Below are 114174 nucleotides of genomic sequence, written 5' to 3' on the forward strand. Positions count from 1 at the left end.
GCTCACGAGGGAATCATCTCGGAGCGCCATCACGTCAACGCCGACAAACTTGACCTGATCGGCCGCATTGCCGGGGCTGGCGTCTACGTGAAGACCAATAACACCTTCGTAATGCCGCTTCCCGCAGCGGAATGACCGCAGCAATGCGCGGATGCCGGTGAGACTCCGGCATCCCTTCTGCTTCAGGGAGTGACACGTGACAACCCAGAATAGCCGCGTCAGTCCGTCCGATTTCCAGGAAATCTCCCGGACCAAAGCCCGCTACTGCCGGTACGTGGACACCAAGCAGTGGAGCAAGATACCCAGCCTGTTTACGACTGATGCTAGGTTCGAAGGCTTTTCCTTTGCGCCGAAGCCCATCGACCTCGATTTCTTCATGAAAAATCTGGCCGAGCGCATGGCGGGGTGCACCTCAGTCCATCGCGTCGTGATGCCTGATATGGTTCCCACGTCGCCAGACACTGCCCGTGTTATTTGGTCGATGACCGATTACAACGAGTGGCCGAATGAAATCGCTTTCCCCGGCACAGACGGCGCCTTTGGCTTCCGCGGCTACGGGTATTACGAAGAAGACTATGTCCGCTCCGATGATACCTGGGTGATATCATTCACGCGCCTCGTGCGTGTCCGCATGGACCCGATCCTGAAAGCAGATACCCGCGGTGTTTCCAACTGCAAGGCCGCCCCGGTTTTCATTCATCCGGGCCTGCACTGGTTGGATCACCTGTAAACGGCAGATTTCATGGATTGGCGGGCAGAATACTGGCCCGGCAATCGCCGAACCCAATCGAGAGCCCGTCCGCAGTCCTGGCACGCGCGCGCATGATGACCTCGTCGCCGTCTTCCAGAAACGAACGCTTCTCGCCCGATTCCAAAGTCAACGGCGCAGTGCCGCCAACTGTGGACTCCAGCAAGCTGCCGCAACTGGTGCTGTCGGGACCTGAAATGGTGCCCGAACCCAAGAAATCGCCCGGCTGAAGATTACAGCCATTACTGGTGTGATGGGCGACCATCTGGGCGACAGACCAGTACATGTGCCTGGCATGCGAGGCGCCGACGAGATGCGGCTGCAGCTTCTTCTCGCGAAGACCCGGCGTCAGCAGATAGACCTCAAGCTCGATGTTGAGGCCGCCCTCTTTGCGATCACTGGCGCTATCGAGATACGGCAACGGTGCCGGATCTCCGTCAGGGCGCTCCGACCGCGGCATCCGGAATGGCTCCAGGGCTTCCGCAGTCACAATCCAGTTCGAGATGGTGCTACCGAAGTTCTTTGACAGGAACGGACCCAGCGGCTGGTATTCCCAGGCCTGGATATCGCGAGCCGACCAATCGTTCAGCAGGCAGAAGCCCGCCACATGCTCATAGGCGTTATCGATGGAAAGGGGACTTCCCAGCTTATTCCCCTGGCCGACCCAGATGCCAATTTCCAGCTCATAGTCCAGGCGCTTGCTCGGGCCATATGCCGGAGTGGTCTCGGTCGGCGGCTTCAGCTGGCCTTTGGGGCGGCGAACCGGGATGCCTGACGGGCAGATGGACGATGCTCGGCCGTGATAGCCGATCGGAACGTACTTGTAGTTAGGCAGCAGCGGGCTGTCCGGCCGGAACTGCTTGCCGACGTTCGTGGCATGGTGGATGCCGACATAGAAGTCCGTGTAGTCGCCGACGTGCGCCGGGAGATGCATCAGGCAGCCATCGGCGGGCAGCAGGCAGGCCGCGACCTTGTTCTTGTTGGCAAGGACTGCGCCGAAAAGTTCAGACAGCCGTCCACGCAATGCCCGGCGGCGGCGGCCGTCCAGCGCCAGGTAGTCGTTCAGGGTCGCACCCGATGCAGCTTCCGCCGCCTCAGAGGCGACACCAGAGAACAGTCCCGCTTTCAGCGCAGCCGACAGGTCGAAGATTTCATCGCCAATGGCCACGCCGCCCCGGGCTGCACTGTCCTGAGTGCTGAAGATGCCAATGGGAAGGTTCTGGATTGGGAAATCCTGATGGCCATCTGCACCCGGTACCCAGCTCTTCAGGGACGGGCTATGGGTCTGGTCAACGCGTGCCATGGTTACGCCTACTTCTTATCCGGGTTGAAATGCTTCTGAAGCTGGGCGCCGTAAGCCCCGTAGTCCTTCTGCAGGGCGGGCGACTGGGCGGCAAAGGCCGTGACCCGCTGCGGAAGCTTGGTCTCGAACATGAAGGCAAGTGTGCCTTCAAGCTTATGGGGTTTCAGCTCGGAGTTGCTGGCCGTTTCGAAGGCATCGCCATCGGGACCATGCGGCAGCATCATGTTATGCAACGACATCCCGCCCGGCTCGAAGCCGCCCCCGGTCTTGGCATCGTAGACGCCATAGATGAGGCCCATGAATTCGCTCATGATGTTCATATGGTACCACGGCGGCCGGAAAGTGTTTTCCGCCACCATCCAGCGCTCGGGAAAGATGACGAAGTCGACATTGGCCGTGCCCGGCGTGTCGGTGGCCGAGGTCAGCACCGTGAAAATCGACGGATCGGCATGGTCGAACAGGATGGGCCCGACCGGCGAGAAATGCCGCAGGTCGTACTTGTAGGGCGCGCAGTTGCCATGCCAGGCGACCACATCGAGCGGCGAATGGTCGATATCGGCCACCCAGAGGCTGCTGCCCCACTTCACGTACATTTTTGACGGTGCGTCGCGGTCTTCGTAGGCCGCCACCGGCGTCAGGAAGTCACGCGGATTGGCCAGGCAGTTCGCACCGATGGGGCCGCGCTCCGGCAGCGTCAGCGGGGCGCCGTAGTTTTCGCAGAGATAGCCGCGGGCAGGGCCGTCTTCCAGCTCGACACGGAACTTCACGCCGCGCGGAATGACCGCGATTTCACCAGAACCCACCCCAATGATTCCGAACTCGGTCGCAATGCGCAGGTCGCCCGACTGGGGCACGAAGACCAGCTCGCCGTCCGCGTCGTAGAAATACTCGTCCACCATCGAGCGGGTAATCAGGTAGACGTGCATGCCGATGCCGGTCTGAGAACCTGCATCGCCCGCCGTCGTCATGGTCCGGATGCCGTCGATGAAGGATAGCTTTTCCTTCGGGATTGGCAGGGCATTCCAGCGCATGGGCGCAATCGCCACTTCGGTTTCAGCGCAAGGCGCCGTCCGCCAGAAGCCAGACTCGACCTTTTTGAAGTCGCCCCAATGCCCGAGGGTCGGCCGGATACGATAGAGCCAAGACCGCTGGTTGGTCTTCCTGGGCGCGGTGAATGCCGAACCGCTCAATTGCTCGGCATAGAGACCATAGGAGCACTTTTGCGGAGAATTCTGCCCTACAGGCAGGGCTCTAGGCAGCGCCTCGGTTTCAAAGGAATTGCCGAAACCCGACATGTAACCGGGCTGGTTGGCGCTCTCAGCCTCACGGCGGGCGCGGTCGGTAACAGATGGACGCTGGACATTCATGGCCAAATCTCCCTAATAGTTACAAGTGTAACTATCGATTTTGTAACTATCAACGGCCATGTCGAAGCTTGAGCTGGAATCCTTTCCACCTCAGAAATCTGGGATCGGACGACAAGATGACGGACCATCGGTCACCTATGCCTTTGTAAGGACTCTTGTCAGTTCCAGCTTACGTGCCTTGCGGCTCTTGGCCTTGCTTCGGTCTTTAGCAGGAAGTAGCAGAATGTCGTCGCGCTTGGGTCGCGGCGGCATTTTCAGGACGAATGACCGCCGGAAGGGATTCTCTAGGCCACGGGCTTCCACCCGGATAGCCCTATCGAAGGCCTCTTCCAGCACCTCAAGATCGATGCGGCGCCTCGAAGGTGAACAACGGGCCCCTATCATCGCAGCCCGAGCGATAGTCCTCGCGGTATCTAATGTCCCTAAGAGCCATAGAACGCTTCTTCCCCATACGATGCGAGTTCGCTTTCCCGGTTTCTCGGGTTGCAATACTCATTACCTGCCGCCCCTAAACTACAGCTAAGCTAGCGCTATCAGGATTATTTTATCAACCGAAAATTGTTCTCGGTGTTGGATTTACATCCAGGTTCACGCCCTGAAGCTCGATGATACGCCACGTCGTTGCTGACGATTGCGCGCTTCGATCATCCAGTATTGGTTCCGAAGGTCGGAGCCTACCTCAAACATCAACTCGATTACCTATATAGAACAAGGCGCACATTTCTGAGCGGTTCTATTCTTTCCGAGATACGGTCATTAGCCAATTTATCCATCAGGGCTGATCTTGACCGTCGCTACTCGCATACCGTGCTCAGTATTTTTACATCATCTTGTGTGGAGGTTGCTTATGCTGCCGGACTACTTAGAAATCGCGGCTCTGTAGCTGAGCCACATAGTTGAAAATTCAGAAAAATCACTTTGTGAGGAGAGTAAGCAGAAGGAGGTATATTCATCCGAATCCGCAATAGGCTTAGCTGCATCAATCAGTATCCCAAAGCCTTGCTGAACTTTCCGGTCACCTCTTCATCCTGCTGAACTTCTTGCCAGCGGGCATACCAGCGTTCGAAGTTACCCAGAATTCCCATGGCATCTGACAGCCGGCGAATGCGAGGTAAAGAAAGCTCATCTAAGTCGACCTGGTCTGGTGCCGGCCCCAATCCCCAACCGTGCTCCCCGTAACCTTTCCTACGCATGGAGAGGTATATCCAATCGCAGATAGCCCGCTCGGCAGTCGCACATACGAAGCGGCCGAACGGGTCAAAGTGCCGATCAAGATTGTCTTCATCGAAGCCTGCATGGAATACATGGCTTTCCATGCCCCGAATGTCGAATTCGCCAAGGCCAGTCGAAATGCTACGGGTACCGCCGTCTGGTTCGACCACGCAGAAGGCGCCAGGCAAGGAGCTATAGAAGGGTCCTTCTCCAAGCACCCAGCGCCAGCTCAGGCGGCCGCCAGGGACAATTAACGGTAATAGCTCAGCCCCATGGACTTCAGGCCGGATATCGATCCGGAAATAAATCGAGTCAAACGCTGGGGCATAAGAGCTACCCCTGCGCTTCAGGTGCGCCCGGTCACTGGGGAGTCGAGCGTCAAGAATGCGCGGAATACCAGTACCTGAGGCCATACAGCCTCCTACCTATGTCCCAACAACTATTCTCTCAAAGTCCGAAGCGGCCATAAAGCTCGGATTCACTAACAACTATACGCAGACAACTAACATTTTCATTCGGATCGACCAGACGCCCTCTTTTTAAATTTGTCAGCCTGAGCGTTGTAGCAGATGAAATCCCGCGAGTGGCCGACGAAGTCGACCATCAATTACTATGTGATATAGGCCGAAGGAATTATTTCCGAGCCCTTGCCGAAAAAGCTTTGTCGGCCTTCAGGAATTCCTCCAGCATATACGGAATCAGTTCGGTCAGACTTTCGGCTTCACCATATGTTTCCTTGTAGAAGTCCGCATATACTTGAAGACGCCTATTTAGGTCTGGATGAAGCGAAATACTTATCTTCACTGGCGTCCGGTCCGGTAATTTTGGAAGCTTCAAGCCTGACATACTCCCTCCTCAGCCCTTGCAGGGGTGCAGCACTAAATCCTTCTGGACGACCACACGCACCGGCCAGGCCGGCCGTATCGTGAGCGTTGGTTGGATGTTGAGATTCCGCTCAGTGAGCCGCTGTCCAGCACGATTGGTGTTCTGCTGGGCGGATTCTCGGATTGCTCGTACCAGATCATCTTCCTGATCACCAAGCGCCAGTTCTGTCCCCACACCCAGCATGGTCGAGAGCGCAACTCCGGCGATCAGACGCCAGGTATGATAGTCCACCTCATCTTCCAGCCCGGCATAGCCGGCCGGATCGGTCGCCGGCAGATTCTCGATGGCCAAGCTGGACCCATCCGGCCTGATGATGCGGTTCCACGCGACCAATACCCTTCGCTGGCCAAAGGCGATGACAGAATCATACTTGCCGATGAGCTGACTGCCTTGCGGGATCAGCAAATGGCGGCCCGTCACTGTGTCATAGACATGCTCGGTGACTTGTGCCTTCACCGTGCCCGGCAGATCCGAATTAATCCCCGTCACCAGGCTGGCAGCAATCACGGTGCCAGCCATCACCTGATAGGGGGATGCCGGCTGCTGCAACCGATGTGGGTTGTAAATTCTCGGATCGGCCTTCTGGTTCAGGAAGTCCAGCTTGCGCTGCTGATTATTCTGGTCGCGCTCTGGATCGAGGTCGAGGCGCCGCAGCTCGTCATCAGCTGACAAGGCCGTACCAGTCGCTTGAGCCTTTCCGTCCACGGCCGCATCCGGCTTGACCGAAACCCGGAAGAACACGCCGGCTTCCCTCGCTTGCTGCGCCTGGCGCGCCAACCGCAGCCGCTCGGCCCGCTCCGCGTCATCTTCCGAGTTGGGCCGAAAGGCCAAACGCTCGTTCCCTTGGGGACTGGCAATTCCAGCCTCACGTTCGGCCCGGACTGTCGGCGGGCCGAGATCGCCAGCCATTGGCGGCCCGAGTTGTGGCACAGACTTGTTCATCTCGCCGTAGGTTCTGGGTAAGACCGATAATCCATCTGCCGTGGGCTTACGATCGATATTGTAGAGTTCCTTGCCCTGCCCTTTGGACCGGAAACTTGGCGGATTGAGCGCGATCAAGGTTGTGCCAAAGACCAGCGCCGATCCGATGGCCGCCACGCCAATCAGCAGCTTGCGACTGAACCGCGTCACCGGTCGCGGGTGCGCCCGCAACACCAGCTCGTCCGGCGGCACTTTGCCGGCTTGACCCGCCTCGCTCATGGCCGTCGCTCCGGACCGGCTGCAGTTTGCGGCCGACCATCGGTACGGCTGACCCGCACCACCTGCTGCGGCCCCTTGCCAAGACGGAGTTCTGCAGCGGCAAATAGCCGGTCGACAATGTAGTAATTGCCGCGGACCCGGTAGTTGACCAGTTCAGCGCCGCCATCCGCACCGACCACGAAAAGCGGTGGCGCCTCGCCCTGGTCGAGCCGAGCCGGAAACTGGATATAGACTTTATGACTGTCATCGAAGGCTCGGACCGGCCGCCACGGCGGCTTATCGCCGGTGATCTCGTAGCGGAAGCGCAACCGCTCCAGTGCGATGCCGCCGTCAACAGGCTGCGCGGATGCGGCCGCTTCATTGCGCGCCTGGAGAAGCAGCAGTTTATCCTGCGGATAATTCCAGGAGACGGCTGCCATATAGCTGGCCGGCGTGCTCTCCAGCTCCAGGTGATAGGCTCGGCGGTCGGTGGTGATCACCAGATTGGTCTTTAGGTCCGGTGCTGTCGGTTTGACCAGGATATGGACCTGCAAGGACTCACCGGAGCCGCTGGTGGTGTCGCCAACGACCCAGCGCACGGTATCGCCAGCCGACACCGCGATCAGCTTCTCGCCGGGCTGCAAGGCGATATCGCTGACCTGCTCCGGCATGGTGTAGAGCCGATAGAGCGCACCCGGCGTGAAGGGATAGATCTGCACGGCATTGATATAGCCATGCCGGTTCGGTTCCTGCCGGGCAGCCGCATTGGCTGCCGTCACCCGTTCTGCCGGCGACCGACTGTCTGGTTCTGAGCTTTTGCCATCCGGCAACGGCTTCAACTGCCCCGGCAGTGGCAGAGGCTCCGGGATCCGCACGATCTCGGCCGGCCTGGGCGGCTCGGCCGAGAGAGCAGCCGGCGTGAAGGTCTCATTGTCATAAGAAATCACCGGCGGCGGCAGCTTGTCGGTGCAGGCCGCCAAGGCAAGACCCGATGTCCCGATCAGGCATAGGCGAGCAGTGACAGTATATAATGTCATGGCACTTCTCCGGGGTTGAGTTCCCGCGACCAATCGAGGCCGTGGACATAGATACCGAGCGGATTCTTGCGTAAGGTCACCGCATCGCGCGGCTGCTGGATCACAATGGTGAGGATACCGGTCCAGCGCTCGGTGCCGATACGGGTGCCCTGCTTCCAGATTTCCTCGGTCCATTTGATCTGGAAGGAGTCACCTGAAGCCCGTACCACGCTGGTGACCTCGACCGAGACCGTACGCTCACCTACCGCCTTGAAAGGGTCGCTGCTGAGTGCGTAAGAATTCAGCATCTGCGCACCGCGGTCGGTGGCATAGTCGTAAGCCTCCAGCCAGGCCTTGCGCACTACGATGGGGTCGATGGAGAGACCGCGGACATCGCGGATGAAGCGCGCCAGGTGATAGGCGATCTGCGCGTCGGTCGGCTGGTAAGGGTGTTCGGCCGGGCTAACCGCACTCACTGCGCCGAAACGATCGACCTCGACCACATAAGGCGTGACCCTGGATTGTCCGGCCTGCCAGACGATCCCACCCGCCAGCCCAATTGCCAGGATCAGGCATCCGAAGGCCATCAGTCGCCAATTGGCAGCCTGGACCCTGGCCGAGCCGATCCGCTCATCCCAGGCTTGCGCGGCCTTCTGATAGGGCGTGATGGGCTCCGGCGTATCGCCGTAACGGCTGCTGGATCGCTTGAACATACTCACTCCCTGTCCTGGAGGTCCGGGTTGGCGGCGCTGCCGGAGCGGTCGCCATCCTTGATGGCCTGGGCTGCGATGTGCGTCTGGGTGCGACGACGCTGCTCAGACCGCAGGCGTTCGGCCCAGGCCGGCGCCGATGCCGGCCGTGCCGACATGGGCGTCGACGCAGAAGCTGGCGGCGTGCCACCGGTGGCCGTCCAAGCCGCCTGACGCCCGGCCTGCATGCCAGCCTGGATCGGGCTAGGTGATGCACCTTGGAACGATTTGCCCATCATGATGACGCCAGCCTTGGCGACACCGGCCAAGCCAGCCCCGACACCGGCGAGGCCGCTGGCACTGGAGCCGGTCTTGCCCAGCTCATAGGCGGTGGAAGTTCCAGCGCTTAAGGCGGCCCCAGCGCGGACGGCCGAAAGCCCCTGGCCGGAGATCATGCGGGCGGCGGCAAATCCCAAACCGGCGCCAGCCATGGCCCCCGCCGCCAGACCGCCGACCGTGCCGATCGCAGCGCCGGCACCCAGTTGCGGCGCACCCGAAGTCAAACCGGCGGCAATACCAGGTCCGAAGATGCCAAGGCCAAAGAGCGCGATGGCGCCCAGCACCAGCGACATAGCCTGGGTCAGATTGGGCGGCTGCCCCTGCAAGGCAGAGACGAAATCGGCAAACAGCGTCGTGCCGATACCAACGATAACGGCCAGCACCATCATCTTGACGCCCGAGCCGACCACATTGCCGAGAACGCGCTCGGCCAGAAAGGCGGTCTTGTTCCAAAGCGCGAAAGGCACCAGGACGAAGCCGGCAAGACAGGTCAACTTGAACTCAACGATAGTGATGAAGAGCTGGACCGAGAGAATGAAGAAGGCCAGCACCACCACGGCCCAGGCAAACAGTAACACTAGAACGGTGACGACATTGTCGAAGAAAGTGCTGAACCCCAGCATCGAGCCGGCCTGCTTGAGCAAAGGCCAGGCGGCTTGAAAACCGGTGCCGGCGACAAAGCCCGGCCGCAGCAGGTCATTGGCCGACAGGCTGTTGGCGGTGGCCTTCAGGCCGAGGCCCGTGAAGGAGTCGAAGATGACACCCGACAGCATCGTCCAGTTGTTGAGTAGCAGCGCGAAGACACCGACATAGAGGACTTTACGGATCAGCTTGGCCAACACATCGACATCCTGGCCCGACGACCAGAAGAGACCGGCAAGCGTGATATCGATCGCCACCAGCACGCTGGTCAGATAGGCCACCTCACCGGTCAGCAGGCCGAAGCCGCTGTCGATATAGGTCGTAAAGACCTCGGTGAAACGATCAATGACGCTTAAATCGTTCATCACTTACCGCCCCGGATAGGCATCGCTGGAGCCCATGAATTGCTCGAAACTGGCCCGGGCTTGCTCCTGGGCCATCGCGGCCCGTGCTTTCTCCAGTGCGTCGGCACGGTATTGCGCTGTGGCCAGGCCTTGCGCCTGCAACTGCTGCTTGGCCGACAGCGCGAGCAGTTGGTTGGTCGCCTGGCTGGCCTGCAGATTGCCTTGGGCGGCATCTGACTGATCGATCAGCCGTCCCAGCTCGTCCGTGTCAGCGTCAATGTTGGCCGACACTTGCGCCTGCATACGCATGGTCCGTTGCAGCGCGGCGACGGAATTCTCCCAGCGCCGACGCGCATCCTGACTCAACTGATCCTGAGTAACGCTTGCGCTGTACTGCTGCGGGTACTGTTCGGCAAAGGCGCGATCGGTCTGCTCCATGTCGAAGGCAATGCCGTCGGCCTGGCGCATCAGGATGGTGATACGGCCAAGCCCAGACTGGATGGCATAGAGGCTGGAATAGTCCATGCGCTGCAGATTGCGCGCCTGGTTCTGCAGCATGAGGATCTGGTTCTGCAGACCCTGGACTTGGTTGTTGATCTGCTGCAACGTACGGGCCGCCTGCAGCACATTCTGGGCATAATTGGAGGGATCGAAGACAGTGAGCGCCTGAACAGGCGATGCCGCAGCAAAGAAGCCTGCCGTCAGGGTGACCATCAGATGCCGCTTCATGATGACGCCTCCATCCGTTGCACACGAAAGTCCTCAGCCAGATAGGCCGCCCATTCGAGACCTTGGGCCGCAAACCAAGCCTCCGTGAAGCGCTCCGGCCCGGCCTTAGCGAGCACGTCGTCGATACGTTTTTGATCATCCGGCGTAGATGCCCCGCAAAGGCTGAGCGCCACCGGACCGAGGCCGAGTTCGAAGAGGCGATTGCCGCGTCGGGATTGCAGGTAGTAATCCCGCTTGGGCTGGGCCTGCGCGATCAACTGGATTTGCCGCTCATTCAGCCCAAAACGCTCATAGACCAGCCTGATCTGCGGCTCGATGGCCCGGTCGTTGGGGAGGAAGATGCGCTGTGGGCAGGCTTCGATGATGGCGGGTGCTATGCCGCTATTGGCGATATCGGACAGCGAGGGCGCGGCGAAGATAACAGCGACATTCTTCTTGCGCAGGGTCTTCAACCAGGCGCGGATACGAGCGGCAAAGAATGGATGATCCAGAAAGAGCCAAGCCTCATCGAGGATCAGCAATGTCGGCCGGCCGTCGAACTGCGCCTCCAGCCGATGGAACAGAGAGGTCAGCACCGGCAGGATGACGCCCGCCTGCCCCATCAAGGCGTCCATCTCGAAGCAGGTCACGTCGGCAAGGCTCAAATCTTCGGTGGATGCATCAAGCAAACTCCCGAACGGCCCTTCCAGGGTGTAAGGCTGCAGTGCCGTTTTCAGTGCATTGGATTGCAGCAATACGCTAAGCCCAGTCAGCGTTCGCTCATGGATCGGCGCCGAGGCCAGACTGTTCAGCGCCGACCAGAGCGCTTCCTTGACCTCTGGCGTCACGATGACCTTCTCATGGGCGAACAGGCCAGCCAGCCATTCAGCCGCCCAACTGCGCTCGGCAGGGTCGTCGATATGACGCAAGGGCTGGAAGGACAGCGCACCCTGTAGCTTCAGATCGTGATACTGCCCGCCCATGGCGAGCACGGCGGCCCGGCTGGAGCGGTCCTTGTCGAACATCACGATGCGCGAGCGCGGATAGCGCCGGAACTGCAGCATGATGAGGGCCAGCAGCACCGATTTGCCCGCCCCGGTTGGGCCGGCCATGAACATGTGCCCGACATCGCCGATATGAGTGACGAAGCGAAATGGCGTGGTACCGCGGGTCTCGGCCAGCAGCAAGGACGGGCCATCGAGATGTGTATTGCCTTCGGGCCCGGCCCAGATCGCCGAGAGCGGCACCAGATGGGTGAGATTGAGCGTATGCACCAGTGGTTGACGGACATTGGCATAGACATGGCCCGGCAGGCTGCCGAGCCAGGCCTCGACGGCATTCAAGCTTTCGCGGATGGTGGCAAAACCCCGGCCATTGATGACCCTTTCGACGGCGCGCAGCTTTTCGGCTACCACTTGGCGGTCCGCATCCATGACGGTGACGGTGGTGGTGAGGTATCCGAAACTGACCTGATCGCTGCCCAGCTCCTGCAAGGCCGCATCGGCATCGACCGCCTTGTTATCGGCATCGGAATCCAGCAGCGGTGCCGGCTGGTTGTAGAGCACTTCGCGTAAGATCGCGGTGACTGACTTCCGCTTGGCAAACCACTGCCGGCGCAACCGAGTCAGTGCTTTGGTGGCGTCCGGTTTGTCGAGCGGGATGAAGCGCGTCACCCAACGGTATGCGAAATTGAGCTGGTTCAGTTCATCCAATAGCCCGGGCTGCGTCAGGTTGGGAAAGCCCAGCACGGTGAGGCTGCGCACATGCCGCTCGCCCAGCATCGGCTCCAGACCGCCACTGAACGGCGTGTCGGTCAGGATGGCATCGAGATAGATTGGCGTTTTCGGAACCGCGATGTCATGCCGCCGGGTCGAGATCGTACCGTGCAGGTAGGCAAGGGTGCCGGCATCATCCAGCGGTTCGAATTCCGGCATGATCAATCCGAGCAGATCGAGCGTCCGATTCGTCTCAGTCATGAACTGCTCCAGCCGTTTGCGCCAATCCTGCACCGGCTCGGCCTGATCACGCTCCAGCAAGAGATTACCCAACCGATGCACCTCATCGACCGGCGGCAGCCAGGTCAATGTGAGGTGATAGCGGCTTTCGTGATGCTGACGGCCAACCGGCGCCTCCATGCCTGGATGCAAGGCTTCACCCTGGAAGGTGGCCCGACGCTCCTGATCGACCAGCCAGGAGGCCGGGTCGGGGAAATCGCTTGTCGGGTAACCCGGTGCCTCATAGCGCTCGGCCTCGAAGAAGATCGCCCAGCCCGAGCCGAAGCGGCGCAGCACGTTGTTGAGGCGGGCGCAAGCTGCCACCAATTCAGCCTCGGTCGCGCTCTCCAAATCCGGGCCACGAAAACGGACACTACGCTGGAAGCTGCCATCCTTGTTCAGCACCACTCCGGGTGCGACCAGGGCTGCCCATGGCAGATGGTCCGCCAGCAGGGAGGCTTTGCGCCGGTATTCGCGCAAGTTCAGCATGACAGATAGCTTTTCTGGCGCAGATGACGGGCCAGCACCGTGACAAACTGCGGGTCGCGCTTGGCCGCCAGCACGGCAAGGCTATGACCGATCAGCCAGACCAGCAGGCCGGCGATCCAGAGCCGCAAGCCTAATCCCAAAGCCGCCGCGAGTGTGCCATTCAGGATGGCAAGATTGCGCGGGGCGCCGCCCAACAGGATCGGCTCGACCAGGGCCTGGTGCAGCGGCAGCTCAAAACCTTCGATGCGATTGCTCATGAGATGAGCGCCCCACCGCCAAAAGAGAAGAAGGTCAGGAAGAAGCTGGTCGCGGCAAAGGCGATCGACAGCCCAAAGACGATCTGGATCAGGCGCCGGAAACCGCCCGAGGTATCGCCGAAGGCCAATGAGAGACCTGTGACGATGATGATGATCACCGCCACGATGCGCGCAACCGGGCCCTCGACTGATTCCAGGATCGACTGCAGCGGGGATTCCCAAGGCATGTTGGAGCCGGCGGCATAGGCCGAACCGGCCGTGGCGAGTATGATAACTTGACCGGCCACACCTTGTGAGAGGATACGGACGAGCTTCAGCATGCGGCCTCCTGGCTGTGTCGTTTTGGCAGGGTGAGAAGCTCGGTCAGCCGGTAGGTGCCGTCCGGCTCGATGCCATCGAGTTGGGCGATGGTCTCGACCCGGCGTCCGAGCCCGCGGCCCGCGATGAACACGATCAGGTCGACAGCCTCGACGATCAGGCTGCGCGGCACGGTGATGACCGCCTCCTGGATCAGTTGCTCCAGCCGGTAGGGCGTGGCACGCGCCGAATTGGCATGCACTGTAGCCAGCCCACCGGGATGGCCGGTATTCCAAGCCTTCAGGAGATCGAGTGCTTCCGGGCCGCGGACCTCGCCGACGATGATGCGGGTAGGCCGTAGCCCCATGGCCGAGCGCACCAGAGCATTCAGCAGCACCACGCCGGGGATGGTACGCAGCGGCACCTTGTCAGGCGCCGCGCATTGCAGTTCGCGTCGGTCCTCGATCAGGATCACCCGCTCTCGCATCTGGGCAATCTCGGCCAGCAGGGCATTGGCCAGCGTGGTCTTGCCCGAGCTGGTGCCGCCGGCGATGACGATATTCTTATGCTCGCGCACGGCTCGACGCAGCAGGTCGGCCTGGCAGAGCGTCATCATCCGATCAGACACATAGTCTTTCAGCGTGAAGACCTTGGCGGCTGGCTTGCGGATGGCAAAGCAGGGTCCGAGCGAAACAGGCGGCACAATGGCCTCGAACCGCTCGCCAGCCAGGCCTGGCTCATGCGGGGGCAGTTCGGCGCTCAGGATCGGATTGCCAGCATGGATCTCAGCATGCACATGGGAGGCAACCAGCCGGATGATCCGCTCGACCTCGGCTGGCATCAGCTGGATGCCGGTCTCGACAATGCCCTCCGGCAACCGATCGAGACGCAACACCCCGTCGGGATTGACCATGACCTCGATCACGGCCGGATCGTTGAGCGCCATGGTGATGGCCTGCCCTAAAGCCGTGCGCAGCATGCCACGGCGGCGTTCGAGGGTTTCTGGCGAAAAGAGCCCGATCATGCCCGCCCCTCCCCGGCTCGCCTGCCTTCCATACCGTCCGGTGCGATCCGGTTGAGCACTTCCGTCGTCAGACTTTTTCCCGCCGACAGGCGCCGACCAATCTGCGCGATAAACGTCTCGAACCGCTCTGAACCTACGGCCTTTGCCGCCGCCTGATCGGCCTCCGGCAGCGGCGCCGTGATGGTGAGCTGGTAGCGGATGAAAAGGCCCAAGGTCTCCAGCAGGATCTGCTGGTCGCGTTCGATGCGGGCAAGGCTCCGACCGGTCTTATCCAGCCGCGCCTTGATCACCGGATCGATTTCGATCGCCGCGCCACGGGCGAAATAGGCTTTCAGGGCATCGGCGACGATGGCGGATTTGGAAGCACCGGGCCGTTTGCAGAGCCGCTCCAGTTGCTCGGTCAGCTCGTCATTGAGATAGAGGTGATGGCGCGGCTTCATGGCGGTCTCAGAAGCTTGGCAATGCATCGTCGTGGCGATGTAGTCCGTCGGCGGTGTTCATGGCATGCGCGCGCTGCAGTGCTGCATTGGGCCGGCGCAGGTTGAGCACGCCCTGGCGCCCGGTGGTCGGATTGTCGAGGTCGTCATCCAGCAGCGCGAGGTCGTCCGGCGCCTCGCCCTCAGGGCGGACAATCTCGGTCTCCGGCAAACCGGGATGGCGCTGCAGACCGCCTTCCTCTTCACCGGCAAAAGCATCACCAATGGCGCCGCTGCCTGCAGCCAGCCGATGGTTCGGCTCGCGCACCTGGCCGCTCCAGTCATCTGACCGCTTTGTTGGGCAGTCGGGATACGGGCCCGGATTTAAGGTCGGTGGCGGCAAGACGCGATCGGTGAAATTGGCATCGCGGAAATACCGCAGCTTGCGCGCCCGGATCGGCGCCAGGCCGGACACCAACACCAGTTCCTCGTGGGCCGGCAGTTGCATCACCTCACCCGGCGTCAGCAGCGGCCGGGCAGTCTCCTGGCGCGAGACCATGACGTGGCTCAACCATGGTGCCAGGCGGTGACCGGCGTAATTGCGCTGGGCGCGCAGTTCTGTGGCCGTGCCTAGGGCATCCGAGATGCGCTTGGCGGTGCGCTCATCGTTGGACGAGAACGCGATACGGACATGGCAGTTGTCCAGGATAGCGTTGTTCTCGCCATAGGCCTTGGAAATCTGGTTGAGCGACTGCGCGATCAGATAGGCGCGGATGCCATAGCCGGCCATGAAGGCAAGCGCCGTCTCGAAGAAATCAAGCCGTCCCAGTGCCGGGAACTCGTCCAGCATCATCAGGAGCTGGTGCTTGCGCTGCTTGCCGGGGTCGCCTTCCAAGGTCTCGGTCAGCCGGCGGCCGATCTGGTTGAGCACCAGACGGACCAGCGGCTTGGTGCGGGAGATGTCGGATGGCGGGATGACCAGATAGAGCGAAACCGGTCGCTCGGCGTCCATCAGATCGCCAATCCGCCAGTCGCAGGCCACCGTGGTGGCCGCCACTGTCGGGTCGCGATAAAGGCCGAGGAACGACATCGCAGTCGACAGGACGCCAGAGCGCTCGTTGTCGGATTTGTTCAGCACTTCTCGGGCGGCCGAGGCGACCACTGGATGGACCTGGGGATGCTCGGCATCGCCCAGATGGTTGGTCGCCATCATGTCGCGCAAGGTACGCTCAAAGGCCCGGTTCGGATCGGACAGCAGGTTGGCGACACGGGCGAGCGTCTTTTCCTCTTCGGCATAGAGGACATGCAGGATGGCGCCGACCAGCAGGGAATGGCTGGTCTTTTCCCAGTGATTGCGCCGCTCCAGCGCGCCTTCTGGATCAACCAGGATATCGGCGATGTTCTGCACATCGCGGACCTCATGTGGACCCTTGCGCACCTCCAGCAGTGGGTTGTAGCGAGCCGAGCGCAGATCGGTCGGGTTGAACAGCAGGCAATGTGAGAAACGTTGCCGCCAGCCGGCCGTGAGCTGCCAGTTCTCGCCCTTGATGTCATGAACGACGGTCGAACCGGTCCAGGTCAGCAGCGTCGGGATGACAAGGCCGACACCCTTGCCGCTGCGGGTCGGCGCAAAGGCCATGACATGCTCCGGCCCGTCATGGCGGAGATAGCGGCTCCCTAAACGACCGAGGAAAACGCCGCGCGGCTCGAAGAGCGCTGCCTGCTGGATTTCGGACTTGGTGGCCCAGCGCGAAGAACCGTAAGTGGTGACGAGGCGGTTCTGGCGTGCCCGCCAGAGCGAGCCGATAACGGCAGCCATAGTGCCGAGCAGGCCACTACCAGCAGCCGCCAAGCCGGCGCGCTGGAAGATGTCCGGCGCATAGGCCTCATAGGCATACCACCATTCGAACAGGCGCCAAGGGTGGTAGATCGGCCAGCCGAGCAGGTCGAACCAGGCAGCCCCGAGCCGCGGCTGGTAACCCAGCATCACGGCCGCCCATTGGGTCGAGGACCAGAGCCCGCCGATGACGATGGCGAAGACGACGAGAGCCTGACCGATGAGCAGCTTGGTGGGCGTCATATCCCGGTCCCAATGTGTCCATGGCACCAGTGCCATGGCGTGGGACTAGGACTCGCTCAAAAGCTCAGAATCGAAAATCGCGCTTAGTTACGCCGCTCTACGCCCTACTCAGGCTGCAAAAGAATTCTTAGCTAGCCGAAGCGGCGTTTGAACCGCGCATAGCCGTAATACACGATCACAAGGCCGAGGCAGAGCACGAGGAAGGCCAATCCGGCCAAGACGAGACCGAAGCCTTTGGCATTAAAACTGGCAAAGCTCTGCATCAGTACGATGAAGAAGTTGCAAGCACCCATCGCGATCGACCTCTTGAAGTTCAGGTAGACTTCCTCGTCGCTCCAATGATCACCCCAGAACCGGATCTTGGCGCGCTGCCATTCCTCTTGGAACAGGAAGCCCATCGCGCCCCCAAACCCAGATTGGTTATGAGGAGTACCAGCGTATTCAGGCTGAGCCGCTCCCACCATTTCGACGGGAACCGGCTGCCGGCCGGAACGGGACGACGCATAACGCGCCTTGGGCAAGATCGCAATCAACGCAAATAATGCACCCGCGATACCTGCAATTGCCCCAACAATATTCGCAACTCCAACAACTACATTGAACAAATCCATGCTCTTCCTCATTGCCTGGCGCAAAAAAAAATGCACGCCCCGATTCTGCGCCAGAAAATTGTGCCGCTAGATCAGGTGAAGGACAATTCTGCGATGCGCAGAACAGACTAGATTTGATTCATATTTGTCTCAGTCTGAACGCGTATCGCCTGCCATAATTGAAGCTCTCTGAATGAGGGCGATGTCATGATCCTCTCACTTGTTGCAACAGTTATAGGCTTAGGCGCCTTCTGCGCCCTGCTCTACCGACTCGCGGTCTATGCCTTTCCCATTCTGGCCGCACTCGCGGCGGGCCAGGGCGCCTACGGCCTCGGCGCTGGTATCTGGGGCAGTCTTATTCTCGGCGTGCTCGCGGGATTCATGGCCCTGATCCTCGGGACGGTTCTCTTCTCCGCCAGCCGTTCGGTCTCTTTCCGCCTGATCATGGCATTCGTGTTCGCGCTCCCGGCGACCTATGCAGGATATCTACTTGGCCTCTCGCTTCTGCGCATCGGCGCAATCGATGGATTCTGGCTGCAGGCCCTGGCCGCGACCGGCGCTGTTGCCGCTGGAGCGACGGCGGTCTTGCGCCTCATCGATCCCGAATTTGCACTTAGTCGAAACCAGGCGGCCTAACCAATGGCAGGGCCTCGGCTCCGTCCAATCGACCAGTTGATCTGATCGCCATGCAATACACCCGCAACAAACTTGCCGAGCTGTCGCTCCATCACCGGCCGCCAGGGCACGAGTGTGAACTCCCTGGTCTTTGCGATGACGGCCATACGGCCACTGGCAAGCATCACCGATCTCCGATAAATCCCTTCGACGCGCTCACCGCGGCTGGCTTCGACGTAAGCCAGGCCCAATTCCTGTGAGAGCTGGCCGGCGACACGGGCAAGCTCCTGCCGACGCAGCACATTCAGGAGTCCGGCGCGATACACCACTTGCCCAGCCTGCTCTTCGGCCAAGCCCTGAGCGATCAGCCATTGCCGCCGCTGCTGCAGGGCTTTCTGGACTGACTTGCCGAAGCCAGCGTCACGAATACCTGCCGGATCAGCATTGACCAAGCTGTGGTCGAGCCAGGTTTCCGCCTCGATGCCTGTCAGCTTTTCCAGCGGCAGCGACGACAACACCTTCACCTCGACCGGACTGTCTTTGGCCCGGCCGGCCTCATAGGCGGCGGCTTTGTCCAGATGGTCTATGGCGATGGCCCAGATGCCGTCGGCGTCGCGCACCACTGTCCCGGTCGCCCGTCGCACCGCTTCGAGCCGGCGAATATGGCTTGCGATAAAGGCCGGGCGCGCGCTCGGATCATGCTGCCGATGAAGGTCCGCGCTGTAGCGTCCCTCGTGCGCAGCGGCGATCTCGGCGATGGTCCGGTCAGCCTGGCTTGGTCCGATCGGCCTGGCCGCCACAGCGACGATATTGTCCTCGGCCATCGCCTCCTGTCGGTCCAACTTGCCGATCTCGACATAATGGCTGCGGCCATCGATACCGTCGATGACCATGAAATGCCGATCGTTGATCTCGTCCGAAAGACCCAACCGCAACACCAGCCCGACGACCGGCTTGGCCTGCGGATCGGTGGGATCGTAAATCGCATAGTCCCCTGCCGCATGGCCAATTCCCTTCTCAGTCATCGCCCGATGCATGGTCTTGACGATGTCGCCGCGTTCACCCATACGACGGAGCGTCACCTCTAGGCTGCTGCTCAAGCGCCAAATCCCCGGCTGTGTTTCTTCCGCCAGCCCCAGCCGCTTCAGCATCTGCAGCCGTCCGGCCTTCAGGCTCTGCTGGAACCGGGCATGATCGCCGTCTTGCGACAGGCCGATGGAAACCATTCGGCCATCGCCCGCCTCGCGGAGCAGGCCGCGATCCAGGCTGGTGAAGCGCTCCTGCCCGACCTCCTGCCGTAGCCGATCCTCGATCTCGATATCAGTGCGCGGCCCCAGATCGAGCGTCACGATCTCCTGGGCCCGTTCGCGCAAACCTTTCGCGATATACTCCCGGGCAATGACCATATCCTCGCCGCGATCATCGCGGCCACGCAAGATGACGTGGCTATGTGGATGACCGGTGTTGAAATGGTCAACTGCCACCCAGTCGAGCTTCGTACCGAGATCCTGCTCCATCTGGCGCATCAGCCGCCGGGTAAACTCCTTCAGATCTTCATACTGTGTAGCGTCTTCGGCCGCGACGATGAAGCGGAACTGATGTCGGTCGCCATTTGAGCGTTCCAGAAAAGCCTTGCCGTCGGCCCGGTCCGCTTGCGCATCGTAAAGCTGCCCCGGCTGTCCCTCGCGAGTCACGCCATCGCGCTGGATATAGCGCAGATGCAGCTGCGCGCCTTTCAGATTGCGGCCGGCGAGTTTGACCAGCCGTGCTTTGACCACGACACGCCGGGTCCGCCAGCCAGTCCAGCGATCCCGTCCGGCCAGCACATGGCCGATGCCGGCACCGCGACCGATACGACTGCCCTGGAACCGTCCGCCCCGCTTATGCAGTCCCCCGGCCAGACCGGCCGCCTGCAGCACCCGGTTGCGGAAAGACTTGACCATCTTCTGGCCATCGGCACGCACCTTGCCGAGCCGGGGCCTGAAATCGTCATCACGCATATCGCCACCGCATGTGGTATCCCGTCATGGTGAAGAAAGGCATGCCGCAGGCCTTCGGCAAGAAGGCGCTATAGGAGCCCTGCAAGGCTAAGGACTTGTGCCAACCATGGCGCCAACGTCTCGCACCTAGCGCCATACAAACCGATGTGCAGACAACATCTTCGGCGCCGCTTGGCGCCGATGCTTTTATCTTGCCCTACCGCGCCCATGGGACCGCGATCCACCCTGCTGCGCCGAAGTTTGCGGATATCTGCTCGCCTAATGCGGCGGGCGATTTAACGGAACGAAGGATATAGCTGCCTCTCGCCCACTGGCGCGCTGTTGCGAATGAAGAAAAGGCTGTTGCCCGTGGCCAGATTGACGGAATTTAGCTGGCCTGCCGGCGCCGTTTGCGCCACCGATTTGACACCCGGCAACGACTGGTTTTCGAGCACGCCGAGGTACGAAATCGTCTCCGTCGGAAGAGTTTCGCCGGTTGAAAGATACCGGGTGTAGCGACTTGGGCCGGCATGATAGGCCGCGAACAAGCCTGGATAGCCGAAACGATCCAGCATCGCGCGCAAATAGGCTGTACCGGCCAGAATATTGTCACGCGGATCATGCGGATCGGCACCCAGCCCGTATATCTGGCGCATCTCAGCATAGGTTTGCGGCATCACCTGCATGAGGCCGAGCGCCCCAGCTTTCGATTCGGTCGACCGGCCATTGATGATTGCGCGGCCGCCGCTTTCGGCTTGCATCACCGCCTCGATCCAGCCCGGCGGAATGCCGAACCGCCCTGCGGCCTCGGCAATGAATGGCTGCCAGCGGCCGATACGCTGCGCCGCGGTTCCTGCCCGACTGTCACCAGCCCATGCCACAGCAATCGCCAAACCGGCGCCAACGATCTGTCTCACCAGGTCCACAGGGGCACCAACTGGCCGATCACACTGGTGCGCGGAACCGGCCCCAGATAGCGGCTGTCGAAGGAGTCTAAGATCGCCGGATTGGCGAGAAACACCTCATCGTCGGCCACGATCCGGCACCCGTACCAGGCCGGAAGCAGCCGGCCCTGGCCGTCGCGCACCAGCCGCTGCAACACCAAGCCGGACGCCAGCCAAACGGTATCGCCGGCTGCACAAACCACCTCGCCCGGCACGGCCGCGACCGGCTTAATCAGTGGGATATCGGCCGGAAGGTAACCACGGGTAGCAGCCATGCGGCGCGTCGAGTCCGACAACCGAACCAGCAGCCAGGCGCCGCGCTGGAGCTGCGCCATAGCCGCAAGCCGGTACAGGCCGAACGGCGCGCTGGCGCTGGCATTCCAGACTAGCAGGGGATGCTTGGGCATCCCGACGGCGGCCCCTAAGGCTGCCAACCCCAGCAGTGTCAGGGTCAAAACGCGGCGGCGATACCGGCGAGCGTGCAGCCGCCGGCACCCGATGAGGCTGCCGCCGAGTGCCAATTTGAGATCAACCATGAGAGGTCGACGTCTTGCTCCGTCCCTTCGACCAGGCGTCCAGATCGTCGATGTGGTAACGCACATAGCGGCCGTGTTTGCGGTATTGCGGACCGCCACCCACCACGCGCATTTTCTCCAGCGTGCGCTGCGACAGCCCAACATAGAAGGCTGCCTGAGCCGTATTCAGGAACGGGCTGCCCTTCCTGGCATTGGCTGCCCGGGTCGCTTCATCGTCCATGCTGCCCTCCATGCTCCGATCCGGCGAGGACGGCGCACTGCGGCGCCGCATTGCCAAAGCATGGCAATGCCGGGCACGCTACGGGCAGGGTCGAAAACAGCCCCCTGCTGAAAACGACCCACTACAGGTTTCCGGCGACCGAGAGGCCAGTACGAGGACAAGAAAAGGCCCCCGCGCGCATGACGCGGGGGCCCAGGGCTCGGTCAGTCGGCCGGATTCCAGATGACGGCATAGACGTCGTCATCGTCGTGGCCGGCAGCGCGGCCGAGATTGGCGTAGAGCTTGCGCGGCCCGAATTCCGGGGCAGCCAGGCTCAAGGACACATAGTCCTTGCCGGAGGTCTCGCCGGTGCGGATCCAGCCGGCGCCGATCTCGACGCCCTGGGTGAGGACGCGGAAGTCAGGCTGGTTTTCGCCGCTTTTGGCGTTGTTGGGGAGGATGTCAATCTCGGCACGGATCGAGAGGGTTTTGAGCTGGCCCTTATAGGCGCCGGTGGACTGCTTGGTGACGTATCCGATGGCAGGCATGATCTGTCTCCTGGGTTGCTCGCCGGGATGAGTCCCTGCGATGGCAAAACCGTCCTGGCCGAAGCGGCACCGGGAACCCGGCGCGCATGCGCCGGGCCGCAGCATCGCGAAGGACCGGAGCGAGTGGCTTTTTTGCAGGGCGTAAGCCCGACGCGAGGAGCCGCGCGCTGCCCTCATGGGCATAGCGGCGCGCGGCGGGGAAAAAAGCCACGAGCGATGGTTTCCCCAGGGGCCGAGTCGGCCATAAGGTTTGCGCAAACGAGCAGGGAAACCCGGCGATCAGCGCGGGACAGTCCAGCCGAAATCGCGCCAATACCAAGGGTCAGTCGGCGTCCTCTTGCCTGCTCCCCACCCTCTCGCTAGGCTCACTGCCGGCGACCCGACCCGACCTGTCGCCGGGTCAAAACGGGCAAAACCATCTTAAGATCCGGTCCTCTCTTCAGGGGCGTCGGTAATCGGCGACGGACGTTCCCGCAAAGAAGGGATCGATCATCATGCCCATGCTTCTGCTCACGGCCGCAAATTGCGACTACGTCAAACGCAAACTTCGCCGTGCCCTGCCACATGTCGGCTCCGCGCATCTGACCGAGGCCCTGGCCAATGCCCTCGGATTCCGCACCCATGCCGCGTTGCGGCCGCACTTGACGCCCAGCCGGTCGACAAGACCGCAGCTTGCCGCCGTCGATATCGACCGCCTCGGCCAGCGGCTGCTCGAACTCGGCGAAAGAATGGTGGCAACCGATTCCCTGCCCGGCATCCTGCACTCGGACGACATACCGGACCGTATCTGGTGCGCGTATCGGCAAGGCGACCGGGTTGCCAACAACTACTGGTTCCGGGCATGCCAGGATCGCAATATCCCCAACATCTATATTCAGGAATACGGGGCGCTCGCGGACCTGCATTGGGATTGCTGGTCGATCGATCCCGACGATGAAGCGCATGTCCGCGACAGTCGCGGCGACACGCTGATGCGCGAGCTATTCCGGTGTTACCAGGGGTTCGTGAAAGGTGCCGATCCGGGGAAGTCGGAGTTTTTCGGCTCTGGCTTCGTCGGCTCAATCGAACGCCTGAGCCCGGCCGTGGCGCGGCAGATCGCCGATGCCTATTTCTGGCGGCTCTATACGCCCATGCGCCAGCAGGCGGCGGCGTGAGAGGAATTGCGGCACGGGGATGACCCCGTGCCGCAGCCGGTTACAGGTAACCGCGCCCTGGAAACTCCAGCCAACGCGGCAGCCAACCCTCCACCTTGTCACGACCATTGCTGCCGGCCAGACAGTCGCGGATGACCTGTTTCTGCACCGCGAGTGTCGCAGCTTGATTGCCCTGCGCCACCGTGTCGCCGGCAACCTCGGCCAACATGGCAGTGACAACCCGCTTGTCGCGTAGCATGTCGAAAAAGGCATCGTCGGGTTGCCAGAGCGTCCGCAGATCGACAGCCAGATGCGCCCCCATTGTATCGATCAACGGGGTGCCGACCGCCAATGTCTCAGCCATAACGAAGGCCATCACCCGCAACACTTCCGCATCGGTCAGCGTCAGCAGTGCGACGAAAACCGTCTCGGTATCGCCGTCGCCGGTGATGGCCTCAGTTTCTTCCGACAGGCCCAACAGGCTGCGGATTTCAGTCCGGCGAGCGCGATAGCCCGCCTCGGCCGGGCTGGCGGCAAGGCTTTGCGCAATGTTATTGCCACCCGCCCGCTGCGGCTCCGGGGCGACCTGCCAAAGCGGCGACCCGCCGATGGCGTGAGCGACCATCAGCCGCAGTGCTACATAGGTGTCGTCCAGCAGATATTTACGCACGGCGGCATGGCGATGCAGATCGAGATAGGTTTGTAAGCGCGCTGTCCGTTCCGGTCGAACGGCTCTGGCCTCGGCGGACACGCCCTGTTCCGGACCGTCCATCGTCTTACGGCGGACCTTCTGCGCCTCCTGTCGTGACAGATAGCCCTCGTGGATGGCGACCTCGCCGCGCGCACTGATCTGGATATAGACCCTGCCGCCCTTGCGTTTGGCAGTCTTTTCGTGATCCCAGAGGTGGAAGCTCTGGCCCGGTTCCAGCACCACCACCTCCGCCCAGCCCTTGGCGAGATAGGCATCGCGCCGGGCAGCAACGGCCGCCTTCTGATGCTGCCAGAACAGCTCGCTATCGGCGAAATAGCCACCCTCGCCGAACAGATCAGCGACGATCTGGCCGGGATAGGTGTCGAGCGGGAACAAGGCGGCGCTGGCGGCAATCGACTGGCCGCCGAACAGCCAGGCCTTCAACTGCTGGCCGCGCGGGGCGAAGGCCTCCGGGTCTTCCAGCAGCGTCAACCACTCTTTCTGTTGAGCTTTGCTGGCGAGAGTCAGGTGCCGCACCGTATCGGCCTCGATTTCGTCGCGGCGATACGCCTCGCGGATTTTCGGCAAAAGGTTGCCGAGCGCGAGCCGCTGCTTCACTGCCGTTTCGGTCAGGCCGAAGGTGGCGGCGATCTCCGCCACCTCGCGGCCCTGTTTGACCAGCTTTACGAAAGTCTCGTATTGGGTCATTTCATCGACATCGCGCCGGGCGAGGTTTTCGATCAGCGAGGCTTCCAGCGCGTCGGCATCGTCACCCGGCTCCATGACCGCGCAAGGCAGGTCGGGCGTGGTGCCAGTCTCAGCGGCGACGATACTGGCGGCGAAATAGCGCCGCCGCCCGGCAACGATGCCGTAGGCCTCGTTTGTGTCGGTCCCCTCTCCGGTTGTGGGACGAACCAGGAGTGGGACCAGAATGCCGCGTGCCCGCACGCTCGGCAGCAGGTCGGAGACGTCCGGCGCACGGCGCTGGTGGCGCATATTGGTGGTGGCGACTGCGAGGTGATCCAGCGGGATATGGGTGAGATGCATGGCGGAAACTCCTTTTGTGGTGAGTGCCATCAGCGACGCGGCGGCATAGACGGCGGAGCGTCGCCAACTGGCCGATGACCATCAGCGTTCGAGGGATTTGGTGTGATTAAGCGCGGCGTCAGCCTCGCGCAGCAGATGGTCGGCTTCCGTGATCGCGCCGTGACGGCGGGCGGCTTCGGCATAGACCGAGAGCGGGTACCCCGCCTTGAAATGGCGGTCACGCTCGATGCGCAGCCCGAAGCCGACCCGGATACCGGCGATCTCGCGCAGGCTGACATAGCCGAGTTCCGGGCAGCCGAAACCCAAGTCGCATAGTCCAAACAAAGTGTCGCCATCGGCCGCCAGTTCGGTGAGCAACCATGTAGCCGCCCCGGTCGGGTTGAAAAATTTGACCACCGGCCAGTGGTCGGTTTCGTCGCTGACAGCGCCATTGGCCAATAGCTGGGCGCGCAAGCTGTCTGGAATCAGGGTCATGGCTGTGCCTCCTGTCGCAAAACTTCCGCAACCCGACCCCGGATAAGCGGGGTGGGCGGCGAAGAGCGACCGGCAGGCCCGCCGATCGAGGCCGGCGGCACCGTCAGGCCGAAGCGATAGCGGAGGACCGGGCGCGCAGCGCGCGGTTGCGGCCGGCCGCGGCGGGCCTAAATGGGAGCGCCGCCCAGCCCGCGCATCCGCGGGTCGGCCCTGGACAAAAGCCGTCGCTGCGCCGCGGTGCGCCCCAGCGGCGCGGCGTCCGACTGGAAGCGTCAGGGATCGAAGCCGCCAGGCCGAGACCGGCTAGGCCGGGCTCGGTTCACGAGAGCCCGGCGCCGGCCAAAGCCGGCGGTCGCCGAGCTAGCGCAAGAATCGGCGGTAGCCGCCCCGGATCAGCTGTCGTGAGAGATGCAGCAAACGTCGCATCCGGCTACGCAGGTAATCGCTGCCGTTACGCCAGTCGGCAGCGACATACTGGGGGCCGAATAATGCGTCGGCGATCTGGCTGAGTTTTGCCGCCTCTTGCCGGCCATCCGCCGCGCGCAAGGCCGTTATCATCCGCTCTAGCCGGGCCACCGGCGGAAACAGCGCCTTGGGCATGCGGCCATGGGCGTACAGTGCCGCCAGTCGATGCAACGCCATCAGGCGCGGCGGCAGACCGGCCAGACCAGTTATGTCCCAGCGTAAATGCAAAGGACCATCGAGTTCGGCAGTGCCCTGAAGCTCAAGCTGAATCACCCGGTCGCTCTGCGCCAGGATCAACACCGACGCAGCAGCCGGCCGATACAGGATCGTCGCGGTGGCCGGCAAGGCAGGCAGGTTGACTGCCGTCGCGTCGTTGGGGTCGGCTTTGGCGACACTGGCACTCAGCGCGTAAGCATTGACGGCCGGATCCCAAAAGACCTGCCCGACGTCTGCCTGATCCGGGTCGGCGAAAATACAGCAGGCCCCAGCGGCCTGCCTCCCGATGCTCTGCCGAGACTTGAATGTCGACGACCGGTCGCTTCTCCGACACCCGGCGATGCCGGGGTGGCTTGGCTTTAGCAGCAGCGTTTCGATAGTCCGGGTTGCGGCGCAGGAATTCCCAGGCGAGCGCCTCCCGGCTGGCATGGCGCAACCCGGCGTAATCGTTCGGATTGCGCCAATCCCGCCTTGGCAATGAGACATCCTGATCGGAATCAGTCATGGCAGCGTCCTCCGTTCATCGATCCATCACTGGTCGCGTCACGAAAGTCCCACCGCCGTTAGCCTCCCCGCTTAGGTAGCTGGGCACACCCGTTCCCGAGGCATCGGCGATCCTGCCACCGCACTCTAGAGCGAAGTTTCCTGGATTTTCTTTCCTGAAACCGCGCAGGCTTTTCGATTCTTGCGGTCGCGTTGTCGATCCGAAACGGTTGACTCAGGCTTTGATGCGGTCGGAACGCATCAGATCGGCCAGGATATCGCGTGGATCCGCCTCAAGTGCTGTCACCACTGCGATGAATTCGATAACATCGAGGCGCCGCTCCCCGCCTTCATATTTAGCGACGTAGGATTGCGGCCGTTTAAGCTGCGCAGCGACATCCGCCTGGGTCAGTTTCTTGACCTTGCGTGCCTGGATCAGCAGCTTTTGCAGCCGCTGTTGCTGCGGCGAACGGAGGGACTTGGACATCGAGACCGGCAAAAAGTCAGAGCCGGCCTTGCTTTAATCCCGATTCCGGATTATCCCATTTTGGGATATTATTACTGTATATGGCTATCTCACCAATTCGTTTGCATACTATGGATTACAAACTGCACGGAAGCCACATGAGCCATCAAGGCCCCGACTACTCCGATACCGTGCCCTGGTCAGATAGCCTGACCGACTATGACCGCACTCACGGTCCCACCTATCTGAGACTGCTCGATGCTGAGCGAGCTGGTGCCAGTATTAAAGAGATTGCGCAAGCCATTTTTGACATTGACTCGCAAGAAGAGCCGGAACATGCTCTTCAAGTCGTCGAAGCCCATTTGAAGCGCGCGCATTGGATGATCGAGCGCGGCTATCGCCACTTCCTCAATCAATAAGAGAGCTACAGCAGATTGCGTCGGAATTGTGCTGGCGTTTTTCCAGTCAATTTTCGAAAATGCGTCGTCAGCTGGCTCTGGCTTGAAAAGCCGACGGCATAGGCGATGTCCGCGATCGATTGATCGCTATGCAGCAGGAGCTCCTTGGCGCGGTGCACCCGCCGGCCGATCAGGTAACGGTGTGGTGGAACTCCAGTTGACTTTTTGAATGCAACACTAAAGTGATGCAGGCTGATGCCCGCCACCTTGGCCAAATCAGCCAAGCTGATGTCCTGATCTAGATTTTCCAGGATGAAGTCATTTATACGACGGAACCTGTTATCGCCAAGACTGCCGACGTAGCGCCGCAAATCCTGATTCCTACCGCCATACCGGCGGTACAAATGAACAATCAAGGCCGCGGCAAGGCTTGCCAAATAGACACGGCCGCCCAACCCACCGCGATTGAGCTCATCGCGCCATAGATGCGCCATCTGCTCAACCACCCTGTCCTGCAATCCAATTTGCAAGGCGAACATGTGCTCCGCCGCATCAAAGGCTTCCGCCAGGGTTTGGCGGACGAATTGCTCGTCGATGGCCATGAGGGTAACTTCAGGCGCCGCCGACCAACTCCAGACATGCGGTGTGTTAGCTGGATGGACGTGACATTGACCCGGTTCGATTCGTTGCTGGCACCACGTCTCGCTGTCGACATATCTCCACTCCAGGTCATACGGCGCATTGTCGTGAACAACGACAGCCAGCTGAGCCGTGCTTATTGTCGTGCCGGCATTCGGCTTGAGCTGGCTTCGCACCAGGGTAGTGCTGCCCAGCGACAGGTGATCGACCCGGGAGACGAGTTCGACTGCAGGCTGCGCGGCTATGTCGACAAAAAGCCGCCGCATAACATGGCCGTGGAAAAATGCGCGACCGGTTGATGACGTGAGTTTCTCAATAAGATTGCTCATGGCCGCTCCCGCTTTCTTCTGACCGCAACACTTCGTTGGCGATAGGGCAATGCTACAGATAAGCTATGGACGAGCAGTCCTTCTTCTAGCCGCGCAGCGGTGCCAGCAGTCCTCGGTAAGCTGCCCACGCAGAGACGGCAAAGACCACGCCGGACAAGAGGGCGCGCAGATTATCGTTCGCTGACAGGACGAGCAGCCGGCTGGCGCATTCCAAACAGCAATCCACCGATTGCGGCGTCGGACATGCTGCCTGTAACCGCGAGTTGTCGGGTCTCTGAAACGTCGAGCCAACCGGCCAGGATCACACTCTGCACGCCCGTGGGCGCCGCCGAGAAAGCGAGTGGCTACACAGCCAGCTTGGTTCCAGGCTGGCGCCGGCGGAACTCGATGACGGCTGAGCACAAACAAAAGCGGCTTTGCTGGGCGACAGCGCCGAGCAGGAAGCCGACCGACACGCCGCCGCCCACCAGAACCCTGGTCTCGCCCTTGGACTCCATCACTGCAACAAGATCCACAGCGCCCTCGTGCCGCCCGACTGTCAAACACATTCATATCCATGCTTGAGCCGGCGCGGCTCAAATCGGGACAAGTAACGCGAGCGCGTCGCCTCCTTGCACTGCACGTCCATTTGATACTGCATCATCTTAGTATGATCGTTAATATGCTCGGCCATGAGTTTCTACCGCTCGGCGGGGGTTTACCTGTTCCACTTGGTCCATCATCGTTTGCATCTGCTCAAAGCGGTCCCGAACTCATTCGGGCTGAACCGCAGAGACTGCGGGAATGGCGAAGGTCATTAACGCGGCGGCGCTAAGGAGACAATGGCTTTCATGATTCTCCGCAGCGCGGGATAGACGACGCCAGGCAACCGATCAAATAATAAATGACGTCAATCATCCTTAAAATTGACGATCAGCTCGGCACCTTGCGGCATGGATTGCACGATCTCGACCGCGTCGGCACGGATGCGAGCATGAAGCTTGAATGCCTCCAGCGCGGCGGCCTTCGCCTTATCCGCGTCGGCGCCATCTTCAAGAACAAGGAAGAGCTTGATCGCATCGCGGTCGTTTTCGCGCGTGGCAACGCCCTGCGCCGCTTTGGCGCCGGAGGCAATGACGACTTCCTCGATCACGCGCGGGTAGACAAAGATCTCCCGCACCTTCACTGCCGCGCCGACACGGCCCTGAAGGGCCGACAGCCGACGTACACTGCCGTCCTGGTTGCCTTCCAGCGCAAAGGCGCTGTCGCCAGTGCCGAAGCGGATCATCGGCCAGGTGGCATCGCGCGCGGTCACCACGACCTCGCCCGTCTCGCCCAAAGGGAGTTGCTCCCCGCTTGCGGGGTCGCAGATCTGCACCACTTGATCGGGATGGACGACGTAACCTTCGCCGCCATCCTCGAAGGCGACCAGGCCGAGATCAGCGGTGGCATAGGCTGCCCAGGTGGAAACGCCGTAATCAGCCTCGATCCTGCGGCGTTTGGCCATCCAGTCGCCCATTTCGCCGCCCAAGAATGCCGTCCGCACATTCCAGGCGCCGCGACCATAGGTCTCGATCACTCTGTCGGCTAGGGTCAGGAAGAACGCCGTCGACGCGCAGATGGAAGTGACGCCGGTCTCGACGATGATCTGGGCTTGCAATTCGGTGTTGCCGACGCCGCCGGGAATGACGGTGGCACCCACGGCCCGCGCGGCCTCGTCAAAAAGAAGCCCAGCCGGCACGAGGTGATACATCCAGGTGTTCAGGATCACATCCCCCTTGCCCACATTTGCCGTCTTGAACAGCAGGTCCAGCCCGTGACCGGCGCCGGGCAAAGCCGGCTCGAAGATCGGCCCGGGCGAGACATAGATGCGCGGAATCTCCTTCAGGTCAGAGGCGAGGAAGCCTCCGAAAGGCGGGTTCTCTCTTTGGAGCCTCAGCAGCTCCTCCTTTTTCATCACCGGTAGACGGGAGAGATCGGCCAGCGATGAAACTTTGCTGGGATCGAACCCGGCCGCATCGAACCGCGCCTTCAGTCCGGTGGCCTTTGTTGCAGCTGCGCTATAGGCCGTCGCGATATCTTGATAAATGTCAATGGACATTGCTTTCTGGTCCAGTTCTAGGCCCGGATCAGATGGGGCAGTCCGTGCGGAATTTCGGGGCGCGCTTCTCGCGGTGTGACAGGACGCCTTCTTTGACGTCCTCGCTCATGAAGCCGAGCATTTCGAGCGCAGTGGAAGTGTCGAAAATCGGTCCAGCTTGGCGCAGCCAGTTATTGAGGGAGTATTTTGTCCAGCGGATGGCGCTTTGCGAGCCATTCGCAAGTTCATTCGCGATGTCGAGCGCAGTTTGCTGTAAAACGTCATCCTCGACGCACATCGACACCAGCCCAATCCGGTCAGCCTCTTCACCCGAAACCGGCCTGCAGGTCATCAGATAGTATTTCGCCTTGGCCATGCCGCACAGTAGCGGCCAGATGATCGCGGCGACGTCACCGGCGGCCACGCCGAGACGGGGGTGGCCGTCAACGATCTTCGCCTTCTTGCCCGCGATCGACACATCGGCGAGAATCCCAATGACCAGGCCCGCCCCGGCCGCGGGACCGTTGATCGCTGAGATGATCGGCTTGTTGCAGTTGATGATGTTGTAGACGAGGTTCTTGGCCTCCTTCCACGTCTTCATGATCTCATGCGAATTGCCGATCATGCTCTCAATCAGGCCGAAATCGCCGCCCGCCGAAAACGCCTTGCCTGCACCGGTGACGATCACCGCATTGATATCGGGATCGCGATCAATGTCGATCCACATATCGGTCATTTGGGTGTGAGTCTCGGCATCCACCGAGTTGAAGGTTTCTGGCCGGTCGAAGGTGATGCGCAGCACGCGCTCACCCGGATAATCGAATTTCAGCTTGTCGTATTTCGCGTAACGATTGGTCATCGTACTCTCCTCCCTCTCTTGGTTAGCCGGGTAGTCTCAGAACTGCTTTCGATAGGATGTTGCGCTGGATTTCGTTCGACCCGCCATAGATCGTGGTCGGCCGGGCCTTGTAGAAAGCCGCCAGAACGTCGACGGCGGCATTGCCGACCTGCAGCGGACCGAGGGTACCGCCATCGGGCCCTGCGGCTTCGATCATGAGTTCGGTGATCTTCTGGAACGTCTCGGTCACCCAAATCTTGAGCATCGAGACATCCGGGCCCAGCGGTTCGCCCCTCTTCAGCTGATCGGCGAAGCGCGCGTAAAGCGCCGCGTGATCCTCGACGTCGAGCGCGACCTCCGCGAAGCGTTCGCAAAAGGCCGGATCGTCGAAGCGGCCGGCACCCCGCGCGTAGCTTTCAAGCTGGCCTAGCGCGTTTTGGGCCAGATTCGGTGCGCCGATGAACACTCGCTCGAAGCCGAGAAGGGACTTGGCCATGGTCCAGCCCTTGTTGAGTTCGCCAACAAGATTCTCGCACGGGGTGCGGGCATCGTCGAAGAATACCTCGCAGAACTCAGTTTCGCCTGCCAGCGTGGCGATCGTTCGGACCTTGACCCCCGGCTGATCCATCGGCACGAGAATGAAACTGATCCCCTGCTGTTTCGTTGGGGCTTTCGGATCGGTGCGGGCCAGCATGAAAATATGCGTCGAGTCATGCGCCATCGTCGTCCAGATCTTCTGTCCGTTGATCACGAACTCCTCGCCGTCGATTACGGCGTTCGTGCGTAGGTTCGCCAGATCGGATCCAGCGCCAGGCTCGGAATAACCCTGACACCAGATGTCCTCGCAGCTCAGGATGCGGGGCAGCCAGTGTGCTTTCTGGGCATCGGTGCCGAACCTGATGATGAGCGGCCCGACCATCTGCACGCCCATGTCGCGGCCACGCACGACTCCCCAACGCTGCTGTTCCTCGTAGAAAATGAGAAGCTTGGCCGCGTTCAGTCCCATCCCGCCATATTCCGAAGGCCAGGCCGGGGCGACCCAGCCCTTGGCATGGAGCTTGCGGTGCCAGTCCTCGATTTCGGCGAACTTCGGGCGATGGGAAAGATGGCGCAGTTTTTCGGGATACTCCGTTTCGAAGAACTGCCGCACCTTCCGACGGAAGTCCGCGTCGCTCATTTCATTGTAATCGATCACCTTGCGGCCTCCTCTGCGTTGCGGGCGCGCAGCCAGAGCCTCCGGTGATAGACGTCGTCGCCCAGCCAGGCCGAGAGCACGAGCGCCCTGTTCAGGTAAAGCCCGATATCCAATTCGTCGGTGTAGCCGATCGCGCCATGCAGCTGGATCGCCTCGCGCGTGATCTTCCTGGCGGTGGTGCAGGCGCGGGCCTTGGCGCGACTGGCCTGGCGTGCACGCAGGCGCGGAGCTTCTGCGGCGTCCATTAGGCCTAGAGCGTCGCGAACGCTCGCCTCGGCCAGCTGCTGCATGATATGCATGTCCACAGCGCGATGCTGAATGACCTGGAACGAACCGATCGGCTTGTCGAACTGCTCGCGCGTCTTGGTGTAGTCGAGGGTGATCTCCAATGCTTTTGCGCTCACTCCGACAAGCTCGGCAGCGGTCAGCGCCGTCGTGTCGCTGACTGCGGCTGCGAGAGCCGCATTGACAACCGGGCCTTTCGCGAGCAACTCGGCTGGTGCTTCCGACAGGTGTAGCTCGGCCATTATACTGCCGTCGGACTGTCGCCGCTTGTCGATGGAAACGCCTTTGCCGCAAGGTTCAATCAAAGCAAGAGCCGGTCCGCCATCGGCTTCCGCCACGACGAGAATGGCACTTGCAGCAGTCACCCCCGCGACCCAGGATTTTGTCCCGGTCAGAGCGCTGTTCTCGAACCGACATGATAGAGTGTTGGAGAGACCTTTGACGTCACGCTCCTGCCACGCTGTCGCCAGGACGGTCGTGCCGGCCAGCGTCTCGGCCAGAAGTGCATGCTCGGGGCAGAGCCGGCGTAAAAGCCCAATTGCGAGTCCGACCGAGGCGACGACAGGTTCGGGCGCGATCACCCGGCCGACTTCTTCAGCGATGATCCCGGCAGCCGAAAGGCCCATGCCGAGGCCGCCGGCCTCTTCTGGCACCACGGCGCCGAACACGCCGGCCTTGGCCAGTTCCAGCATCACAGGCGAATCCCAGGCGCCGTCTTTATCCCTGATCTTACGCGCCCGTGCCGCGCCGCCCGCGCGCTCAAGCAGCGTGCGGACGCTTTTGCGTAATAAGCGTAGATCGTCCTGGTCGTGGTGATGTGCAGCGTTGCTCATTTTTCCTCCGGGGGCGGCGCGTGATCATCACCGGATCGGTTTGAACGCCTGCAGCATCATCGGACTCCCCAGCCGGTTGGGCTGACGTGACTGCCGATCGCATAAGCCTCGCCAGTATTCAGCCACTGCGGATTTACGATCCCGTCCTTGATCAGCGGCTCTGCACGAAACCTGTAGATCTGACCTGGTTGGAAGCCTCCAAGGAACTTCATGGCACCTTGCCTGCTGCCGCAAACCCGGCGTCCACCCCTTCGGCGCTGTGCGAGATGCGCTCGCGATTGAATTGTTCGAGCCTGGGATAGGTGTCCTTGAACACCCGCAGGAATTCTTCCATAGGTGCATCGACGTAGAGCCCCCGATCATTCACATATTCCATGTGCCGCTGATCCCTGATGTCGAATTCGTGAAACAGCGCGTCTCTCTTGCCATCGAAGATGAGCGGCTTGACCCCGAACCGCTCGCACAACTCCATATTGAACGCGGGTGTGATCTTATATGTTTTGCCGTTGAGCCAGAGCTGCACATAACCGTGATAGACGAAGAGGTCAGTGCCCATCAGTTCCTGCAGCTTGGGCGTATTCAGATGGTTGCGCACATCGGCGAATCCCAGCGCTGCGGGAATGTCGACCGCACGTAGGCAAGCCGCCAACAGGATCGCCTTGGGCACACAGAAGGTGGCCTCTGCTCCGGCGATGGTGCTCGCGCGGTAAGCATCGACCGTCAAGGCGAAGGTGTAGGGGTCATAGCGGATGCCGTCTCGCACCGCCTCGAACAGGCGGACCGCCTTGTCGGTCCGCGATGCACCGTCGGGCAAATGGCGCAGCGCCCGTGCGACGAACTGCTGGACCTCGGGGCTATCGCTGTTCACGAAGTACGTGGGCACGACGTATTTCGCGGCCTCATCCGGAGGCATCTCTTGGGAGATCGTCATCTATCCACCTACTGGGAGAGAAGTAATTCTAACAAATGTTAGGTTAACCGGCTACGCTGCCATCGTCAATATCGGCGTTCGTGTCTGGCGTCGGATCCCGGATACGTGTTATCGCGGGCGAAACGGACGCGGCAACATCGCAGGAGAGCACGGGAAAGCCGGCGCGACCGGCATTTTCAGGGCGTGCAGGCCGCCATTCCACCGTTCGCGTCTTGACCGCGGTGCAGCAGTAATCGACCTCGGCGCGAAGCCGCGGCGCCCAACGCGCGGCCGGTGCACCGCGAACAGACTGCCAAACTTCAGTGATGACCGGCCGATTCGTCGCGAAGCTCCGCCCTGAGTCCCGGTCATTACTGAAGGCCGGCCAGAACTTCTCTCCCGATCGGGAAGAGCGATCTTGCGACACTCGGTCGGGGAATAGAGCCGGCAACGCGGCAGTCCGCCTGTACTGATCGTGCCATTGCCAATCGGCTCTCCGCCGACAAGGCCATCGGTAGGAGCCCAGCAGGGGAGAACAAAGCCACTCTTGGCCATGGCGATGTCGCGATGGTGCTCAGCACGTACGGTCGTGCTTGCGCAGGTTTAGCAGGCGGAGCTTAGCTCTCTTGACGACTTCCCCCAAGCCTCGGCCAGAATCAGGGTTTGCAAGTGCAAGGCAGAAGCGTGCTGAATTCACTACGAAGATGCCGCCGAGCGACTGAGCCACGGTTGCTGGTTTCAGGCGAAGCGGGCCGCGCCGTTGTTCAGCACAACCACCTGACGCGCGGGGATCGAGGCCCTGAAGCGGGCTTCGTCGCCTTCCCGCCAGATATCGAACCGCACTGTTTCACCCGGATAAACCGGGGCGGAAAAGCGCACGTCCAGCCCGGCCAGCCGGCCGGCCTCATAATCGCATATCGTTTTGAGAATTGCGCGGGCCGCCAGCCCGTAGGTGGCGAGGCCATGCAGGATCGGGCGTTCGAATCCCGCCGCACGGGCGACCTTGGGGTCAGCGTGCAGCGGGTTGTAATCGCCCAATAGGCGATAGATCAACGCTTGCCGCGGCAGCGTCGCAAGTTCGCAAACATGATCTGGCGCACGCTCGGGAATGGACGCAGGCGCCGGTCCAGGCTTGTTTTCTCCGCCAAACCCCCCGTCGCCGCGGCAGAACGTCGACATCGAGACCTTGGCTAGCGTCTCGCCGCTGGCCGTGTCGATGATGTCGCGGCACAGATAGATCACCGCTCCGCGGCCTTCGCCCTTATCGGAGATCTGATCGATTCTGGTGCGTCCGGTCAGTTCACCATCGACCGGCAATGGCTTATAGACTTCCAGCCACTGCTCGCCATGCAGGACCTTCTTCCAATCGATGCCTGTGCGTGGGTCGCGCAGCCAGAAACCGGGATAGCCAAGTGTCACGGCCATCGACGGAACGGCCATCAGCCCGTCTTCGTAGACATAGGCGAGTTCCTTTTCGTCCAGGGGATCCTCGCCAAAGCCCAGAGCGAGCGCATATAGCATGGTATCGCGCTTGGTAAGGGTCTGCCTGACGTCTTCGAATTTCCAGTTCGCGAGAGCCTCATAATTGAGCGGCATCGCCTTGCCTTCCCTGTCGTTTCATAACGTGTTCTCCGAGCCCAGAATCGCGGTGATCTGGCTCGATAGCGTGCCGCCGTTGCCATGGGCGAGCGCCAGATCGACATTTGCGATCTGAAGCCCCGGCGCATCGCCCCGGATCTGGCGGGCGGCCTCGATAACCGTGAAGATGCCGTACATGCCCGGATGGACGCAGGACAGTCCACCGCCATTGGTGTTGACCGGCAAGTCACCCCCTGGCGCGATCCGCCCGCCCTCCGCGAATGCCCCGCCCTCGCCCTTCTTGCAAAAACCCAGGTCCTCCAGAAAAAGGATCGTATTAATGGTGAAAGCATCGTAAAGCTCGACCACGTCGATGTCGGACGGAGATACCCCTGCTGCGGCGAAGGCGCGCGCACCCGATTCCCTGGCCGCGGTGACGGTGAAATCCGGCATCTGGGAAATCTGTCGATGCGTACTCTCGGCGCCGCAACCCAGGACGTAAACGGGCGGTTTGGGGAAATCCCGCGCCCGCTCGGACCGCACCATCACGAGCGCCCCGCCACCATCGGTGACGAGGCAGCAATCGCACACAGTCAGTGGATCGCTAACCATGCGGGAGGCGAGCACATCCTCACGTGTCAGATCGCCGCGCGCGAAAGCCTCGGGATTGTGCTGCGCCCAGGCCCGCGCGGCGACCGCCACGTCGGCGAGCTGCTGGCGCGTGGTCCCGAATTCGTGCATGTGCCGCGCCGCCGCAAGAGCATAGGCGGAGATCGGATAGCGCGGCTGATACACCTGTTCATAAGGCGGCGGTCGCGAAGCCGTAACGAGCTTGCCCGACCCACTGCGCTGGTTCGAGCCGTAGACGATCAGCGCCACATCGCACAGCCTCGCCTCGAGCGCCATCGTCGCTGCGGCAACGTAGTTGACGAAGGAAGAGCCGCCGGTCATCGTGCCCTCGACGAAACGCGGGCGGATGCCAAGATATTCCGCCGCCATCAGCGCCGGCATGCTATCTTCCATCATCGTGCAGAAGAGCCCGTCCACATCGGACAGTTTCAGCTCCGCGTCCGCCAGTGCCGCCAGGCCCGCCTGTGCCATGATGTCGTAGGCAGTCAGTCCAGGCGCCTCGCCGAAGCCGGCGTGTCCGGTGCCAACGATCGCCGATTTGCCGCGCAGCCGGTTCTCCATATCTTTAACTCCCTTCCGGCCTGCACAGCACGGCGGGTGTGCCGTCGATCTCTCCCGCGTAGGCGATCACCGGCATGGCGATTTCCACGTCAGGAGGCGGAACGCCCTCAACGCGGCTCATCATCCGAACCCCTTCCTCCAGTTCGACAATGCAGACGTTGTAATCGCCACCCTGATTGGTCGAGCGCCGGACCACGGTTGTGGTATGGATCTCGCCCTTGCCGGAAGCCTCGCGCCACGTGAACAAGGTTCCGTAACAATGCGGGCAGACTACGCGCGGGAAAAAGTGGAAGCGCCTGCAAGCGTCGCACTTAGGAAGAACGATTCGCCCTTCTGACAGACCCTTTCGAAACGCTAGATCCGGGCCTTCATGCATCCTGAACTACCTCGCCTCGCTTCGGCACCCGGCGATATTTCTAACAGATGTTCGATTTTCAGCAAGCCCGAATTCGAGCGTCGAGGAGAATACGACTGCGGCAAAAAGGGTCTACTGCGAGACTGCTTGGCTGGAACCGGCGGTCACCGTGCCATTTTGCGCGTCGGCCGTCCAAACGGGGAGGCCCGGGTTATCAAGATGGAGCACAATGAATTTGCTCGCCGCACCGATAAGCTCCGGGAGCGATCACGCGCCGTTAGCTGCTGCTGGCGGTTCTTCGCAAGGCTTTAGAACGATACCGAAACTGCGCCTCAGAGCTTCTCAATCAGCTCGGGCACGGCCTTGAACAGATCGGCTACGAGGCCGTAATCCGCGATCTGGAAGATCGGGGCGTCCGGATCCTTGTTGATCGCGACAATGATCTTGGAATCCTTCATACCTGCAAGGTGCTGGATCGCCCCGGAGATGCCCACGGCAAGGTAGAGTTCGGGCGCTACGACTTTGCCTGTCTGGCCGACCTGCCAGTCGTTCGGCGCAAAGCCAGCGTCGACTGCGGCCCGAGAGGCGCCCACTGCCGCGCCGAGCTTGTCGGCCAAGTTTACGACCAACGCGAAATCTTCTTCCGAGCCGACACCGCGCCCGCCAGAGACGACGATGCCCGCCGAGGTCAGTTCGGGGCGGTTGCTTTCGGCCACCATGTCCTCAACCCATTCCGATAGGCCCGGATCGCCAGCAATTTCTACCGCCTCCACTTTAGCCGAACCACCCATGGCCGCAGCCTTAAAAGCCGAGGTTCGAAGGGTTACGATCTTCTTGGCGTCTTTTGATCTCACCGTCTGGATAGCATTACCAGCATAGATCGGGCGCTCGAACGTATCCGTATCGATAATGCCCGAGACGTCGGATATCACCATCACGTCAAGTAGCGCGGCCACCCGAGGCATCACGTTCTTGGCCTCTGAAGTGGCCGGAGCCATGATATGCGAATAGCCAGCAGCAAGGCTAGCGATCAAAGCCGCAGTCGGTTCGGCAAGGCGATGGCTCAGCGCCGGGTGCTCGGCCACCAGAACCTTCGCCACGCCCTCAATGTTCGCGGCGGTCGCACCGGCAGTCGCAGCCGAAGCCCCGGCGCAGAGCACGGTGACCTCGCCGAGCGCCTTGGCGGCATTCACCGCCTTGGCGGTGGGATCCAGTACCAGTTCGCCGTCATTCATTTCGCCCAGCAGAAGAACAGACATCACACCGCCCCCCTCTCTTTGAGTTTCGCAACGAGCGTATCGACATCGGGCACGACTTCTCCGGCCCGCCGAGCTTCCGGTTCGGCCGTCTTCACCAGTTCAAGCCGAGGGCTAACATCGATGCCGTAGTCCGCTGCTGTTTTCTGGTCGAGCGGCTTCTTCTTGGCCTTCATGATGTTCGGCAGCGAAGCGTAGCGGGGTTCATTGAGGCGCAGATCGACAGTCACGATCGCCGGAAGTTTGACCTTGATTGTCTGCAGCCCGCTGTCGATCTCGCGGGTGACGACCGCATGGTCGCCTTTTATCTCCAGCTTGGAGGCGAACGTCGCCTGGCTCCAGCCCAGCAGCGCCGAAAGCATCTGCCCAGTAGCATTCATATCGTTGTCAATCGCCTGCTTTCCGGCGAGCACCAGGTTGGGCTCCTCCTCCTCGATCACCGCTTTCAGAATCTTCGCGACCGCCAGAGGCTCGATGTCCTGATGCACATCTGCGGTCGCCACAATCAATATTGCCCGGTCCGCCCCCATGGCCAGGGCGGTCTGCAGCGTTTCCTGCGCCTGCTTAACTCCGATCGAAACGGCTACGACTTCGTCCGCCGCACCCGCTTCCTTCAGGCGAATCGCCTGCTCAACCGCAATTTCGTCGAAAGGGTTCATCGACATCTTCACATTCGAGAGATCGACACCGCTGCCGTCCGCCTTCACGCGAACCTTCACGTTATAGTCGACCACGCGTTTGACGGGCACGAGCACCTTCACAGGCGTTTCTCCTATCGCTGTTTGGCGGGTTGTTTTGCCGGATTCAGCAGTCCTTGAACCGAGGCGGCCGCTTTTCCTGGAAAGCCGTCATCGCCTCGGGAAAGTCGTGGGCGCAAAGGAGCACAGTCTGCGAGTCGCGCTCAATCTCCAGCGCCTGAAGGTAGGAGCATCCGGCAGCAGCCCGCATGACGCGCTTGGCAGTCTGAATACCGAATGCGGGGTGGGCGGCAACCTCTCGCGCGATCTCAATGGCCCGGTTCTCGACCTCGCCGGGCGGCACGCATTCCTCCACAATACGGAGCTCGCGGGCCGCGCGACCGTCGATCTCTCGGCCGGTAAGCACCAACATCCGGGCTATCCCGGCGCCGGCGCGCTGCTGCAGGAGCCAACTCGAACCGGTATCCGGACATCCGCCTATCCTGGCAAAGACCTCGCACAGGCGGGCATCCTCAGCTGCGACGATAATATCGGCAGATAGTGCAAGGCTCAGCCCCGCGCCATAGGCGATTCCACACACCGCGGCGATCAGCGGTTTTCTGAATTGATAAGCGGCACGACCGCCTTCGTGGACCATGTCGACCATCTGCAATGTGGTACGGGCGCCCTTGGCGATCTCGGCGCGGAAGCCGATAAGATCACCGCCGCTGCTGAAATGCTCGCCACCGGTCATCACCACGGCACGAATCGCTTCGTCCTTCTCGGCCAGCCGCAGATTGGCGACAAGGGCCTCCACGAAGGCGAGGCTGTAGGGGTTGCGCCGTTCTGGGCAAAGAAAACGGAGAACGGCAACCGGCCCGTCAAGGTCGAGCCGCATCAAATCGCCCATTCCTGTCTCTCCCTTACCGACCTCGCCAGACGGGCGCTCGTTTTTCAGCAAAGGCCCGCGGGCCTTCGATGGCGTCCTGGCTGGCATAGACAAACTGATGCAGGCGCTTACCCTCTTCCAGCCCGCCGGCGCAGCCCAGATTCATAGTTGCGCGCACGCTGCCCTTCGCCGCGAGTACCGAAAGCGGTGCGGCAGTGGCGATCCGACGTGCGAGATCGCGGGCCCGTTCGCGAACCAGGTCGGGCGTGTCTTCAAGATAATTGGTGAAACCGAAATCGTGCAGCCGCTCGATCGACATGAGATCGCCGGTCAGAACGATTTCCATCAGGATCGGCTGCGGCAGCATCCACAGCGCCGGCGCGACCCAGGGCGAGCCGCGCCCAAGCTTAACTTCGGTGATCCCTACCTTGGTTCCCTTAAGGCCAACCCGCAGATCGCAGTTCAACGCCAGCATCATCCCGCCAGCCATCAGCGAGCCGGTCATCGCGGCAATGATCGGTTTGCGACAGCCGCGCATCGTTTCGTTAAAGGGATCGCGCATTTTGCCCAGGATGTCCTCGCCGTCGGTTCGCGCGATTTCGGCCGCTTCCTTCAGATCGAGCCCGGCGCTGAATATGCCGCAGTCGGCCGAGGTCAAGATCGAAACCCTGACCGTTTCGTCGGCCTCGATCCGCTCCCATGCATCGACCAATCCGTTAGCGGCGGCGACCGACAGCGCGTTCTTGCGTTCGGGCCGATTGATAAACACAGTGGCCACACCAGCGTCGACGGACACTTCGATCGGGCTGCTTTCCATTGTTCGATCCCCTGGAGAATGCCCTTGCATACTGATGGAACGGTTCATGCCTGCGGGTCAGAGTGACCCGCAGGCGCGCCGTCAAGTTACTTGACAGTGAATTTAGACGAGCTTTCCTTGATCACCTTCCATACCACGTCAGTATAGTCAGCGCTCCAATCCGTAAGCGGCACCCAAGTCGAGCCATTCCACTGCTCGACACGGGTTTTTCCGCCTCCGCCATGGTCCTCAGGAGTAACGGTCACCGGGGCCATAAGGCCATTGGCATCGAAGTCCTTAATCGATTCAAAGCCAGTTTTCATGCTTTCGGGGGTTAGCGGCGAGCCGTTCTTCTTGATAGCGAGGCGGGCGGCCTCTATTCCCACCGAATAGATCGCCAAGCCGGTATTGTAATAGACATCGCGGACAAGCGATTCCGGTCCGCTGCCTTTGCCCTTCGCGTAGAAGGTCTCGAGCATGGTCTTGACGAGAGGCACTTGCTGGCCGCCGGCCACGTTGGTGCCACGCAGGATTCCCTTGGCCGCCTGTGCACCGATATTGTTGATATCGACCTCGTTCAGCCAGTTGACCGCCAGATAGCGATCGATCGGAAAGCCGTTGCGCTTCATCTCCTTCGAGGCCACGACGTGACCGCCGGCCAGAATCCAACTGATCACATAATCCGGTTTGTCCCGGCGGATCTGGGTCCAAGCACTTGCTTGGTCGCTTCCGGGAAGCGGCACTGGATAGAGCTTGAGTTCAAAACCCTCCTTCTCAGAGAGTGTCTTCAGGATCTCGATCGGCTCCTGACCGAAAGGATAGTCGAGATAGATGAAGCCAATCTTGGCTTTGCCAAGATTGCCCCCCATCTTCTTCTTAATGAAAGCAACGTCATTGGCGGCCTGCTGCCAGTAGGTTGGACCAACCGGGAAAATCCAGTCGAATACCTTGCCGTCGACCGCGTCGCCCCGGCCGACGAAGGATTGCAGCACGATGTTGCCATCTTTCATGGCGCGTGGCAGAACGGCGTTCGTTACAGGCGTCGAAAGGAAATTGAACAGGAAAACGCCCTCGCGTTTTAGCTGTTCGTAGCATTCGACACCGCGCTGGGGCTCGTTGCCGTGGTCGCGCACGATCACCTCGACTGGATTGCCTGCTATCCCGCCGTTGTCGTTTGTGTATTTGGCAAGATCCTGCGCAGCCTGCGCGACCTGCGGCGAGATGAAGGTGTAAGATTTACTCAGGTCAAAGCAAAGGCCGAAGCGGATCGGCTTTTTGTCCTGTGCAGCGGCCATTTGCGTTGCCAGCCCCAGCACCGCGACCAGTACAGCGGGAATCACTCTATTGAAGATAGTCATGTTGAACCTCCTGTTGCATATCGCTTCCTTATCGATGGCCATTTCGCCGGCCTGGGCATCTAAGCCGCTGATGCGGCCCCCCATCTCCTCGCTTTACTTACCGTCGAACTTCGAGGAGCTCTGCTTCACAACCTTCCAGACAACATCCTGATAGGCCGCGATCCAGTCTGTCTGCGGTACCCATGTGGCCCCGTCCCACATCTCTATGCGCGTGCGACCGCCGCCGCCATGGTCACTCGCCGTCACGGTGATCGGCGCCATGAGACCGTTTGCGTCGAAATTCATGATCGCTTCCAGCCCGGCCTTGTAGGTCTCAGCGGTGATCGGATGGCCATGCAACGAAACCGCCTGACGGGCCGCTTCAAACACGATCGAGTACATCGCAAGGCCGGTGTTATAGAAAACGTCCCGCGTCTTCTCGACCGGGCCACTGCCTTGGCCCTTCTGGTAAAGTTCGGCCACGATCTCCTTGTAGAGTGGAATGTCCTGGCCGCCGACGACATTCGTGCCGCGCTTGATTCCCTTCGCTGCATCCGCGCCGATGTTGGAGATATCCACCTCGTTGAGCCAGTTGACCGAAATGTATTTCTCCACCGGAATGCCGTTGCGCTTCATTTCCTTTGATGCGACCACATGCGCACCGCCGAGCATCCAGCTGATGATGTGGTCGGGTTTGTCCCGGCGCACTTTGGACCAGGCGCTCGCCTGGTCGCTGCCAGGGAGTGGAACCGGATAGAGGATCAGTTCAAACCCTTCCTTCTCCGAAAGCGTCTTGAGAATCTCAATGGGCTCCTGCCCGAAGGGGTAATCGAAGTAGACAAAGCCAACCTTCACATCCGAGAGATTTCCGCCATGCAGTTTCTTGATATAGGCAATGTCGTTGGCTGCCTGGCCCCAATAGGTCGGTCCAACCGGATAGATCCAGCTGAACACTGTGCCGTCAACGGCGTCGCCTCGCCCAACAAGCGATTGCATCAGAATTCGCTTATCCTTCAAGGCGCGCGGTAAGATCGCCAGCGAAACAGGCGTGGAAAGCGTGTCGAAAACGAACACGCCGTCGCGGCTGAGCTTGCTGTAGCATTCGACGCCGCGCTGCGGCTCATTGCCGTGGTCGCGAACGATCACTTCCACCTGCGTCCCACCGATCCCACCTTTCATATTGACGAGGGCGGCAAGATCCAGCGCCGCTTGCGACACCTGCGGCGTAGCGAAGGTGTATGCTTTGCTTAGATCGTAGCAAACGCCAACCCTGAATGGCTTGGGATCTGCCGCCTTGGCAGATGCCGAGAGGAGGCCTGCGGCGAGCAAGGCAAAAGATAATGCCCTTCCAATCGGTCGCATTTTATCCTCCCAGTCTCATTAAATATCGGTCAGCTCAGCCAGCGTTTCCGCCGACTGTAGTGTTTGATCTCGTGGAAATTGGTGGCGGAGCCTCCTCCGAGGTAGAACTCCTGAATGTCGGAGTTCGACTTGAGCGCTTGCGCCGTGTCGTGCATGACGACGCGGCCATTCTCGATCAAATATCCATCGGACACGATCTCCAATGCCGCCAGGGCATTCTGCTCGACCAGTAAAACCGACAATCCCTGTTCCTTATTGATCCTCCTGATGATGCCGAATATTTCGGTGACCAGGAAAGGGGCCAAGCCGAGACTCGGTTCATCGAGCATCAGAAGACGGGGCTGTGTCATCAGTGCGCGACCGATCGCCAGCATCTGCTGCTCGCCACCTGAGAGATAGCCCGCCTGGGAGTTCTTCCGTTCAGCGAGGCGCGGGAAGTACTCGTAGATCCTCTGCTTTTCGGCTTTCAGCGTGGCCCGGTTCATCGAAACCGGCGCGGCCGCTTCCAGGTTCTCGTCTGGGGTCAGGTGTTCGAAGACACGACGACCTTCGATCACATGGCAAATCCCCATCTCTACGCGCTGCTGCGCTGGCAGACCGGTGATCACCGAGCCGTCGAAGCTGATCTCGCCGCGACTGATGCGACCCCGCTCGACCTTCAGAAGGCCGCTGATTGCCTTCAACGTCGTGCTCTTCCCGGCTCCGTTCGACCCGAGTAGCGCCACCATTCCTCCTCTTGGAACCTGAATGGAAACCCCTTTAATTGCCAGCATGACATTGTCGTAGAGGACCTCGATACTGTTCATCGACAGGATGCTAGCTGCTTCTTTTTCCAGAGCCGGGGTCATCTGCGGCCTACCTCTTCAGTTGATCAAAGGGCCACACCATCAGGTAGTCGCGGATGTTGCCATAGAGCTTGCCGAGACCTAGAGGTTCGACCATCAGAATGATGATGATGAGCGCTCCATAGGTGGCCGTTGGAATGTGGGCCAGCGTTTCGACATTCAGCTGAAGCCCTAGTGCTATCGCGCCTTTCGCCACGATTCCGTTGACGACACCGGGGGCCAGCAGGATGAGCGCTACCCCAAAAAAGGTGCCGATTGTGCTGCCGAGGCCGCCAACGATGACCATCGCCAGAACCTGAATCGACACGGTGACGGAAAACTGCTCGGGTGCGGCTAGAAAGAAGAATGTAGCAACGAGGACCGCTCCGCTAACTCCGCCGATAAAGGAGGAGGTCGCGAAGGCAACAATCTTGTAGTAGAAGCTATTCACTCCGAGAATGGCTGCTGCGTAATCCTTCTCACGAACGGCGACTAGCGCACGACCGAGGCCGGTACGGCGCAGGTTCAACATGAAAACAGTTACCAGGAGGCACCAGGAGAAGGCGATATAGTACAGGCCGATGTCCGACGTGATTGGCTGGCCCAGAAGAGCAAATGTAGGCGCCTGCAGCGAAGCATGCGAGCCGCCCGAGATCGCGGGGGAATGGGTCAGCACCCAATCCATGACAAACTGCATGGCCAGCGTGGTCAAAGCCAGATACAGGCCCTTCACCCGCAGGGCCGCGAAGGCAAACAGGCTGCCGACAACGGAGGCGGAGATTCCACCGATAAGGAGCGCAAACTCCCAGGGGATTCCGAACTTGGCCGCGTGAACGGCCGAATATGCACCCACGGCCATCACCGCCGCATAGCCAAGGTGCAGTTGGCCAGCCCAACCCGTCACTAGGTTGAGGCCGAGCGCCGCTGCCGTCCAGACAAGCCAGGGTAACAAATAGCTGTTGAGGTACAGCGACCCGACAAGGAGCGGTGCTACGAGGCCAAGCGCGAGAAAGAAGAGCGCAAGATTTCTGTCGGCTGGAATCCTGTAGAGCCGACTTTCGGATACGTAGCTGTTATGATGAACCCCGGATAGCCTGTAGAACATCGCGTCAAACCCTTTCGATGTCAGTACGGCCAAACAGGCCATGGGGCCGAAGCATGACGGTGAGGATCAGCACCGCTGCCATGATCAGGTCGCGGCTGCCACCGCCCACGAACGGGTCCAGATAAGCGGACCCTACATTCTCGATGATTCCGAGAATGATCCCCGCGAGCACCGCGCCAAATATGCTGTCCAGGCCCCCAAGGACCGCTACGGTCAGACCTTTGAGCAGCAGGAGCGACAGCGATTGGTCGACGCCCTGGATTTCGCCCCATATGATGCCTGCTGACACCGCAACGATCGAAGCCAGTCCCCACGACAGGCCAACGCCCCGTTCGACGGATATGCCGACGGACCATGAGGCCATGTAATCGTCGGCTATCGCGCGCAGACGGATACCCAGCCGGGTGCGGAAGAATAGGACGAAAACCACAAACAACAGGATGGCCACCGCAGCGCCAAGCAAATGGATGCGGCTGACCAATATGTCGCCTACGAAGAGTGGTTCATAACTCACGCCCAGGTCGACCGACCGGGAGGTGCCCCCCCAGATCGCTAATGTCGTGCCGCGCAGAAAGATGTCGATCCCCAGCGTCATCATGAGGATCATCACGACCGGCCTGCCAGCGAGCCGGCGCAGCGCAACCCGCTCGATCCCCATACCGAAAACGAACATGACGACCGCTGCCAGCGGGATCGCGACCCATAGCGGAAGCCCCATATCGTGAGCCAGGGCCAATACCACGTAGGCTCCCGCCATGGTGAGCCCGCCTTGCGATAGGTTTGGCACGGAAGAGGCCTTGTAGATCAGTACTAGGCCGATCGCGAACAGCGAATAGAGCAACCCGGTGAGAACTCCGTTCACCGCTAGTTCGGCCAGGAGAATCAAATCCATCTAAACCTCCCTTATTGGGAGGGTGCGGTCGACCCTTCCCGTATCGCCCGTTTCGTAAGTCACCACAGCGCTGACATGGACGTGCTTTGAGCCGTCATAAAGTGCCGCAATCACCTTCTCGTAGCGGTCTTCGACCACCTTTCGACGCAGTTTGCGGGTGCGCGTGATCTCACCATCGTCGGGGTCGAATTCCTTGTGCAGGCTAACGAACCTCTTGAGCTGTAGAGGTTCCGGGAGGGTTTTGTTGAGTCGCCGAAAAGCCTCTCGCAGGAGCGTAGCCACTTCTTCTCGCTGCGACAGATCGGCATAGGAAACATAGGGCACTCCATTCACTTCGGCCCAGTGGCCCACGGCATCTATATCGATGCAAACCATCGCCGTCAGCTCGTCGCGGTCGGACCCGATCACCGCAGCGTCTTTAATGTATGGGCTGAACTTCAGCCGGTTCTCGATATAATTGGGTACATAGCGTTCACCGGCTTTTGTGTGCATAACTTCTGAGACGCGGCCGAGCACTACGAGATGACCATCGTCTTCGAGATAGCCGGCATCACCGGTATGCAGCCAGCCGTCGATAAGCGTCTCGGCCGAAGCAGCGGGATTTCGATAGTATCCTGCGAAAACGCTGTCCGCCTTCAGGAGAATTTCGCCCTTATCGGCAATTTTCACCTCGACGCCAGGGGCGGGCTTGCCTACGGTGTGGAGGCGCACCTCATCGGGTGCTTGGATCGCGTTGATGGCGCTGTTCTCCGTCTGACCGTAGAGTTGGCGCAGCTTGATCCCGAGCGCTCGATAAAATACGAATGTGTCCTCTCCGATCGCCTCGCCTCCGGTGAAGGCGTTCGTAAGACGACTCATGCCGAACTGATCCTTGATCGGGCCGAAGACGAGCAATTCTCCAAGGAATCGTCCGAGCCACTCGAGAGCGCCGCGGTTCTTGCCGTCGAGCTTCCGCCGCTCGGCAGCGATGGCCCAGTCCATGAAGAAGTGATAGAGGCGCTTCTTCAGCGGCCTGGAATTCTCGATGCCCACTTGAATGGTGGTCAGAATGTTGTCCCAGCTGCGCGGCGCGGCCAGGTAGAAAGTCGGTGCGATTTCGCGCAGATCCCGCAGCACAGTTTCTTGTCGTTCGGGCACATTGACGGTAAAGCGCAACAAAAGCGCGGCGGCTACCGAGATTGCGTAATCGCCTACCCAGGCCATCGGAAGATAGGCCAAAATCTCCTCTTCGAAATCGAAGGCGCCGGCGGCATGGCCGTTCCGTGCCGCCGCTAGGACGTTCTTCTGGCTCAGCACAACGCCCTTGGGCTTGCCAGTCGTGCCCGACGAATGCAGGAACACCGCCGGATCGTCGGGCTTCGCTCGACCAATCAGGTCCTCGCGCAAACCCGGCTCACCATTGAAACGGCGGCTGCCGATCTCGATGAGATCTTCCCAGGACATGAGCCCGGGTAGCTCGGAAAAGCCGAGGCCACGGACATCGTCATAGACGATGTGTTTCAACTGCGTGGCTCCGGCACTACGCAGTTCCAAGATCTTGTCCACCTGCTCCTGGTCCTCGGCAAGAGCGGCCACGACGCTCGTCTCGTCCACGAAAAGCTGGAGCTCTTCCAGCGTGGTGCCCGGAAAGGCCGGCATTGCGTGGACCCCGAGCATGGCCAGTGCCAGCATACCGCAATAGAGGCGAACGCGATTATCGCCGAGAATGAGCACCGCGTCACCCCGCTTCAAGCCGAGCCCATCTAGACCGGCCGCGCAGGTCAGCACTTCTTCGGCATATTGAGACCAGGTGGTTGCCTTCCAGATCCCGCGCTCTTTTTCGCGCAACGCGATGTCGTTGGGGTGCTCGGACGCATTCCTCATTAAAACCGAAGCAATGGTTTCTCCCGCGATCGTCCGGCTTTTTGAGTTCTCAGCCATGCGCGCCCCCGATATACGCGTCAACGACACGGGGATCCTTGACGACCTCCTTGGGAAGCCCACTGGCGATCATCTCGCCATAATTGAGCGCCAGCATCCGGTCACAGATTCCGGTAATGACATCCATGTGGTGTTCGATCAGCAGGACGCTGATGCCCCGTTCGGCTCTCGCATCGAGAATAAAACGGGCCATGTACCCCTTCTCCTCCTGGTTCATGCCCGCCATGGGCTCGTCGAGAATGAGAAGATGAGGTTCGGCGACCAGCGCTCGCGCGAGTTCCACCCGCTTCTTGAGACCGATCGGGATGCCATCCACGAGTTCGTTGCGGATGCTCTCCAGTTGGAGGAACTCGATCACTTCCTCGACGACTTCCCGATTCCTCATCTCTTCTGGTCGCGCCAACCACCAGTACAGTGCGGTGGGAAAAACACCGGGCTTCATGTGGATGTGACGCCCCAAAAGAATGTTCTCAAGAACGCTCATGCCGTTGAACAGAGCGAGGTTCTGGAAAGTTCGGGCAACCCCAAGCGTAGCAACCTTGTGAGGCGCGGTGCCTGTGATGTCCTTGCCATCGAGATATATCGAGCCTTTGTTCGGTGGATAGAATCCGGTGATCGCATTGGTCACCGTCGTCTTTCCGCTCCCGTTTGGGCCGACAAGTCCGAATATCTCGCCTCTGCGAATACTGAGGTCAACACCGGTAACGGCAACGATACCGCCGAACCGACGTTCGATCCCGCAGCACTCCAATACAGGAGGTACTTTGGCGTCTGCTTGACGCCGGTTGTAATTGTTATCCATTTCTTTCATATCGCCGTCGAAGCTCTTGTTAGTATCACGCGACACGGAAATAGTCGGGCCGACCTGTCGGCCAGGGGTCGCCCCATAGCTGCTGGCCCCCGTCCACCGTCAACACTTCGCCAGTAATGAACTTGCCGGAGGGCGCAGCCAAATAGACCACTGCTTCGGCGACATCCCATTCGTCGCCGGCGTGGCGCATCGGGTTCGACTCCTCAAATGTCGCAGCCCCCTCCCTGGGATATCGCGCGAACCCGGTGCTTTCACAGCATCCCGGCGCCACGCAGTTGACACGAATGGTGTGCGGCGCCCACTCAACAGCCACCGATTTCGACAGGTAGATGACGCCCGCGCGCGCGGCGCAGCTATGTGCGATACCGGGCATCCCGCGCCAGATATCGGCGACAATGCTCACGATGGCGCCAGGGCGCCCGGCTTTGACCCAGTTCCGAGCCGCGGACTGCATCATCCACCAGGTCCCATTGAGGTTTGTATCGATAACGGCGTTCCAGCCCTTCGGCGTGTAGTCAAGGGCGGGCTGCGGAAACTGTCCGCCGGCATTGTTCACCAGAATGTCGAACCCGCCGAACTGATCGCTCACAGTATCGATGAAATTCTGCACCTGCTCGGGGTTCCGGATCGTCATGGGATGAGCGAGCACCTGCCCGCCAAAGCCACGCAGGAATTTCGCGGCTTCTGCGAGCTTTTCCTCATTCCGTCCGTTGATGGCAAGATTGGCCCCGAGACGTGCGAATAAGGTGGCGATTGCCAGACCCAGACCGCCCCCCGCGCCGGTCACGACAATGGTTTTTCCCGAAAACAACCCGTTGGCAAACACCGTTTGGTGATTGCGCAGTCGTTCACGGGAAAACCCGTAACCGGCTTCCGGCATGATGCCCCTCCCAAATGCGGACCGGACTGTTGTCCTTGATCTGGCCGAACCTAACGCATGTTAGAAAAACAAGCAACCCCCAATTACAAACGGCCTCGCTCCGGGGTTTTAGGTTTCGTGGACGAAAGGCGGCCATTGTATGATGGCCGCGATTGAGACGGAGACGAGGAAAGAATCCGCCGATTTGTCGTATCAGGTGGCGACGCGGCGCCAGTTCTTCAGCTTGTTGAACATGCGTTCGATGCTGTTGTGCTCTTTGGCGGTCTCGCGGTCGAGGTCGACAGACTGCCTGCGATTGCGGCCTGCCGGAATCACCGGCTCGATCCCGGCTTTGTGCAGTTCCTCGCGGATCGCATCGCTGTCGTATCCCTTGTCGCCACCGCGCGCTTGGATGCGGTCGTCGATCATCCGCAGCAGCGTCATAAAACCCTGCGTATCGTGCGCCTGGCCCGGCGTGAGCGCGAAGCCGAACGGGCAGCCGGGCGTCGCAGCGGACGTGGATTTTGGTCGAGAAGCCACTGCGAGAGCGGCCAAGCGCTTCCTGATTTTGAGTCCCCTTTTTATACCGACCGCGCAGTGATGTGCCCGGATCACGGTGCTGTCCACCCTGTCAGCACGTCGGTCCCGGCTCGCCAGGTCGGTCCGCTTTTCCAGGATGACATCGAACACCCCGGTTATCACCCAGCGGCGGAAGCGACAGAACACACTGTTCCATTTGCTGTACTCATCCGGCAGGGGTCGCCAATGCGAACCGGTCCGGGCCACCCACAGGATGCCCTCGAAAAGCGCTCCAGATATCGGCCCATCCAGTCCGCCGCCGCGCCCGGTCATCAGAATTTTGCGTCCCATGCGGGGCGTGCGCTCGAAGACGCTGACGGCGATGCCGGCGCCGGCGATCAGCTCGGCGGCCATCAGACCGGCCGGGCCGCCGCCGATGATGGCAACATGGCGATCGTTCAGGATTGTGACGATCATGACGTCCGGACAGGGCAGAAAGCGGGAGGGTTATCGCATGGATGACCCTCCGGTGCACCAGCCGGGAAAAACCCGTGTTGCGGCTTAATCCTGCGAGATCACGCCAGCCGCCCGCAGCCGGGCAATGCAGTCCGGCGCGATGTCGAATTCAGACAGCACTTCCGCCGTATGTTCGCCCAGCCGGGGTGCCGGCCGCCGACGTTCGGGCTGCGAATGCGACCATTCGGTGGAAATGCCGGACTCGTAGAGCATGCCCTCGGAGGGATGCTCGTAGCGGCGCACGAAGCCGGTGGCGACTAGATGCTCGTCGGTCAGCAGATCGTCGATGGAATTCATCCGCGCCGCCGGAATGTCGGCATCTTGGAACAGCGCCAGCCATTCGGCCGTAGTGCGGGTCTCGATCAGCTTCACCAGATAGCCGTAGACCTCGTCGATATGTTCAAGCCGCGCGCCCTGCGACGAGAAACGGGCATCGGCGGAGAACTTCCCTGGCTCGCCGACGGCATCGAACAGGCTGCGCCACTGCTTGTCGTTATAGACCATGACGCAGATATAGCCGTCGCTGGTTCGGTAGGGCCGGCGTTCGGCCGACAGGCTGCGCTTGTAGCCGGCCGTGCCGAGCGGCGGATCGAACAGGCGGCCGGAGAGATGCTCGCCCATGGTGATCGAGGCGAGCCCTTCGAACATCGGCACGTCGATGCGCTGGCCTTCGCCGGTGCGCTCGCGGTGATACAGCGCACTGGTGATGGCATTGGCCACCTGCAGGCCGATGATGCGGTCGGCCAGGATCATCGGGGCATAGCGCGGCAGATCCGCGCCGCCCTGCTGCACCAGCCAGGGAATGCCGGCCATGCCCTGGATCAGGTCGTCATAAGCCGGTCGCGCCGCATAGGGGCCGCGCTGGCTGAACCCCATGGCGCCGGCATAGATGATCTTAGGATTGACGGCGCGGATCTCGTCATAGCCAAGACCCAGCCGGCTCATCGCCTGCGGGCGGATGTTGTAGACCAGCACATCGGCGCGCGTGGCCATATGCAGCAGTGTGGCACGGCCTTCCGCCAGCTTGAGGTCTATGACGGCGGAGCGCTTGCTGCTGTTGGTGCTGAGATAAAGATGCCCCATGCGCGGATTGCGCATGGGGCCGGCTAGCCGCATCACATCGCCATCGGGCGGTTCGATCTTGATCACATCGGCGCCATAGTCGCCCAGGATCTGGGTGGCATAGGGGCCCATGACCACGCTGGTCAGGTCGAGGACGCGGATACCCTGTAGCGGACCACTCAAGCGTTATTCCTTCTCGATCTTCGCCGCTTCGATGACCTTGCCCCATTTCTGGTAATCGGTCTTCACGAAATCGGCGAACGCCTTTGGCGGCAGGGTCCATTTGTCATAGGACTGGGTGCGCAGGCGCGCCTCGATCTCCGGCGAGTTCATCGCCTTCACCACGGCGGCGTGCAGCCGGCCGGCGATATCGTCCGGCAGATTCGGCGGCGCGAAGATGCCGAACCAGAGGTCGTTGCCGGCCTGCTCATAGCCCTGCACGCCGGCCTCGCTCATGGTCGGGATATTCGGCGCATAGGGACTGCGCTTCGAGCTGGTGACGGCGAGCGCCCGCACCTTGCCGCTTTCGATTTGCGGCATGGCGGTGACCAGAATATCGAACATGAAGGTCACGTGGCCGGCGATCAGGTCGATCATGGCCGGGCCGCTGCCGCGATAGGGCACATGCACCATCGGCGCATTGGTGATGACCCTCAGCAGTTCCGCCGAAAGCTGGTTCGATGTGCCCTTGCCGCCCGAGGCGAAGGTCACGGTGGTCGGATTGGACTTGGCATAGGCCACCAGTTCGCCCACGGTCTTGACTGGCACGTTGCTGTTGACGACCAGCACATTGACATAGGAGACGATCGGGCTGATCGGCGTGAAGTCCTTGGTCACGTCATAGGGGATGGCGAGCTGGATATGCGGATTGACCGCATGGGTGCCGGTGCCGCCCAGGCCGATGGTGTAACCGTCCGGCGCCGCTTTGACCACCGCCATCATGGCGATGTTGCCGCCGGCGCCGGTGCGGTTCTCGATGACCACCGGCACGCCGAGCTCGTCGGAGAGCTTCGGTGCGATCGCACGCACCAGCGCATCCGACGGTCCGCCGGCCGCATAGGGCAGGATCCAGTGGATCGGCTTGTCCGGCCATTTCTGCGCCTGGACGGGCAGGGCCATCAGGGCCGCGCAGGCGGCTATGCACAAACTCAGTATTTTCATTGTTTCCTCCCGGGTTTCTGCCTTACACGGCAGCGCTTCAACTTGCCTGCTTCAACATCTCCTTGGCGATGACCAGTTGCTGGATCTGGCTGGTGCCTTCAAAAATCCTCAGAAGCCGTGCATCCCGGAACAGACGCTCGACCGGATATTCCTTGATGTAGCCGTAGCCGCCATGGATCTGCAGCACGCGGTCGGCGATGCGGCCGAGCGCTTCGGTGGCGAAATACTTGCAGCAGGCGGATTCCTTGGAGACATGGCGGCCGGCGCTGTATTCCGTCGCCACCTTCTCCACCATGGCCCGTGCTGCCAGCGCTTCTGCCGCGCAGTCGGCCAGCATGGCCTGGATCAACTGGAACTGGCCGATGGTCCTGCCGAACTGCTTGCGCTCGCCGGCATAACGCACGCCCTCATGGATCAGGCGCTCGCACATGCCGACGGCCACGGCGGACATATGCAGACGGGCATGGTCCAGAGACTGCATGGCGGCGATGAAGCCGGTGCCTTCGCTGCCGCCCAGCAGGCTGGAGGCCGGCACGCGCACATCCTCGAAGATCACATCGGCGGTATGCGAACCGCGGAAACCCATCTTGCGATAGGGCTTGGCGACGGTGATGCCGGGCGTGCCGCGCTCGACCAGGAAGGCGGAGATGCCGCGGGATCTCGTTTCGGCCGGCGCGGTGCGGGCAAAGACGGTGAAGATGCCGGCATGCGGCGAATTGGTGGTGAAACGCTTGGTGCCGTTGATGATGTAATGGTCGCCGTCGCGCACCGCCTTGGTGGTCAGGGCCGCGGCATCCGATCCGGCATCGGGCTCGGTCAGGCAGAAGGAGGCGATCAGATCGCCTTTGGCTATGCGCGGCAGATAGCGCCGCCGCTGTTCCTCCGTGCCATGCGAGATGATGCCCAGCGTGCCGACGCCGTTGCTGGTGCCAAAGTAAGAGCGGAAGACCGGCGAAGCATAGGCGACCTCGAAGACGATGCTGACTTCTTCGAACAGCGACAGGCCCAGTCCGCCATATTCCTCCGGGATGGTCATGCCGAAGAGGCCGAGCGATTTGAGCTGCTGGATGATCGGCTCCGGAATCCTGTCATGCTCCTCGACATCTTCTTCCGCCGGAATCAGATCGTCGCGCACGAAGCGCCGTACAGTTTGTTTTAAGAGTTCAAGCGTTTCCAACCGATCAGACATTTCTTCCCTTTACTTGCACTATTTCGGAACCAGTTTCTCATCCTTGCCAAGGCTGCGCGCCAAGGCGGATTCGATGTAATGACGATGCAGCCGCTTCAGATGCCGCTCCATTTCCGTCACGGCGGCATCGGCATCGCGCGCTTTCATATGCTGCAGCAGCCGCGTGCGGGAGCGGATCACATCCATGGCCATGACCGAGCCGATCTGGATGACGAAGGCCTGCAGCACGTCCATCAGTGCCTTCATCATCATGACCAGCACCGGATTGTCGGTGGCCTTGGCCAGCAGGATGTGGAATTCGATATTGACCTGGGTCTTCTCGACCATCTTGCCGGCCTTGGTCAGCGCGGCGGCCTGGGCGACATTCTCTTCCATATGGGCCAGGGCTGCGGCATCGGCGCTCAGGCAGGCTTCGCGTACCACCACGGCCTCGATCCACAGCCGGGCCTCGGTGAGCTGCGTCAGCGATATATCGCCGACTTGGAACATGTCGCGCACCACGCTGGCCACCGCATAATGCTGGGCATCGGTGACGAAGGCGCCGCCCTTGGAGCCTTTTTTCAGCCGCACGACGCCACGGCTTTCCAAGTTGCGTAGCGCCTCGCGCACGGCATGGCGGCTGATCTGGAAATGGGCGGCCAGGTCGCGCTCGTTCGGCAGTCGGTCGCCCACCCGCAATGCGCCGCTCTGCATCTGGGCGTGGATCTGGTCCGCGACGACTTCGAACACCCGCCGGGTCTTAACCGGGGCGAAGTCCTTGGTCGGGGCTTCCACTATTGGTCCAATCATTGTGCCATCCTACGAAGAGTGAAACACTAGCGCAAGCGCGATCTGCGCCAGCATTGAAAACAATGGAAATACTAAAGGATATCAGGGGTTAATGTGAGGTTCCGCCCGGCGGAAGTGGCAGAGGCGTGTCATATACCATAATATGCGGCACGCCTCTGGGTGATCTGGGCAGGGAGGACGGGTATTTTAGCGGCGCGGCATAGAATTTTGCCGTGCCGGTCGTGCCATGGCTGCGCGTTTCGGTGCTGGCCGTAATGAGTTGCATCTGCCGTACTTCACCCGTTTCATCGCTTCAGCCATCACGCCGGTCTCCGGAGGCCCACTGATAGACGAAGTCATTGTGAACGGCGCGGCCAGCCGCTCGTCGATATACTTGTCGGCCGCTGCGCGCGTCGGGGCCTGCTTCTGCTTCGCCAGTGTGCCGCTAGCCGGTGGCGAAGATCAGGTTGGCGATCTCCGTGACTTCGGCTGGCTGGTGTAATTGCCGTCATATAGTCCGGATCGTTTTTCACCGTTTCGGCCAGCAGGCGGGGCATCATCCAGTTGCGGCTCGACATCTCGGTCGGCTGCGATGCCATCGGCACCAGCACATCCATCATGTCCAGGTATTTCACGCCCTAGTGGATTGGTTCCAACGTTTGGAACCCTCGGTTTCGGCCCATCCTGCCCGTAGCCCGCAATATGACCAGATCGGCGTTCCATTCATTTAGAACCTCCGGCCCAATCCCCGCCCGGTCGAGCACGCTGGAGCGGAAATTCTCCACCAGAACATCAGCATTTTCAATCAGCTTTGCGAGGACCTCGCGCCCCGCGTTGGTTTTCCAATCGAGCGTGAGAATTCGTTTGTTCCGGGCAAGCGTCTTCCAACAGACACCAATCCCGTCCCGCCCCTTAGGCCCCAGATCGCGCAACATATCGCCTCGGTCGGGGGCTTTGACCTTGATCACCTCGGCACCGAAATCCGAGAGAAGTGCTGCTGCCAGCGGCCCCACGATCACATCGCCAAGTTCAACGATCCGCACATCACATAGCGGCATCGCCATGGCTGATCCTCCCCGACTATTCACGACTGCCAGAGTTTATTCTAACATTTGTTAGATTGACAAAAAGGGGTCTGAGCGAAGGCCGCACGAAGAATCGCCAAGCGGGCATGTAGCACCGCGCGTTTCCTCCACGGGTCAGTTCGCCGGCAGGATGAAGCCCTTGTGCCAGCATTCGGTCACATGGTCACGAGCCGAAAGCCGTTCTCCTTGGCGAACATCGCTTACGATGTCCACGTCGCTCGCGAGCAAGAAGAAGCAACTCGTTATTTCTTACTGGTCTCTTTTCCCGAGACATGGCCGAATCGTGGAAGGATCACGGATCCGGCAATATAGAGCAGACCGGCAATCGTCGATTTGAGCAGGTCACCCAACAGAAATGGATATAACCCGGTCGAGAGAAGACCCTCGCCATAGCCGGTGAAAACACCCAGCCACGCAAGCCCTGGAACGTAGATCATCACACTTGCGGCAATGGCAATGGTGACAGCCCCAAAGATTGACTTCGCATATCCTCTTCTTGCCAGCCATCCCGCCACATAGGCCGATATCGCAAAGCCCGCAAGATAGCCGCCCGTCGGGCCGGCAACATATGCCAGCCCTGAAGGCGTCGGCGGTGTGCCCGCGAAGACCGGAAAGCCCGCCAGCCCCTGCAGGATATAGGCAATGATCACGCCGGAACCGCGGACAGGCCCGAGGAACAGGCCAAGCGCGACAACGACCAGGGTCTGCGTCGTCATCGGAACCGGATAGTACGGAACCTGTACTTTCGCTGATGCCGTCAGAAGCATCGTACCAGCAAGCAGTATAAGTGCCTCGCCGAACAACGTCGCGAAGGCATTGCGCTCCAAGAATGCCCTTTTGATGTACATCCTTTCCGCTCCAGTCATGCGTTTGGTTGGCATTTTTATAGATCTTTTCAGCAGTGGGACTCAACATTCCCATTCACATGCGTTTGGCGACTTCCTCCAGCATCACCTCGGTCGCCCCTCCGCCGATTGCCTGCACCCGAGCATCCCGCGACATGCGCTCGACCGGATTTTCGCGCATGTAACCCATGCCGCCCTGGAACTGGACGCAATCGTAGAGCACGCTGTTGACCAGTTCGCCGCAATACGCCTTCACCATCGAGACCTCGCGGACGCAGTCAACACCAGCGGCGTCGAGGCGCGTCGCGTGGTACACGAGCTGCCGACCCGCCTCGATCCGCGTCAGGCAGCCCGCAAGTCGCTGGCGAACGGCTTGGTTGTTCCATAACACGCCGCCAAATGCGCTGCGCTGCTTGACATAGGCTATGGTCATGTCGAGCGCAGTCTGCGCCTCGGCGCAGGCCAGCGCGCCCAGAACGATGCGTTCGTTCTGGAAGTTTTTCATCACCGCATAGAAGCCCCTGTTGACTTCGCCAAGCACGTTCTCAGCCGGCACCCGCACCTCGTCGAAAATCAGCTCAGCTGTGTCGGAGCAGAGCCAGCCGGTCTTGCTCAACGCGCGGCCCACCGAAAGGCCCTTTGTCCCCTTCTCGACCGCGAAGATAGTGATCCCGCGCGAGCCCTTGGCGTCAGGATCGGTCCTGGCGGCGACGAAGTAGAGATCGGCATGGACGCCGTTAGTGATGAACATCTTAGTGCCGTTCAGCTTCCAGTCGGAGCCATCCCGTGTTGCGCGGGTGCGCATGCCGGCCACATCCGAGCCAGCGCCAGGTTCGGTCACGGCGACGGCAGTGATCGTCTCGCCCGAGGTGATGGCAGGCATCCAGCGCGCCTTCTGCTCGGGTGTACCGGCGTTCTCCAGATGCGGCGAGGCCATGTCGGTATGCACCAGCACCGTGGCTGAAAAACCACCGAAGGTGGACCGGCCGACTTCCTCGGCCAGCATCACACTCGACGTGACGCCCAGTCCGGCGCCGCCATACTGTTCGTCATAGCGCATGCCGAGAAACCCGAGCGCGCCCATTTTACGCAGCACCTCGCGGGGTACCACGCCCTTCTCTTCCCAGGCTTCGCCCATGGGCTTCACCTCGGCCTCAATGAAGCGCCGCAGCTGGGCTCGGATTATTCGAATATCCTCGCCGAACGGGCCTGTGGCCGCGTCGATGGTCTCGTGTCTGGTCATGTCCTGTCCTCCGGATCGAGTCTCATCAGGGGTGCGCCGCCGGCTACCGTGTCGCCCGGCGCGCAGTAGATTTCGGCCACCAAGCCCGCGACCGGCGCGGACAGACTCTGCAAGAGTTTCATTGCCTCCAGCACAACGAGCGTTTCACCCTTGCTCACCTGCTCGCCCGGCGCCACGCGAACCTCGACCACCGCGCCGGGCATTGGGGCGGTAAGCGTGTCGGCGCCGCTGGCGGCGCCCGAAGCACGCTGCAGGTGCCGGCCCTTGAGCGTACAAAGCGACACGATCACCATGCCATCTGGCGCAGAAACATGCACCTGCCATCGCTCGCCGTGCCGCAGAACGTGCACGCGGCGAGCGAAGGGTGCTTCGTTCATCCAACCTGTCAGGCTTTCTGCGGACAGGCGCGCGCCTTCGACGCCAAGATCAGGACCGTCGGGCAATATCACCTTGACGCGCGCGCCCCGCCCCACGACCCTGATCGGCGCATCGGCGTCATCGCTCCAGTAGCAGGCTGCGCCCGGCTGCCCCGCAGCCTCCGTTAGCCGCCAAGCGCCAAGACTGTGCCAAGGAGTATTCGGCATGGGCGAAAGGTGCAGATGCAGGCAGAGCGCGGCCAGGGCGCGGGATTCGCCGTCGGGTACGGGGGCGGTCCAGCCGCACGGGAACATCTCGGCCAGCCCCCCGGTGTGGTGGTTCAGGGAGGCAAAGTCAGAATGGGTGAGAAGCGCCCGTTGATACGCGAGATTGACGCGGACTCCGCCCACTGCGAAGGAATCGAGGGCCTTGACCGTCCTCCGGATGGCCTCTGCGCGACCCGGGGCATGGACGATGAGTTTGGCGAGCATCGAATCGTAGAAATGCCCCACCACCGACCCTTCTTCCACTCCGCTGTCGAGCCGCACAGTTCGCGGTGGCGCCCATAACGTGATCGTGCCGGTTTCGGGGCGGAAATTCTCGGCCGGGTTCTCCGCGGCGACGCGGACCTCTATGGCGTGGCCACCAAGCGTAACGTCCTCCTGCGCAAACCCCAGTGCCTCGCCACGCGCGATGCGCAACTGCCACTCAACCAGGTCGATACCGGTGATGGCTTCGGTCACGGGATGCTCTACCTGAAGTCTGGTGTTCATCTCCAAGAAATAGAATTCGGCCCGCGCGGGATCGTACAGATATTCCACCGTTCCCGCCGAGCGGTAGCAAATGGCCCGCGCCAGTTGGACGGCAGCGCCATGCATGGCTGAGCGCAAAGCGTCGGGGATGCCTGGGGCGGGCGCTTCCTCGATCAGCTTCTGATGGTTGCGCTGAAGCGAACAGTCGCGATCGCCCAAATGCAGCACATTGCCATACGCGTCGCCCAGGACCTGCACCTCGATGTGGCGCACGCGCGGTGCATAGCGCTCCAAGAATATGGCCGGATCGCCAAAGACGCTTTTTGCCTCGGCTCGTGCTGAGGCGATGGCCTCGCCTGCCGCACGCATACTGGTGACGAGCCGCATTCCCCGCCCGCCGCCGCCGGCGCTGGCCTTGACCATGAAGGGCACGCCGAGCGTCTGTGCCTCCATGAAAAGCCGGTCATCGGACTGGTCCGCGCCGCTGTAGCCAGGCAGCACCGGTACGCCGGCCGCCTGGGCTGCGGCCTTGGCGTCTATCTTCGAGCCCATGCGCGCGATCGCCTGGGGTGAAGGTCCAATGAACGCCAATCCCGCTTCTTCCACGCGCGTCGCGAATTCGGCGTTTTCGGACAGGAAGCCGTAGCCTGGGTGAATCGCGGCCGCGCCGGTGCCCCGCGCCGCCCCAAGGATAGCGTCGATGTTCAGATAGCTTTCCGCTGCGGCAGCCGGACCGATGCAAACGGCGTGATCGGCCTCGGCCACGAAGGGCGCGTCTCGGTCAACTTCGGAGAAAACAGCCACGCTTTCCAGCCCCAGCTTCCGGCAGGCGCGCTGGATCCGGCGGGCGATCTCGCCCCGGTTGGCGATAAGGACGCGGGCGAAGCTCAAGTCACCCGCCATGAGGGCGTACCCTTGTTCAGGAAGCTATTGATCCCCTCAATGCCTTCTTCGGTTTCCCAAGCGTCGGCCAAGCGGTCCGCGGTATAGATCATGCTGTCTTCGATCCCATGGCCTGCTACATAGGCGATCAGCCGCTTGGTATCGGCAACTGCTCCGGGCGCGGCCTGCAGATGGGCGCTGACAACGCGTTCCACCGCAGCGTCCAGCGCATCCGGCGCGGCCACCTCCGTCAGCAATCCGATCCGCTCGGCCCGCTCGGTGCCGAACAGTGCACCGGAGAGCATCGTCTCGCGTGATGCAGCCTCGCCGATGCGCGCCACCACGTAAGGCGAGATGTTGGCGGGCAGGAGGCCGAGCCGCACCTCAGTCAGGCCGAACGTTGCGCCTTCGGCGCCGATGGCGTAGTCGCACACCGATATCAGGCCTACGCCGCCGCCATAGGCCGCCCCGTTGATTCTTCCGATCAGCGGCTTGGGCAATGTGTCGAGCCGGCGCAAGAGCCGAGCGAGCGTAGCACTCTGTTCCACCCGTTCCGCGCGGCTCTTTTGCACGTTCGAGGCGAACCAGTTGAAGTCGCCCCCAGCGCAGAAGCTCTTGCCGGCGCCGGTCAGCACCACGAGGCGCACCGCCTTGTCCTCAGCAAGCGCCGCCGCCGTTGCGCCGAGTTCCGAGATCAGCGCCGCGTTGAGCGAGTTGTGCTTGTCGGGACGATTGAGGATGACGGTGGCGACGCCGCGTGAGTCCACGTCGACCTGCAACGTTTCATGGCGATCATAAACCATTGTCTGTCCTTACATTCTGAAAACGGGTGTATGACGCCCCGTATCCGGAACCGAGGTCACTATCGCCAGGCACAGGCCCAGGATGTCGCGGGTCTGGCCAGGCTCGATCAGGCCGTCGTCCCACAGCCTCGAGGTCGCGTAATAGGGGTCGGACTGTTTGGCATATTGCGTACGCACCTCGGCCTCGATCCGTGCCAGATCGGCCTGCATATTAGCAGGGTCTCCGCCCTTCCCGCGCCGCAGCTCCAACATGACATTCGAGGCAATGTCGGCCGACATGGTTGCCAACTCCGCTGTGGGCCAGGCGAAGAGAAAGCATGGCGCGAACCCTCGGCCGCACATGCCGTAGTTGCCGGCGCCGTAGGAGCCGCCCACAATTACCGACAGCCGGGGCACCTTAGCCACGGACATGGCGTAGACCAGCTTGGCGCTATTCTTGGCGATGCCGCCGCGCTCGGCCTCGGTGCCGACCATGAAGCCGGAAATGTTGTGCAGGAATAGAAGCGGAATGTCGCGCTGGTCGCACATCGACACGAACTGCGCACCTTTCAGCGAGCTGTCGGAGAGCAGCGCGCCGTTGTTGCCGAGGATTCCGACGCGATAGCCGTGGATGCGGGCGGTTCCGCAGACGAGCGTCTCGCCCCAGCTCGGCTTGAATTCGCGGAACTCGCCTGCGTCGATCATGCGCAGCAGAAGCTCTCGTACATCATAGGGCTGCTTGCGATCGGCGCTGATAATCCCTAACAGCTCTTCGGGATCGTGCAGGGGTGCGGCGGTGGGTATATCCGGCGCCATCGGCCGCGTGAGGCCCAGGCTGGCCACAATGTCGCGCATCAGCGCCAGCGCGTGATATTCGTCTTCAGCCAGATGGTCGCTGACCCCCGAGACGCGGGTATGCATCTCTGCGCCGCCCAGCGTTTCGCCGTCCACCTCTTCATTGATCGCCACCTTGACGATCGAGGGCCCCCCAAGATGGATGCGCGCATTGCCGCGCACCATGATGACCTCGTCCGAGAGCGCCGGAATGTAGGCGCCTCCCGCCGTGCAACCGCCGAACACCGCCGAAATCTGCGGCAGACCGGATGCCGACATGTTGGTCTGGCGGAAGAAAGAATTGCCGAAATGCCGGGCATCGGGGAAGACCCGGTCCTGCTCGGGCAAGTAGGCTCCGCCGCAATCAACGAGGTAAAGACAGGGCAGACGGTTTTCCGCCGCGATCTCCTGCGCACGAATATGCTTCTTAACGGTTTCGTGGTAAAATGAACCACCTTTGACCGTGGCATCGTTGGCGATAACCATACAGGGCAGTCCGTGCACGATGCCAACGCCCGTCACTATCCCGGCGCCGGGCACATCTCCGCCGTATTGTCCGTAGGCCGCCAGCGAAGAAAGCTCCATGAACGCGGCACCGGGATCCACCAGCAGGTCGATTCGTTCGCGGACCAGAAGCTTGCCGCGGCTGCGGTGGCGTTCGACCATGTCGGCGCGACCGCCTGCGGTCGCTACGGCGATCCGCCCACGCAGTGTCTCGACACGCGCTTTTTGTGCTACGTGATTGCACCTGAAGGTTTCCGAGCCGATCAATACGGCCGATGTGAGTTCAACCATGAATTAAGCTTCTCGCTGTTCGAGCATTCCATTGAGAAGGATGTCGGCATATGCCGCGGCCAGCGTCTCGACGCTGCCGCGTTCGGGGTCGAACCATTCCAAGGTTGCATTCAGCGCGCCAATAAGCATCAGACGCAGACGACGGATATCGACGTTGCGCCGCACGGCTCCGACCTTCTGAAGGCGGGTCAGCAAGGCGTCCCACTCGGCCTCGTAGGCCCGGCGCGTAGGCAGATTGGCATCGCGGACGGATTGCGGCACCTGCCCGAAAATCCGCACATTGGCCGATGAGTAGTCACTGACGTCCAACAACGCGCGCAGGTGCGCCCTTATCGCTGCCCGAAGAATGGCGGCAGCGGGGCCGTCGGGATGTGTTAAAACAGCTCGGCGCATCTTCTCGTGGACGGCTAAGATACCCGCATCCAGAATGGCCACGACGATCTCGTCCTTTGAGCCGAAATGATAATAGATGCTCCCTGCCTTGATCCCCGCCGCCTCGGCGATCTTCCTCAGCGATACCGGGCCATAGCCCTGTTCGCGGAAAAGCCGCGCCGCAACATTCAGTATGCCGTCGCGCCCGACTGGGTTGCGAGTGGTAGCGGCTAACACTTTTTTCGCGACCACGGAGGTATCCAGCAGAGGCTCGTTGCATAACTAACATTTGTTAGCTTGGTTCCGCCGAAATGTCAACTATGCTTCAGCGGGTTTCACGCTTTAGGGATCGACCGGTTGCCTACCGCCGGTACCCAGACCCTTAAGGGCTCGCGACCGCATGGGTCAGATGGTGAAGCCACCTCCGCAGATCACGTATTGGCCCGAGATGAAGTTCGATTCGGGCAGGCAGAAAAGATAGACGGCACCAGCCGCCTCTTCGGGCGTGCCGACGCGTCCCAGCGGGATCATCCGCTCCATCTGGCTCAGCAGGTCTGGGTTGACTCCGACTTTGATCTCTCTGTTCCCGACGGTGATCTTGTTTGCGCCGCCGGCGCTGCCCTCGGTCAGACGGGTGCGGATCGGTCCAAAAGCCACGGCGTTTACGTTCACTTTGTAGCGCCCCCATTCCTTCGCCATGGTCCGAGTCAGGCCCAGGATTCCGGCCTTGGCGGCAGAATAGTTGATCTGGCCGGCATTGCCTCCGGTGCCGGCAATCGAAGAGATGTTCACTACTTTTCGGAATACCTCCTTACCGGCAGCAGCCTCTTCCTTGGCCCTGGCTGCGATCACCGGCTGTGCAGCGCGCAGGATCTTGAATGGGGCGGTCAGGTGCACGTCAATGATCGCCTGCCACTGCTCGTCTGTCATCTTCTGGACCACACTGTCCCAAGTGTAGCCCGCGTTATTCACGATGATGTCGAGCCCACCGAAGCTGTCGACTCCGGTCTGCACGAAACGTTCAGCGAAGCCCGTCTCTGTCACGCTGCCCGCGCAAACAACCGCCCGGCCACCGCTGGCGCGGATTGCGTCAGCGGTTTCGCTGGCCGGGTCGACGTCAAGATCGTTCACCACGACCCGCGCGCCTTCCGACGCCAGCTTCAGCGCGATCTCGCGCCCGATGCCACGGCCCGAACCCGAAACCAGAGCCACGCGGCCTTCAAGTTTCCCCGCCATGTCGTCTCCTCCGTTCGCCCGCCTCAGGCTTTCTCGTAAAGGGTTACCACACAAGCACCACCCAGTCCCAGATTGTGTTGAAGCGCCAGACGTGCGCCCTCGACTTGGCGCGCCCCGCTCGTTCCACGCAACTGCTGCACGAGTTCCGCACACTGCGCCAGGCCTGTCGCACCCAGCGGATGGCCCTTTGAGAGAAGCCCGCCTGAGGGGTTGGTGACATACTTGCCGCCATAGGTGTTATCGCCATCCTCAACGAGCTTCGCCGCCTCGCCGCGATTGCAGAGCCCAAGCGCCTCATATGTAATGAGCTCGTTGTGGGCGAAACAATCGTGCAGCTCGATTACATCCAGATCGCCGGGGCCGAAGCCGGCTGCCTCGTAGACCTGTTCAGCGGCCCGCCGCGCCATAGACCAACCGACGACCTCCCGCATGTCATGGGCGCTGAAGGTTTCGGGGCCGTCGGTCGTCATTGCCTGTGCGGCGATTCGCACAGATCTGTCGAGGCCGTTCTTTTCCGCAAATTCCTTCGAGCAGATTATCGCGGCCGCCGCGCCGCAGGTGGGCGGGCAGGCCATCAGCTTCGTCATGACGCCCGGCCAGACCACTTGCGCCTGCAGTACCTCTTCGGGCGTCACCTCCTGACGAAACAGCGCAACCGGGTTCTTCGCCGCGTGACGGCTGGCCTTGGCACGGATCCTGGCAAAGGTCTCAAGTGTTGTCCCGAATTCATCCATATGTGCCTTGCCCGCACCCCCGAAATACCGCAGCGCGAGGGGTACCTCAGCATTTCCGACTAGCCTGTCGGTCTCCGCGTCGAACGACACGAAAGGGCTGACGCGGTCGGTGAACATCGCGCCGATCGCGCCGGGCTTCATCTGCTCGAAGCCCACAGCGAGAGCACAATCGACAGCGCCGCTTTCCACCGCTTGGCGCGCGAGGAATAGTGCAGTCGAGCCTGTCGAGCAGTTGTTATTGACGTTGACCACCGGGATGCCGGTCATCCCCACTTGGTATAGCGCGCGCTGGCCGCAGGTACTGTCGCCGTAGACATAACCTGCGTAGGCCTGCTGTACCTTGTTATAGTCGAGGCCCGCGTCTTCCAGCGCGATGCGCGTGGCTGTACCGGCCATCACGTCGTAGCTCTCAGACTTCCCGGGCTTCTGAAACGGCACCATTCCGACACCTACGACATAGGCGTTGTCTTTCATTTAACGTTCTCCCATAATTGATTGTCGGGCTGAGCAACAATTTCCAGCAACGGAAGCGAGAGACAGCTTCCTTCGGCGTTCCGGGGCCTTTGCGGTCGCACCGTTACATCCTGAAAACGCCGTAATGAGGATCGCCGATCGGGGCGTTGAGGGCCGCAGAGATCGATATCGCCAAAGCGTTTCGGGTATCGACTGGATCGAGAATGCCGTCATCCCATATCTCTGAGGTCGAGGTATAGGCCTCTACGTCGCGCTTGTAGCGCTCCAGCACCGGGTCTCGGATCGCGGCGATCTCCGCGTCGGTGAGTTCTTTGCCCTCTCGCTGCAACTGGCGAATCTTCACGTCAGCCATAGTATTGGCCGCCTGTTCGGCGCCCATGACGCCGATCTCCGCCTGCGGCCACATGAACAGCGTCCGCCCGTCCCAGGCCCGGCCGCACATGCCGTAATTGCCGGCCCCGTAAGAAGCGTTGGCGATCACCGTGAACTTGGGCACCGCCGAGCCGCCTTGCGCCATCAGCATTTTCGCTCCGTCCTTGGTGATCCCGCGTTCCTCGTATTGACGGCCGACCATGAAGCCGGTGATGTTCTGGAAGAAGACCAGCGGGGTACGGTTCTGATTACAAAGCTGGATGAAATGCGCTGCCTTGAGCGAACTATCGTTGAACAGCACCCCATTGTTGGCGAGAATCCCGACCTTGAAACCCCAAATGTGGGCGAAACCGCAGACCAGGCTAGTGCCGTAATCGGGCTGGTATTCGTGGAATCGGGATCCGTCCACAATGCGCGCGATCACCTCACGCATGTCAAACTGGGTTTTGCGGTCCTTCGGAATGATGCCATAAAGCTCTCGAGGGTCGTAGAAAGGCTCTTCGATCGGCGCAGTCGCGATCACCGCTTTTTGAGGCTGCTTCCACTGACTCACGACTTCGCGAGCGAGCGCGAAGGCATGTGTCTCGCTGGCAGCGCGGTAATCGCCGGTGCCCGACACACTGGTGTGCATGATCGCGCCGCCCAGTTCCTGGACGCCAACTTCCTCTCCGGTCGCCGCCTTCACGAGAGGCGGACCGCCGAGAAAGATCGCACCACTGCCTTCGATGATAATGTTGTAGTCGCTCAATGCCGGGACATAAGCACCGCCGGCCGTACAATGCCCGCCGACGATGGCCAGTTGAGGCACGTTCATTCGGCTGAGGATCGTCTGATTGCGGAATACCCGCCCGCCGAGATAGCGGTCGGGAAAGACGCCATGCTGGAGCGGCAGAAATCCGCCCGCGCTATCACAGATGTGCACGACCGGCAGGCGGTTCTCGATGGCGATATCCAGAAGCCGCACGATCTTCTTGACGGTCAGCGGATACCAGGCCCCACCCTTGACACTTGCGTCATTGGCGTGGATAGCGACCTCGCGCCCCTGCACAATTCCGATGCCCGTCACAACACCAGCACCTGGTACCGTGCGGTCATATGCCCGGCATGCGGCGAGAGTGGAAAACTCCAGAAATGGTGTCCCGGGGTCGAGCAGCAACTCGAGCCGCTCGCGTACGGATAGCTTGTTCTGCCGCGCCAGACGGTCGAGGTCGCGCCGCGGGCGTTCGTAGCGGGCAGCGTGCTGGTGCGCATGAAATTCTTTCAGGCGTCTGGTCATGGCGACGTAATTTTCCCTGTACTCGCCGGCCGTGACATCGATACGGCTCTGGATCTGGCGCATCTTATTCCTCCTCGGGCGCAAGGCGCGCCAGAACGTCCTTGAGGCCGAAGCCCTCGCCGGGAGCAAACGGAACTTCGGCTACCACGCCGTCGCGGGGCGCGCTTAGCGTGGTTTCGAGTTTCATGCTCTCGATCACGAGGATCGTCTGGCCCTTTCCGACCCGGTCGCCGGGTCCAGCCGCGACCGAGACAACGACCCCCGGCATCGGGGCCAGGATCTTGTCCTGACCGGTACCTGTGCCACCTTCAACCTGCTGGTCGGCCGGATCGGTGCGCCCTATCTCGTAGGCACGCCCATACAGGTGGATGAATGTCGCCGTCTTGCTCACCGTTAGACGCAGCGGGATGCTCCGCCCATCGAGTTCCAGCAAGAAAGCGCCCTTGCCATGCGAGCGGGTCAGGGAACAGTGCACGGCCCGACCCCGTGCGTGCACGACATATCCCTTGCCGGTATGGGCCAGCCAGATTGGAAATTCCTCGCCGCGAATCTCGAGTAACCGCCGCATCAGTTTCTCCACGCACCCATCAGCCGGTGCATCTCCGGTATCTCGTCGACTGCTCGGACAAGCCGGACGTCTGACAGAGCCGCCGCGGCCAGCAGTATATCAGTCACGTCGTCACCGGGGGCGGTCAGCACCGGCGCCTCCTCGGCGAGAAACCCCGTTGAGACGTCGCCTGCGAGGAAGCGCGGATGTGCCAAAATTGCATCGAGGTAGCCGGTGTTCGTGGTAACACCCAGGATGACGTAATCCTGTACCGCAGCCCGCGCACGCGCGATCGCAGCGGCGCGGTCAGGGCCATGAACAATGAGCTTGGCAAGCATCGGATCGAAATCGGTCGTCACCTTGCTGCCTTCCAGAATGCCGCTATCCACCCGAACGCCCGGGCCCTGCGGCTCTTCCATCAGAAGCACCTCGCCAATGGCCGGCCGGAAATCGGCGGACGCATCCTCCGCACAGATGCGCAACTCGATGGCGTGACCGGTCTGCCGAATTTCGGCTTGGGCGTGGCTAAGTCCTCCACCGGCAGCGATGCGTAGCTGTTCAGCCACCAGGTCTATGCCGGTCACCATTTCCGTCACCGGATGTTCGACCTGCAATCGTGTATTCATCTCAAGAAAATAGAATGCCCCGTCGGGCGCATAGATGAACTCCACCGTACCTGCGCCGCGATAGTTCACCGCGCGCGCGATACCGGCAGCGGTCTTGCAAATTTCCGCCCGCTGCTCAGGATTCAGTGCCGGCGAGGGTGTTTCCTCGATGATCTTCTGGAACCGGCGCTGTATCGAGCATTCGCGCTCCCAGCAGTGGACGACATTGCCGCGGCCGTCACCCACCACTTGCACTTCAATGTGCCGCGGACGCTCGATATAGCGCTCGGCGAACAGCCGTCCATCGCCGAAATACCGCTTTCCCTCGCGCCTTGCGGTCTCGATCTCCGCCTCCAGTGACGCGTCCTCGCGCACCACACGCATTCCTTTGCCGCCGCCGCCGGCGGAGGGCTTGATCAGGAGCGGGAAGCCGACAACACGGGCGCGCTCGACGAAATTTGTAGGATCGTCGTCCTCGATCGCTGCAGGCGCGACCGGAAAACCGCGTTCCGCGACGAAGGCGCGGGCGCGCACCTTGTCGCCCATCAGGTCGATGACGTCCTCGGTGGGCCCGACAAACATGATGCCGGCGGCGTCCAAGGCACGCACAAAGGCGGCGTTTTCGGCGAGAAAGCCATAGCCGGGATGCACGGCATCCGCACAGACCCGTCGGGCTGCCGCAACGATCTGATCGATATCGAGATAGGCTGCGACCGGGGTGGGCCCTTCGACCTCAACCACTTCGTCGGCGATCAAATGCGCGCTACCTGTCAGTTCGTTCCGGTGCCGCAACACCGCGACAGCCAAACCCCGCGCCCGGGCAGTGCGCACGATGCGTGCCGCGATTTCCCCCCGGTTTGCCACGAGAAGCTTATGGATCGGCATGGCTGGTTCGCACCTCATGCCGCGTACTGCGCCGACAAGCCGTCGCGCGCGGCAAGCTCGGCCGGAACGGACACTCCGATATCCAGCAGGATCTGACCGTAACCCTTGCCTTGTGGATCGATGCGGACGGAGGCGATTCCACCGCCACCGAGGGAGTCGTGCAGCATGAAGTTCAATGCGTGGATTCCGGGCAGTTCGTATCCCTCAACGGGCCCCTCGCAGACATGCGCGAAATAGTTCCTCACCCGCTCTTCGGTGAGCGCAGTGCGGATATAGGGCAGATATTCGGGCTTCCGCGCGATCACCCCGATGTTGGCGATGTTGCCCTTGTCGCCCGAGCGCGCCCAGGCCAACGCAACCAGCGGTACCGTCACGGCGTCCGCGCCCGGATCGCCCGCTTCGCCGCGATACGGCTTGGGCACGGGAAGGGTCACCGCCTCCCCCGCTACCTGAACCGGCGCCGGCTTGCCGCCCACCTCCACCGTGACGGGTGTATCGGTCTTCGGGTGCAGGAACGAGAAAAGCCGCACGACCGGCTGCACCTTCGGCCGCCCTGCGAAGAAGCCGGTCAGCCCTTGCGCCGAGGAAACCGCCATCGGCGCGATCTCGCCGGCGAAGATATTCAGTGCGTCGCGATCGTCATGAACCGCGCCGATCTTCAGAACCACCTCACGGGTCCGGGCGCGGGCGTTCGCCCCATAGGCGGCCTCCGCGCCCAGCACTTCCACACTGACCTGCCGGAAGTCGCCGAGATTGCGCCCGCGAAAAATGCGGCGGCAGCGCGTGAGGATCGCCTCGGCCACGCGTTCCGCCTTGGCCGGCGCATCAATCGCGGCCAGCGTCAGCGTGGTGACCGCCCGCCAGCTATCAGCATAAGTGGCCGAAACCTTGTAGCTGTCGGTGCGCCCCAGTCCCCGCGCGCCCTTCACCAGCACCCGGTTGGACCCCACCTGCTCCAACCTCACCTGCGACCATTCGCAGATCACGTCGGGAAGTATATAGCGCTGTGGATCGCCAATCTCGTAGAGCATTTGCTCGCCGACCGAGGCCGGCGCCACCAGCCCTCCCGTACCGGCCGTCTTGGTCATGATGAAGCCGCCATCAGCGGAGACCTCGACGATCGGCATTCCCATATCGTCCCAGCCGGGCACCTCCCGCCAGTCGGTGAAGTTGCCGCCTGTGCCCTGCGGGCCACATTCAATCAGATGGCCCGCGAGCGAACCCTGGGAGAGCCGGTCCCAGTCCTCGTCGCCCCAGCCGAACTCATGCATCAGCGGCCCAAGCGCCACGGCGCTATCAGCGCAACGGCCAGTCACCACGATATCGGCACCCGCGTCGAGGGCGGCCGCAATCGGTCGTGCACCGAGATACGCGTTCATGCTCATCAGCTTGCCGGGAAAGGGCGCGCTCGAAAACATCTCGGTAACGCCACGATCGCGCAGTTCGTCCGACCTGTCCAGCAGGTCATCGCCCAGTACCGCCCCGATGCTGATGTTGACCCCGGCCGTCTCCGCCGCCTTGGCCAGGGCATCACGGCAGCCGCGCGGATTGACCCCACCGGCGTTGGCGACAACCTTGATCCCCCTGCGCTTGAGCTCAGGCAAGAAGGGCGCAACTGCCTGGACAAAGTCTGGGGCATAGCCCGCTTCCGGCGACTTCGTCCGCGCCCGAGCAAGCAGCGACATCGTGATCTCGGCAAGATAGTCGAAAACAAGATAATTGATGCGGCCCCTCGTCACCAATTGGCCGATCGCCTCGGGCGTGTCGCCCCAGAATCCCGAGGCGCAGCCGATGCGCACAGTTCGACCAGTCATCGCAACCTCCCCTGTCGACCGTTGGATCGGGCCGACGCCGATGGAAAGCTTCTGCCTTTCCTCCAAGCCTGTGCCTAAAACCAAGCATGCAGCTCGACACTACTTGAAACGTTTTCTAACATATGTTTGATTCCAATCAATAGGCAAGTCGCCCAGTCATTGGGAGGATCAAAGATGAATGTCCAGGCCGGGCCAGACATAGCCGCGCTCGAGGCCATAAAGGCCAACTATTCGCTTACGCCCGAACAACGGCAGATCGTTGACCACGTGGATCGGGTTGCGCGCGAGATTCTTCATCCTTTGCAAGGTAAAATGGATGCGGAAGAATGGTGGCCCGACGATTTGTTTCGGCAGATGGGCGAGATCGGACTGCTCGGCATTACTGCGCCCGAGGAGCTGGGCGGCAGCGGCCAGAATGAATTTACCCAGGCCCTAGTGTCAGAGACCATCTCGAAATGGAACCCGGCCGTCGGACTTTCGCACGGCGCGCACGACAACTTGTGCCTTAACAATATCCTCAGGAACGGCTCGGAAGAGCAGGTGCAGAAATACGTTCCCGGCCTGTGCTCGGGGAAGCTGGTCGGCGCACTCGGGCTCACCGAACCCGGCGCGGGCTCGGATGCGCTGGGCTCGATGGCCACGAGGGCCGTACGCGACGGCAACGACTATGTGATTAACGGCTCCAAAATCTACATTACCAATGGTCCGATTGCGGATGTCATCCTGGTTTATGCAAAGACTGATAAATCAAAGGGCGCCAAGGGAATATCCGCCTTTATCGTCGAGACCGACAATCCTGGCTTCAAGGTGGCGCAGAAACTCGACAAGATGGGATTCCGCGGCTCACCCACAGGCGAGCTGGTCTTCGAGGATTGCCGCGTGCCCGCGTCGGCCATGATCGGGGTCGAGAACAGCGGCGTATCGGTAGTGATGAGCGGGCTCGACTTGGAGCGCGCGATGGTCGCTTCGATTTGCGTAGGGATGGCCGAAAGGGCCCTGGAGCTTGCGCTCGATTACGCCAAGATCCGCGAACAGTTCGGCAGACCGATCTCCAGCTTCCAGATGGTTCAGTCAAAGCTCGCGGAAATCTATATTGAAGTCGAAACGGCACGCGCCTTCGGCTATCGGGCGCTCGCGGCCTGCGTCGGCCTGCCTAAAGGCGCCGGCGGACGCGGCGAGATCCATAAGCTTACCGCCGCCGCCTGCCTATACGCGGGTGAAGCTTTCAACAAGGCTGTCACCGAAGCGTGCCATATCCATGGCGGTTCGGGCTACATGCAGGATACCGAGATCAACCGGCTGTTCCGTGCCAACAAGCTGCTGGAAATCGGTGCGGGCACCAGCGAGGTGCGAAAGATCATCATTGCCGAAGAACTTCTGCGCGTCTGAAAAACGGGATAAACATGAGCCAGCAATTGCGCAATGCCCCCGGCCTTCCCACCTACTTCCTGAGCGACGAGCAGCAGGCGCTGGCCGATCAGGCATCTCGCTTTTTCTTTTCCGAGTTTCACCACCTGAACGCCGAGATGGACGACACCGACGACCTGTCGCCCTCCGTCTTTCCCAAGCTGGGGGAGATGGGCTATTTGGGACTGAACGTCTCGCCGGAATATGGCGGCGCAGGGCTCGACTTCACGTCGGCCTGCGTCATCACCGAAGAGCTGTCGCGCGCCTCGGCGGCGATCGGTCTGAGCCATGTTGCCCACGACAATCTTTGCGTCAACAACATCTACCGCAACGCCAATGAGGATCTGCGGCGAAAGTATCTGCCGGGCCTCTGCGATGGCTCGCTGATTGGCGCCCTGGGCCTGACCGAACCCGGCGCAGGATCGGACGCGCTCGGTTCGATGCGGACGACCGCCCGAAAGGACGGCGACCAGTACGTGCTCAACGGATCAAAGATCTACATCACCAATGGCCCAATCGCCGATATCGTGCTGGTCTACGCCAAGACCTCGCCCGAGAAGGGCGCCAAGGGAATTTCTGCCTTCATCGTGGAAACCGACACTCCAGGCTTCAAAGTGGCGCAAAAGCTAAACAAGATGGGGTTCCGGGGCTCGCCGACAGGCGAGTTGGTGTTTGAGGATTGCCGGGTGCCGGCTGCAAACATGGTGGGCAGACTGGATGGTGGTGTGGCGGTGACAATGTCGGGACTCGATCTTGAACGCGCCATCGTCTGCTTCAACGCGGTGGGCATCGCGCGGCGGGCATTGGAGATATCCATCGACTATGCCAAAACGCGCCAGCAGTTCGGAAAGCCGATCGCCAATTTCCAGATGGTGCAGTCCATGCTGGCCGAGATGTATACCGAGATCGAGGCGGCGCGCAGCCTGTCGCTGCGCACCGCCGCCATGTGCGAGGGTCTGGAGGAAGGGCAAGGCGGGCGTGGCGAGATCCACAAGCTGACGGCTGCTGCGATCTTCAAGGCTGCGGCAGCGACCTCCTTCGTGCTGGATCGCGCCGTGCAGATACACGGCGGATCAGGCTACATGCGCGACACCGAGGTGAACCGCCTCTATCGGACTGGGCGGGTGCTCGAGGTAGGAGCCGGCACGCAGGAGGTCCGCAAGCTCATTATCTCCGGCGAACTGCTGAAGAACTGAGGCCCGGCACATGCGAGAAAAGCAGGTTCAGCGCCGCTTCGCCGCCAACCTCATGTTAGGGCAGGTTGCGCTCGTGACCGGCTCGGGCTCCGGCATGGGTCGCGCCACAGCGCTTGAAATGGCCTCCTGCGGAGCCAGCCTGGCGCTTCTCGCCCGTCGTGAGGAGCCGCTTGAGGAAACCGCCGAGATGATCCGCGCTATGGGCGGCGAAGCCTTCGTTGTGCCGGGCGACACCCGCGACGAGAAGAGCGTCGAGGCGGCGATGCTGAAGATCAAGCACCACTACGGTCGGCTCGATGTGCTTGTGAACAATGCCGGCGGTCAGTATATCGCCGCCGCCCGCGATATCACCAATAAAGGGTTCGAGGCGGTTATCCGCAATAATCTGATCGGCTCATGGCAGATGACGCGAGCCGCCGCCGACCACTTCATGTTTGAAAATGGTGGCTCGATCATATTCGTAACCGCAATCTCGGCCCGCACCGCACTAACGGGCTTCGCTCATACCGTTGCCGCGCGAGCGGGCGTCACAGGCTTGATGAAGACGCTCGCCGCCGAATGGGGTGAATACGGCATCCGCCTGAACTGCGTCGCTCCCGGTACGATCAAGACGGAGGCGCTCGGTCGCTACCCGATCCCGCCGGAAAAATGGCAGGAACTAAACCGATCTGTCCTGAACCGCATGGGCGCGGCGGAAGACGTCGCCGGGACCATAATATTTCTTGCCTCCAAGCTCGGTTCCTTCATCACCGGCGAAGATGTCTATGTTGACGGGGGAGAAACCCTGCATTTGGGCCACGACGCCCGTGACATGATCCATCCGGGCATGTTTCAGGAGCGTCAGCGGGGGGACGGGAAACATGAGTGAACCCGTCGTCCTGATCGAGGTTGCGAATCGCATCGCGACAGTGACGCTCAACGAGCCAGGGAGACGCAATCCCGTCACCGGCAATGGGATGATCTCGGGGCTGCTCGACGCTTTTGACCAGGCGCAGCGCAATGCTGAAGTGAGCGTTATGATCCTGACCGGCGCAGACCCGGCCTTCTGTGCGGGCGGCGACATCAAGGAAATGGCCGACCGTGAGAGCGTGTTCCGTAAAGATCCGCTGGCCGTGGCGGACAGCTACACCAACGGCATTCAGCGGGTGCCGCTCGCGCTCTACAATCTCGACATACCGACGATCGCGGCTGTCAATGGCCCCGCCGTGGGCGCGGGCTGCGACTTGGCGATGATGTGCGACATGCGTGTCGCGTCGGAGAGAGCGAAGTTCGGCGAGGTGTTTTTGAACCTCGGAATCATTCCTGGCGACGCTGGCAGCTGGTTCCTTCTGCGGCGCCTCGGTTACCAGAAAGCAGCCGAGTTGACATTCACGGGGCGGATGGTCGGGTCCGAGGAGGCATTGGAGCTTGGAATGGTACTTGAGGTCGTGCCGCACGGCGATCTCATGGCGCGGGCGCGGGAGCGTGCGGCCGTGATTGCGGCCAAGCCGCCCCGCGCGGTGCGCGTCGCCAAGAGGCTGATGCGAAATGCCGAACGGATGGATCTGCCGGATTTCCTGAACACCGCGGCTGCCTATCAGGCGCTGATGCACCATACCAAGGACCATCACGAAGCTCTTGCCGCATTCCTCGAGAAACGAAATCCCATGTTCCTTGGCAACTGACAGACCGAGTTTGCTGATGACCCAACCAGACCAGAAGAAACTTGATCAGATCGCCAGGATGTGGAGCCATCGTGGACGTGGTTTGATTACGGAAATGGACCTGAAGATCGAAAAGGTCGCGATCGACGGCGTTCTGGTCAGGATGCCGTTCAACCCGTCGTTCTGCGCCGACGAGGAGAAAACCCTGCTGCATGGCGGGGTGCTGACGGCTCTTCTCGACAGTGTGTTCGGGCTTGCGAATTTCGTCGCGATCGACGGGATCAGCAGCATGGCCACAATCGATCTTCGCGTCGATTACCTGCGTCCGGCCAGATCGCAGGCCGATATCATGGTGCGCGCTGAATGCTTCCGTCAGACCCGGCATATCGCCTTCGATTCGGGCAGTGTCTGGTTCGATGAGTCGGATCAGGCCGAAGTGGCCCGTGGCACTGCGACTTTCGCGCTCACGCGGGGCGAGGTCAGCATTTTCGACGCGATGACGCAAAGTAGGGTCTCCAAATGACGCCGGATCGTGCAACTCAGCAGCTCAGGAAAGTACCGTTCTTCCAGTTTCTCGATTTCGCGATCACCGGGCTTGATGAAACGCATGCGGTCGCGACGATGCCGTTCGCCGAGCGACTAGTCGGAAATCCCATCATGGAATATTACCATGGCGGGATAATCGCTAGCTTCATGGAGGCGGTCGCCGCGATCTGTGTTAGCCATGGCCCCGATCTGCAGCCGCCGAAACCGATCAATCTGACGGTTGACTACCTGCGCCCAGCTGTCAAAGGGCCACTGATGACGGAAGCCACCGTGAGTCGGAAAGGCAAACGCATGGCAAGCGTGCGGACAACCTGCTGGCAGGATGACACCTCCCGGCCGGTAGCCGAAGGAGTGTATCACTTCCTGATGGTTTGAAGCCTGCTTCTCCGGGCGCTCGCCTATGTGATCTCCGGGGCTGAGTCGTTGGCCGAAATGCCGTCAAGAAGCAATTTGATAATCAGATCCGTGAAAGCTGGAAGCGTGTAATATCCGCGTCGGTTACACTTTCCAGGATCGAACCATTCGACCGTCCAATTCAGCGCGCCCAGCATTGCCTGGCGTAGCGGAACCACCTTGATGTCGGAGCGCAAGGCTCCGCCCGCCTGCGCCTCGCGCAACAGCTGATCCCAGACCTTTGCGTATTCGTGTCGAATAGCCCGGTGGCGCGAGCGAATCTCTTCCGGCAACATTCCATAGATGCGGATGTTGGCGGAGGTAAATTCGCTTGCACGGAACAAATAGACCATGTGGGTGGCGATCGCTGTCGCGATGCGGTTTACATGATCCTCCTTGTCCGGCCATGCGGTGATCGCATGGTTGACGCCTTTTAGGAGATCACGCAGGCCCAGGTCGAGCACCTCGTCGAGAACTTCCTCTTTTGAGCCGAAATGGTAATACACGCTACCTGCCTCGAGGCCCGCTTCCGATGCGACCCGGCGCATAGTTGCGGCCTTGTACCCGCTCTCTCGCAAGATTCGCGCGGCCGCGCGAAGAATTTGATCGCGGGTTCGTTCGGCCTTCCCTTTCGGCTCGAGTCCATCCGCTGGGCCAATGGATTCGACCGACACACTGGCCGCTCCGACACGGTTTGTGCACATGCCGTCGAGCAGCAGTTTCGATAAGCGTTCCGACAGCACACTTACCGGATATCGTTTGCTGTCATACCATTCCGCTGTCCAGTTCATAGCTCCGAGGACGAACTGGCTGACCAGGACGGCCGGGATATCACTGCGCAGATCGCCAGCGTCCTGATGCCGCTGCAAAAACGATCGCCAGAGTTGCGCATAGGCCTGGCGCAACGGCCGATGCGCTCTGCGGCGCTTGTCAGAAAGCATAGGGAAGTTCCTGATATTTGCCGAAGTGAAATCGCTTTCTTTCAGAAGGAAACGAAGATGGGCATCGACAAGTTGCGCGAATGTCGTCCGGAGCGGGTCACCTTCCGCCCGCGCCCGTTCGACGATCTCCCGAATTTGCTCGTAGAGCTGCCTGACCCCCATATCGAGGACATCATCCAGGATCTGGTCCTTTGACTTGAAGTGATAATAGATACTGCCAGCTTCCAGCTTCGCAGCCTCTGCGATCCGCCGCATGGTTGTTGCGTTGTATCCCTCATTGCTGAAGAGCTTCGCCGCCGCCAGGAGGATGGCCTGACGCGTCTGCACCGATCTGCTGTACGGCTCGTCATCGGGGCTATGGACAAGGACTTTTTCCATGAAACTCTCTTTAAACACTGGACATCAGTTTATCGGTTGCGGTATTTCGAACAAGTGTTAGAATACGGCCGGTCGGATGTGGCGACGACTCTGGCATAGGGAGAAAGCGGGAATGCGCGGACTGAAGGGCAAGAGGGTAATCGTCACGGGTGGCGGAAGCGGAATCGGGCGAGCAGTTTGCTCAAGGTTTGCAGAGGAAGGAGCCGAAGTTGCAGTCTTCGACCTCAATGAAGAAGGAGGCCGGAAAACCGTCAGCTCGATCAAGGATGCAGGCGGCAAGGCGTACGCATACACTGTCGATATTACCGACCGCAAGGCCGTGGATGCCGCAGTCGCTGATTTCGAAGCGAGCCGTCCGATCGACGTTCTGGTCAACAATGCCGGCTGGGACGCGATCAAACCGTTCCTCGATACCGACCGGGCGCTTTGGGACAAGGTCATCGACATCAATCTGTATGGGCCGCTCAACATGCATCATGCCGTGTTGCCCGGCATGGTCAAGAACCGCTCTGGCCGCGTGGTCAACATCGCTTCCGATGCTGGCCGCGTCGGTTCGTCGGGCGAGGCCGTCTATTCGGCCTGCAAGGGCGGCATAATATCTTTCACCAAGACGCTCGCGCGTGAACTGGCGCGGCATGGCATCCAGCTCAATGCCGTCGCGCCGGGGCCGACTGATACGCCGCTATTCGCGCAGGTAGCCCAGGGCGAGACCGGCGCAAAAATAGCTGAAGGCCTGAAGCGGGCCATCCCGATGAAGCGGCTGGCTCAGCCAAGCGACTTCCCGGGCATCATCTGTTTCCTTGCATCGGAGGACGCCGGCTTCATCACCGGCCAAGTGATCTCGGTCTCCGGTGGGTTGTCGATGCACGGTTGATCGTCCGTGACAGCACCGCGGAGTTAGTAGCGTCGAGATCTGTTTTGAGTTCCCTCCCCAACTGGCCGTGCTACTGGCGCGGCCTTTTTTTCTTCGAGAGAAGTGGAAAAGTTCCAGATAGAATGCGACAGCCGCAGTGTAAGGACGCTGAAGGCGTTCCTCCGGAACTGCGACGGGAGCAGCTATGGAGGAAATCGCCGACCGCGCCGGCGCCTGTGCTGAGCGGTTCTGGCGAAGACCTCAGTCGCGCAGCTGTCCGTTTCAGCAGGCTCTCATCTGAATCGGGCGTGGCTCCAATTCAATCCAACTACCCGCCTGATTCCAAGAATTTTCCGGATTATTCGGGCGTGGGCCTCGCTGGAAACTGCGGGCCAGCTGCAGCCGCCCTGTTTCAGGCGGTCAGAGTGCACCGAGACCGGTGAGGTTACGTCCGATCACCAACGTCTGTATCTCGGTGGTGCCATCGGGATTGGCATGACTTTGGCGTTGCGGAAGTGCAGTTCCACCGGGAATCCCTTGGTGATCGCGTTACCGCCGTGGATCTGCGCCGCATTACTGGATCTCGACAGCCATCCCGGTGGCGTACCACTTTGCCATCGAGGTCTGAGTGTCGCAGCGAACGCCAAGCCCAAGAAGCTGCGACCCGCGCTGGCAGAGAAGCCGGGCCGTATCGAGTTGGGTAGCCATGTCAGCCAGGTTCGCACGTCAGTCAGCGTCAGGAGTAAGCATCAGTTCGGCTCGGCCTCAATCCAGGTTTCCAGGACGTGTCGCTGAATTTTGCCGCTGGTCGAGCGCGGGAAATCCCCAGAAGCGATGAAGCGGATCTCACGCGGTCGCTTATAGCCGGCCAGCTGCTCGCGGCAAAGCCGCATCAGTTCGTCGGCATCGGGGCCGTCGGCGTGCCGTGCGACGAAGGCCACCGGGCGTTCGCCCCAGCGCTGGTCCTTGACCTTCACCACGGCGGCGTCGATTACCTGCGGATGAGTCAGCAGTACCCGCTCGATCTCGGCCGGATAGACGTTCTCCCCACCCGACTTGATGAGGTATTTGGCGCGGTCCACGAAGTCGATGGTGCCGTCCGCATTGCGGCGGAAAACGTCGCCCATGTGGAAAAAGCCGCCGCGGAAGTCGTGGGCGTTGGCCTCATCGGCATTCCAGTACCCGGAAAACAGAGTGGGTCCGCGCACGGCCATTTCTCCGGGCGTTCCCTCCGCCACCTCACGCCCCTCCGGATCGACGAGCCGCACCTCGCAGAAGGCGCTGGCGCGCTTGGAGAGACGTTTCGGTGCGGCGCCCACCGGAATCAGCTCGGCGGTGGCCGGCGGCAGCCCCGTTTCGGTCGCGCCGAAGGAGTTGAGATAGGGCGCGCCGATCAGCGACGTGAGTTCTGCAATCTGATGCGGTGGCACCAGATCGGCCATGGCGCCGCAGACCCTGACGCCTCTGATCGGCAGGGGATTGGCGTGACGTTCTGCGATGAAGGTCTCGATCGCACCGGGCATCATAACGAACCAGCCGACCTTATGGCGGCTCAGCCCCTCATTGATAACGGCCAGTTGCAGGCCGTCTACGATCACCACGGGGCCACCCCGCAAGACCGTGGCGAGCGCATGGTCGGTCGAAGCCATATGGAACATCGGCGCCCAGGCGATGAAGGCGTCATCAGGTTCGAGCCCGAGTTGCGCCGCAAAGACCAGGGAACGCGCGATATGGGCGCGATGACTGATGAGCGCGCCCTTGGGCAACCCCGTGGTGCCGGAGGTGTAGAGAATGGTCAGGCCCGACTCAACGTCATTGACCAGCGCGCCAATGCGCGGGTCGGACACTGCTCCCGCCAGTGCAGTCTCCCAGTCCGGACCGATTTCCAGAACCGGCAGGTTCGAGACAGCGTCTAAGGCCGCGCGCAATTCAGGCTCTACTACGGCCAGAACCGGTTCGACCAGGTCGATGCAGTGCTTCAGCTCAGGTGCGGCCAGTCTCCAGTTCAGGCAGGCGACAATGGCACCGATTCCCGCAGCGGCCAGTTGCAGCTCCAGATACTCGCTGCGGTTATGCGATAGGATCGCCACCCGGTCCCCCGGCCTCACACCCCGCGCCAGAAGCACCGCCGCGAGACGGTCCACACGGTCCAGAAGGGTGCCGTAGCTGAGCCTTTTTTCTCCGTCCTCGAGTGCAAGCGCCCCTTCTTGCACGCGCGCTCTCGTGCGAAACATTGAATAGACATCGGCCTGCCCCGCTCGGTCCACCTCCGGCACCATGATGCTTCTCCCAGGTGTTCGATCCCGATTCTCACAAAGACTGGGCCAGCCGCACCCCTTCATCAATGGCACGCAGCGCATCGAGTTCAGCCGCCTCAGCCGCACCGCCGACCATCGAGGCGGAAATTCCCCGTGCCGTCAGCATATCGTACAGCGTCCGATCCGGTTCCTGTCCAGTACAGAGGACAATCGTGTCCGCGGCGACAACCCTTACCTCGCCGTTCAACACAATATGGAGCCCTTTGTCGTCGATCCGCTCATAGACCACACCTGCCAAGGTCTCGACTCCATGTTTGCGCAACGCGTTCCGAAGGATCCAGCCGGTCGAAACTCCAAGTCCCTGCCCCTGCTTGCTCGTCTTGCGTTGAAGCATCACTACTTTGCGCTTCGCAGGCAACTCAGCCAGCGGATCGCCCGCCAGCGCGCCGTCTTTCCTGAACTGTCCGTCCACACCCCATCTTTCGAAAAAGGCTGCGTTCTCGTTGGCCTCAGCCGATTGGGTAACAAGGAACTCGGCTACGTCATGGCCGATCCCGCCCGCGCCCATGATGGCCACGGTCTGTCCTGCCTCCCGTGCGCCGGAGAGGATCTCGGCATATGTCGCGACCTTGACATGATCGACGCCCGGAACGCCCGGGATGCGAGGGGTCACGCCGGTGGCGATCACCACATGATCAAACCCGGCAAGATCGTCCGCAGTTGCGCGACAGCCCAGCCGGAGGGTGACACCGTGCTTGCACATCTGAGCAGTGTAATAACGTAACGTTTCGTCGAACTCGCGCTTGCCCGGGACCGCACGCGCCAGTTGGAGCTGTCCGCCTAGCCGGTCCTCGGCCTCGAAAAGCGTGACCGCGTGGCCAAGCCGCGCAGCCTCGGCCGCGGTGGCCATACCCGCCGCCCCGCCGCCGACGATCGCCAATTTCTTTGGGGTCTCGCTCGGCGTGTCACGGAATTCCGCCTCGCGGCCGGCGCGCGGATTGACCAGGCAGCTTACCGGACGATCCGAGAAGATGAAATCTAGGCATGCCTGATTGCAGGCGATGCAGGTGTTGATCTCATGGGCTCGACCTTCGCGCACCTTCCTCACGAAATGAGGATCGGCGAGGAAGGGCCGCGCCATCGAGACCATGTCGGCATCTCCAGAGGCCAGGATGTCCTCGGCGACCTCAGGGGTGTTGATCCGGTTCGAGGCTATTACCGGGATTGAGACCGCCGCCTTCACGTTCGCCGCCGCCTGCCGCCAGGCGCCACGCGGCACCGGATAAGCGATCGTCGGCACGCGCGCCTCATGCCAGCCAATTCCGGTGTTCAGGATATCTGCGCCGGCGATCTCGATCTTGCGTGCGAGCATGGCAATCTCTTCTGCGGGCGCGCCGCTATCGACAAGATCGGCTGCCGAGATTCGGTATATTACCAGAAACTCCGGTCCGCAGCGGTCGCGCACCGCGCGCACGATTTCCACAGGAAATCGGTGCCGGTTATCGGCGCTGCCGCCCCAGCCGTCTTGACGTTTGTTGGTGTGGGTCACGGTGAATTCATTGATGAGATAACCTTCCGAACCCATGATCTCGACCCCGTCGAAACCTGCAGCCTGCGCGTTTGCCGCGGCAGTTGCGAAATCGTCTATGGTCCGTCGGATATCCGCAGCGGTCATCTCGCGCGGGGAATAGCGGTTGATCGGCGCCCGGATCGGCGAGGGTGCCACGCAACCTTCGAACTTAGCATAACGCCCCGCGTGGCAGATCTGCGCGCAAATCAAGCTCCCTTCTTGATGGACTGCATCGCAAATCGGCTTGAGGCTCAGCGCCTGCCGCGGATCGTCGAGCCGCGGACCTTCCGGATCGAACATGCCTTCGGCGTTGGGCGCAAAGCCGCCAGTTACGATGACCGCCGCTTCGCCCCGAGCGCGTTCACGATAGAACGCGAGCTGTCTTTCGATACCGTCGGGTTCGCCTTCAAGCCGCGTGTGCATCGAGCCCATAAGGACCCGGTTTCGCAGGTTGTGGGCACCTGCCCGGATCGGAGACAGCAATTTCTCGAACGTCCTGTCGTTCCTGCTGGACATATTCACATTCCTCACCTTTAACATCTTGCCAGATATTCTAACGTCTGTTAGGTTTTAAGAAAAGCGAGATTTACAGGCTCGGGAGGCCGCACGTGCAGTTTCAACCGACAGATGACCAACAGGCGTTTCGACGGACAGCACAGCGTTTCGCGCGTGAGAAACTCGCCCAGAGTTATCAGAAGCGAGCCACCGAGCACGTGATGGATCGCGCACTGGTCACGGAGATGGGGGCGCTTGGTCTGATCGGTGCCGATCTGCCCCAGGAGTTCGGCGGGTTGGGCGAAAGCTCGGTTACCGCGGGGTTGATCGTCGAGGAAATCGCGCGGGCCGATTTCAATGTCAGCTACATTCAACTTCTGGGATCGCTAATGGGCGGCATGGTCGCGCAACACGCCTCCACGGAAATCGCCAAGTATTGGGTGTCCCGTGTCACGGCGGGTACGGCGGTGATCGGGCTGGGATTGACCGAGCCGCGCGGCGGGTCCGATGCGGCGAACCTGCAACTTAGGGCTACCAAGTCCGGTAACGGCTGGCGACTGAATGGCGAGAAGACCTCGATGAGCTTTGCTGCGCAGGCTGATGCGGCGGTGGTCTTTGCCCGTACGGGTGATCCCGAGAGCGGTTCGCGGGGGGTCAGTGCGTTTTTTGTGGACCTGAACGAAAAGGGCGTCAAAAGAACCCATTTCGACGATATCGGCACCAAGCCCGTTGGGCGCGGGTCGGTCTTCTTTGACGATGTCTTCGTCCCTTCGCAGTGCCTCATGGCCGAGCAAGATCGTGCCTTCGGCACGATCATGGCAGGCTTCGACTATTCCAGAGCGCTGATTGGGCTGCAATGTCTGGGCGCGGCGCAGGCCTCCGTGGACGAAACTTGGGCATATGTGCAGGAACGCGAAGCTTTCGGCGCGCCGCTGGCGCAATATCAGGGTGTCAGCTTTCCGCTGGCCGAAGCCGAAACCCAACTCACCATGATGCGCCAGCTTTGCTACTACACGCTCGATTTGCGCGACCGTGGCCTCCCGCACACCAAAGAAGCGGCCATGTGCAAATGGTACGTGCCGAAGGCCGCTTGTGAAATCATCCATCAGTGCCTCATCCTGCACGGTCACTACGGATATACTGCCGACCTGCCCTACCATCAGCGCTACAACGACGTGCTGGGTCTGCAGATCGGCGATGGAACGGCACAAATCCAGAAGCTCGTTATTGCGCGGGAAAAAGTCGGCCGCATGGCGTTGCAATACGACAAGAAGGGGGGCGCGAAATGAGCGATCCCGTACATGTCAGCGTCGAAGGCAGCGTCGGCATAATCGAGCTCGCCCGCCCCGACAAGTTCAACTGCCTGTCGCAGGACGTGCATGAATGCATTTCCAGGGCACGCGAGACGTTTGAAGCCGACCGCAATATTCGCTCGATTCTGATCTGCGCGCAGGGAAAGCACTTCTGCACCGGCGCTGATCTGACTGAAGTGAAAAGGAAGTTATACGACGCGCAGATGCTGGACCATTTCCTCGCCCTTGGCATGGATGCATTCCGCAAACTGGAACAGAGCCGGCTGCCCGTGATCGTCGCAGTCCAGGGCCTTTGCCTGGCCGGCGGGCTCGAGCTGATGCTGTCCTGCGATGTCTGTTTCGCTGCGGAAAGCGCTCAGTTCGGGGACCAGCACGCGCAGTTCGGGCTGATCCCCGGCTGGGGCGGCAGCCAGCGGTTGACCCGACTTATTGGCCTGCGCCGGGCGCTCGATCTGATGTTCTCGGCGCGCTGGCTGAAGGCGGATGAGGCGAGGGAGGCGGGACTGGTGAACTACATTGTGCCGGAGGAAAAGCTGCGCCAGGCAGCGTTGGACTATTGTCTGAAAATCGCCAGCCGCTCACGCCCGGGCATTGCAGAGATGAAGCGCCTGGCACGCGAGGGGACCGACATGGGCATCGACCAGCAGATGCGGCTGGAGCGTGACGCTGCCTTGCGTGCGCTGCCGAACGAGGACGTGGCCGAAGGGCTGAATGCCTTTGAAGGTCGGCGCGCGCCGGCCTTCAAAGCATGACAAGAGGTGCGGGAATGGACTTCACGCTTAACGATGAGCAGCGCCAGATTTACGAATACGGGGCGCAGCTCGCGCAGAAATTCGACAATGCCTATTGGCTGGATCACGCCCGACGCCATGCCTTTCCCCGCGAGATGTTTCAGCAGATCGCCGATGACGGCTTCCTCGGCATCATGGTGCCCGTGGAATATGGCGGTGCCGGTCTCGGCATGACCGAGATGGCGCTCTTCATGGAGGGCACGGCTAACTACGGCATCCCGCTCCTGATGATGGTGGTCGGCCCCACCATGTCGCTCGCCCATATCGCCAGCCACGGGACCGAGTTCCACCGCAAGGAGCTCTTACCGGCCGCCTGCCGGGGCGAAATCCAGTTCTGTTTCGCGATCACCGAACCAGGTGCAGGCTCGAACACGATAAAGGCCACGACGCTCGCCAGGCGCAATGGCAACCGCTTCCGCCTTTCAGGGGAAAAGACCTTTATCACCGGCGCCGACGTCTCCGACTACTGCCTGGTTGTGGCGCGCACCAAGCCGCACACCGAGGTCACGCGCAAGACCGACGGCTTCACGCTTTTCGCGGTGAACCTGAAGGCGAAGGGCGTAGAGATGCAGCGGGTGAAGGTCTCGATCCCACTCCCGGAAGAACAGTGGACCCTGTTCTTCGACGAGGTGGACCTCGGTCCCGAGGACGTCGTGGGCGATGTGGACGACGGCTTCTCGATCCTGTTCGATTCACTCAATCCCGAGCGGATCATTCTGGCGGCTCTTTGCTGCGGCATCGGCCGGTTCGCCTTACGGAAGGCAGTGGCCTATGCTTGCGAGCGCAACGTATTCGGCCAGCCGATCGGCGCGCATCAGGGCGTGCAGCACCCGATGGCCAAGGCCCATACGGCCGTGGAGATGGCGAGCCTGATGGCCCGCCGCGCGGCCTGGGAATTCGACAACAAACTTCCGGCCGGCGCATCGTCGAACATGGCGAAATACGCCGCCGCCGAGGCCGGAATCGAGGCCGTGGACGCCGCCCTTCAGGCGCATGGCGGGTCGGGTTTCACGGAAGACACCGGGCTCTACGAGCTTTATCCGCTGGTCCGTCTGCTGCGCACCGCGCCGGTGAATCGTGAACTGTGCCTCAGCTTCATCGGCGAGAAGGTGATGGGCCTGCCCCGGTCTTACTGACCGAAAGTGCCCTGGGAGGAGAGTATGCAATACGGAATGCGCTTTCGGCGGGCCTGTGCCAGCGCAAAGGCGAACGACCGGTTCTGGCACGAGGTAGAGGGCATGCCGCTCGACGGGGTGCGCCGAATCCAGGAGGAGCGGCTGGTCGAGCAAATGGCCTATCTCAGGGCCAACTCGCCATTTTATCGGGACAAATTCGCGGCGGCCGGCATCGGTTTCGATGATATTCGCACCATCGAGGATCTGCAAAGGCTCCCCTTCACCTATAAGACCGAAATCCGCGAAAGCCTGTCGGCCGAGCCGCCTTTCGGCCGCCACCGCGCCGCCCCGATGGAAGACATCATCCAGATGCAGGCTTCATCGGGCACAACCGGCAACCCGTCTTATGTGGCGCTGACAGAATCCGACGCCGAGATGTGGCACGAGATGAGCGCACGCTGCTTCTTCGCCAACGGCGTGCGGCCCGGCGATATGGTACTTCATGCTTTTTCGCTGGCCAAAGGCTTTGTCGGTGGTGTTCCAGTGATGCAGGGGCTTCAGTATATGGGCGCCATCGACGTGCCGGTGGGCGCCGATGGCGGTGCTGACCGGCTCCTTCGCGCCTGCGCCGACGTCCGCCCGCGCTGCGTCGTCGGGGCGCCGAATTTCGTGATCCACCTGGCGGAGAAGGCCGAAGAGGTACTGGGCGTCCCAGCGAGCAGACTGGGAGTGGAACGAGCCATCGTCGGCGGCGAGCCGGGGGGCGGCATTCCGGCGATCCGCGACAAGATCGAAAAACTCTGGGGCGCCAAGTGCACCGAGATGCTGGGCGGTACCGACCTGGGTGTTACGTACTGGGCCGAATGTGACCGGCAGTCTGGCATGCACATGGTCAGCATGGATTATATCATCACCGAGTTGCTCGACCCTGATACCGGCAAGATCATCCCTTGGGAGGAGGGCGCCAAGGGCGAGATGATCTACACCGCCCTCGGTCGCCGGGCGAGCCCGCTAGTGCGCTTCCGCTCTGGCGATTTCATCGAGGTCCTGGGCACGACCTGCCCCTGCGGCCGGACGGGTCCCAAGATCCGTTGTACAGGGCGCACCGATGACATGCTGATCGTGCGCGGTGCCAACGTATTCCCCTCGGCAATTCACAGCATCGTCAACGAGATGGTGCCAGAAACGAATGGCGTGATGCGTGTGGTGGCTGACTTTGAGGGTCACACCACGCAGGAGGCGCTGAAAATCATTGTCGAGCGCGGACCCGCCCTCAAGCCCGAGGCCGATCCGACTCTGAAGAAAAAGATTGAGCAGCGCCTGCGCGACGCTTTGGTGTTCAAGGCCGATGTCAGGATCGTCGATCCCGACACCTTCGAAAAGCCAGGAGCGGCCAAGATAGCCTTCGTTTTGAGAAAATTCCCCAACCTGCCATGACAAAGCTGAAATCCCTGCTCGACCCCGGATCGGAAGACTTTCGGGCGAACGAAACGCATTATCGCGCCAAGGTGGCCGAGTTGTACGCACTGCGGCGCACCCAGCGTGTCGGCGGACCGGAAAGCGCGCAGGAACGCCATGTGAAGAAGGGCAAGATCCTGCCACGCGAACGAGTTGAGCGGCTGGTCGACCCTGGCATGCCGTTCCTGGAACTCGGCGAACTGGCCGGCCTCGACAGGTATGAGGGCGTACCGCCCGGCGCGGGCATCATCACCGGCATCGGGGTGATCGAGGGCCGTCACTGCATGATCATCGCCAACGACGCTACCGTGAAGGGCGGCACCTACTTCGGCATGACCTGTCGAAAGCACGTGCGCGCCCAGCGGGTCGCCTGGGCCAATCGCCTGCCTGTCGTGACGCTGGTCGATTCCGGCGGCGCGTTTCTGCCTGATCAGGAAAACATCTTCCCCGACGAAGGCCAGTTCGGCTCGATATTTCACAATCAAGTTGGGATGTCAGGCGACGGCGTACCGCAGATCGCCGTGGTCATGGGCCCCTGCACCGCTGGCGGTGCCTATATTCCGGCGCTTTGCGACGAGGTGGTCATCGTGCGCGGCCAGGGCTTCATGTATCTTGGTGGGCCGGAACTCACCTTCGCCGCCACTGGCGAGAAGGTCGATAACGAGATCCTTGGCGGCGCCAAGATGCACTGCTCGGTCTCGGGTGTAACCGACCATCTGGCCGAGGATGACGCCCATGCGCTCGCCATCACGCGAGAGATCGTCAAGCATCTGGGCGAGAAGCCCTTCCCGCGCAAGAGCCCGGCCCCGCCGCGCCCCCCGGCCTACCCCGTGGAAGAGATTTACGGCATCGTAAGCCGTAACCCCAAGGTACCCACTGAGAACCGCGAAATCGTCGCGCGGCTGGTGGACGACAGCCAGTTCCATGAGTTCAAGCCGCTCTACGGCGACACTCTGATGACCGGTTGGGGCCGCATTCACGGGCATGAGGTGGGGATTCTTGCCAATACCGGCGTGCTGTTCGTGGAAGCGGCGCTGAAGGCCACGCATTTCATCAATCTTTGCGTGCAGCGCGACATCCCGCTGCTGTTTCTGGCCGACGTCAATGGCTTCATGGTGGGCCGCGAGGTCGAGCAGATGGGAATCGCCAAGGCGGGCGCCAAGATGATCACCGCCATGTCCTCCGCTCGCGTGCCGAAATTCACCATCATTACAGGGGGTTCGTACGGAGCCGGATATCTGGCCATGCTAGGCCGCCCTTTTCAACCTGATGCGATGTTTGCCTGGCCCACGGGCCGCGCGGCCATCATGGGGCCGGAACAGGCCGCCAGCGTGCTGGCCCAGGTGCGTGCCCAGATCAACGGGCGCGAGGGCAAGGCATGGACAAAGGAGGAGGAAGAAGCCTTCAAGGCGCCTATCCGCAAGGAATATGAGGATTTTCAGGGCGCCTATAACTTCGCCTCGAATCTCTGGGTTGACGGCGTGATCGAGCCCTGCGAAACGCGCGAAGTCCTGGCGCTGCTGCTCGACATCACCTCGCGGCGGCCGAGAGCCGAAACCCACTTTGGCGTGTTCAGGATGTGAGGCGGCTGCAGTGAAGATCAAGACGCTTCTTATCGCCAACCGCGGCGAAATCGCTTGCCGGATCGCCCGCACGGCGAGGAGCTGCGGCATCATACCCGTCGGAGTCCATTCCGAGGCCGATGCCAATTCGCTCCACGTACGCGAGATCGCCCACTCGATCTGGATCGGCGGCGGGCCTGCCCCGGAAAGCTACCTGCGCATTGACGCAGTGCTGGCCGCGGCGAAGGACGCTGGGGCCGACGCCATCCATCCCGGCTACGGCTTCCTCGCCGAGAACCCCGAATTCGCGCGCGCGGTCGAGGCCGCCGGCATGATCTTCATGGGGCCGACGCCGGAAACCCTGGAACGCTTCGGCGACAAAGCCACCGCCAAGGAGGCGGCCATCGCCGCCGGTCTGCCGGTGATTTCGGGGGCCGCAGGCACCCTGTCCGATCCCGACAAAATCGCCGCCGAAGTGCGCCGGATGGGGCTGCCCGTGCTGCTGAAGGCAGTGGGCGGCGGCGGCGGACGCGGGCAGCGGCTCGTAGTTGACGAGAAGACCCTGGCCGCCGACATCGAGGGGGCGATGCGTGAGGCGAAGTCGACCTTCGGCTCGGAAGGTCTCCTGCTGGAACGCTTCCTGTCCGAGGCCCGTCACGTGGAGGTGCAGATTGCCGGTGACGGCAAGGGCCATGTAGTGCATCTGTTCGAGCGCGACTGCACGCTCCAGCGCCGCCATCAGAAGGTGATCGAGGAGGCGCCCGCCTGGGGCCTGCCCCGCGCGCTTCTCGACGCGATCACCCGTGACGCGGTGCGCCTTGGCGAGACACTCGACTACCGGGGGCTCGGCACAGTGGAGTTCCTCGTGGTGGGAAAGGAGTACTTCTTCCTCGAGGTGAACCCGCGCATCCAGGTCGAACATCCTGTCACCGAGGCAGTCACGGGACTCGACCTCGTGGCTCTGCATCTGCGTATCGCCGAGGGCCTCGGCCTGGGACTCAGCCAGGACGAGCTGAAGGTCGACGGCCACGCCGTCGAGGCGCGGCTCTATGCCGAGGATCCGGCGATGCAGTTCGCCCCGTCCACCGGCAGATTGACCACGCTCAGCCTGCCCGACGGTCTCCGCATCGACAGCGGGGTCGAGGCCGGCGATACCGTCACTCCCTACTACGATCCCATGATCGCGAAGCTGATCGTCCATGCGCCCGACCGCGAGACAGCACTGGCGCGGCTCGCGCAGGCGCTGGATCATGTCGCTGTCGAAGGTGTCGAGACCAATCGCGCCTTCCTGGCCGCGCTGGCCCGCAACACCGATTTCGAGAAAATGAACGTCCACACCCGCTGGATCGACGAGCGGCTGAACGATCTAACTGCGCCCATGCAAGTCCCGGATACCCGGCTTTGGAAAGCCGTGGCTGCCGTGCTTTTCGTCGTTCGTGAACGCTCAGATGGCGCCGCCGAACCATGGTCGAACCGCGACGTGTTCACAAACTGGCGGCTCGGCCTTGGCGGCGGAATGATGGAGGCGGGCCAGCGGGTCATGCTGACCGACGCAGCGGGAAGCTCTGGGGAGCTCTGCGTGAGCCCAGTCCGCTCCGGCGACATCTACACAGTCTACGGAATTGACGGAGCCGCCCTCACCTTCTCCTGCCGTGAGATCGCGCCGGGTCGATGGCGCGTGGCGCAGGGTGGAATGGTAAACGTGGTAACGGCGCGCCTCCACGCCGGGGGGATCGAGATCGACGCGGCGCCGGGCCGACTGGTCTACCGGCCGGCACTACCCTTGGCCTCGGCAGGCGCAGACAGCGCTGCCGAGCGGACCGTTGCCTCGCCGCTAACCGGGATGATCGTCGACATCAAAGTATCCGAAGGCGATGCGATCGCCGAAGGCGATGTATTAGCGGTCCTGGAGTCGATGAAGCTCGAGATTTCCATCAGGGCGTCTGCCCCCGGCATCGCCGCGAAGGTTGCGGTCTCAAAGGGCATGATGGTGAATCGCGGCCAGATGATCGCCGAGATCATACCACCCGAAAAGGAGCAGGCATGACCGACTTTCCAAAGTTTGTAGAATTTCGTGAAGAAGGCCCGCGCGAGGGTTTTCAGATCGAAACCAAGATGTACCCCATCGAGCAACGGGTTGAACTGATCGACATGCTCAGCGAAACGGGGCTGAAGCGGATCCAGGTGGGCAGCTTCGTGAGCCCCAGATACGTGCCGCAGATGGCCGACACGGGCGAACTGTTCCAGCGCATCAAGCGCAAGCCAAGTGTGAAATACACCGCACTCTGGCTGAACGAGAAAGGGTTCCGCAAGGCGTTATCTGCGCATCGGGTCGATATTGACCCGCGGCTTCTTTTCTATCCCTCCGAAGCGTTCGCGCAGTCCAACAATAACTGTTCCTCAGCGGATATGCGCGAGCGGCAGCGCGAATGGGTGCGACTCTACAAGGAAACGGGATACACCGTCGATGCCGCCTATGTGATGACCGCGTTCGGCTGCAATCTTCAGGGGCCGATCCCGCAGGAGCAAGTTCTGGACGACTTCCGCTTTGTCCTCCGACTTTGCGAAGAAGAGGAAATTCCGGTACCTATCCTTGTGATCGCCGACACGATGGGCTGGGGCAACCCCGAAGCGGTCAAGCGCATGATCGGCGCCCTGCGTGAGCTGGCGCCCGGGGCGCGCATCGGAATGCATCTCCACGACACACGCGGGCTGGGCATCGCCAATATCCATGCGGCACTGTCGATGGGGGTGGACATGTTCGAAACCTCGGTGGCGGGTCTGGGCGGCTGCCCCTTCGCGGGCCACGGCCATGCCCGCGCAGCGGGCAATGTCTGCACCGAAGACGCGGTGCTTCTGTGTCACGAGCTGGGTATCGAGACGGGCATCGACCTTGAAAAGCTGATCGCCGCTGCGGCGAAGGCGGAAGAGATCATCGGCGCACCTCTGATGGGCCGGGTGATGCATTCCGGCAGCCTCGACAAGTTTCGCCTAGCGAAATGAGGAGGACCGATATGGGAAAAATACTGAACGGAAAGGTCGTGCTGGTCACCGGCGCAGGTGGCGGGATCGGCCGCGAGGTCGCACTTATGGCGGCAGCCGAAGGAGCGGCGGTCGTGGTCAATGATTTGGGCGCGACGCTCAAGGGCGTCGGGCAAACTATCACCGCTGCGCAGGCCGTCGTGAACGAGATCAAGGCTGCCGGCGGCAACGCCATCGCCGATGGCGGCAGCGTAACCGACCCGGACGCCGCCCGAGCCATGGTCGAGGCCGCCGTAAAGGAGTTTGGCCGCATCGACGCCGTAGTGAACAATGCCGGGATCCTGCGCGATGGCTTCTTTCACAAGATGACATACGACGACTTCGACGCGGTGGTGAAGGTACATCTTTATGGCGCCTTCAACACCAGCCGCGCTGCAGCTGATTATTTCCGCGAGCAGCAAAGCGGCGCATTGGTGCACATGACTTCGACCTCGGGCCTGATCGGCAATTACGCACAGGCCAACTATTCGGCGGCGAAACTTGGAATCGCGGCTTTTTCGAGAGCCGTCGCACTGGACCTCAGACGCTGGAACGTGCGGTCCAACTGCATCGCGCCCTTCGCCTGGAGCCGGATGATTTCGTCGATCAAGACCGACACGCCGGAGCAGGAGGCGCGGGTCGAAAAGATCAAGAAGATGACACCCGCCAAGGTCGCGCCTATGGCTTGCTATCTGATGAGCGATGAGGCTGCAGATGTCTCGGGCCAGATTTTCGCCGTTCGGATGAATGAAGTCTTTCTGATGAGCCAGCCGCGGCCGGTGCGTTCGGTGCATTCCGGCGACGGTTGGACCCCCGACACAATCGCCGTGCATGCCGTTCCCGCGCTCAAATCGCATTTCACGCCGCTGGAAGTTTCGGCGGACGTCTTTTCCTGGGATCCCGTCTGATGGCCAGACGCAAGGACAAAATCACCTCCGCCATTGCCTGGAGCAAACCCGACAAGATCAGCGTGCGCGGACTGGACCTGACGAACGAGATTCTGGGGCACATGAATCTCGGCGATCTGGCGTTCCTGCAGTTGACGGGCCGCAGGGCCACGCCCCAGGAAAGCCAGGTGTTCAACGCCCTCGTCATCACGCTGGTCGAACATGGTATCACGCCGTCTGCCTTGGCCGCGCGCATGACCTATATGGGTGCGCCGGAATCGCTCCAGGCCGCCGTCGCGGCTGGGCTCTGCGGGCTGGGCACGGTATTCGTCGGCTCGATGGAAGGCGCTTCAAAGATGCTGTACGAGGCGTTGCCGGAGGACAAACTGGGCACCGGTGCCGATCTCGACGCCATTGCCGCCAAAACGGTCGAGACGTTCCGCCGCCGCAGGACAATTGTGCCGGGGCTGGGCCATCCGGTACACAAGCCGGTAGACCCCCGCGCGCCGCGGCTTTTCCAGATTGCGGCGGAGAACGGTAAGTCGGGCGAATATGTCGCGCTGATCCAGAAGATCCAAGCTGCCGCGGAAAAGGCGTCGGGCAAGATGCTGCCGATCAACGCCACCGGCGCGATCGGAGCGATCTGCTGCGAGTTCGGCTTCCCATGGAAGATCGTGCGCGGCTTTGGCGTGATGGCACGCGCGATCGGGCTTGTGGGCCATATCCTCGAGGAGAGCGAGAATCCGATTTCCTACGAAATCTGGCAGCGCGCTGAAGAGGAGATCCTGGAGACAAGCGGCCCCGGCGAGCACGCGGTGGAATGAAGGACCCGCACCTCCGCGCTGTCAACCATGACCAGTTGCGTGAGGAACTCAGGCCCGGCGGAATCGGTTTTCCAGCACGGCCGTTTCGCCGTACGCGGCCGCTTCCGGGATCCGGAACAGCCGGCCTTCGGGACTATCGGATGGTTCGGGAACCACGGTAACGATCGGTCGTTCCCGTGCTGCCGCCAGTGCGGCCGTTACAGTATTGTAGCGTGCCAGCCAGCGCAGGTTCATATAAGTGGCGAACATCAGGTTGAGCTCGCAGGCCTCGGCGGCCGCAACGACCGCCGAAGGGCGGAGCCATGCCGCGGACATGACTTCGCGCAAGTCCGCGGCAGCGGCTTGGCGCGACGGACCTCGCGCCAGGAAAAAATGAGTATCGAAGCGTTTCGGCAGATGTGGCGGTGTTATCCAATGGGCAAAGGGCACCAGGCGATCTGTAGCCAGCGCAAAACCCCCTTTTCTTAGCAGCGTCTGGAAGTCGGCTGCTGGCGCGACCGCCTCGGGCTCGGGTTCGGCCAGAAGCAGACCGCATTCTTCATAAGTTTCCCGGATGGCGGTGACCCGCAGCGTCGCATCGGCTGCATTGCCCGTTGCCAGTGTCGCATCCGCAGCATCCACCGCGCCGCCCGGAAATACGAATTTTCCCGCGGCAAAACTCGCAGATCCGGTCCGCTCCACCATCATGACTTCGGTACTATCAGCGCCGTCACGTAGCAGGATGAGCGAAGCCGCCAGACGCGGAACTGCAACGGCGGAGGACATCAGGCAATCTCCATGGTCATGCGGGCGGCAGTCGGATCGGGGTCGGTGAGCGGAAAGCGGTCTGCCAGGTGAATGGCATGGCCGCAAGAAGAATGCCTGTTGCGGCAACGATCAGGGCGATCCGGTAATTGCCCGACAAGTCGTGCAGATAGCCCGACAGCCAGGCGCCAAAGCCGGCGCCGACATTGCTGGTGGCATAGATCACGCCATAAATGGCCGCCGCAGCGGGACCGGTGAAAAGGCGGTTCGACATCGTTGCGATGATCGGTCCGCGCGCGCCCTGTGCAATGCCGAAGATGCCGACATAGGCCGCTAGCAGCCACTCCGAGACCGCGTAGCTCAGGCCCAACAGGCAAAGGGTGCCGGCGTAGGTGCAAGCGAAGCTCAGCAATGCGATCGGGCGCAGGCCGAACCGGTCGGAGAGCCAGCCGGACAGGATCACGCCGCCGACAGAGAGCATGCCGGAAAGGCCGAAAGCCGTCGCCGCCGTCAGGGGCGCATAGCCACTTTCCACCAGGAAGGGCACCACCTGCACGATCACCACATACATGCTGAATCCGGTCAGGCCGAATGTCGCCATTAGCCCGAGGAATTCCGGACGACGGAACGCCTGAGTGAGACTCGGGCTCGCATTCGCGTCTCCGGATGCACCAGAACTTGCGTTCAATGCGGGTACGGCAGGATCCAGTCGCCGCCAGGGCAACAATAAGGTGAGCACAATCAGCACTGCGACCGTCCAGCCCATGACGGCATAGGTACTGCGCCAGCCCTGCCACTCGATCCACCATTGCGCCAGCGGGACCAGAAGGAGCGAGCCGGTGCCGAGCCCGGCATAAACCGCTCCCATAGCGACCGACACGCGCTGGCGGAACCACCCGCCAATCAGGGCCGAGGCAGGCACAATCCCGATCGCCGCAATACCGATACTGGCCAGTACGCCGATGCAGAGATACAGAGCGACGATACCGTCGGCATGAGCCGCGCCCAACATCGCGAACGCAATCAATGCAACCCCGAGCGCATAGCAGACACGGGCGCCAAGGCGGCGCAACAGAAGACCGGCGAGCGGCGCGCTCAGTCCGGAGACGAGCATATAGGTGGAATAGACGCCTGCTGTCTGCTGCCGCGTAGCGCCGAATTCCTGCTCGATCGGCAGCAGGAATACCATCCAGGTATCTGCTACCCCGCGCGAGATAAAGACGAACCCGAAGGCGACGGCCAGCGCGAAAGTGGCAAGCCGCCCTCTACCGTCGTCCTGTACCTTACGCGCGACATCCGTCATACGCGATTACTGAACGATTGTTGACGGCAGCCACATGACCAGGGCGGGAAACATGGCCAGGAGAAGAATGACCAGCATATGCGCGATTACATGCGGCGTGACGCCGATGAAGATATCCTTGACCGGTATCTTGGAATAGGCCGATACCACGTAGACATTCAGCCCGACCGGCGGCGTGACCAGACCGACTTCGGCGGTGATGATTATGATGATGCCGAACCAGATCGGATCGAAGCCCAGCGCCGTCACCACCGGCAGGACGACCGGCACGGTGAGAAACAGGATCGCCACCTGGTCCAGGAAGCATCCTAGAACCAGATACAGCAGCACGATCAGCAGAAAAATGAACCACCGCGACACATCGAGATTTCCGACATAGGAAACCAGTTCCTGGGTGAACCCAGTGAGCGTGAAGTAATACCCGAAGACCTGGGCGCAGATGATGATCAGGACGATCATGCAGGTTGTGCGGGATGCACTGAACAAGGCGTTGCAAAAACTGTTCCAGGTGAGCCGCCGCCGCATTGCCGCGATCACCATGGCACCGAAAGCACCGAGGCTGGCAGCCTCAGTCGGCGTGGCGATGCCGAGATAGATACAGCCGGTCACCAGCATAATCAGCGCTACCATGGGCCCGACGATGCGCAAGGAGGCAACCTTTTCCCGCAGGGAGTAACTCGAGACGGCGGGCGCATGGGAGGGATTGATCGCCGCAAGGACCAGAACCGTCAAAGCGATTACCAGGGTGACCAGCAGGCCCGGGATAATGCCCGCAATCAGCAGCTTGCTGATGCTCAGCTGCGCGATGAGGCCATACAGCACGATTGCGATCGACGGCGGGATCAGCATCGCCAGCGTGCCGGAGATGGCAACGACGCCGGAAGCAAGACGAGGATTGTAGTTGTGCCGGATCATCGCCGGGATGCTGGTTCCCGACAGGGTGGCGGCCGCCGCCGTAGAGGAGCCAGAGATCGCACCGAAGCCGGCACCGGCCAGAGCAGTTGCTATCGCAAGTCCCGCCGGTGTCCGCCCGAGCCACACCTTGGCGCTGTCGAACAGCTCCTCTGCGATGCGGCTGACGATAATGAATTCCGCCATGAGCATGAACATCGGCACGGTGATCAGCTCGTAGGACGACGTGGTAGACAGCGGAGTGGCACGCAGGATGCCAAGCACCATGTCCAGACCGCCCTTGAGCCACAGACCGACCATGCCGGCGACGCCCAACGCGAAGGCCACCGGCATACCGAAGACCAGCAGCAGGAGCAGTATGATTATTCCGGCGGCGACAATCATTCCATATGCTCCCCGGCGAGTTGATCTCCGCCTTTCTGCTCGAACGGGCGGCCACTCAACAGGGCGATGATTCGATTGATGGTGGCCAGCACGACGCGGATGATCAGCAATCCGACGCCGACCGAGCCAAAGATGTATGGCGGCCAGGTCGGCCAGGGGATTGTGCCGTCGACCACGTCATTGGCCAGAAAGGCCTCAATGCCGTTGATCGCCATCTGATGTAGGATCAGCGCGAAAAGCAGCAATGAGGCGCAATAACCGATTATCTCGGCGGCAAGCAGCAATCGGGTGCCGCGAAGCACGTCGAAAAGATCGACCTTGATATGGGCGCCGCGGCGGAAGGTATCGGCGAGCGCAAGGAAGAAGACCAGCGTGACGAGGTACATTCCGATGAGGTCGAACGACCAGCTGAGCGGCGCGGAGAAGAAATAGCGCAGAACGACGTCCACCACGATGACCATCATGATGGTAAACAGCCCGGCGCCTGCGAGATACAGGAAGAGCCGGTCGAGCGCTCCGATCAATCTATCCAGCCCTGCCATATGTCCTCCCTCACCCGCGCTGTTTTCAGCGTCCACGCCACTGCGGCTTACGTTTTTCCTTGAAGGCACGCGGGCCTTCCTGGGCATCCTCGCTGCGGTAGACACGTTCGAAAACGTGATGTCCCGCCCGCAGCGCTGCGGACCGCCCCATTTCCGTTGAGAGATACACCAGTTCCCGCGCGGCGCGTACGGTCAACGGTGCGTTGCCGGCAATCTTCTCCGCCATCGCCAGAGCCGCCGGCATGAGTTCCGCGGCCGGGACCACCTGGTTGACAAAGCCGATCTCATAGGCGCGCCTGGCACTGATCGGATCGCCGGTCAGCAGCAATTCCATCATCACACGCTGCGGGATGATATAGCCCAGAGGCGCCGCCCAGGGCATGCCGCGGCCGACCTTGCCCTCGGTGATGGCGAACGTGGCATGCTCGGCGGCGATGCAGAGGTCGCACATCTGGGTCAGCAGCCAGCCGCCCGCATAGGCGACACCATTGACTGCGGCAATGACGGGCTTGGTTACATGTACCGTATCCCCGATCACCGGCAGGAAATCGCGCGGCGGCACCCCCAGCATGGTCTCGGCCGCCTCCTTGAGATCCATGCCGGCACAGAAGGCCTTGTCGCCGGAGCCAGTCAGAATGGCGACGAGGGCCGTTTCATCGGCCTCAAAGCGTTCGAAAGCGGCACGCAGGCCGAGGCGGACGGCTTTGCTGATGGCATTGCGCTGTTCCGGCCGGTTGATGGTGATAACAACCACATCACCCCGGCGGTCATACAGGATCTCGTCGCTCATGCTTTTGCCTTCCCCCGCCAGCGCCGGATAGCACCGCGCTGCTCAAGTCCGTCGAGTTCGGCATCGCCGATCCCGAGCTCACCCAGAACCTCAGCCGTATGCTCACCCAGCAGGGGTGCCGCACGCGCGAAGCTCGCCGGCGTGTTTGAGAACCGCACCGGTGAAGACGGCAGACGCAGCTTGCCATCATGCGGGTCATCCAGGTCCTGGAAGAAGCCGACGTCGCTCAGATGCGGGTCGGTATACAGATCCGCCATGCTGTTGAGCCGGGCGACCGGAATTTCGGCCTGCTCGAGCAGCTCCAGCCATTCCTCCGAGGTCCGCTCGGCAATGACCTCTGCCACCATGGTGCAAAACGCCGCCATATTGGCGCTGCGCGCCGCCTGGCTGGAGAACCGCTCATCAGAGGCGAGCGCCGGACGACCAGCCAGCTCGGTGAAGCGACGCCATTGCTTGTCATTATAGACCAGCACGGAAAGATAGCCGTTGCGCGTCTTGTACGGCCGGCGGTAGGGCGTGACCGTGCGGTCATAGACCGGACGGCCGAGCGGCGGGTCATAAGCCGCGCCGGCGATATGCTCGACCAGAAGGAAGGATGCCGTGATCTCGAACATCGGCACTTCGATCTCCTGGCCCCCGCCGCCACGCTGCCGGTGGAACAGGGCGGCCATGATCGCATAGGCGGCGCTGAGCGCGCAGACCTTGTCGCCAACCACGGTGGTGACGTATTGCGGTTCGGGATTGATCTCGGCCTGCAGCATGGCCAGACCGCTAATCGCCTGGATCGTGTCGTCATAGGCCGGCCTGCCGGAATACCGGCCGTCCTTGCCGTAACCATAGAGGCTTGCGTAGATCACGCCGGGATTGACGGCAGATACAGCTGCATAATCGAGGCCCAGCCGCTGAATGGCGGGCAGCCGCATGGAATGGAGCACGATATCAGCCGTCTCGGCCAGACGCAGGCAGATATCCCGTCCCTCCGTCGTGCGCAGATCCAGCACGATGCCCCGCTTGCCGCGGTTGAGATTGGTGAACATGCCGCTGCGCCCCTTGGTCTTGCTGGGACCGACATAGCGGGAAGTATCGCCATCGGGGCTTTCGACCTTGATCACGTCGGCGCCCAGATCGGCCATGATCTGGGTGCAATAGGGACCCATCAGGACCGACGTCAGGTCCAGCACGCGGATGCCGGACAGCGGGCCCTGTTTCTTTTCGGACTTGGTCATGCGGAACTCTTTCCAGCGGCATGGACGGCACGGTCGAGAGACTCGCGATGCGCCGGATGTGCGATTTCGATGAGAGTCCGGGTGCGCTGACTCAGGGTTTTACCCTGCAGGTTGGCAGCACCGAACTCGGTGATGATCACATCCACATCGCTGCGCGCCGTGGTGACAGGCCCGGACAGACGCGCGACAATGCGGCTGACCGCACCATTCTGCGCCGTACTCGGCAGGGCGATGATGGAATGGCCGCCGGGCGAAGCGGCAGCAGCACGGACATAATCCACCTGCCCCCCGACCGCGCCGACATACTGTCCGCCGGCGCTTTCGGCATTCACCTGTCCCGTCAGATCCACCTCGACGGCAGAGTTCAGCGACACAAACCGCGAGAGCTGCGACAGGACGGCAAAGTTGTGCGTATGCGACAGCGGATGCATGCGCACGCTTTTGTTGCGATGGCAGAAGTCGAACAGACGCCGCGTCCCGATCAGGGCGCCGGTGACGCTGATGCCGGGATCGACCTCCTTGTAGGCATTCGAGATCGCGCCGGCTTCCACCAGATCGACCACGCTGTCGCCCAGCATGCCGGAATGGATGCCAAGATCACGGCGGCTGCGCAGATCGGACATCACCGCTTCGGGGACCGACCCGATACCGACCTGCAGCGTGGCCCGATCCGGGATATAGGCCTGCGCGAAGCCGGAAATGGTACGGTCCAGGTCGGTAATTGCGGCGGGTGGCAACTCGACCAGCGGCCGATCGCTTTCCACCAGAAAATCGATATCGTCGGCGGTGAGCGGCTCGACGCAGGGAACCTGCGGAACATTGACGTTCATTTCGGCCACAACGACACGGGCGCGCCGGACGGCGGCGCGAATATAGTCGCTCGCCAACCCGAGGCTGAAATGCCCAGTTTCATCCCGAGGCGCTACCTGCACGAATGCGACATCGCAGGGGATGATGCCGTCGGCGACATAGGACTCCATCTTGGAGACATGACACGGCAGGACGTCCAGAACGCCGGCCTTGGCAAGCCGGCGATTGCTGCCTACCGCCCCCATGCCGAGAAAGCGGATGTGATCGGTATATTCCGGCCGCAGGGTGTCTGAGAATCCGGAGCCGAGAAAGACTGTGATGCCTCCCAGATCGGCACGCTGCGCCATCAGCGCTTCGGTCAAGGTCAACGGCTCGGCGCAGGCCTGCCCCCAGATAATGGTGTCTCCAGGCCGAACGATATTCCTGAGGTCCAGTTTGCCGGCATCCAGTTTCTGCATGGCTCAGCCCCGCGCCTCAATCTGGCGAGCCAGTTCCAGCACTGCCTCGGCACGCTTGAGCAGCGGCCCGTCGATCATCTGCCCCTTGAAATCGATGGTGCCGAGTCCACGACGCGCGGCGTCGTTATAGACGGCGATGAGTTCGCGGGCATGCTCGGTCTCCGCAGTTGTCGGGGCGAAGATCTCATTGCAGATTTCGACCTGGCGCGGCACCACGCAGATCTTGCCCTCATACCCGAGGTCGCGCCCCTTCTCGGCATCCCGGCGGCACTGATCGTCGTCACGGATCTCGACCACCGCCTGATCGATGGCGATGACACGTGCCGCTTTCGCGGCGAGCACCACCTGCGAGCGGGCATAGAGAACCTCCTCGCCGACTCGCGTCCGCCGGGCGCCGATGTCGGAGGCAAAATCCTCCGCGCCGAAGAAAGCCGAGGTGATGCGCGGGTGGGCAGCGCATAACGCGACGGCGTCGATCACGCCGCGCATCGATTCGATTCCGGCCATGATCTCAATCCGCCGCTTGCCGGATTGCGCAGTCTCGGCATGCTCGATCGCATGGACATTCGGGAACAGCTCATCCCGGCTTTCCAGCTTCGGCACGATCACGCCATCGATGTCGCAGGCCACGGCCGCTTCGATGTCGCGAAGGTAGTGCTTCGATGTGGCCTGGTTTATGCGCACATAGAGCTTGCCGCGCAGATCCGTGCCTCGCAGCATCTGCACTGCTTCACTAAGGCGCGAGCGGGCAGTATCCTTGTCGCCCTCGGGCGTTCCGTCCTCCAGATCGATGGCATAACAATCGGCCCTGAAGCGGGGGAATTTGGCCAACAGGTCATGCCGGTTGGCCGGCGCAAAGAAGAGACTGCGGATCATGGCACGCCCTCCAGCGCGAAGGACTGCCTGTAAGCGGCGCAGGCTTCCTCGAAAATGTCGCGTACGATCTCGCCGGCGGGTTTGACGGCATGGATCAGTCCGACGCTCTGGCCCGCGGGCAGAACGCCGTTATCGATGTCGCCCTCGATACGGCCGCGGATGGTGGCGGGCAAGCCGATCTCCTGCAGTTGCCGCGGATACGGGAGGATCTTGTCCTGATTATGATCCCAATAATTTGTGAAGCTGTTGCGCAGCATGCGCACGGTTTTGCCGCTATGGGCGCGGCTGATCACTGTACCCTCCTCGTCGCGCGCCACCAGCTCATTCTTGTAGTTTTCGTGCGCCCGGGCCTCCTCGGAGGCGATAAAGCGCGTCCCCATCCAAACACCGACGGCGCCGAAGGCAAGCGCGGCGAGCAGGCCGCGCCCATCGGCCAACCCGCCGCCGGCAATGACCGGAATCTTCACCGCCTGTGTTACCGCCGGCACCAGCGCCGCGGTGCCGACGCGGCCGACATGACCCCCGCCGTCACCACCCGACGCGATCAGCATGTCGACGCCCTGGGCTTCCAGCATCCGCGCCTGCCGCACATTGCCGACGACGCTCATGACGGTCATGCCGCGCTCGTGCGCCTCGTTGACCACGCCCAGCGGATTTCCGAGGCCGGAAATCAGCACCGGGGCGCGTTCCTCAAGGCTGACGGCGATCTGGTCCTGCACCTGCCGGGTATAGGTGATCGAGGCCTCATCATCGCCGGATACCTTGGCAAAAAGAATGTCGACGCCGAACGGCTTGTCGGTGCTGTCGCGGATCACCCGGATTTCACGGCGCAGCTCGTCGGCCGTCAGGTAGCCGGCGCCGATCACACCGAGACCGCCGGCGGCCGATACAGCGGCGGCCAAGCGCCCATAGGCAACCTGTCCCATGCCCGCCTGCATGATCGGATAGGCGATCCCGAGCCGGCGGCACAGGGCAGTGGATTGCAGGATCTGTTCGATTCTCACAGCAATATCTCCCCCGGGGGACTAGTAGGATTTCGGCAGACCGAGGACTTTCTCGGCAATGAAGCTGAGGATCATCTCCCGGCTGACCGGCGCGATACGCGGGATCATCACCTCGCGCATGTAGCGTTCGACATGGAACTCCTTCGAGTAGCCGAAGCCGCCATGGGTCATAACAGCCTGGGTGCAGGCCTTAAATCCTGCTTCGGCACCGAGATACTTCGCCGCATTGGCCTCGGCGCCACAGGGTTTCCCGGCATCGTAGAGTTCGGCTGCGTGCAACATCATCAGGTTTGCCGCTTCCAGCTCCATCCAGTTCTCAGCCAGCGGGTGCTGGATTGCCTGGTTTTTGCCGATAGGGCGATTGAATACCACGCGCTCCTTGGCGTAGCGGGTGGCGCGGTTCAGCGCCGCACGGCCGAGGCCGATCGCCTCTGCGGCGAGCAGGATGCGCTCCGGATTGAGGCCCATGAGGATGTATTCGAAGCCACGGCCTTCCTCACCGATTCGGTCCTTGGCAGGTATTTCGAGGTCATCGATGAAGAACTGGTTCGAATCGATGCATTTTCGCCCCATCTTTTCGATCTCGCGCGCCTCGCAGCGGCTGCGGTCGAGATCGGTATAGAACAGCGAGATGCCGTCGGTGGGCTTGGCACATTGTTCGCGCGGTGTGGTGCGAGCGAGCAGGAACAACTTTTCGGCCTTCTGGGCCAACGTGGTCCAGACTTTGCGCCCGTTCACGATGTAGCGATCGCCCTGTCGCGCCGCCTTGGTTTTGATGTTTGTGGTGTCCAGGCCGGCATCGGGCTCGGTGACGCCGAACGCCGCCATCACCTCGCCCCGGATGATCGGCGGCAGCATGCGACGCTTCTGCTCTTCGCTGCCGAATTTGATGATGGTCTTGGGGGCGAAGACGTTCAGATGTACCGCCGAAGCACCGCTCATCCCCGCGCCCGATTCGGCGATCGCCTGCATCATGATGGCGCCTTCGGCGATACCTAAACCGGCGCCGCCGTATTCGGCCGGCATCGTCAGGCCGAGCCAGCCGCCATCGATTAGCGCCTGCCTGAAATCCTCCGGAAACACGCCATCCCGGTCGCGCGCCAGCCAGTAATCGTCGCCAAACTGGCTGCACAGCCGGAGAATCGTGTCGCGAATGGTTTCCTGGTCGGCGGTCAACCTGCCTGCCACTGTTTCCTCCCGGTTGTTCCAATAAATGAATGAAGTTCGTATATTGGAATACGCTAACCGAGCTCGACAACGGCTGTCAACGCCTTGCGAAGTGCCATTGAAAGGGCCGCGGCGGTCAGGCAAATAACCGGCGAGGGCAGGGATTAGGTTATTTGCTGCCAGGATATTGCCCGGTATAGCCGAGCATGCGGGACGCGCGCAGGCCAAAAACATGCGCGAGTTCGGCGAGCCGGTCATGGCGGGATTTCAGCCGGCCGATCGGCGCGGCGATGGAGAATACCGCAATCACCCGGTTGTCGCGGTCGAAAACAGGAGAGGCGACACCACCGGCGCCTTCAACAATCTCCTCATGGGAGGTGCTCATTCCCGTTGCCCTGATCGCGGCGAGCACACCAACCAGCTCCTCCGGATGCAGCCGACGCCCGCCATTGGGGAGTACCAGATCAGTCTCACGCAGATAGGCTTTGATCGCATCCGGCGGCTGAAAAGCGAGCAATGCCTTACCGAACGCCGAGCAAAATAGCGGTCGCCGCGTGCCCACCAGCGACGAGAAGCGGATCGGACTGCTGCCTTCCACGATGTCGACATAGACGCCATGCCGGCGGTCATCACCCATCACGCCTAGCAGGGTCGTTTCGCCGCATTGCTCCATCATCTCGCGCAGGAGCGGATGCAGCTTGGCCGAGATGGAGGAATCCGGCGGTGTCCGCGCACTGATCAATGCGCCGAGCCAGAGCGCCTTGGCGCCGAGTTGGTATTGGCCTCCAACCTGCGTGACATAGCTGCCGGCCTCCAGCGAGCGCAGCAGATTGAGCAGACTGGTCTTCGGCGTCTGAAGCCGCGCGGCCAGCCGGGCAAGCGACAAACCCTCGGCGGTTGCAGCCAACGCCTCCAGCGCCTGCATGACGCGCAACGGAGAGCGCGGGCCATCGGGCCGGGCAGCGGCATCGGAGTTAACTGTTGTGTCGTTCATATTTTTGAATACAATTCCATTATCGGAACAACACTACTGCTACCTGCAGCGTGTGAGCTGGATCATGCAGCCAGTCGAGGACCGAGCGCAACCAATTCGACGAGAGTGCAACCGGAGGAAACATGAAGAAAGTTCTAGGAATGCTGGTCCTTGCTGCAGTGGCAAGCACCACCTGTGCGGCCGGGATGGCCTTGGCGCAGGACGGCAAGAAGATAAATTTGCGGGTCGCAGACTCTTTCCCCACCGGCCATTTCATCCCGAAATACTCCACCTTGCCCTGGATGGAGCAGGTGACCAAGCGCACCAACGGGCAGGTCACATTCGAATATTTCCCGGCCCAGCAGCTCGGCAAGGCGCCGGATCTGCTGAACCTGACCCAGAGCGGCGTCGCGGATATCGGCTATGTCGGGATGTCCTACGTGTCCGACAAGATGCCGCTCTCGGCCGTCGCGCAGCTGCCGGGCAGCTTCACCACGGCCTGCCAGGGCACCATGGCCTACTGGAAGCTCGCCAAGGGCGAGACGATGAACAAGAATGAATTCGGCGCCAACAAGGTCAAGCCGCTTTTCGCCATCGTGCTGGAGCCTTACCAGATCTACACGGCGAACAAGGAAGTGCGCACCACGGACGACGTGAAGGGGCTCAAGCTGCGCAGCACCGGTGGCGCGATGGACATCTTCACCCGCAAGATCGGCGCGATCCCGGTGCGCATGGCAGCGCCGGAAGTCCGCGAGTCGCTATCGCGCGGCACACTGGACGGATTGATCTTCCCGAATGAAAGCGTGCTGTCATATGACCTACAAAGCTTCGTGAAGTTCGGCACCAAGGGCGGCAACTTCGGCAGCTTCGTTGCCAGCTATGTGGTCGGCGACGCGGTCTGGAAGAAACTACCGAAAAACATTCAGACGATCATGCTGGAAGAAGGCGAAAAGGCCACGGCGCATATCTGCAAGGAAATCGATACCAATATCGAGAAAGCCCAGCAGCAGCTCGCTGCTGCCGGCGTGAAGTACCACACGATGACGCCAGCCGAGCGCAAGCCGTTCGAGGATGTCTCGGATGAAGTCGCCAAGGAATGGGCCGATGGTCTGGACAAGCGCGGCAAGCCGGGCAGCCAGGTGCTGAAGGGATTCCGCGCCGCACTTGCCGAGTACAGCAAGAACTGACCGGTTCGAAATACAGGGACAGAAAAGCCCTGGCCTATGCCAGGGCTTTTTATTCTCGACGTTATCCGGGTCAGAGAAATTGGTCAGCCGGAGCGCGAGGAGACTTTGTCCCGCGCCACCGGCCCGGCTGCCTCCGGATTCCGACCTGATCTATGCACTTGGCAGACCTGCCACCTGCTGGGCGAGGATGTGGTGCTGAGTACCTCTTCCAGCTCGGTCTCGACCGCGGGTCCAGCCAGCAGGACCTGACCTGCGTCGGAGACGGCGTCCGGCCGACCGCAGCTATGCGAGGAGAGTTTGAACGAGGCGACGCAGCACGTATCACTGGTCTTTCGGAGCGAACTGCACGGCGTATATTGAACGATGTCGTCGATAGTGGCCTACTTGCATCGGAAACTCCGAAAGAACCAGTATCTCTTCGCTTTCCCGTTGAAACGCTGGATGTACTGTTTCCCCAGTTATTTCCTGACCAGCCGATGACACGCCGTGAGAACAGGTCGATGACCATGGCGAGATAGGCGAAGCCCTCCGTGGTCTTAATATAGGTAATGTAGGTCACCCATGCGGTGTCCGGGACATCGACGTCAAACTGCCGGGCCAGGAGGCCTATGATCAGCTTCAGGCCGGATCGATTAAAGGCATCGCGGTGGGCTCGAAAGAGCGTAACCGCCGCCTCCCCGATCTGCCGACACTCAATGAGACAGCATTGCCCGGTTACGAGGCTGTCGTCTGGTACTCGCTGATGGCGCCGGCAAAACTGCCTGCGGATATCACAAGCCGGCTGAATCGTGCGATTACGAATATCGCTGCCGACCCCAAGTTCTCGACTCCCATCATCGAGCGCGGATACGACGTGATCCCGTCAACCCCCGAAGCGATGGCGGAGCGCGTCCGGGTCGAAAGCCGGCAATGGGCCGGCATCATCTCGGAACTGGACAAGAAGTGATGCAGTCTCGCACCAAACGCGGTTTTTGACATGTCCTCGGTACTATACGAACAGCTGGAAAAGACCGCGGTCATCACGTTGAACGCGCCGGAGAAACAGAATGCACTGTCCACGGCCATGCGGACGGAGCTTCGGGACCTGCTGGATCAGGTCACGGCGGATGACGGAGTTCGCTCCATCATCCTGACTGGCGCCGGTAAACACTTCTGTTCCGGTGGCGACATTTCCGAAATGGGCGCATCCGACGGGGCTGTCGATCTCAGTCGCTCACGCCTGCGCATGGGCATTCTGCACGCCATTCTCCGCCATCTGGTTGCCGGCCCAAAACCGGTAGTGGCCTGCCTGCGCGGCAATGCCTTTGGCGGCGGTCTCTCGCTGGCCATGGCATGCGACTATGTGATTGCCGACAGCACCGGGAAACTGTGCGCCAGTTTCGCCAGGATTGGCCTGGTCGCCGATGTCGGCCTGCTGTGGACGTTGCCGCAACGTGTCGGGGCACGGATCGCCCGCAACCTTCTGCTCAGTGCAAATGTGGTCGAGGCCGATGAAGCCGGCAGGATTGGCCTTGTCGATATCGTAACTTCACCAGATGAGGCGATGGAGCAGGCGCTGCGCAAAAGCCGGGAATGGGAAGCCCTGGCGCCACTGTCGCATGCGGCGACCAAACTCGGTCTGGCACGTAGTTCCGGCACTGCGGAGCAGGCCATGGCATTTGAGTCGGACGTTCAGTCCGCGCTGTTCACCACTGCGGACCATATCGAGGCACGCAAGGCGTTCCTCGCAAAACGCAAACCGGTGTTTACCGGCCGCTAGAAATCAGAAACCCGGTCATTGGCAGGCCGGGTCGCATATGAACCAGTCTGGGGAGAAAGACATGAAGATGAAGGCCGCCGTTCTGTACGATAACAATCTTCCGCGGCCTTTCCGCGACAGCAAGCCGCTGGTGATCGAAGAAGTGGACTTGGATCCGCCGGGGCCGGGTGAGGTTCTGGTCGAAATTCGTGCGGCAGGCCTGTGCCATTCCGACCTCTCCGCCATCAATGGCTCTCGCCCGCGTAAGCTTCCGTCCATCCCCGGTCACGAGGCCGCCGGTATCGTGCGAGAAGTTGGTCAGGGCGTGACCGGCGTCGCCGTCGGTGATCACGTCGTCACCATCGTTGTCACGACCTGCGGGAAATGCGGAAACTGCCTGAACGGACGGCCCAATCTTTGTGAAGCCACCAAAGAGGCGCGCGCGAATGGCACCCTGCAGACGGGCGCGCGGCGGCTGCATATCGGCAATACCCCGCTCAACCATTATTCCGGTCTCTCCATCTTCGCCCAGTATGCCGTCTGCTCCGAGCAGTCGCTGGTCCCGATTGCCAAGGACATCCCGTTCGAATTCGCCTCGCTATTCGGATGCGCCGTCGTCACCGGCGTGGGAGCGGTCATGAACACGGCCAAAGTCCCGGCCGGCGTCAGCGCCGCAGTGGTCGGCCTAGGCGGTGTCGGGCTGAGCGCCATCATGGGGCTGGTGGCAGTGGGAGCGCTTCCCATCGTCGCGGTGGATCCTATCCAAAGCAAACTCGACATGGCCCGCGCCCTGGGCGCCACTCATGCGGTCCAGGTCGCCGGCGATAAATTCATCGATGAAATCCGCGATCTGACCAATGGTGGCGTGGAATTCGCGTTTGAAATGGCGGGATCGATTCCCGCCATGAACACCGCCTATGCGATCACCCGTCGCGGCGGCACCACGGTCACGGCCGGCCTGCCCGATCTGAGCAAGAGCCTCGCCCTCAATCACTCCAGCATCGTCACCGAGGAGCGCACGGTCAAAGGCAGCTATATGGGCAGTTGCGTGCCCGGGCGGGATATCCCCAAATTCCTTGAGCTGTACAAGAACGCGAAGCTGCCAGTCGAAAAGCTGTACAGCCGCACGATCGGCTTCGACGAGATTAATGCCGCTTTCGACGAACTCGATTCCGGCAATACGATTCGCCAGGTGCTCAATCCGCACCTGTAAGGCAGCTTGCAGTCAGGGCCTGGTGAAATAGGGGATTGGCTGCCCGAGCGGACGCGACCATGTCAACCGGACACGGTCGCCGATCTGCAGGTCGCCATCCCCATGGGCCATCAGCCGGAAGCCTTCTGCTGCGTCGACCAGCACAATGGTATAGGGCACATGCGCCTTCCACTCCTTGGTCGGCGCGCGCGTCACCTTTGTCACGGCGAATACGACACCGCGACCGCCGGCCTCGCGCATCGCGGCATCGCGGCTGCCGCAGCCGGGACAGAATTCGCGGGCGAAATACCAGACATGCCGGCATGTCCCGCAGCGCTGATAGGTCAAGCTCTCGGCACCTGAAACCCAGCCGGTCTGCTGCATCACGACGTCCTCTCGAGTACCAGGCTCACATGCGAGGAGAGTATGCCTCCGTCACCGTGCAGCAATGCCAGTTTTGGCAGTTTGGCGATCTGACGGGTGCCAGCCCGCCCGCCCATCTGCCTTGCGGTCTCGACGAGATGCGCCAGCGCGCCGGCCACACCGCAATGGCCGAACGAGAGCAGGCCTCCATGCGTGTTGAGGGGAATACTGCCGTTCGGATCGAAATATCCGTCCCGGACATACCGTCCGGCCATGCCTCTTTCGCAGAACCCGATCTCTTCAAGCAGCATGGCCAGCGTGATCGTGAAACTGTCGTAAATCGCAGCATATTCCACATCGCCCAGATCGATGCCCGCATCCCGCAGCGCCGTCGCGCTTGAGATGCCGGCACCGGATGCGATGAGATCCGGAGCTGCGCTGATATGCTGATGCGTATGGGCCTGCGCGGCGGACCGGATCCGCAGCGCGACGTCAGCAGGCTTCTCCCACCCCACGACAAAGGCGACGCCTCCATCGGAGATTGGGCAGCAATCCAGCAGCTTCAATGGAGTGGCAATCGGAAGGGACGCCATGACATGGTCAATCGAGATAGGGTCGCGGAAATGCGCATCCGGGTGCAGTACGGCATTCCTGCGCATCAGCACGGCAATCTCCGCCAGTTCGGCTTCGGGGATGCCGAAATCATGCATATAGCGCGACGCCGCCAGGGCATAATATGCCGGCACCGTAGCGCCAAGCGGGACCTCGTAGTCCTTATGCCCGACCTGGGCCAGTGTCTGGATCGCGCTGTCGCTGCTCTGCCCCGTCGCCCGGGTTTCTCCGGCGACGACCAGGATTCTCTTCGCGACCCCCGCCTCGACCAGGGCATGTGCGAGCATCAGCATCGCAAACCCCGTCGCGCCGCCGAGCTGGACGGAATGGGCATATTGGGGCGACAGCCCGAAATGCTCTGCGAAAAGCGTACTCAGCATCAGATGCGGCAGCACCGTAGAATAGCCGCAGATCAGCCCATCGATATCCGACCGTTCCAGATGCGCATCCTGCAGGGCCTGCTCTGCAGCCGACGACATCAGATCCAGTGTCTCCTGGCCTTCGAGCTTGCCGAACCTGGTTTGGCCGACTCCGAGCAACCAGCTCACGCGATCCTCATTTTCAGAAGGTGACTTCGGCCGTCATGGCCGGAGACGCATTGTCGGTGGAAATCCAGATACTGCAGCCGTCTTTCGTCGGGCAACCTTCAATCCTGAATGGCCCGGTGTCATAAACCGGCGCCTGCGCGCGCATGGAGTAAGATGAAAACAGGCGGCCGGGATTGTTATCGGCCGCGAAATCCAGCATCAGGTTCGACATGAGCGGACCATGCACGACAAGTCCGGCATATTTCTCATGCTGTATCGCATATTCTCTGTCGAAGTGAATGCGATGCGAATTGAACGTTAGCGCGGAATATCGCATCAGAAGCACCGGATCCGGCGTCACCTGCCTACTCCAGGCTGCATCCGGCTGCGGGGATTTTTCCAGCGGCGCGGCCGGCCGGCTTTGGCCCTTGTCTTCGTCGCGGAAAACGGTGGTCCAGAATTCCTCAACCGCCAGGCCGGCATCCGTGCTGATCTTGCTTTGCAGGGTGGCGATGCAGATGGCACCTGCCTTGCCTTCCTTCATCTGGATATCTTTCAGCAGCGTTTCGCGCGTCAGATGCTCACCGATCAGGATAGGCTGGTGAAACCGCAGAGTGACGCCGCCGAATACCCGCCGTGGCAATGAGACCTTCGGCAAGACACCGGTCGATATCGGGCTGCCATCGGGCCGCAACTCTTGCGGACGGAAGTTGGGCCAGAAAAAGACCGAATGCCATCCCTGTGGAATAGGCTCGCCTTTCGACGGCGGTTTACCTTTCCGATCCAGAGTCGCCCAGAGCGCCTTGATCGCAGATTCGGCGGCGTCATCCTGCGACCGCAGGCTTTGCCCGATCGATGCGCGAAGGGCCGCCTCTTCTTCCATCAGCTCCTTACGCATTGCGGCCCGCCGTGTCGGCCTGACGCGCGATCTTCTTCTTTTCAGCCCAGTCGGCATCGCTCAGGCCGAAATATCGCGTCATCTGCGTGCCGTTTGCCAGATATCCGGCGCCATCGAGCGCTATGGTCTGGCCTGACAGCCATTCACAGCCGTCCGCCATCAGGAAGGTGGCCAGATTCTGCAACTCGCTGGGGCGACCGACACGTCCCCAGGGATTTTCCGATCCCCGGTCATTGGAATCGCCGCCTGGATCGAGCCGCGCTGACATGCCTTCCGTCGGGATTACACCGGGAGCAATGGCATTAACGCGAATCTTGTTGCGTCCCCATTCGATCGCCAGCGACTTGGTCATGGCGTCCAGACCCGTCTTGGCCATGGCGGATGGCACCGTGAAAGGAGACCCCGTCCAGACCCAGGTCGTCAGAATGGATATGATCGCACCCGGCAGGCCGGCTTCGATCCATCGCTTTCCGACGGCATTGGTCACGTAGAATGTTCCATGCAGAACCGTGTTGGCCACGGCATCGAATCCGCGCGGGGAGACCAGATGGGTGGGCGAGATGAAATTTCCGGCTGCGTTGTTGACCAGCCCGGTCAGCGGTCCCTCGGACGAGACCGTTTCCATCAGGCGGTTGACCTGCTCCGGATCACGGATATCTGCCGACTGCGCCCTGATTCGAGCGCCATGCGCCTGCGACAGCTCTTTCACCGTTGCGTCGAGCGGCGCCTGACGTCGTCCGCAGATCCACACCGTTGCGCCCAGCGACAGGTAGTGTTCTGCAATCGCACGGCCGAGACCAGTCCCTCCGCCGGTGACCAGGATTCTCTTTCCGGCCAGAAGTCCGTCTCTGAACATTTGATTTTCCGCCATTTTCTTCACCCGAAAACAAAATAATTCTTTATAGAGAATTTAATTCGGTATAGAATATAGTGTAGAACTTCCGTTCCGGCGCTGTCAATCGCAGCCGGATGCAATGCGGGAGGCCACGTGGCAACTCATGCATGCGGACAACGGACTGCTCTATATTTTTGCGTAACAGGGTCGATTCCCATCACGGCGGCTCATCACCTTCGGTACTGCGGATTTTGAGATGACTGAGGCCAATACAAAAAATAACTACAAGCCGGTCGGCGCGGTACTGAACGCTATTCGAATCCTGAATTTCCTCACGCAATCATCGGAAGCGCAGGGCGTTACGAAAATTGCCAAGGAAACCCAGATCAATCAGAGTACCTGCTTCAATATTCTGCGCACGCTCGCGGATGCTGAGTTCGTGCGCTTCGATCCTGCATCCCGAAAGTATGAGCTGGGTATCGGCCTCGGCCCGATCGCGACCCGAGCCCTGAACCCCACGCTGAACATGCACGCCGTCAAGCAGCAGCTGCGGGCGATCACCAAGGAATTCAATATCAGCGTCTCTGTCTGGCGCCGGCTGGGTGACAACCGCCTGATCCTGACTGCACTGGAGCAGAGCGAGGCCGGCGTGCGGGTGCATCTGAGTCTTGGCCAGCGCGTGCCGCTGCTGGGCGGCGCCATGGGCCGACTCTTCGCATTGTCCGGCGAATTCAGCCCCGCGGATGTGAAAAAGCGGTTCGAAGCGGTTCGCTGGCAGCAGCCGATCAACTTCGAGACGTTCATGGAAGAAGCCGAGGCTGCGAAGAAGCGCGGCTGGGCGATCGACGATGGCGCCTACATCCGCGGTGCATTGAATCTGGCAGTTCTGATCCCTGGCGATACGCAGATGGTCTGCACCGGTACCATGTTCCAGGGCCAGCATGACAAGCTTACCCAGCGTGAAATCGGCCGCAGTCTCGTTGGCCTGGCAAAGGATCTCGCCAACAAGCCGATGCCTGAATAATCCCCCTCTGTCAGAGAGTGTGGCAACGCAGGGATGCGGCATCCCAGTGAGACATGCTGCCATATTGCCGGAAGGCCGAGAGGAGAAAATCAGCGCCACCAAACTTGCCGCGATACGTTCGAAGCTTCGGGAAATGCAGG

General features: G+C 61.4%; 112 protein-coding genes and 3 pseudogenes (1 of these 115 running past the window's edge). 27 read left to right on the forward strand and 88 right to left on the reverse strand.

Going from position 1 to position 114174, the window contains the following annotated elements:
* Both ACEQZY_RS15605 and ACEQZY_RS15610 read left to right on the forward strand, forming a co-directional pair.
* Positions 1–135: the 3' end of a flavin reductase family protein gene (locus ACEQZY_RS15605; RefSeq protein WP_370155714.1), read on the forward strand. It extends 504 nt beyond the left edge of the window; the window shows 135 of its 639 coding nt (coding positions 505–639); the start codon falls outside the window, past its left edge; the stop codon is at positions 133–135.
* Positions 136–196: 61 nt separating this feature from the next.
* Entirely contained in the window at positions 197–730 is a 534-nt protein-coding gene (locus ACEQZY_RS15610; protein ID WP_370155716.1) for a nuclear transport factor 2 family protein, read from the forward strand.
* A gap of 10 nt (positions 731–740) precedes the next feature.
* Here the strand turns inward: ACEQZY_RS15610 and fahA are convergent, their stop codons facing one another.
* The 16 genes from fahA to ACEQZY_RS15690 all read right to left on the reverse strand — a co-directional run bounded on the left by fahA (position 741) and on the right by ACEQZY_RS15690 (position 17600).
* Positions 741–2051, reverse strand: a complete 1311-nt coding sequence (gene fahA, locus ACEQZY_RS15615) for a fumarylacetoacetase (protein ID WP_370155718.1) — start codon at positions 2049–2051, stop codon at positions 741–743.
* Positions 2052–2059: 8 nt separating this feature from the next.
* Complete coding sequence (gene hmgA / locus ACEQZY_RS15620; protein WP_370155720.1) at positions 2060–3418, reverse strand: homogentisate 1,2-dioxygenase; 1359 nt, start codon at positions 3416–3418, stop codon at positions 2060–2062.
* Between the two features lie 983 nt (positions 3419–4401).
* Positions 4402–5043 carry a hypothetical protein gene (locus ACEQZY_RS15625; protein WP_370155723.1) on the reverse strand — a complete coding sequence of 214 codons (642 nt, stop codon included), beginning with the start codon at positions 5041–5043 and terminating at the stop codon, positions 4402–4404.
* 220 nt (positions 5044–5263) lie between these two features.
* Positions 5264–5476, reverse strand: coding sequence for a DUF2274 domain-containing protein (locus ACEQZY_RS15630; RefSeq protein ID WP_300295673.1), 213 nt, complete (start codon positions 5474–5476; stop codon positions 5264–5266).
* A gap of 9 nt (positions 5477–5485) precedes the next feature.
* Positions 5486–6715 (reverse strand): TrbI/VirB10 family protein, encoded by a 1230-nt coding sequence (locus tag ACEQZY_RS15635; protein WP_300295676.1) that lies wholly within the window; start codon positions 6713–6715, stop codon positions 5486–5488.
* Entirely contained in the window at positions 6712–7731 is a 1020-nt protein-coding gene (gene trbG / locus ACEQZY_RS15640; RefSeq protein WP_300295679.1) for a P-type conjugative transfer protein TrbG, read from the reverse strand. The genes ACEQZY_RS15635 and trbG overlap by 4 nt, the downstream gene beginning before the upstream one ends.
* Positions 7728–8423 (reverse strand): conjugal transfer protein TrbF, encoded by a 696-nt coding sequence (gene trbF / locus ACEQZY_RS15645; RefSeq protein WP_300295682.1) that lies wholly within the window; start codon positions 8421–8423, stop codon positions 7728–7730. The genes trbG and trbF overlap by 4 nt, the downstream gene beginning before the upstream one ends.
* A 2-nt stretch (positions 8424–8425) precedes the next feature.
* The gene (gene trbL / locus ACEQZY_RS15650; protein ID WP_300295685.1) at positions 8426–9745 is read right to left on the reverse strand and encodes a P-type conjugative transfer protein TrbL; all 1320 of its coding nucleotides are present in this window, start codon (positions 9743–9745) and stop codon (positions 8426–8428) included.
* Between the two features lie 3 nt (positions 9746–9748).
* The gene (trbJ, locus tag ACEQZY_RS15655) at positions 9749–10453 is read right to left on the reverse strand and encodes a P-type conjugative transfer protein TrbJ (protein WP_300295687.1); all 705 of its coding nucleotides are present in this window, start codon (positions 10451–10453) and stop codon (positions 9749–9751) included.
* Positions 10450–12915, reverse strand: a complete 2466-nt coding sequence (gene trbE / locus ACEQZY_RS15660) for a conjugal transfer protein TrbE (protein ID WP_300295689.1) — start codon at positions 12913–12915, stop codon at positions 10450–10452. The genes trbJ and trbE overlap by 4 nt, the downstream gene beginning before the upstream one ends.
* On the reverse strand, positions 12909–13172 hold the full coding sequence (locus ACEQZY_RS15665; protein ID WP_300295692.1) for a VirB3 family type IV secretion system protein: 264 nt from the start codon (positions 13170–13172) through the stop codon (positions 12909–12911). Before ACEQZY_RS15665 ends, trbE begins: the two co-directional genes overlap by 7 nt.
* Entirely contained in the window at positions 13169–13492 is a 324-nt protein-coding gene (locus tag ACEQZY_RS15670) for a TrbC/VirB2 family protein (RefSeq protein WP_300295695.1), read from the reverse strand. The genes ACEQZY_RS15665 and ACEQZY_RS15670 overlap by 4 nt, the downstream gene beginning before the upstream one ends.
* The gene (gene trbB, locus ACEQZY_RS15675) at positions 13486–14493 is read right to left on the reverse strand and encodes a P-type conjugative transfer ATPase TrbB (protein WP_300295697.1); all 1008 of its coding nucleotides are present in this window, start codon (positions 14491–14493) and stop codon (positions 13486–13488) included. Before trbB ends, ACEQZY_RS15670 begins: the two co-directional genes overlap by 7 nt.
* Positions 14490–14933 (reverse strand): CopG family transcriptional regulator, encoded by a 444-nt coding sequence (locus tag ACEQZY_RS15680; protein WP_300295700.1) that lies wholly within the window; start codon positions 14931–14933, stop codon positions 14490–14492. The genes trbB and ACEQZY_RS15680 overlap by 4 nt, the downstream gene beginning before the upstream one ends.
* Positions 14934–14940: 7 nt before the next feature.
* Positions 14941–16989: a conjugal transfer protein TraG gene (locus ACEQZY_RS15685; RefSeq protein WP_300295703.1), complete on the reverse strand. Its 2049-nt coding sequence runs from the start codon at positions 16987–16989 to the stop codon at positions 14941–14943.
* A 131-nt stretch (positions 16990–17120) separates the two neighbouring features.
* Complete coding sequence (locus ACEQZY_RS15690; protein ID WP_300295706.1) at positions 17121–17600, reverse strand: hypothetical protein; 480 nt, start codon at positions 17598–17600, stop codon at positions 17121–17123.
* Positions 17601–17786: 186 nt separating this feature from the next.
* On the opposite strand from ACEQZY_RS15690, the gene ACEQZY_RS15695 reads away from it, so the two are divergent.
* Positions 17787–18215 carry a hypothetical protein gene (locus ACEQZY_RS15695; RefSeq protein WP_300295709.1) on the forward strand — a complete coding sequence of 143 codons (429 nt, stop codon included), beginning with the start codon at positions 17787–17789 and terminating at the stop codon, positions 18213–18215.
* Here the strand turns inward: ACEQZY_RS15695 and rlxS are convergent.
* The 5 genes from rlxS to ACEQZY_RS15720 form a co-directional block, all read right to left on the reverse strand.
* Positions 18212–20194, reverse strand: coding sequence for a relaxase/mobilization nuclease RlxS (gene rlxS, locus ACEQZY_RS15700; RefSeq protein WP_300295712.1), 1983 nt, complete (start codon positions 20192–20194; stop codon positions 18212–18214). The two genes, ACEQZY_RS15695 and rlxS, sit on opposite strands and share 4 nt — an antisense overlap.
* Before the next feature lie 275 nt (positions 20195–20469).
* Complete coding sequence (locus ACEQZY_RS15705) at positions 20470–21090, reverse strand: lytic transglycosylase domain-containing protein (protein WP_300295715.1); 621 nt, start codon at positions 21088–21090, stop codon at positions 20470–20472.
* Positions 21087–21653: a S26 family signal peptidase gene (locus ACEQZY_RS15710; RefSeq protein WP_300295718.1), complete on the reverse strand. Its 567-nt coding sequence runs from the start codon at positions 21651–21653 to the stop codon at positions 21087–21089. Before ACEQZY_RS15710 ends, ACEQZY_RS15705 begins: the two co-directional genes overlap by 4 nt.
* Positions 21646–21873, reverse strand: coding sequence for an AlpA family transcriptional regulator (locus ACEQZY_RS15715; RefSeq protein ID WP_300295720.1), 228 nt, complete (start codon positions 21871–21873; stop codon positions 21646–21648). Before ACEQZY_RS15715 ends, ACEQZY_RS15710 begins: the two co-directional genes overlap by 8 nt.
* Positions 21874–22076: 203 nt before the next feature.
* The gene (locus ACEQZY_RS15720) at positions 22077–22400 is read right to left on the reverse strand and encodes a DUF736 family protein (RefSeq protein ID WP_300295723.1); all 324 of its coding nucleotides are present in this window, start codon (positions 22398–22400) and stop codon (positions 22077–22079) included.
* 494 nt (positions 22401–22894) lie between these two features.
* On the opposite strand from ACEQZY_RS15720, the gene ACEQZY_RS15725 reads away from it, so the two are divergent.
* Positions 22895–23554, forward strand: a complete 660-nt coding sequence (locus ACEQZY_RS15725; protein WP_300295726.1) for a hypothetical protein — start codon at positions 22895–22897, stop codon at positions 23552–23554.
* A gap of 40 nt (positions 23555–23594) precedes the next feature.
* Here ACEQZY_RS15725 and ACEQZY_RS15730 read toward each other — a convergent pair whose 3' ends face one another.
* From ACEQZY_RS15730 to ACEQZY_RS15750, 5 genes are all read right to left on the reverse strand, one after another.
* Positions 23595–25271, reverse strand: coding sequence for a ParB N-terminal domain-containing protein (locus ACEQZY_RS15730; RefSeq protein WP_300295728.1), 1677 nt, complete (start codon positions 25269–25271; stop codon positions 23595–23597).
* Between the two features lie 81 nt (positions 25272–25352).
* Positions 25353–25745: a DUF2958 domain-containing protein gene (locus tag ACEQZY_RS15735; RefSeq protein WP_300295729.1), complete on the reverse strand. Its 393-nt coding sequence runs from the start codon at positions 25743–25745 to the stop codon at positions 25353–25355.
* 360 nt (positions 25746–26105) lie between these two features.
* Positions 26106–26510, reverse strand: coding sequence for a DUF2285 domain-containing protein (locus ACEQZY_RS15740; protein WP_367182946.1), 405 nt, complete (start codon positions 26508–26510; stop codon positions 26106–26108).
* Positions 26470–26931, reverse strand: coding sequence for a transcriptional regulator domain-containing protein (locus ACEQZY_RS15745; RefSeq protein ID WP_367182948.1), 462 nt, complete (start codon positions 26929–26931; stop codon positions 26470–26472). Before ACEQZY_RS15745 ends, ACEQZY_RS15740 begins: the two co-directional genes overlap by 41 nt.
* Positions 26932–27144: 213 nt before the next feature.
* Positions 27145–27396 carry a helix-turn-helix domain-containing protein gene (locus tag ACEQZY_RS15750; RefSeq protein ID WP_300295735.1) on the reverse strand — a complete coding sequence of 84 codons (252 nt, stop codon included), beginning with the start codon at positions 27394–27396 and terminating at the stop codon, positions 27145–27147.
* Positions 27397–27533: 137 nt separating this feature from the next.
* On the opposite strand from ACEQZY_RS15750, the gene ACEQZY_RS15755 reads away from it, so the two are divergent.
* A complete protein-coding gene (locus ACEQZY_RS15755; RefSeq protein ID WP_300295737.1) occupies positions 27534–27794 on the forward strand; it encodes a DNA -binding domain-containing protein in 261 nt (86 codons plus the stop codon).
* 5 nt (positions 27795–27799) lie between these two features.
* Here ACEQZY_RS15755 and ACEQZY_RS15760 read toward each other — a convergent pair whose 3' ends face one another.
* The 29 genes and pseudogenes from ACEQZY_RS15760 to ACEQZY_RS15900 all read right to left on the reverse strand — a co-directional run bounded on the left by ACEQZY_RS15760 (position 27800) and on the right by ACEQZY_RS15900 (position 55949).
* The gene (locus tag ACEQZY_RS15760; RefSeq protein ID WP_300295740.1) at positions 27800–28741 is read right to left on the reverse strand and encodes a helix-turn-helix domain-containing protein; all 942 of its coding nucleotides are present in this window, start codon (positions 28739–28741) and stop codon (positions 27800–27802) included.
* Between the two features lie 344 nt (positions 28742–29085).
* Positions 29086–29256: a hypothetical protein gene (locus tag ACEQZY_RS15765; RefSeq protein ID WP_300295743.1), complete on the reverse strand. Its 171-nt coding sequence runs from the start codon at positions 29254–29256 to the stop codon at positions 29086–29088.
* Positions 29257–29630: 374 nt separating this feature from the next.
* Positions 29631–30821, reverse strand: coding sequence for a phenylacetate--CoA ligase family protein (locus ACEQZY_RS15770; RefSeq protein ID WP_300295745.1), 1191 nt, complete (start codon positions 30819–30821; stop codon positions 29631–29633).
* Positions 30822–30849: 28 nt separating this feature from the next.
* Entirely contained in the window at positions 30850–31659 is an 810-nt protein-coding gene (locus ACEQZY_RS15775; protein ID WP_300295747.1) for an enoyl-CoA hydratase/isomerase family protein, read from the reverse strand.
* Between the two features lie 22 nt (positions 31660–31681).
* Entirely contained in the window at positions 31682–32833 is a 1152-nt protein-coding gene (locus ACEQZY_RS15780) for an acyl-CoA dehydrogenase family protein (RefSeq protein WP_300295750.1), read from the reverse strand.
* A complete protein-coding gene (locus ACEQZY_RS15785) occupies positions 32830–33951 on the reverse strand; it encodes an acyl-CoA dehydrogenase family protein (RefSeq protein ID WP_300295751.1) in 1122 nt (373 codons plus the stop codon). The genes ACEQZY_RS15780 and ACEQZY_RS15785 overlap by 4 nt, the downstream gene beginning before the upstream one ends.
* 208 nt (positions 33952–34159) lie before the next feature.
* Positions 34160–34882 (reverse strand): transglutaminase family protein, encoded by a 723-nt coding sequence (locus ACEQZY_RS15790; protein ID WP_300295754.1) that lies wholly within the window; start codon positions 34880–34882, stop codon positions 34160–34162.
* A gap of 717 nt (positions 34883–35599) precedes the next feature.
* Positions 35600–36457, reverse strand: coding sequence for a MaoC/PaaZ C-terminal domain-containing protein (locus tag ACEQZY_RS15795; RefSeq protein ID WP_370155736.1), 858 nt, complete (start codon positions 36455–36457; stop codon positions 35600–35602).
* Positions 36458–36478: 21 nt separating this feature from the next.
* The gene (locus ACEQZY_RS15800) at positions 36479–37630 is read right to left on the reverse strand and encodes a thiolase (protein WP_300295757.1); all 1152 of its coding nucleotides are present in this window, start codon (positions 37628–37630) and stop codon (positions 36479–36481) included.
* A gap of 4 nt (positions 37631–37634) precedes the next feature.
* The gene (locus tag ACEQZY_RS15805; protein WP_300295760.1) at positions 37635–37877 is read right to left on the reverse strand and encodes a Zn-ribbon domain-containing OB-fold protein; all 243 of its coding nucleotides are present in this window, start codon (positions 37875–37877) and stop codon (positions 37635–37637) included.
* A gap of 12 nt (positions 37878–37889) precedes the next feature.
* Positions 37890–38006: pseudogene (locus ACEQZY_RS15810) on the reverse strand (zinc ribbon domain-containing protein); the annotation flags it as partial.
* Positions 38007–38317: 311 nt separating this feature from the next.
* Complete coding sequence (locus ACEQZY_RS15815; RefSeq protein ID WP_300295762.1) at positions 38318–39244, reverse strand: electron transfer flavoprotein subunit alpha/FixB family protein; 927 nt, start codon at positions 39242–39244, stop codon at positions 38318–38320.
* Positions 39244–40002: an electron transfer flavoprotein subunit beta/FixA family protein gene (locus ACEQZY_RS15820; RefSeq protein ID WP_300295765.1), complete on the reverse strand. Its 759-nt coding sequence runs from the start codon at positions 40000–40002 to the stop codon at positions 39244–39246. The genes ACEQZY_RS15815 and ACEQZY_RS15820 overlap by 1 nt, the downstream gene beginning before the upstream one ends.
* A gap of 43 nt (positions 40003–40045) precedes the next feature.
* Complete coding sequence (locus ACEQZY_RS15825) at positions 40046–40828, reverse strand: enoyl-CoA hydratase/isomerase family protein (protein WP_300295768.1); 783 nt, start codon at positions 40826–40828, stop codon at positions 40046–40048.
* 13 nt (positions 40829–40841) lie between these two features.
* Positions 40842–41624, reverse strand: a complete 783-nt coding sequence (locus ACEQZY_RS15830) for an enoyl-CoA hydratase/isomerase family protein (RefSeq protein ID WP_300295771.1) — start codon at positions 41622–41624, stop codon at positions 40842–40844.
* A gap of 86 nt (positions 41625–41710) precedes the next feature.
* Positions 41711–42961, reverse strand: a complete 1251-nt coding sequence (locus ACEQZY_RS15835) for an ABC transporter substrate-binding protein (protein WP_300295773.1) — start codon at positions 42959–42961, stop codon at positions 41711–41713.
* Positions 42962–43054: 93 nt separating this feature from the next.
* A complete protein-coding gene (locus ACEQZY_RS15840) occupies positions 43055–44302 on the reverse strand; it encodes an ABC transporter substrate-binding protein (RefSeq protein ID WP_300295776.1) in 1248 nt (415 codons plus the stop codon).
* Between the two features lie 29 nt (positions 44303–44331).
* Positions 44332–45150 carry an ABC transporter ATP-binding protein gene (locus tag ACEQZY_RS15845; RefSeq protein WP_300295779.1) on the reverse strand — a complete coding sequence of 273 codons (819 nt, stop codon included), beginning with the start codon at positions 45148–45150 and terminating at the stop codon, positions 44332–44334.
* 7 nt (positions 45151–45157) lie between these two features.
* On the reverse strand, positions 45158–46273 hold the full coding sequence (locus tag ACEQZY_RS15850; RefSeq protein WP_300295782.1) for a branched-chain amino acid ABC transporter permease: 1116 nt from the start codon (positions 46271–46273) through the stop codon (positions 45158–45160).
* On the reverse strand, positions 46236–47123 hold the full coding sequence (locus ACEQZY_RS15855; RefSeq protein ID WP_300295785.1) for a branched-chain amino acid ABC transporter permease: 888 nt from the start codon (positions 47121–47123) through the stop codon (positions 46236–46238). The genes ACEQZY_RS15850 and ACEQZY_RS15855 overlap by 38 nt, the downstream gene beginning before the upstream one ends.
* The gene (locus tag ACEQZY_RS15860) at positions 47124–49043 is read right to left on the reverse strand and encodes a long-chain fatty acid--CoA ligase (RefSeq protein ID WP_300295788.1); all 1920 of its coding nucleotides are present in this window, start codon (positions 49041–49043) and stop codon (positions 47124–47126) included.
* Positions 49036–49890 carry an ABC transporter ATP-binding protein gene (locus ACEQZY_RS15865; protein WP_300295791.1) on the reverse strand — a complete coding sequence of 285 codons (855 nt, stop codon included), beginning with the start codon at positions 49888–49890 and terminating at the stop codon, positions 49036–49038. The genes ACEQZY_RS15860 and ACEQZY_RS15865 overlap by 8 nt, the downstream gene beginning before the upstream one ends.
* Positions 49880–50734, reverse strand: coding sequence for an SDR family oxidoreductase (locus ACEQZY_RS15870; protein ID WP_300295794.1), 855 nt, complete (start codon positions 50732–50734; stop codon positions 49880–49882). Before ACEQZY_RS15870 ends, ACEQZY_RS15865 begins: the two co-directional genes overlap by 11 nt.
* 192 nt (positions 50735–50926) lie before the next feature.
* Complete coding sequence (locus ACEQZY_RS15875; RefSeq protein WP_300295884.1) at positions 50927–51565, reverse strand: IS5 family transposase; 639 nt, start codon at positions 51563–51565, stop codon at positions 50927–50929.
* A pseudogene (locus ACEQZY_RS15880) lies at positions 51548–51709 on the reverse strand (FAD-dependent monooxygenase); the annotation flags it as partial. The gene ACEQZY_RS15875 and the pseudogene ACEQZY_RS15880, both read right to left, overlap by 18 nt.
* A gap of 84 nt (positions 51710–51793) precedes the next feature.
* Positions 51794–52993 carry a CaiB/BaiF CoA-transferase family protein gene (locus tag ACEQZY_RS15885; RefSeq protein ID WP_300295797.1) on the reverse strand — a complete coding sequence of 400 codons (1200 nt, stop codon included), beginning with the start codon at positions 52991–52993 and terminating at the stop codon, positions 51794–51796.
* Between the two features lie 3 nt (positions 52994–52996).
* The gene (locus ACEQZY_RS15890) at positions 52997–53971 is read right to left on the reverse strand and encodes a tripartite tricarboxylate transporter substrate binding protein (RefSeq protein WP_300295800.1); all 975 of its coding nucleotides are present in this window, start codon (positions 53969–53971) and stop codon (positions 52997–52999) included.
* A 37-nt stretch (positions 53972–54008) separates the two neighbouring features.
* Positions 54009–55160 (reverse strand): acyl-CoA dehydrogenase family protein, encoded by a 1152-nt coding sequence (locus tag ACEQZY_RS15895; protein ID WP_300295802.1) that lies wholly within the window; start codon positions 55158–55160, stop codon positions 54009–54011.
* Positions 55161–55178: 18 nt separating this feature from the next.
* Positions 55179–55949, reverse strand: coding sequence for a FadR/GntR family transcriptional regulator (locus tag ACEQZY_RS15900; protein WP_300295805.1), 771 nt, complete (start codon positions 55947–55949; stop codon positions 55179–55181).
* Between the two features lie 226 nt (positions 55950–56175).
* On the opposite strand from ACEQZY_RS15900, the gene ACEQZY_RS15905 reads away from it, so the two are divergent.
* Entirely contained in the window at positions 56176–56430 is a 255-nt protein-coding gene (locus ACEQZY_RS15905) for a hypothetical protein (RefSeq protein ID WP_300295808.1), read from the forward strand.
* A gap of 136 nt (positions 56431–56566) precedes the next feature.
* Here the strand turns inward: ACEQZY_RS15905 and ACEQZY_RS15910 are convergent, their stop codons facing one another.
* The 13 genes from ACEQZY_RS15910 to ACEQZY_RS15970 form a co-directional block, all read right to left on the reverse strand.
* Positions 56567–56992: a CoA transferase gene (locus tag ACEQZY_RS15910; RefSeq protein ID WP_300295811.1), complete on the reverse strand. Its 426-nt coding sequence runs from the start codon at positions 56990–56992 to the stop codon at positions 56567–56569.
* A 263-nt stretch (positions 56993–57255) separates the two neighbouring features.
* Positions 57256–57861, reverse strand: a complete 606-nt coding sequence (locus ACEQZY_RS15915; protein WP_370155744.1) for a biotin transporter BioY — start codon at positions 57859–57861, stop codon at positions 57256–57258.
* A gap of 73 nt (positions 57862–57934) precedes the next feature.
* On the reverse strand, positions 57935–59101 hold the full coding sequence (locus tag ACEQZY_RS15920; RefSeq protein WP_300295816.1) for an acyl-CoA dehydrogenase family protein: 1167 nt from the start codon (positions 59099–59101) through the stop codon (positions 57935–57937).
* A complete protein-coding gene (locus ACEQZY_RS15925; RefSeq protein ID WP_300295819.1) occupies positions 59098–61113 on the reverse strand; it encodes a biotin carboxylase N-terminal domain-containing protein in 2016 nt (671 codons plus the stop codon). Before ACEQZY_RS15925 ends, ACEQZY_RS15920 begins: the two co-directional genes overlap by 4 nt.
* Positions 61098–61895, reverse strand: coding sequence for a crotonase/enoyl-CoA hydratase family protein (locus tag ACEQZY_RS15930; protein ID WP_300295822.1), 798 nt, complete (start codon positions 61893–61895; stop codon positions 61098–61100). The genes ACEQZY_RS15925 and ACEQZY_RS15930 overlap by 16 nt, the downstream gene beginning before the upstream one ends.
* A gap of 9 nt (positions 61896–61904) precedes the next feature.
* Positions 61905–63503: an acyl-CoA carboxylase subunit beta gene (locus ACEQZY_RS15935; RefSeq protein ID WP_300295825.1), complete on the reverse strand. Its 1599-nt coding sequence runs from the start codon at positions 63501–63503 to the stop codon at positions 61905–61907.
* Between the two features lie 3 nt (positions 63504–63506).
* The gene (locus ACEQZY_RS15940) at positions 63507–64127 is read right to left on the reverse strand and encodes a TetR/AcrR family transcriptional regulator (RefSeq protein WP_300295828.1); all 621 of its coding nucleotides are present in this window, start codon (positions 64125–64127) and stop codon (positions 63507–63509) included.
* Between the two features lie 153 nt (positions 64128–64280).
* On the reverse strand, positions 64281–65111 hold the full coding sequence (locus ACEQZY_RS15945; RefSeq protein WP_300295831.1) for an SDR family NAD(P)-dependent oxidoreductase: 831 nt from the start codon (positions 65109–65111) through the stop codon (positions 64281–64283).
* Between the two features lie 23 nt (positions 65112–65134).
* Positions 65135–66319, reverse strand: a complete 1185-nt coding sequence (locus ACEQZY_RS15950; protein WP_300295833.1) for a lipid-transfer protein — start codon at positions 66317–66319, stop codon at positions 65135–65137.
* Between the two features lie 103 nt (positions 66320–66422).
* Positions 66423–68030, reverse strand: coding sequence for an acyl-CoA carboxylase subunit beta (locus tag ACEQZY_RS15955; RefSeq protein ID WP_300295836.1), 1608 nt, complete (start codon positions 68028–68030; stop codon positions 66423–66425).
* Between the two features lies 1 nt (position 68031).
* Positions 68032–68547, reverse strand: a complete 516-nt coding sequence (locus ACEQZY_RS15960; protein ID WP_300295839.1) for a biotin/lipoyl-containing protein — start codon at positions 68545–68547, stop codon at positions 68032–68034.
* Positions 68535–70004, reverse strand: coding sequence for an acetyl/propionyl/methylcrotonyl-CoA carboxylase subunit alpha (locus ACEQZY_RS15965; RefSeq protein ID WP_300295842.1), 1470 nt, complete (start codon positions 70002–70004; stop codon positions 68535–68537). Before ACEQZY_RS15965 ends, ACEQZY_RS15960 begins: the two co-directional genes overlap by 13 nt.
* Before the next feature lie 14 nt (positions 70005–70018).
* On the reverse strand, positions 70019–71818 hold the full coding sequence (locus ACEQZY_RS15970; protein WP_300295845.1) for an acyclic terpene utilization AtuA family protein: 1800 nt from the start codon (positions 71816–71818) through the stop codon (positions 70019–70021).
* Between the two features lie 174 nt (positions 71819–71992).
* On the opposite strand from ACEQZY_RS15970, the gene ACEQZY_RS15975 reads away from it, so the two are divergent.
* The 6 genes from ACEQZY_RS15975 to ACEQZY_RS16000 are packed head-to-tail and all read left to right on the forward strand — an operon-like array spanning position 71993 to position 76985.
* Complete coding sequence (locus ACEQZY_RS15975; protein ID WP_300295848.1) at positions 71993–73207, forward strand: acyl-CoA dehydrogenase family protein; 1215 nt, start codon at positions 71993–71995, stop codon at positions 73205–73207.
* 14 nt (positions 73208–73221) lie between these two features.
* Positions 73222–74421: an acyl-CoA dehydrogenase family protein gene (locus ACEQZY_RS15980; RefSeq protein WP_300295851.1), complete on the forward strand. Its 1200-nt coding sequence runs from the start codon at positions 73222–73224 to the stop codon at positions 74419–74421.
* Between the two features lie 10 nt (positions 74422–74431).
* Positions 74432–75289, forward strand: coding sequence for an SDR family NAD(P)-dependent oxidoreductase (locus ACEQZY_RS15985; RefSeq protein WP_300295854.1), 858 nt, complete (start codon positions 74432–74434; stop codon positions 75287–75289).
* Positions 75282–76085: an enoyl-CoA hydratase-related protein gene (locus ACEQZY_RS15990; protein ID WP_300295857.1), complete on the forward strand. Its 804-nt coding sequence runs from the start codon at positions 75282–75284 to the stop codon at positions 76083–76085. Before ACEQZY_RS15985 ends, ACEQZY_RS15990 begins: the two co-directional genes overlap by 8 nt.
* A 16-nt stretch (positions 76086–76101) precedes the next feature.
* Positions 76102–76587: a PaaI family thioesterase gene (locus ACEQZY_RS15995; RefSeq protein ID WP_300295860.1), complete on the forward strand. Its 486-nt coding sequence runs from the start codon at positions 76102–76104 to the stop codon at positions 76585–76587.
* Positions 76584–76985, forward strand: coding sequence for a PaaI family thioesterase (locus tag ACEQZY_RS16000; protein ID WP_300295863.1), 402 nt, complete (start codon positions 76584–76586; stop codon positions 76983–76985). The genes ACEQZY_RS15995 and ACEQZY_RS16000 overlap by 4 nt, the downstream gene beginning before the upstream one ends.
* A gap of 23 nt (positions 76986–77008) precedes the next feature.
* Here ACEQZY_RS16000 and ACEQZY_RS16005 read toward each other — a convergent pair whose 3' ends face one another.
* Positions 77009–78322, reverse strand: a complete 1314-nt coding sequence (locus ACEQZY_RS16005) for a TetR/AcrR family transcriptional regulator (RefSeq protein ID WP_300295866.1) — start codon at positions 78320–78322, stop codon at positions 77009–77011.
* Positions 78323–78434: 112 nt separating this feature from the next.
* Between ACEQZY_RS16005 and ACEQZY_RS16010 the strand changes: the two genes are divergently transcribed.
* Positions 78435–79196, forward strand: coding sequence for a glucose 1-dehydrogenase (locus tag ACEQZY_RS16010; RefSeq protein WP_300295869.1), 762 nt, complete (start codon positions 78435–78437; stop codon positions 79194–79196).
* 552 nt (positions 79197–79748) lie between these two features.
* Here the strand turns inward: ACEQZY_RS16010 and ACEQZY_RS16015 are convergent.
* From ACEQZY_RS16015 to ACEQZY_RS16025, 3 genes are read right to left on the reverse strand one after another with little or no spacing between them, the layout of a single operon-like run.
* The gene (locus ACEQZY_RS16015) at positions 79749–79892 is read right to left on the reverse strand and encodes an acyl-CoA dehydrogenase family protein (protein ID WP_367182951.1); all 144 of its coding nucleotides are present in this window, start codon (positions 79890–79892) and stop codon (positions 79749–79751) included.
* 32 nt (positions 79893–79924) lie between these two features.
* Complete coding sequence (locus ACEQZY_RS16020; protein ID WP_300295872.1) at positions 79925–81454, reverse strand: class I adenylate-forming enzyme family protein; 1530 nt, start codon at positions 81452–81454, stop codon at positions 79925–79927.
* Positions 81455–81485: 31 nt separating this feature from the next.
* Positions 81486–83519, reverse strand: coding sequence for an FAD-dependent oxidoreductase (locus ACEQZY_RS16025; RefSeq protein WP_300295874.1), 2034 nt, complete (start codon positions 83517–83519; stop codon positions 81486–81488).
* A gap of 92 nt (positions 83520–83611) precedes the next feature.
* Here ACEQZY_RS16025 and ACEQZY_RS16030 point away from each other — a divergent pair, with 92 nt between their 5' ends.
* Genes ACEQZY_RS16030 through ACEQZY_RS16070 form a run of 9 tightly spaced genes read left to right on the forward strand, consistent with a single transcriptional unit; the run spans position 83612 to position 94469 of the window.
* On the forward strand, positions 83612–84787 hold the full coding sequence (locus tag ACEQZY_RS16030; RefSeq protein WP_370155756.1) for an acyl-CoA dehydrogenase family protein: 1176 nt from the start codon (positions 83612–83614) through the stop codon (positions 84785–84787).
* Positions 84784–85563 carry an enoyl-CoA hydratase/isomerase family protein gene (locus ACEQZY_RS16035; protein WP_370155758.1) on the forward strand — a complete coding sequence of 260 codons (780 nt, stop codon included), beginning with the start codon at positions 84784–84786 and terminating at the stop codon, positions 85561–85563. The genes ACEQZY_RS16030 and ACEQZY_RS16035 overlap by 4 nt, the downstream gene beginning before the upstream one ends.
* Before the next feature lie 14 nt (positions 85564–85577).
* Complete coding sequence (locus tag ACEQZY_RS16040) at positions 85578–86738, forward strand: acyl-CoA dehydrogenase family protein (RefSeq protein ID WP_300295882.1); 1161 nt, start codon at positions 85578–85580, stop codon at positions 86736–86738.
* A gap of 24 nt (positions 86739–86762) precedes the next feature.
* Positions 86763–88154 carry a phenylacetate--CoA ligase family protein gene (locus ACEQZY_RS16045; RefSeq protein WP_370155760.1) on the forward strand — a complete coding sequence of 464 codons (1392 nt, stop codon included), beginning with the start codon at positions 86763–86765 and terminating at the stop codon, positions 88152–88154.
* On the forward strand, positions 88151–89758 hold the full coding sequence (locus ACEQZY_RS16050; RefSeq protein ID WP_300300434.1) for an acyl-CoA carboxylase subunit beta: 1608 nt from the start codon (positions 88151–88153) through the stop codon (positions 89756–89758). The genes ACEQZY_RS16045 and ACEQZY_RS16050 overlap by 4 nt, the downstream gene beginning before the upstream one ends.
* A gap of 10 nt (positions 89759–89768) precedes the next feature.
* Positions 89769–91784 carry a biotin carboxylase N-terminal domain-containing protein gene (locus ACEQZY_RS16055; RefSeq protein WP_300300436.1) on the forward strand — a complete coding sequence of 672 codons (2016 nt, stop codon included), beginning with the start codon at positions 89769–89771 and terminating at the stop codon, positions 91782–91784.
* Positions 91781–92740: a hydroxymethylglutaryl-CoA lyase gene (locus tag ACEQZY_RS16060; RefSeq protein ID WP_300300439.1), complete on the forward strand. Its 960-nt coding sequence runs from the start codon at positions 91781–91783 to the stop codon at positions 92738–92740. Before ACEQZY_RS16055 ends, ACEQZY_RS16060 begins: the two co-directional genes overlap by 4 nt.
* Positions 92741–92751: 11 nt before the next feature.
* A complete protein-coding gene (locus ACEQZY_RS16065) occupies positions 92752–93666 on the forward strand; it encodes an SDR family NAD(P)-dependent oxidoreductase (protein ID WP_300300440.1) in 915 nt (304 codons plus the stop codon).
* Positions 93666–94469: a citryl-CoA lyase gene (locus tag ACEQZY_RS16070; RefSeq protein WP_300300442.1), complete on the forward strand. Its 804-nt coding sequence runs from the start codon at positions 93666–93668 to the stop codon at positions 94467–94469. The genes ACEQZY_RS16065 and ACEQZY_RS16070 overlap by 1 nt, the downstream gene beginning before the upstream one ends.
* Before the next feature lie 48 nt (positions 94470–94517).
* Here ACEQZY_RS16070 and ACEQZY_RS16075 read toward each other — a convergent pair whose 3' ends face one another.
* From ACEQZY_RS16075 to ACEQZY_RS16125, 11 genes are all read right to left on the reverse strand, one after another.
* A complete protein-coding gene (locus ACEQZY_RS16075; protein ID WP_300300444.1) occupies positions 94518–95234 on the reverse strand; it encodes an NUDIX domain-containing protein in 717 nt (238 codons plus the stop codon).
* 16 nt (positions 95235–95250) lie between these two features.
* Complete coding sequence (locus ACEQZY_RS16080; protein ID WP_300300447.1) at positions 95251–96516, reverse strand: MFS transporter; 1266 nt, start codon at positions 96514–96516, stop codon at positions 95251–95253.
* 6 nt (positions 96517–96522) lie between these two features.
* Positions 96523–97812 (reverse strand): TRAP transporter large permease, encoded by a 1290-nt coding sequence (locus tag ACEQZY_RS16085; protein ID WP_300300449.1) that lies wholly within the window; start codon positions 97810–97812, stop codon positions 96523–96525.
* Positions 97809–98354: a TRAP transporter small permease gene (locus ACEQZY_RS16090; RefSeq protein ID WP_300300452.1), complete on the reverse strand. Its 546-nt coding sequence runs from the start codon at positions 98352–98354 to the stop codon at positions 97809–97811. Before ACEQZY_RS16090 ends, ACEQZY_RS16085 begins: the two co-directional genes overlap by 4 nt.
* 25 nt (positions 98355–98379) lie before the next feature.
* Positions 98380–99144, reverse strand: a complete 765-nt coding sequence (locus ACEQZY_RS16095) for an enoyl-CoA hydratase/isomerase family protein (protein WP_300300455.1) — start codon at positions 99142–99144, stop codon at positions 98380–98382.
* Complete coding sequence (locus tag ACEQZY_RS16100; RefSeq protein ID WP_300300457.1) at positions 99141–100370, reverse strand: CaiB/BaiF CoA-transferase family protein; 1230 nt, start codon at positions 100368–100370, stop codon at positions 99141–99143. The genes ACEQZY_RS16095 and ACEQZY_RS16100 overlap by 4 nt, the downstream gene beginning before the upstream one ends.
* Positions 100367–101638, reverse strand: coding sequence for an acetyl-CoA hydrolase/transferase family protein (locus tag ACEQZY_RS16105; protein ID WP_300300459.1), 1272 nt, complete (start codon positions 101636–101638; stop codon positions 100367–100369). The genes ACEQZY_RS16100 and ACEQZY_RS16105 overlap by 4 nt, the downstream gene beginning before the upstream one ends.
* Positions 101639–101641: 3 nt before the next feature.
* Positions 101642–102514, reverse strand: coding sequence for a CoA ester lyase (locus tag ACEQZY_RS16110; RefSeq protein WP_300300462.1), 873 nt, complete (start codon positions 102512–102514; stop codon positions 101642–101644).
* On the reverse strand, positions 102511–103518 hold the full coding sequence (locus ACEQZY_RS16115; protein ID WP_300300464.1) for a nitronate monooxygenase family protein: 1008 nt from the start codon (positions 103516–103518) through the stop codon (positions 102511–102513). The genes ACEQZY_RS16110 and ACEQZY_RS16115 overlap by 4 nt, the downstream gene beginning before the upstream one ends.
* 21 nt (positions 103519–103539) lie before the next feature.
* Positions 103540–104694: an acyl-CoA dehydrogenase family protein gene (locus tag ACEQZY_RS16120; protein WP_370155768.1), complete on the reverse strand. Its 1155-nt coding sequence runs from the start codon at positions 104692–104694 to the stop codon at positions 103540–103542.
* 160 nt (positions 104695–104854) lie between these two features.
* The gene (locus tag ACEQZY_RS16125) at positions 104855–105679 is read right to left on the reverse strand and encodes an IclR family transcriptional regulator (RefSeq protein WP_370155770.1); all 825 of its coding nucleotides are present in this window, start codon (positions 105677–105679) and stop codon (positions 104855–104857) included.
* A 218-nt stretch (positions 105680–105897) separates the two neighbouring features.
* Here ACEQZY_RS16125 and dctP point away from each other — a divergent pair, with 218 nt between their 5' ends.
* Positions 105898–106845, forward strand: coding sequence for a TRAP transporter substrate-binding protein DctP (gene dctP / locus ACEQZY_RS16130; protein WP_370155772.1), 948 nt, complete (start codon positions 105898–105900; stop codon positions 106843–106845).
* A 466-nt stretch (positions 106846–107311) separates the two neighbouring features.
* Here the strand turns inward: dctP and ACEQZY_RS16135 are convergent.
* A pseudogene (locus ACEQZY_RS16135) lies at positions 107312–107446 on the reverse strand (IS3 family transposase); the annotation flags it as partial.
* A gap of 45 nt (positions 107447–107491) precedes the next feature.
* Here ACEQZY_RS16135 and ACEQZY_RS16140 point away from each other — a divergent pair.
* The 3 genes from ACEQZY_RS16140 (at position 107492) to ACEQZY_RS16150 (ending at position 109796) form a co-directional block, all read left to right on the forward strand.
* Positions 107492–107791: a tripartite tricarboxylate transporter substrate-binding protein gene (locus tag ACEQZY_RS16140; RefSeq protein ID WP_370155774.1), complete on the forward strand. Its 300-nt coding sequence runs from the start codon at positions 107492–107494 to the stop codon at positions 107789–107791.
* 30 nt (positions 107792–107821) lie between these two features.
* Positions 107822–108604 (forward strand): enoyl-CoA hydratase/isomerase family protein, encoded by a 783-nt coding sequence (locus ACEQZY_RS16145; RefSeq protein WP_300300472.1) that lies wholly within the window; start codon positions 107822–107824, stop codon positions 108602–108604.
* A gap of 61 nt (positions 108605–108665) precedes the next feature.
* Positions 108666–109796, forward strand: a complete 1131-nt coding sequence (locus ACEQZY_RS16150) for a zinc-dependent alcohol dehydrogenase family protein (protein WP_300300474.1) — start codon at positions 108666–108668, stop codon at positions 109794–109796.
* A gap of 12 nt (positions 109797–109808) precedes the next feature.
* On the opposite strand, the gene ACEQZY_RS16155 is transcribed toward ACEQZY_RS16150, so the two are convergent.
* The 4 genes from ACEQZY_RS16155 to ACEQZY_RS16170 are packed head-to-tail and all read right to left on the reverse strand — an operon-like array spanning position 109809 to position 113046.
* Entirely contained in the window at positions 109809–110159 is a 351-nt protein-coding gene (locus tag ACEQZY_RS16155; RefSeq protein WP_300300494.1) for a Zn-ribbon domain-containing OB-fold protein, read from the reverse strand.
* Complete coding sequence (locus tag ACEQZY_RS16160) at positions 110159–111298, reverse strand: thiolase family protein (protein ID WP_300300476.1); 1140 nt, start codon at positions 111296–111298, stop codon at positions 110159–110161. Before ACEQZY_RS16160 ends, ACEQZY_RS16155 begins: the two co-directional genes overlap by 1 nt.
* 13 nt (positions 111299–111311) lie before the next feature.
* Positions 111312–112175: a MaoC family dehydratase N-terminal domain-containing protein gene (locus ACEQZY_RS16165; RefSeq protein ID WP_300300478.1), complete on the reverse strand. Its 864-nt coding sequence runs from the start codon at positions 112173–112175 to the stop codon at positions 111312–111314.
* A complete protein-coding gene (locus ACEQZY_RS16170) occupies positions 112168–113046 on the reverse strand; it encodes an SDR family oxidoreductase (RefSeq protein ID WP_300300479.1) in 879 nt (292 codons plus the stop codon). Before ACEQZY_RS16170 ends, ACEQZY_RS16165 begins: the two co-directional genes overlap by 8 nt.
* A 220-nt stretch (positions 113047–113266) precedes the next feature.
* Here ACEQZY_RS16170 and ACEQZY_RS16175 point away from each other — a divergent pair, with 220 nt between their 5' ends.
* Positions 113267–114034 (forward strand): IclR family transcriptional regulator, encoded by a 768-nt coding sequence (locus ACEQZY_RS16175; RefSeq protein ID WP_300300480.1) that lies wholly within the window; start codon positions 113267–113269, stop codon positions 114032–114034.
* Positions 114035–114174: the final 140 nt, after the last annotated feature.

Origin of the sequence: Ferrovibrio sp. (genome assembly GCF_964218355.1) — a bacterium.
In the GTDB taxonomy this organism is placed as follows: domain Bacteria; phylum Pseudomonadota; class Alphaproteobacteria; order Ferrovibrionales; family Ferrovibrionaceae; genus Ferrovibrio.

Coding starts and splice junctions, on each gene's coding strand:
- ACEQZY_RS15750 (WP_300295735.1), bottom strand. CDS start 27,396: ATGTCCAAGTCCCTCCGTTCGCCGCAGCAACAGCGGCTGCAAAAGCTG.
- ACEQZY_RS15975 (WP_300295848.1), top strand. CDS start 71,993: ATGAATGTCCAGGCCGGGCCAGACATAGCCGCGCTCGAGGCCATAAAG.
- trbL (WP_300295685.1), bottom strand. CDS start 9,745: ATGAACGATTTAAGCGTCATTGATCGTTTCACCGAGGTCTTTACGACC.
- ACEQZY_RS15725 (WP_300295726.1), top strand. CDS start 22,895: ATGCCCATGCTTCTGCTCACGGCCGCAAATTGCGACTACGTCAAACGC.
- trbG (WP_300295679.1), bottom strand. CDS start 7,731: ATGACATTATATACTGTCACTGCTCGCCTATGCCTGATCGGGACATCG.
- ACEQZY_RS15935 (WP_300295825.1), bottom strand. CDS start 63,503: ATGGTTGAACTCACATCGGCCGTATTGATCGGCTCGGAAACCTTCAGG.
- ACEQZY_RS16035 (WP_370155758.1), top strand. CDS start 84,784: ATGAGCGATCCCGTACATGTCAGCGTCGAAGGCAGCGTCGGCATAATC.
- ACEQZY_RS15735 (WP_300295729.1), bottom strand. CDS start 25,745: ATGACCCTGATTCCAGACAGCTTGCGCGCCCAGCTATTGGCCAATGGC.
- ACEQZY_RS15855 (WP_300295785.1), bottom strand. CDS start 47,123: ATGGATTTGATTCTCCTGGCCGAACTAGCGGTGAACGGAGTTCTCACC.
- ACEQZY_RS15785 (WP_300295751.1), bottom strand. CDS start 33,951: ATGAGCAACGCTGCACATCACCACGACCAGGACGATCTACGCTTATTA.
- ACEQZY_RS15955 (WP_300295836.1), bottom strand. CDS start 68,030: ATGCGCCAGATCCAGAGCCGTATCGATGTCACGGCCGGCGAGTACAGG.
- ACEQZY_RS16095 (WP_300300455.1), bottom strand. CDS start 99,144: ATGAGCGACGAGATCCTGTATGACCGCCGGGGTGATGTGGTTGTTATC.
- ACEQZY_RS15860 (WP_300295788.1), bottom strand. CDS start 49,043: ATGGCTGAGAACTCAAAAAGCCGGACGATCGCGGGAGAAACCATTGCT.
- ACEQZY_RS15720 (WP_300295723.1), bottom strand. CDS start 22,400: ATGCCTGCCATCGGATACGTCACCAAGCAGTCCACCGGCGCCTATAAG.
- ACEQZY_RS16040 (WP_300295882.1), top strand. CDS start 85,578: ATGGACTTCACGCTTAACGATGAGCAGCGCCAGATTTACGAATACGGG.
- ACEQZY_RS15710 (WP_300295718.1), bottom strand. CDS start 21,653: ATGGTTGATCTCAAATTGGCACTCGGCGGCAGCCTCATCGGGTGCCGG.
- ACEQZY_RS15665 (WP_300295692.1), bottom strand. CDS start 13,172: ATGAGCAATCGCATCGAAGGTTTTGAGCTGCCGCTGCACCAGGCCCTG.
- ACEQZY_RS15755 (WP_300295737.1), top strand. CDS start 27,534: ATGAGCCATCAAGGCCCCGACTACTCCGATACCGTGCCCTGGTCAGAT.
- ACEQZY_RS16085 (WP_300300449.1), bottom strand. CDS start 97,812: ATGATTGTCGCCGCCGGAATAATCATACTGCTCCTGCTGCTGGTCTTC.
- ACEQZY_RS15730 (WP_300295728.1), bottom strand. CDS start 25,271: ATGCATCTCACCCATATCCCGCTGGATCACCTCGCAGTCGCCACCACC.
- hmgA (WP_370155720.1), bottom strand. CDS start 3,418: ATGAATGTCCAGCGTCCATCTGTTACCGACCGCGCCCGCCGTGAGGCT.
- trbJ (WP_300295687.1), bottom strand. CDS start 10,453: ATGAAGCGGCATCTGATGGTCACCCTGACGGCAGGCTTCTTTGCTGCG.
- ACEQZY_RS16165 (WP_300300478.1), bottom strand. CDS start 112,175: ATGCGTAAGGAGCTGATGGAAGAAGAGGCGGCCCTTCGCGCATCGATC.
- ACEQZY_RS15875 (WP_300295884.1), bottom strand. CDS start 51,565: ATGACCGGGCGCGGCGGCGGACTGGATGGGCCGATATCTGGAGCGCTT.
- ACEQZY_RS15815 (WP_300295762.1), bottom strand. CDS start 39,244: ATGTCTGTTCTTCTGCTGGGCGAAATGAATGACGGCGAACTGGTACTG.
- ACEQZY_RS15990 (WP_300295857.1), top strand. CDS start 75,282: ATGAGTGAACCCGTCGTCCTGATCGAGGTTGCGAATCGCATCGCGACA.
- ACEQZY_RS16000 (WP_300295863.1), top strand. CDS start 76,584: ATGACGCCGGATCGTGCAACTCAGCAGCTCAGGAAAGTACCGTTCTTC.
- ACEQZY_RS15840 (WP_300295776.1), bottom strand. CDS start 44,302: ATGCGACCGATTGGAAGGGCATTATCTTTTGCCTTGCTCGCCGCAGGC.
- trbE (WP_300295689.1), bottom strand. CDS start 12,915: ATGCTGAACTTGCGCGAATACCGGCGCAAAGCCTCCCTGCTGGCGGAC.
- ACEQZY_RS16045 (WP_370155760.1), top strand. CDS start 86,763: ATGCAATACGGAATGCGCTTTCGGCGGGCCTGTGCCAGCGCAAAGGCG.
- ACEQZY_RS15980 (WP_300295851.1), top strand. CDS start 73,222: ATGAGCCAGCAATTGCGCAATGCCCCCGGCCTTCCCACCTACTTCCTG.
- ACEQZY_RS16005 (WP_300295866.1), bottom strand. CDS start 78,322: ATGGAAAAAGTCCTTGTCCATAGCCCCGATGACGAGCCGTACAGCAGA.
- ACEQZY_RS15800 (WP_300295757.1), bottom strand. CDS start 37,630: ATGGAGAACCGGCTGCGCGGCAAATCGGCGATCGTTGGCACCGGACAC.
- ACEQZY_RS15950 (WP_300295833.1), bottom strand. CDS start 66,319: ATGAAAGACAACGCCTATGTCGTAGGTGTCGGAATGGTGCCGTTTCAG.
- ACEQZY_RS15830 (WP_300295771.1), bottom strand. CDS start 41,624: ATGGAAAGCAGCCCGATCGAAGTGTCCGTCGACGCTGGTGTGGCCACT.
- ACEQZY_RS15630 (WP_300295673.1), bottom strand. CDS start 5,476: ATGTCAGGCTTGAAGCTTCCAAAATTACCGGACCGGACGCCAGTGAAG.
- ACEQZY_RS15845 (WP_300295779.1), bottom strand. CDS start 45,150: ATGACCCCGGCTCTGGAAAAAGAAGCAGCTAGCATCCTGTCGATGAAC.
- ACEQZY_RS15680 (WP_300295700.1), bottom strand. CDS start 14,933: ATGAAGCCGCGCCATCACCTCTATCTCAATGACGAGCTGACCGAGCAA.
- ACEQZY_RS16050 (WP_300300434.1), top strand. CDS start 88,151: ATGACAAAGCTGAAATCCCTGCTCGACCCCGGATCGGAAGACTTTCGG.
- ACEQZY_RS16150 (WP_300300474.1), top strand. CDS start 108,666: ATGAAGATGAAGGCCGCCGTTCTGTACGATAACAATCTTCCGCGGCCT.
- ACEQZY_RS15945 (WP_300295831.1), bottom strand. CDS start 65,111: ATGGCGGGGAAACTTGAAGGCCGCGTGGCTCTGGTTTCGGGTTCGGGC.
- ACEQZY_RS15745 (WP_367182948.1), bottom strand. CDS start 26,931: ATGACTGATTCCGATCAGGATGTCTCATTGCCAAGGCGGGATTGGCGC.
- ACEQZY_RS16075 (WP_300300444.1), bottom strand. CDS start 95,234: ATGTCCTCCGCCGTTGCAGTTCCGCGTCTGGCGGCTTCGCTCATCCTG.
- ACEQZY_RS16105 (WP_300300459.1), bottom strand. CDS start 101,638: ATGCAGAAACTGGATGCCGGCAAACTGGACCTCAGGAATATCGTTCGG.
- ACEQZY_RS15690 (WP_300295706.1), bottom strand. CDS start 17,600: ATGGATTTGTTCAATGTAGTTGTTGGAGTTGCGAATATTGTTGGGGCA.
- ACEQZY_RS16110 (WP_300300462.1), bottom strand. CDS start 102,514: ATGATCCGCAGTCTCTTCTTTGCGCCGGCCAACCGGCATGACCTGTTG.
- ACEQZY_RS15970 (WP_300295845.1), bottom strand. CDS start 71,818: ATGACTGGTCGAACTGTGCGCATCGGCTGCGCCTCGGGATTCTGGGGC.
- ACEQZY_RS15760 (WP_300295740.1), bottom strand. CDS start 28,741: ATGAGCAATCTTATTGAGAAACTCACGTCATCAACCGGTCGCGCATTT.
- trbB (WP_300295697.1), bottom strand. CDS start 14,493: ATGATCGGGCTCTTTTCGCCAGAAACCCTCGAACGCCGCCGTGGCATG.
- rlxS (WP_300295712.1), bottom strand. CDS start 20,194: ATGCGTGATGACGATTTCAGGCCCCGGCTCGGCAAGGTGCGTGCCGAT.
- ACEQZY_RS15695 (WP_300295709.1), top strand. CDS start 17,787: ATGATCCTCTCACTTGTTGCAACAGTTATAGGCTTAGGCGCCTTCTGC.
- ACEQZY_RS15850 (WP_300295782.1), bottom strand. CDS start 46,273: ATGGCCTGTTTGGCCGTACTGACATCGAAAGGGTTTGACGCGATGTTC.
- ACEQZY_RS16065 (WP_300300440.1), top strand. CDS start 92,752: ATGGGAAAAATACTGAACGGAAAGGTCGTGCTGGTCACCGGCGCAGGT.
- ACEQZY_RS15825 (WP_300295768.1), bottom strand. CDS start 40,828: ATGGGCGATTTGATGCGGCTCGACCTTGACGGGCCGGTTGCCGTTCTC.
- ACEQZY_RS15635 (WP_300295676.1), bottom strand. CDS start 6,715: ATGAGCGAGGCGGGTCAAGCCGGCAAAGTGCCGCCGGACGAGCTGGTG.
- ACEQZY_RS15625 (WP_370155723.1), bottom strand. CDS start 5,043: ATGGCCTCAGGTACTGGTATTCCGCGCATTCTTGACGCTCGACTCCCC.
- ACEQZY_RS15775 (WP_300295747.1), bottom strand. CDS start 31,659: ATGACCAATCGTTACGCGAAATACGACAAGCTGAAATTCGATTATCCG.
- ACEQZY_RS15895 (WP_300295802.1), bottom strand. CDS start 55,160: ATGTCTGATCGGTTGGAAACGCTTGAACTCTTAAAACAAACTGTACGG.
- ACEQZY_RS15920 (WP_300295816.1), bottom strand. CDS start 59,101: ATGACCAGACACGAGACCATCGACGCGGCCACAGGCCCGTTCGGCGAG.
- trbF (WP_300295682.1), bottom strand. CDS start 8,423: ATGTTCAAGCGATCCAGCAGCCGTTACGGCGATACGCCGGAGCCCATC.
- ACEQZY_RS15985 (WP_300295854.1), top strand. CDS start 74,432: ATGCGAGAAAAGCAGGTTCAGCGCCGCTTCGCCGCCAACCTCATGTTA.
- ACEQZY_RS15930 (WP_300295822.1), bottom strand. CDS start 61,895: ATGGTTTATGATCGCCATGAAACGTTGCAGGTCGACGTGGACTCACGC.
- ACEQZY_RS15870 (WP_300295794.1), bottom strand. CDS start 50,734: ATGCCGGAAGCCGGTTACGGGTTTTCCCGTGAACGACTGCGCAATCAC.
- ACEQZY_RS15915 (WP_370155744.1), bottom strand. CDS start 57,861: ATGTACATCAAAAGGGCATTCTTGGAGCGCAATGCCTTCGCGACGTTG.
- ACEQZY_RS15905 (WP_300295808.1), top strand. CDS start 56,176: ATGGCTGCGCGTTTCGGTGCTGGCCGTAATGAGTTGCATCTGCCGTAC.
- ACEQZY_RS15995 (WP_300295860.1), top strand. CDS start 76,102: ATGACCCAACCAGACCAGAAGAAACTTGATCAGATCGCCAGGATGTGG.
- ACEQZY_RS15795 (WP_370155736.1), bottom strand. CDS start 36,457: ATGCCGCTCAATTATGAGGCTCTCGCGAACTGGAAATTCGAAGACGTC.
- ACEQZY_RS15685 (WP_300295703.1), bottom strand. CDS start 16,989: ATGACGCCCACCAAGCTGCTCATCGGTCAGGCTCTCGTCGTCTTCGCC.
- ACEQZY_RS15910 (WP_300295811.1), bottom strand. CDS start 56,992: ATGGCGATGCCGCTATGTGATGTGCGGATCGTTGAACTTGGCGATGTG.
- ACEQZY_RS15890 (WP_300295800.1), bottom strand. CDS start 53,971: ATGAAAATACTGAGTTTGTGCATAGCCGCCTGCGCGGCCCTGATGGCC.
- ACEQZY_RS15925 (WP_300295819.1), bottom strand. CDS start 61,113: ATGGCGGGTGACTTGAGCTTCGCCCGCGTCCTTATCGCCAACCGGGGC.
- ACEQZY_RS15770 (WP_300295745.1), bottom strand. CDS start 30,821: ATGTCCATTGACATTTATCAAGATATCGCGACGGCCTATAGCGCAGCT.
- ACEQZY_RS15790 (WP_300295754.1), bottom strand. CDS start 34,882: ATGACGATCTCCCAAGAGATGCCTCCGGATGAGGCCGCGAAATACGTC.
- ACEQZY_RS16020 (WP_300295872.1), bottom strand. CDS start 81,454: ATGGTGCCGGAGGTGGACCGAGCGGGGCAGGCCGATGTCTATTCAATG.
- ACEQZY_RS16170 (WP_300300479.1), bottom strand. CDS start 113,046: ATGGCGGAAAATCAAATGTTCAGAGACGGACTTCTGGCCGGAAAGAGA.
- ACEQZY_RS16125 (WP_370155770.1), bottom strand. CDS start 105,679: ATGAACGACACAACAGTTAACTCCGATGCCGCTGCCCGGCCCGATGGC.
- ACEQZY_RS16025 (WP_300295874.1), bottom strand. CDS start 83,519: ATGTCCAGCAGGAACGACAGGACGTTCGAGAAATTGCTGTCTCCGATC.
- ACEQZY_RS15715 (WP_300295720.1), bottom strand. CDS start 21,873: ATGGACGATGAAGCGACCCGGGCAGCCAATGCCAGGAAGGGCAGCCCG.
- ACEQZY_RS15965 (WP_300295842.1), bottom strand. CDS start 70,004: ATGCCGATCCATAAGCTTCTCGTGGCAAACCGGGGGGAAATCGCGGCA.
- ACEQZY_RS16080 (WP_300300447.1), bottom strand. CDS start 96,516: ATGACGGATGTCGCGCGTAAGGTACAGGACGACGGTAGAGGGCGGCTT.
- ACEQZY_RS16145 (WP_300300472.1), top strand. CDS start 107,822: ATGTCCTCGGTACTATACGAACAGCTGGAAAAGACCGCGGTCATCACG.
- ACEQZY_RS15900 (WP_300295805.1), bottom strand. CDS start 55,949: ATGATTGGACCAATAGTGGAAGCCCCGACCAAGGACTTCGCCCCGGTT.
- fahA (WP_370155718.1), bottom strand. CDS start 2,051: ATGGCACGCGTTGACCAGACCCATAGCCCGTCCCTGAAGAGCTGGGTA.
- ACEQZY_RS16090 (WP_300300452.1), bottom strand. CDS start 98,354: ATGGCAGGGCTGGATAGATTGATCGGAGCGCTCGACCGGCTCTTCCTG.
- ACEQZY_RS15670 (WP_300295695.1), bottom strand. CDS start 13,492: ATGCTGAAGCTCGTCCGTATCCTCTCACAAGGTGTGGCCGGTCAAGTT.
- ACEQZY_RS16060 (WP_300300439.1), top strand. CDS start 91,781: ATGACCGACTTTCCAAAGTTTGTAGAATTTCGTGAAGAAGGCCCGCGC.
- ACEQZY_RS16070 (WP_300300442.1), top strand. CDS start 93,666: ATGGCCAGACGCAAGGACAAAATCACCTCCGCCATTGCCTGGAGCAAA.
- ACEQZY_RS16100 (WP_300300457.1), bottom strand. CDS start 100,370: ATGACCAAGTCCGAAAAGAAACAGGGCCCGCTGTCCGGCATCCGCGTG.
- ACEQZY_RS16010 (WP_300295869.1), top strand. CDS start 78,435: ATGCGCGGACTGAAGGGCAAGAGGGTAATCGTCACGGGTGGCGGAAGC.
- ACEQZY_RS15835 (WP_300295773.1), bottom strand. CDS start 42,961: ATGACTATCTTCAATAGAGTGATTCCCGCTGTACTGGTCGCGGTGCTG.
- ACEQZY_RS16155 (WP_300300494.1), bottom strand. CDS start 110,159: ATGCAGCAGACCGGCTGGGTTTCAGGTGCCGAGAGCTTGACCTATCAG.
- ACEQZY_RS16175 (WP_300300480.1), top strand. CDS start 113,267: ATGACTGAGGCCAATACAAAAAATAACTACAAGCCGGTCGGCGCGGTA.